At 46.6% G+C, this 110,440-nt stretch carries 127 protein-coding genes, 2 tRNA genes and 4 pseudogenes (1 of these 133 running past the window's edge); 69 read left to right on the top strand and 64 right to left on the bottom strand.

Translation table 11 applies throughout. The features are described 5' to 3' along the window. From Q0380_RS04015 to Q0380_RS03995, 5 genes are all read left to right on the top strand, one after another. On the top strand, positions 1-473 hold the 3' portion of the coding sequence (locus tag Q0380_RS04015; protein ID WP_298960441.1) for a hypothetical protein. Its footprint begins 355 nt before the window's first position; the window shows 473 of its 828 coding nt (coding positions 356-828); its start codon lies beyond the left edge, outside the window; it ends in the stop codon at positions 471-473. Beyond that, entirely contained in the window at positions 470-1,657 is a 1,188-nt protein-coding gene (locus Q0380_RS04010; protein ID WP_298960438.1) for a hypothetical protein, read from the top strand. The genes Q0380_RS04015 and Q0380_RS04010 overlap by 4 nt, the downstream gene beginning before the upstream one ends. Positions 1,658-1,666: 9 nt before the next feature. Then, complete coding sequence (locus Q0380_RS04005) at positions 1,667-2,296, top strand: NAD(P)H-dependent oxidoreductase (RefSeq protein WP_298960435.1); 630 nt, start codon at positions 1,667-1,669, stop codon at positions 2,294-2,296. 330 nt (positions 2,297-2,626) lie between these two features. Further along, the gene (locus Q0380_RS04000; protein ID WP_298960432.1) at positions 2,627-3,715 is read left to right on the top strand and encodes a methyltransferase; all 1,089 of its coding nucleotides are present in this window, start codon (positions 2,627-2,629) and stop codon (positions 3,713-3,715) included. Further along, positions 3,715-4,194: a hypothetical protein gene (locus Q0380_RS03995; RefSeq protein ID WP_298960429.1), complete on the top strand. Its 480-nt coding sequence runs from the start codon at positions 3,715-3,717 to the stop codon at positions 4,192-4,194. The genes Q0380_RS04000 and Q0380_RS03995 overlap by 1 nt, the downstream gene beginning before the upstream one ends. 67 nt (positions 4,195-4,261) lie before the next feature. Here the strand turns inward: Q0380_RS03995 and Q0380_RS03990 are convergent, their stop codons facing one another. From Q0380_RS03990 to Q0380_RS03980, 3 genes are all read right to left on the bottom strand, one after another. After that, positions 4,262-4,654, bottom strand: coding sequence for a hypothetical protein (locus tag Q0380_RS03990; RefSeq protein ID WP_298960426.1), 393 nt, complete (start codon positions 4,652-4,654; stop codon positions 4,262-4,264). A 634-nt stretch (positions 4,655-5,288) separates the two neighbouring features. Next, complete coding sequence (locus tag Q0380_RS03985; RefSeq protein ID WP_298960424.1) at positions 5,289-5,906, bottom strand: hypothetical protein; 618 nt, start codon at positions 5,904-5,906, stop codon at positions 5,289-5,291. Between the two features lie 77 nt (positions 5,907-5,983). Beyond that, positions 5,984-6,835 (bottom strand): hypothetical protein, encoded by an 852-nt coding sequence (locus tag Q0380_RS03980; protein WP_298960421.1) that lies wholly within the window; start codon positions 6,833-6,835, stop codon positions 5,984-5,986. Positions 6,836-6,943: 108 nt separating this feature from the next. On the opposite strand from Q0380_RS03980, the gene Q0380_RS03975 reads away from it, so the two are divergent. Next, positions 6,944-7,117, top strand: coding sequence for a hypothetical protein (locus Q0380_RS03975; RefSeq protein WP_298960418.1), 174 nt, complete (start codon positions 6,944-6,946; stop codon positions 7,115-7,117). Between the two features lie 112 nt (positions 7,118-7,229). On the opposite strand, the gene Q0380_RS03970 is transcribed toward Q0380_RS03975, so the two are convergent. The 6 genes and pseudogenes from Q0380_RS03970 to Q0380_RS03945 all read right to left on the bottom strand — a co-directional run bounded on the left by Q0380_RS03970 (position 7,230) and on the right by Q0380_RS03945 (position 13,159). Further along, positions 7,230-7,919, bottom strand: coding sequence for a hypothetical protein (locus Q0380_RS03970; RefSeq protein ID WP_298960415.1), 690 nt, complete (start codon positions 7,917-7,919; stop codon positions 7,230-7,232). Continuing rightward, entirely contained in the window at positions 7,919-9,181 is a 1,263-nt protein-coding gene (locus Q0380_RS03965; RefSeq protein WP_298960412.1) for a GNAT family N-acetyltransferase, read from the bottom strand. The genes Q0380_RS03970 and Q0380_RS03965 overlap by 1 nt, the downstream gene beginning before the upstream one ends. A 130-nt stretch (positions 9,182-9,311) precedes the next feature. Next, positions 9,312-10,427 (bottom strand): chorismate synthase, encoded by a 1,116-nt coding sequence (gene aroC, locus Q0380_RS03960; protein WP_298960409.1) that lies wholly within the window; start codon positions 10,425-10,427, stop codon positions 9,312-9,314. A 245-nt stretch (positions 10,428-10,672) separates the two neighbouring features. Next, positions 10,673-11,335, bottom strand: a pseudogene (rnc, locus tag Q0380_RS03955) (ribonuclease III); the annotation flags it as partial. A gap of 398 nt (positions 11,336-11,733) precedes the next feature. Then, the gene (gene rnhA / locus Q0380_RS03950; protein WP_298960406.1) at positions 11,734-12,156 is read right to left on the bottom strand and encodes a ribonuclease HI; all 423 of its coding nucleotides are present in this window, start codon (positions 12,154-12,156) and stop codon (positions 11,734-11,736) included. Next, the gene (locus tag Q0380_RS03945) at positions 12,134-13,159 is read right to left on the bottom strand and encodes a tetratricopeptide repeat protein (protein WP_298960404.1); all 1,026 of its coding nucleotides are present in this window, start codon (positions 13,157-13,159) and stop codon (positions 12,134-12,136) included. Before Q0380_RS03945 ends, rnhA begins: the two co-directional genes overlap by 23 nt. A 60-nt stretch (positions 13,160-13,219) precedes the next feature. Here Q0380_RS03945 and dnaG point away from each other — a divergent pair, with 60 nt between their 5' ends. The 17 genes and pseudogenes from dnaG to Q0380_RS03860 all read left to right on the top strand — a co-directional run bounded on the left by dnaG (position 13,220) and on the right by Q0380_RS03860 (position 28,590). After that, complete coding sequence (dnaG, locus tag Q0380_RS03940; protein ID WP_298960401.1) at positions 13,220-15,325, top strand: DNA primase; 2,106 nt, start codon at positions 13,220-13,222, stop codon at positions 15,323-15,325. Between the two features lie 9 nt (positions 15,326-15,334). Next, positions 15,335-16,318 (top strand): argininosuccinate synthase domain-containing protein, encoded by a 984-nt coding sequence (locus Q0380_RS03935; RefSeq protein ID WP_298960398.1) that lies wholly within the window; start codon positions 15,335-15,337, stop codon positions 16,316-16,318. Between the two features lie 37 nt (positions 16,319-16,355). Continuing rightward, on the top strand, positions 16,356-16,520 hold the full coding sequence (locus tag Q0380_RS03930; protein ID WP_298960394.1) for a hypothetical protein: 165 nt from the start codon (positions 16,356-16,358) through the stop codon (positions 16,518-16,520). A gap of 204 nt (positions 16,521-16,724) precedes the next feature. Then, positions 16,725-16,931 (top strand): hypothetical protein, encoded by a 207-nt coding sequence (locus tag Q0380_RS03925; RefSeq protein ID WP_298960392.1) that lies wholly within the window; start codon positions 16,725-16,727, stop codon positions 16,929-16,931. Between the two features lie 101 nt (positions 16,932-17,032). Continuing rightward, positions 17,033-18,040, top strand: a complete 1,008-nt coding sequence (locus Q0380_RS03920) for an AI-2E family transporter (protein ID WP_298960389.1) — start codon at positions 17,033-17,035, stop codon at positions 18,038-18,040. Between the two features lie 101 nt (positions 18,041-18,141). Then, positions 18,142-18,501 (top strand): nitrous oxide-stimulated promoter family protein, encoded by a 360-nt coding sequence (locus Q0380_RS03915; protein WP_298960386.1) that lies wholly within the window; start codon positions 18,142-18,144, stop codon positions 18,499-18,501. A 253-nt stretch (positions 18,502-18,754) separates the two neighbouring features. Beyond that, positions 18,755-19,531, top strand: a complete 777-nt coding sequence (locus tag Q0380_RS03910) for a hypothetical protein (RefSeq protein WP_298960383.1) — start codon at positions 18,755-18,757, stop codon at positions 19,529-19,531. 61 nt (positions 19,532-19,592) lie between these two features. Next, positions 19,593-20,159 (top strand): molybdenum cofactor guanylyltransferase, encoded by a 567-nt coding sequence (locus Q0380_RS03905; protein WP_298960380.1) that lies wholly within the window; start codon positions 19,593-19,595, stop codon positions 20,157-20,159. Then, complete coding sequence (locus tag Q0380_RS03900; RefSeq protein ID WP_298960377.1) at positions 20,149-21,288, top strand: phospholipase A; 1,140 nt, start codon at positions 20,149-20,151, stop codon at positions 21,286-21,288. The genes Q0380_RS03905 and Q0380_RS03900 overlap by 11 nt, the downstream gene beginning before the upstream one ends. Positions 21,289-21,769: 481 nt before the next feature. Then, the gene (locus Q0380_RS03895; RefSeq protein ID WP_298960374.1) at positions 21,770-22,696 is read left to right on the top strand and encodes a branched-chain amino acid transaminase; all 927 of its coding nucleotides are present in this window, start codon (positions 21,770-21,772) and stop codon (positions 22,694-22,696) included. 8 nt (positions 22,697-22,704) lie between these two features. Next, entirely contained in the window at positions 22,705-23,784 is a 1,080-nt protein-coding gene (locus Q0380_RS03890) for an SPFH domain-containing protein (protein WP_298960371.1), read from the top strand. Positions 23,785-24,089: 305 nt separating this feature from the next. Continuing rightward, positions 24,090-24,404, top strand: a pseudogene (hisI, locus tag Q0380_RS03885) (phosphoribosyl-AMP cyclohydrolase); the annotation flags it as partial. 195 nt (positions 24,405-24,599) lie between these two features. Beyond that, entirely contained in the window at positions 24,600-25,103 is a 504-nt protein-coding gene (locus tag Q0380_RS03880; protein WP_298960808.1) for a phosphoribosyl-ATP diphosphatase, read from the top strand. A 107-nt stretch (positions 25,104-25,210) separates the two neighbouring features. Further along, positions 25,211-26,191 (top strand): hypothetical protein, encoded by a 981-nt coding sequence (locus tag Q0380_RS03875; RefSeq protein WP_298960368.1) that lies wholly within the window; start codon positions 25,211-25,213, stop codon positions 26,189-26,191. A 122-nt stretch (positions 26,192-26,313) separates the two neighbouring features. Further along, positions 26,314-27,204: an NTF2 fold immunity protein gene (locus tag Q0380_RS03870; RefSeq protein WP_298960365.1), complete on the top strand. Its 891-nt coding sequence runs from the start codon at positions 26,314-26,316 to the stop codon at positions 27,202-27,204. Positions 27,205-27,383: 179 nt separating this feature from the next. Then, positions 27,384-27,929 carry a hypothetical protein gene (locus Q0380_RS03865; protein WP_298960362.1) on the top strand — a complete coding sequence of 182 codons (546 nt, stop codon included), beginning with the start codon at positions 27,384-27,386 and terminating at the stop codon, positions 27,927-27,929. 133 nt (positions 27,930-28,062) lie between these two features. Then, a complete protein-coding gene (locus tag Q0380_RS03860; RefSeq protein ID WP_298960358.1) occupies positions 28,063-28,590 on the top strand; it encodes a hypothetical protein in 528 nt (175 codons plus the stop codon). Between the two features lie 284 nt (positions 28,591-28,874). On the opposite strand, the pseudogene Q0380_RS10480 reads toward Q0380_RS03860, so the two are convergent. Continuing rightward, positions 28,875-29,304, bottom strand: a pseudogene (locus Q0380_RS10480) (VOC family protein). A 262-nt stretch (positions 29,305-29,566) separates the two neighbouring features. Then, positions 29,567-30,439, bottom strand: coding sequence for a neutral zinc metallopeptidase (locus tag Q0380_RS03845; RefSeq protein ID WP_298960352.1), 873 nt, complete (start codon positions 30,437-30,439; stop codon positions 29,567-29,569). Between the two features lie 190 nt (positions 30,440-30,629). Between Q0380_RS03845 and infA the strand changes: the two genes are divergently transcribed. The 14 genes from infA to Q0380_RS03775 all read left to right on the top strand — a co-directional run bounded on the left by infA (position 30,630) and on the right by Q0380_RS03775 (position 38,452). Further along, positions 30,630-30,848 (top strand): translation initiation factor IF-1, encoded by a 219-nt coding sequence (infA, locus tag Q0380_RS03840; RefSeq protein ID WP_005869854.1) that lies wholly within the window; start codon positions 30,630-30,632, stop codon positions 30,846-30,848. A 172-nt stretch (positions 30,849-31,020) separates the two neighbouring features. Further along, the gene (gene rpmJ, locus Q0380_RS03835; RefSeq protein WP_005869855.1) at positions 31,021-31,134 is read left to right on the top strand and encodes a 50S ribosomal protein L36; all 114 of its coding nucleotides are present in this window, start codon (positions 31,021-31,023) and stop codon (positions 31,132-31,134) included. A gap of 3 nt (positions 31,135-31,137) precedes the next feature. Then, positions 31,138-31,506, top strand: a complete 369-nt coding sequence (gene rpsM / locus Q0380_RS03830; protein ID WP_005869856.1) for a 30S ribosomal protein S13 — start codon at positions 31,138-31,140, stop codon at positions 31,504-31,506. A 10-nt stretch (positions 31,507-31,516) separates the two neighbouring features. Further along, positions 31,517-31,909, top strand: a complete 393-nt coding sequence (rpsK, locus tag Q0380_RS03825) for a 30S ribosomal protein S11 (RefSeq protein ID WP_298022270.1) — start codon at positions 31,517-31,519, stop codon at positions 31,907-31,909. An 18-nt stretch (positions 31,910-31,927) separates the two neighbouring features. Next, positions 31,928-32,554: a 30S ribosomal protein S4 gene (gene rpsD, locus Q0380_RS03820; protein ID WP_298960348.1), complete on the top strand. Its 627-nt coding sequence runs from the start codon at positions 31,928-31,930 to the stop codon at positions 32,552-32,554. An 11-nt stretch (positions 32,555-32,565) separates the two neighbouring features. Beyond that, positions 32,566-33,591, top strand: a complete 1,026-nt coding sequence (locus tag Q0380_RS03815; RefSeq protein WP_298960345.1) for a DNA-directed RNA polymerase subunit alpha — start codon at positions 32,566-32,568, stop codon at positions 33,589-33,591. Then, the gene (gene rplQ, locus Q0380_RS03810; protein ID WP_298960342.1) at positions 33,592-33,948 is read left to right on the top strand and encodes a 50S ribosomal protein L17; all 357 of its coding nucleotides are present in this window, start codon (positions 33,592-33,594) and stop codon (positions 33,946-33,948) included. A gap of 30 nt (positions 33,949-33,978) precedes the next feature. Further along, entirely contained in the window at positions 33,979-34,539 is a 561-nt protein-coding gene (locus tag Q0380_RS03805) for a L,D-transpeptidase family protein (RefSeq protein WP_298960339.1), read from the top strand. A 731-nt stretch (positions 34,540-35,270) separates the two neighbouring features. Next, complete coding sequence (locus tag Q0380_RS03800) at positions 35,271-35,537, top strand: NifU family protein (RefSeq protein ID WP_297880266.1); 267 nt, start codon at positions 35,271-35,273, stop codon at positions 35,535-35,537. After that, positions 35,527-36,075, top strand: a complete 549-nt coding sequence (locus tag Q0380_RS03795; protein WP_298026507.1) for a histidine kinase — start codon at positions 35,527-35,529, stop codon at positions 36,073-36,075. Before Q0380_RS03800 ends, Q0380_RS03795 begins: the two co-directional genes overlap by 11 nt. Then, positions 36,053-37,363, top strand: a complete 1,311-nt coding sequence (locus Q0380_RS03790; RefSeq protein ID WP_298960336.1) for a UDP-N-acetylmuramoyl-L-alanyl-D-glutamate--2,6-diaminopimelate ligase — start codon at positions 36,053-36,055, stop codon at positions 37,361-37,363. Before Q0380_RS03795 ends, Q0380_RS03790 begins: the two co-directional genes overlap by 23 nt. Positions 37,364-37,379: 16 nt before the next feature. After that, positions 37,380-37,727 carry an aspartate 1-decarboxylase gene (panD, locus tag Q0380_RS03785; protein ID WP_298960333.1) on the top strand — a complete coding sequence of 116 codons (348 nt, stop codon included), beginning with the start codon at positions 37,380-37,382 and terminating at the stop codon, positions 37,725-37,727. Next, a complete protein-coding gene (locus Q0380_RS03780) occupies positions 37,727-38,206 on the top strand; it encodes a hypothetical protein (protein ID WP_298960331.1) in 480 nt (159 codons plus the stop codon). Before panD ends, Q0380_RS03780 begins: the two co-directional genes overlap by 1 nt. 87 nt (positions 38,207-38,293) lie before the next feature. Then, positions 38,294-38,452, top strand: coding sequence for a hypothetical protein (locus Q0380_RS03775; RefSeq protein ID WP_298960328.1), 159 nt, complete (start codon positions 38,294-38,296; stop codon positions 38,450-38,452). A 296-nt stretch (positions 38,453-38,748) separates the two neighbouring features. Here the strand turns inward: Q0380_RS03775 and Q0380_RS03770 are convergent, their stop codons facing one another. Next, positions 38,749-39,435, bottom strand: a complete 687-nt coding sequence (locus tag Q0380_RS03770; RefSeq protein WP_298960326.1) for a tetratricopeptide repeat protein — start codon at positions 39,433-39,435, stop codon at positions 38,749-38,751. Positions 39,436-39,989: 554 nt separating this feature from the next. Here Q0380_RS03770 and Q0380_RS03765 point away from each other — a divergent pair. Further along, positions 39,990-40,790 (top strand): hypothetical protein, encoded by an 801-nt coding sequence (locus Q0380_RS03765; protein WP_298960323.1) that lies wholly within the window; start codon positions 39,990-39,992, stop codon positions 40,788-40,790. A 407-nt stretch (positions 40,791-41,197) separates the two neighbouring features. Here the strand turns inward: Q0380_RS03765 and Q0380_RS03760 are convergent, their stop codons facing one another. Next, positions 41,198-41,563 carry a DUF4259 domain-containing protein gene (locus tag Q0380_RS03760; protein ID WP_298960319.1) on the bottom strand — a complete coding sequence of 122 codons (366 nt, stop codon included), beginning with the start codon at positions 41,561-41,563 and terminating at the stop codon, positions 41,198-41,200. Positions 41,564-41,768: 205 nt separating this feature from the next. Between Q0380_RS03760 and Q0380_RS03755 the strand changes: the two genes are divergently transcribed. From Q0380_RS03755 to Q0380_RS03730, 6 genes are all read left to right on the top strand, one after another. Further along, positions 41,769-42,098, top strand: a complete 330-nt coding sequence (locus Q0380_RS03755) for a YbaB/EbfC family nucleoid-associated protein (protein ID WP_005869878.1) — start codon at positions 41,769-41,771, stop codon at positions 42,096-42,098. 313 nt (positions 42,099-42,411) lie between these two features. Then, entirely contained in the window at positions 42,412-43,263 is an 852-nt protein-coding gene (locus tag Q0380_RS03750; RefSeq protein WP_298960315.1) for a polyprenyl synthetase family protein, read from the top strand. Between the two features lie 3 nt (positions 43,264-43,266). Next, entirely contained in the window at positions 43,267-45,195 is a 1,929-nt protein-coding gene (gene tkt / locus Q0380_RS03745) for a transketolase (RefSeq protein WP_298960312.1), read from the top strand. Positions 45,196-45,222: 27 nt separating this feature from the next. Further along, a complete protein-coding gene (locus Q0380_RS03740) occupies positions 45,223-45,633 on the top strand; it encodes a GyrI-like domain-containing protein (protein WP_298960802.1) in 411 nt (136 codons plus the stop codon). A gap of 349 nt (positions 45,634-45,982) precedes the next feature. Further along, positions 45,983-46,070: transfer RNA gene (locus Q0380_RS03735), tRNA-Ser, on the top strand. 35 nt (positions 46,071-46,105) lie between these two features. Then, positions 46,106-46,654 carry a GrpB family protein gene (locus Q0380_RS03730; protein ID WP_298960309.1) on the top strand — a complete coding sequence of 183 codons (549 nt, stop codon included), beginning with the start codon at positions 46,106-46,108 and terminating at the stop codon, positions 46,652-46,654. Between the two features lie 407 nt (positions 46,655-47,061). Here the strand turns inward: Q0380_RS03730 and Q0380_RS03725 are convergent, their stop codons facing one another. Next, positions 47,062-48,147, bottom strand: coding sequence for a threonine synthase (locus tag Q0380_RS03725; protein WP_298960307.1), 1,086 nt, complete (start codon positions 48,145-48,147; stop codon positions 47,062-47,064). Positions 48,148-48,155: 8 nt separating this feature from the next. After that, positions 48,156-48,542 (bottom strand): RidA family protein, encoded by a 387-nt coding sequence (locus Q0380_RS03720; protein WP_298960305.1) that lies wholly within the window; start codon positions 48,540-48,542, stop codon positions 48,156-48,158. Positions 48,543-48,684: 142 nt separating this feature from the next. Here Q0380_RS03720 and Q0380_RS03715 point away from each other — a divergent pair, with 142 nt between their 5' ends. Beyond that, positions 48,685-49,401, top strand: a complete 717-nt coding sequence (locus Q0380_RS03715) for a PAS domain-containing protein (RefSeq protein ID WP_298960300.1) — start codon at positions 48,685-48,687, stop codon at positions 49,399-49,401. 171 nt (positions 49,402-49,572) lie between these two features. On the opposite strand, the gene Q0380_RS03710 is transcribed toward Q0380_RS03715, so the two are convergent. The 23 genes and pseudogenes from Q0380_RS03710 to rpsJ form a co-directional block, all read right to left on the bottom strand. Next, entirely contained in the window at positions 49,573-51,612 is a 2,040-nt protein-coding gene (locus tag Q0380_RS03710) for a sulfatase-like hydrolase/transferase (protein WP_298960297.1), read from the bottom strand. 467 nt (positions 51,613-52,079) lie between these two features. Further along, entirely contained in the window at positions 52,080-52,838 is a 759-nt protein-coding gene (gene map / locus Q0380_RS03705; RefSeq protein WP_297962895.1) for a type I methionyl aminopeptidase, read from the bottom strand. Continuing rightward, positions 52,839-54,104 (bottom strand): preprotein translocase subunit SecY, encoded by a 1,266-nt coding sequence (secY, locus tag Q0380_RS03700; protein WP_295150643.1) that lies wholly within the window; start codon positions 54,102-54,104, stop codon positions 52,839-52,841. It abuts the gene before it with no gap. Beyond that, entirely contained in the window at positions 54,104-54,505 is a 402-nt protein-coding gene (gene rplO, locus Q0380_RS03695; protein ID WP_298960294.1) for a 50S ribosomal protein L15, read from the bottom strand. Before rplO ends, secY begins: the two co-directional genes overlap by 1 nt. Positions 54,506-54,517: 12 nt before the next feature. Then, positions 54,518-54,961 (bottom strand): 30S ribosomal protein S5, encoded by a 444-nt coding sequence (gene rpsE, locus Q0380_RS03690; RefSeq protein WP_005868986.1) that lies wholly within the window; start codon positions 54,959-54,961, stop codon positions 54,518-54,520. Between the two features lie 15 nt (positions 54,962-54,976). Continuing rightward, positions 54,977-55,333, bottom strand: a complete 357-nt coding sequence (gene rplR / locus Q0380_RS03685; RefSeq protein ID WP_298083066.1) for a 50S ribosomal protein L18 — start codon at positions 55,331-55,333, stop codon at positions 54,977-54,979. A gap of 10 nt (positions 55,334-55,343) precedes the next feature. Continuing rightward, the gene (gene rplF / locus Q0380_RS03680; RefSeq protein WP_298960291.1) at positions 55,344-55,880 is read right to left on the bottom strand and encodes a 50S ribosomal protein L6; all 537 of its coding nucleotides are present in this window, start codon (positions 55,878-55,880) and stop codon (positions 55,344-55,346) included. Between the two features lie 77 nt (positions 55,881-55,957). Then, a complete protein-coding gene (rpsH, locus tag Q0380_RS03675; protein WP_005868989.1) occupies positions 55,958-56,353 on the bottom strand; it encodes a 30S ribosomal protein S8 in 396 nt (131 codons plus the stop codon). A gap of 9 nt (positions 56,354-56,362) precedes the next feature. Next, positions 56,363-56,548 carry a type Z 30S ribosomal protein S14 gene (locus tag Q0380_RS03670; protein ID WP_005868990.1) on the bottom strand — a complete coding sequence of 62 codons (186 nt, stop codon included), beginning with the start codon at positions 56,546-56,548 and terminating at the stop codon, positions 56,363-56,365. Position 56,549: 1 nt separating this feature from the next. Next, a complete protein-coding gene (gene rplE, locus Q0380_RS03665; protein WP_291938590.1) occupies positions 56,550-57,095 on the bottom strand; it encodes a 50S ribosomal protein L5 in 546 nt (181 codons plus the stop codon). Positions 57,096-57,097: 2 nt separating this feature from the next. After that, a complete protein-coding gene (gene rplX, locus Q0380_RS03660; RefSeq protein WP_005868992.1) occupies positions 57,098-57,331 on the bottom strand; it encodes a 50S ribosomal protein L24 in 234 nt (77 codons plus the stop codon). Next, on the bottom strand, positions 57,331-57,699 hold the full coding sequence (gene rplN / locus Q0380_RS03655; protein ID WP_005868993.1) for a 50S ribosomal protein L14: 369 nt from the start codon (positions 57,697-57,699) through the stop codon (positions 57,331-57,333). Before rplN ends, rplX begins: the two co-directional genes overlap by 1 nt. Next, a complete protein-coding gene (gene rpsQ / locus Q0380_RS03650) occupies positions 57,699-57,950 on the bottom strand; it encodes a 30S ribosomal protein S17 (protein ID WP_005868994.1) in 252 nt (83 codons plus the stop codon). Before rpsQ ends, rplN begins: the two co-directional genes overlap by 1 nt. A 9-nt stretch (positions 57,951-57,959) precedes the next feature. Then, positions 57,960-58,142: a 50S ribosomal protein L29 gene (gene rpmC, locus Q0380_RS03645; protein WP_005868995.1), complete on the bottom strand. Its 183-nt coding sequence runs from the start codon at positions 58,140-58,142 to the stop codon at positions 57,960-57,962. Then, on the bottom strand, positions 58,129-58,554 hold the full coding sequence (gene rplP / locus Q0380_RS03640) for a 50S ribosomal protein L16 (RefSeq protein ID WP_005868996.1): 426 nt from the start codon (positions 58,552-58,554) through the stop codon (positions 58,129-58,131). Before rplP ends, rpmC begins: the two co-directional genes overlap by 14 nt. Positions 58,555-58,556: 2 nt before the next feature. Continuing rightward, positions 58,557-59,252 carry a 30S ribosomal protein S3 gene (rpsC, locus tag Q0380_RS03635; RefSeq protein ID WP_005868997.1) on the bottom strand — a complete coding sequence of 232 codons (696 nt, stop codon included), beginning with the start codon at positions 59,250-59,252 and terminating at the stop codon, positions 58,557-58,559. 21 nt (positions 59,253-59,273) lie between these two features. Then, positions 59,274-59,585, bottom strand: a pseudogene (gene rplV / locus Q0380_RS03630) (50S ribosomal protein L22); the annotation flags it as partial. A 9-nt stretch (positions 59,586-59,594) separates the two neighbouring features. Beyond that, positions 59,595-59,876 (bottom strand): 30S ribosomal protein S19, encoded by a 282-nt coding sequence (gene rpsS / locus Q0380_RS03625; RefSeq protein WP_005869002.1) that lies wholly within the window; start codon positions 59,874-59,876, stop codon positions 59,595-59,597. A 2-nt stretch (positions 59,877-59,878) separates the two neighbouring features. Then, positions 59,879-60,709, bottom strand: a complete 831-nt coding sequence (rplB, locus tag Q0380_RS03620; protein WP_298960287.1) for a 50S ribosomal protein L2 — start codon at positions 60,707-60,709, stop codon at positions 59,879-59,881. A gap of 1 nt (position 60,710) precedes the next feature. Then, positions 60,711-60,992 (bottom strand): 50S ribosomal protein L23, encoded by a 282-nt coding sequence (locus tag Q0380_RS03615; protein WP_177387640.1) that lies wholly within the window; start codon positions 60,990-60,992, stop codon positions 60,711-60,713. Position 60,993: 1 nt separating this feature from the next. Beyond that, positions 60,994-61,608: a 50S ribosomal protein L4 gene (gene rplD / locus Q0380_RS03610; protein ID WP_298960283.1), complete on the bottom strand. Its 615-nt coding sequence runs from the start codon at positions 61,606-61,608 to the stop codon at positions 60,994-60,996. Further along, positions 61,605-62,183, bottom strand: coding sequence for a 50S ribosomal protein L3 (gene rplC, locus Q0380_RS03605; RefSeq protein ID WP_298960279.1), 579 nt, complete (start codon positions 62,181-62,183; stop codon positions 61,605-61,607). Before rplC ends, rplD begins: the two co-directional genes overlap by 4 nt. Positions 62,184-62,194: 11 nt before the next feature. Further along, positions 62,195-62,506, bottom strand: coding sequence for a 30S ribosomal protein S10 (rpsJ, locus tag Q0380_RS03600; RefSeq protein ID WP_005869011.1), 312 nt, complete (start codon positions 62,504-62,506; stop codon positions 62,195-62,197). 261 nt (positions 62,507-62,767) lie between these two features. Here rpsJ and Q0380_RS03595 point away from each other — a divergent pair, with 261 nt between their 5' ends. The 3 genes from Q0380_RS03595 (at position 62,768) to Q0380_RS03585 (ending at position 64,796) form a co-directional block, all read left to right on the top strand. Further along, the gene (locus tag Q0380_RS03595) at positions 62,768-64,108 is read left to right on the top strand and encodes a hypothetical protein (RefSeq protein WP_298960276.1); all 1,341 of its coding nucleotides are present in this window, start codon (positions 62,768-62,770) and stop codon (positions 64,106-64,108) included. Positions 64,109-64,190: 82 nt separating this feature from the next. Next, positions 64,191-64,526, top strand: a complete 336-nt coding sequence (locus tag Q0380_RS03590; protein WP_298960273.1) for a hypothetical protein — start codon at positions 64,191-64,193, stop codon at positions 64,524-64,526. A 105-nt stretch (positions 64,527-64,631) separates the two neighbouring features. Next, complete coding sequence (locus Q0380_RS03585; protein ID WP_298960270.1) at positions 64,632-64,796, top strand: hypothetical protein; 165 nt, start codon at positions 64,632-64,634, stop codon at positions 64,794-64,796. Between the two features lie 858 nt (positions 64,797-65,654). Here the strand turns inward: Q0380_RS03585 and dapF are convergent. From dapF to coaE, 3 genes are all read right to left on the bottom strand, one after another. Further along, complete coding sequence (dapF, locus tag Q0380_RS03580) at positions 65,655-66,533, bottom strand: diaminopimelate epimerase (protein WP_298960265.1); 879 nt, start codon at positions 66,531-66,533, stop codon at positions 65,655-65,657. A 176-nt stretch (positions 66,534-66,709) separates the two neighbouring features. After that, the gene (locus Q0380_RS03575) at positions 66,710-67,630 is read right to left on the bottom strand and encodes a tetratricopeptide repeat protein (RefSeq protein ID WP_298960262.1); all 921 of its coding nucleotides are present in this window, start codon (positions 67,628-67,630) and stop codon (positions 66,710-66,712) included. A gap of 64 nt (positions 67,631-67,694) precedes the next feature. After that, the gene (gene coaE / locus Q0380_RS03570; RefSeq protein WP_298960259.1) at positions 67,695-68,369 is read right to left on the bottom strand and encodes a dephospho-CoA kinase; all 675 of its coding nucleotides are present in this window, start codon (positions 68,367-68,369) and stop codon (positions 67,695-67,697) included. Positions 68,370-68,442: 73 nt separating this feature from the next. Between coaE and purM the strand changes: the two genes are divergently transcribed. Next, positions 68,443-69,426, top strand: coding sequence for a phosphoribosylformylglycinamidine cyclo-ligase (purM, locus tag Q0380_RS03565; RefSeq protein ID WP_298960256.1), 984 nt, complete (start codon positions 68,443-68,445; stop codon positions 69,424-69,426). A 110-nt stretch (positions 69,427-69,536) separates the two neighbouring features. Then, positions 69,537-69,830, top strand: a complete 294-nt coding sequence (locus Q0380_RS03560; RefSeq protein ID WP_366806614.1) for a hypothetical protein — start codon at positions 69,537-69,539, stop codon at positions 69,828-69,830. Between the two features lie 461 nt (positions 69,831-70,291). Here the strand turns inward: Q0380_RS03560 and Q0380_RS03555 are convergent, their stop codons facing one another. Then, positions 70,292-71,437: an iron-containing alcohol dehydrogenase gene (locus Q0380_RS03555; protein WP_298960250.1), complete on the bottom strand. Its 1,146-nt coding sequence runs from the start codon at positions 71,435-71,437 to the stop codon at positions 70,292-70,294. A 128-nt stretch (positions 71,438-71,565) separates the two neighbouring features. On the opposite strand from Q0380_RS03555, the gene Q0380_RS03550 reads away from it, so the two are divergent. From Q0380_RS03550 to Q0380_RS03525, 7 genes are all read left to right on the top strand, one after another. Continuing rightward, the gene (locus tag Q0380_RS03550) at positions 71,566-71,844 is read left to right on the top strand and encodes a hypothetical protein (protein WP_298960248.1); all 279 of its coding nucleotides are present in this window, start codon (positions 71,566-71,568) and stop codon (positions 71,842-71,844) included. Positions 71,845-72,577: 733 nt separating this feature from the next. Then, positions 72,578-72,745, top strand: coding sequence for a hypothetical protein (locus Q0380_RS03545; RefSeq protein WP_291938627.1), 168 nt, complete (start codon positions 72,578-72,580; stop codon positions 72,743-72,745). A 9-nt stretch (positions 72,746-72,754) separates the two neighbouring features. Continuing rightward, positions 72,755-73,510, top strand: coding sequence for a disulfide bond formation protein B (locus Q0380_RS03540; RefSeq protein WP_298960245.1), 756 nt, complete (start codon positions 72,755-72,757; stop codon positions 73,508-73,510). A gap of 8 nt (positions 73,511-73,518) precedes the next feature. Further along, positions 73,519-74,406, top strand: a complete 888-nt coding sequence (locus tag Q0380_RS03535) for a hypothetical protein (protein ID WP_298960243.1) — start codon at positions 73,519-73,521, stop codon at positions 74,404-74,406. Positions 74,407-74,560: 154 nt separating this feature from the next. Then, entirely contained in the window at positions 74,561-75,556 is a 996-nt protein-coding gene (locus Q0380_RS03530; RefSeq protein WP_298960240.1) for an SMEK domain-containing protein, read from the top strand. Then, the gene (locus tag Q0380_RS10475) at positions 75,540-75,773 is read left to right on the top strand and encodes an ABC-three component system middle component 6 (protein WP_366806612.1); all 234 of its coding nucleotides are present in this window, start codon (positions 75,540-75,542) and stop codon (positions 75,771-75,773) included. Before Q0380_RS03530 ends, Q0380_RS10475 begins: the two co-directional genes overlap by 17 nt. After that, entirely contained in the window at positions 75,745-77,427 is a 1,683-nt protein-coding gene (locus Q0380_RS03525; protein WP_298960237.1) for a DUF2326 domain-containing protein, read from the top strand. The genes Q0380_RS10475 and Q0380_RS03525 overlap by 29 nt, the downstream gene beginning before the upstream one ends. Before the next feature lie 63 nt (positions 77,428-77,490). Here the strand turns inward: Q0380_RS03525 and nrfD are convergent, their stop codons facing one another. The 7 genes from nrfD to Q0380_RS03490 are packed head-to-tail and all read right to left on the bottom strand — an operon-like array spanning position 77,491 to position 83,704. Next, positions 77,491-78,378, bottom strand: a complete 888-nt coding sequence (gene nrfD / locus Q0380_RS03520; protein ID WP_298960234.1) for an NrfD/PsrC family molybdoenzyme membrane anchor subunit — start codon at positions 78,376-78,378, stop codon at positions 77,491-77,493. A gap of 2 nt (positions 78,379-78,380) precedes the next feature. Beyond that, on the bottom strand, positions 78,381-79,028 hold the full coding sequence (locus Q0380_RS03515; protein WP_298960232.1) for a molecular chaperone: 648 nt from the start codon (positions 79,026-79,028) through the stop codon (positions 78,381-78,383). A 10-nt stretch (positions 79,029-79,038) separates the two neighbouring features. Further along, positions 79,039-79,590, bottom strand: a complete 552-nt coding sequence (locus Q0380_RS03510) for a 4Fe-4S dicluster domain-containing protein (RefSeq protein WP_297882056.1) — start codon at positions 79,588-79,590, stop codon at positions 79,039-79,041. 1 nt (position 79,591) lies between these two features. Then, positions 79,592-81,883: a molybdopterin-dependent oxidoreductase gene (locus Q0380_RS03505; protein ID WP_298960228.1), complete on the bottom strand. Its 2,292-nt coding sequence runs from the start codon at positions 81,881-81,883 to the stop codon at positions 79,592-79,594. A 22-nt stretch (positions 81,884-81,905) separates the two neighbouring features. Then, complete coding sequence (locus tag Q0380_RS03500; protein ID WP_298960225.1) at positions 81,906-82,802, bottom strand: hypothetical protein; 897 nt, start codon at positions 82,800-82,802, stop codon at positions 81,906-81,908. An 11-nt stretch (positions 82,803-82,813) separates the two neighbouring features. Beyond that, positions 82,814-83,527 carry a disulfide bond formation protein B gene (locus Q0380_RS03495; protein WP_298960222.1) on the bottom strand — a complete coding sequence of 238 codons (714 nt, stop codon included), beginning with the start codon at positions 83,525-83,527 and terminating at the stop codon, positions 82,814-82,816. Positions 83,528-83,536: 9 nt separating this feature from the next. After that, positions 83,537-83,704 carry a hypothetical protein gene (locus Q0380_RS03490; RefSeq protein WP_169765898.1) on the bottom strand — a complete coding sequence of 56 codons (168 nt, stop codon included), beginning with the start codon at positions 83,702-83,704 and terminating at the stop codon, positions 83,537-83,539. 313 nt (positions 83,705-84,017) lie between these two features. Here Q0380_RS03490 and Q0380_RS03485 point away from each other — a divergent pair, with 313 nt between their 5' ends. After that, positions 84,018-85,169, top strand: coding sequence for a hypothetical protein (locus Q0380_RS03485; protein ID WP_298960219.1), 1,152 nt, complete (start codon positions 84,018-84,020; stop codon positions 85,167-85,169). Positions 85,170-85,258: 89 nt separating this feature from the next. On the opposite strand, the gene Q0380_RS03480 is transcribed toward Q0380_RS03485, so the two are convergent. The 4 genes from Q0380_RS03480 to Q0380_RS03465 all read right to left on the bottom strand — a co-directional run bounded on the left by Q0380_RS03480 (position 85,259) and on the right by Q0380_RS03465 (position 87,420). Continuing rightward, complete coding sequence (locus Q0380_RS03480) at positions 85,259-85,852, bottom strand: effector protein (RefSeq protein ID WP_298960216.1); 594 nt, start codon at positions 85,850-85,852, stop codon at positions 85,259-85,261. 171 nt (positions 85,853-86,023) lie between these two features. Further along, a complete protein-coding gene (locus Q0380_RS03475; protein ID WP_297882360.1) occupies positions 86,024-86,146 on the bottom strand; it encodes a hypothetical protein in 123 nt (40 codons plus the stop codon). A gap of 130 nt (positions 86,147-86,276) precedes the next feature. Next, entirely contained in the window at positions 86,277-86,990 is a 714-nt protein-coding gene (locus Q0380_RS03470; protein ID WP_298960213.1) for a rhodanese-like domain-containing protein, read from the bottom strand. A gap of 353 nt (positions 86,991-87,343) precedes the next feature. Next, positions 87,344-87,420 (bottom strand) — tRNA-Met (locus tag Q0380_RS03465). A 70-nt stretch (positions 87,421-87,490) separates the two neighbouring features. Between Q0380_RS03465 and Q0380_RS03460 the strand changes: the two genes are divergently transcribed. After that, positions 87,491-88,054, top strand: a complete 564-nt coding sequence (locus Q0380_RS03460) for a LemA family protein (protein WP_298960210.1) — start codon at positions 87,491-87,493, stop codon at positions 88,052-88,054. Positions 88,055-88,366: 312 nt separating this feature from the next. Here Q0380_RS03460 and Q0380_RS03455 read toward each other — a convergent pair whose 3' ends face one another. From Q0380_RS03455 to rsmA, 6 genes are all read right to left on the bottom strand, one after another. Further along, complete coding sequence (locus Q0380_RS03455) at positions 88,367-89,068, bottom strand: IS1595 family transposase (RefSeq protein ID WP_298960207.1); 702 nt, start codon at positions 89,066-89,068, stop codon at positions 88,367-88,369. A 104-nt stretch (positions 89,069-89,172) separates the two neighbouring features. Beyond that, complete coding sequence (gene ybaK / locus Q0380_RS03450) at positions 89,173-89,646, bottom strand: Cys-tRNA(Pro) deacylase (protein WP_298960204.1); 474 nt, start codon at positions 89,644-89,646, stop codon at positions 89,173-89,175. 19 nt (positions 89,647-89,665) lie between these two features. After that, positions 89,666-90,427 carry a pseudouridine synthase gene (locus Q0380_RS03445; RefSeq protein ID WP_298960799.1) on the bottom strand — a complete coding sequence of 254 codons (762 nt, stop codon included), beginning with the start codon at positions 90,425-90,427 and terminating at the stop codon, positions 89,666-89,668. Positions 90,428-90,435: 8 nt separating this feature from the next. Further along, a complete protein-coding gene (locus Q0380_RS03440; RefSeq protein WP_298960201.1) occupies positions 90,436-91,398 on the bottom strand; it encodes a KpsF/GutQ family sugar-phosphate isomerase in 963 nt (320 codons plus the stop codon). Positions 91,399-91,736: 338 nt separating this feature from the next. Continuing rightward, positions 91,737-93,962 carry a ribonuclease J gene (locus Q0380_RS03435; RefSeq protein WP_298960196.1) on the bottom strand — a complete coding sequence of 742 codons (2,226 nt, stop codon included), beginning with the start codon at positions 93,960-93,962 and terminating at the stop codon, positions 91,737-91,739. Next, the gene (rsmA, locus tag Q0380_RS03430) at positions 93,943-94,803 is read right to left on the bottom strand and encodes a 16S rRNA (adenine(1518)-N(6)/adenine(1519)-N(6))-dimethyltransferase RsmA (protein WP_298960193.1); all 861 of its coding nucleotides are present in this window, start codon (positions 94,801-94,803) and stop codon (positions 93,943-93,945) included. Before rsmA ends, Q0380_RS03435 begins: the two co-directional genes overlap by 20 nt. Before the next feature lie 91 nt (positions 94,804-94,894). Here rsmA and hisF point away from each other — a divergent pair, with 91 nt between their 5' ends. Next, positions 94,895-95,782 (top strand): imidazole glycerol phosphate synthase subunit HisF, encoded by an 888-nt coding sequence (hisF, locus tag Q0380_RS03425; protein WP_298960190.1) that lies wholly within the window; start codon positions 94,895-94,897, stop codon positions 95,780-95,782. A gap of 65 nt (positions 95,783-95,847) precedes the next feature. Here the strand turns inward: hisF and Q0380_RS03420 are convergent, their stop codons facing one another. Both Q0380_RS03420 and Q0380_RS03415 read right to left on the bottom strand, forming a co-directional pair. Next, a complete protein-coding gene (locus Q0380_RS03420) occupies positions 95,848-96,480 on the bottom strand; it encodes a tetratricopeptide repeat protein (protein WP_297879772.1) in 633 nt (210 codons plus the stop codon). A gap of 75 nt (positions 96,481-96,555) precedes the next feature. After that, positions 96,556-96,756, bottom strand: coding sequence for a hypothetical protein (locus Q0380_RS03415; protein ID WP_298960185.1), 201 nt, complete (start codon positions 96,754-96,756; stop codon positions 96,556-96,558). Between the two features lie 173 nt (positions 96,757-96,929). On the opposite strand from Q0380_RS03415, the gene Q0380_RS03410 reads away from it, so the two are divergent. The 3 genes from Q0380_RS03410 (at position 96,930) to Q0380_RS03400 (ending at position 99,369) form a co-directional block, all read left to right on the top strand. Further along, positions 96,930-97,646 carry a purine-nucleoside phosphorylase gene (locus Q0380_RS03410; protein WP_298960183.1) on the top strand — a complete coding sequence of 239 codons (717 nt, stop codon included), beginning with the start codon at positions 96,930-96,932 and terminating at the stop codon, positions 97,644-97,646. After that, a complete protein-coding gene (rlmN, locus tag Q0380_RS03405) occupies positions 97,643-98,752 on the top strand; it encodes a 23S rRNA (adenine(2503)-C(2))-methyltransferase RlmN (RefSeq protein ID WP_298960180.1) in 1,110 nt (369 codons plus the stop codon). Before Q0380_RS03410 ends, rlmN begins: the two co-directional genes overlap by 4 nt. A 233-nt stretch (positions 98,753-98,985) precedes the next feature. Continuing rightward, entirely contained in the window at positions 98,986-99,369 is a 384-nt protein-coding gene (locus tag Q0380_RS03400; protein WP_298960178.1) for a hypothetical protein, read from the top strand. A gap of 744 nt (positions 99,370-100,113) precedes the next feature. On the opposite strand, the gene Q0380_RS03395 is transcribed toward Q0380_RS03400, so the two are convergent. Together Q0380_RS03395 and Q0380_RS03390 are read right to left on the bottom strand one after the other, a co-directional pair. After that, entirely contained in the window at positions 100,114-100,746 is a 633-nt protein-coding gene (locus tag Q0380_RS03395) for a hypothetical protein (protein ID WP_298960176.1), read from the bottom strand. 206 nt (positions 100,747-100,952) lie between these two features. Beyond that, positions 100,953-102,341 carry an RluA family pseudouridine synthase gene (locus Q0380_RS03390; protein WP_298960173.1) on the bottom strand — a complete coding sequence of 463 codons (1,389 nt, stop codon included), beginning with the start codon at positions 102,339-102,341 and terminating at the stop codon, positions 100,953-100,955. A 75-nt stretch (positions 102,342-102,416) separates the two neighbouring features. On the opposite strand from Q0380_RS03390, the gene purB reads away from it, so the two are divergent. Continuing rightward, on the top strand, positions 102,417-103,748 hold the full coding sequence (gene purB / locus Q0380_RS03385; protein ID WP_298960170.1) for an adenylosuccinate lyase: 1,332 nt from the start codon (positions 102,417-102,419) through the stop codon (positions 103,746-103,748). Between the two features lie 918 nt (positions 103,749-104,666). Here purB and Q0380_RS03380 read toward each other — a convergent pair. Further along, positions 104,667-105,299: a hypothetical protein gene (locus Q0380_RS03380; RefSeq protein WP_298960167.1), complete on the bottom strand. Its 633-nt coding sequence runs from the start codon at positions 105,297-105,299 to the stop codon at positions 104,667-104,669. A gap of 634 nt (positions 105,300-105,933) precedes the next feature. Between Q0380_RS03380 and Q0380_RS03375 the strand changes: the two genes are divergently transcribed. From Q0380_RS03375 to Q0380_RS03355, 5 genes are all read left to right on the top strand, one after another. Then, positions 105,934-107,280 (top strand): DASS family sodium-coupled anion symporter, encoded by a 1,347-nt coding sequence (locus tag Q0380_RS03375; protein WP_298960796.1) that lies wholly within the window; start codon positions 105,934-105,936, stop codon positions 107,278-107,280. A gap of 166 nt (positions 107,281-107,446) precedes the next feature. After that, positions 107,447-108,100, top strand: a complete 654-nt coding sequence (locus Q0380_RS03370) for an amino acid ABC transporter permease (protein WP_298960164.1) — start codon at positions 107,447-107,449, stop codon at positions 108,098-108,100. 2 nt (positions 108,101-108,102) lie between these two features. After that, on the top strand, positions 108,103-108,759 hold the full coding sequence (locus Q0380_RS03365) for an amino acid ABC transporter permease (RefSeq protein WP_298960161.1): 657 nt from the start codon (positions 108,103-108,105) through the stop codon (positions 108,757-108,759). Further along, complete coding sequence (locus Q0380_RS03360) at positions 108,759-109,496, top strand: amino acid ABC transporter ATP-binding protein (protein ID WP_298960158.1); 738 nt, start codon at positions 108,759-108,761, stop codon at positions 109,494-109,496. Before Q0380_RS03365 ends, Q0380_RS03360 begins: the two co-directional genes overlap by 1 nt. A gap of 20 nt (positions 109,497-109,516) precedes the next feature. Further along, positions 109,517-110,377 (top strand): cysteine ABC transporter substrate-binding protein, encoded by an 861-nt coding sequence (locus Q0380_RS03355; protein ID WP_298960155.1) that lies wholly within the window; start codon positions 109,517-109,519, stop codon positions 110,375-110,377. Positions 110,378-110,440 lie beyond the last annotated feature (63 nt).

The following is a 110,440-nucleotide window of genomic DNA, read 5'->3' as shown; positions in this document are numbered from 1 at the left end:
TTGGGGGCGGCGATTTAAAGAGTGCAGAATTATACGCGAAAGAAAACTGCTTCCCAAACGACGCGGGTTTTGCGGCTCAAAGTGCAGACTACGGCTTTAATGGCACGGGCTTTGCGGCACAAGACATAAATCCTGCCGCGCAAGGATTTTCTTTTATGCCGCAAAACGCAGATCCTGCCGCTAAAAAAGCTTTAAAAAAGCGTAAAAATTTAAAAGAACGGCTGAATTTTATCAATCCGTTTTCACCTCTTAAGCAGATTTTTGCAGCTCTTGCGCTGATCGTCTGCGTTGTTTTTGCGGGCATCTTCGTGGGTGACGTGCTGTTTGGCAAACGATCGTTTGAAGTGCTGCGCCAGCTGCAAAAGGAGAAGGCGTTTTTATTCACCGACGTCGAGCGGCTAAAAGAAGAAAACGCCGAACTGCAAAAGCTTTATTTAGAGCGTCGCTCGCTCGATCCGGACCTTAAAAAATGAGAAAAATTTTTTTGCTAATTTTAGGTCTTTGCGCTTTTTTAAACGCAGAGAATTTAAATAGCGCAAATTCCAACGCTACGAAACCAAACATCACCGCGGCAAAAGAGCAAAATTCTACCGATTTGGCGATTAAAGAGCCAAAAAAAGGTGCACAAAGCCCAAACGCTAAGCAAGCTGTAATGAAACCTGAAACATCTAAAAGCCCTACCGCAGCAATGCAAAAAAGCGCCGCAGAAGCAAATTTTAGCGTCAAAGCAAGCGTCACCAAAAAAGCCGTGAGCGTACAGCTCTCGCAGACCGAAAAAAAAGCTCCTGCGCCCCAAGCTGGCATTGGCGCTCCTTCGCAGGTTATAAAAACGGAGCTGAACTCTTCTGCGCAGCCTTCGGCTGCGATGCTTCCGCCTCCTGATGAGTTACCGATCGTGCCGGAAGTAAGCGAGCCAAATTCTACGATAATGCAAAATTTCAAGGCGGCACAGAATTCTACAGCTCAAAATTCTACGGTGCAAAACTCCACTATGCAACAAAACGCGCAATCTGCTCCGCAAAATTCCAATCCGGCGCAAAGCTCCGCCGCCACGCCACAAAATACGCCCGCGCCTAAAAATTTTACGCAGCAAACCTTTGCGCTTCCCTCCGACGCTCTTACGATCGAAAGCCTGATCGTGCGATATAGGGACGACGACGGGGTCCTGCACGAAAAGATCGTTGATATCAATCGCTCAATTGATTGGCACGATGATTTCGTGCTAAGCGCGAGCGCCAAACCCGCGCTACATAGGGCACTGGACGTTTCGGTTACTTCGACTGATCCAAATTTACAAAAGCAGGTCTCGCAAAGTGGCATCACACCTAGCTTCGCGCCGCGCCTAGAGCTGCCGTTAGAAACGCTTAAATTTGACGACGGATTAAAATTTGTCATCCGCAAAGACAGCGTGCAGCTCATCACCGCAGACGATTTCAAAAGCTCCGACGCAAATGCTTCGGGCACGCTTGAGGCGGAGTTTTGGCGCCAAGAGATCCCGCTTAGCGGCGCGAGCTTTGCTGTAAATATCGGCGGCTTTAGCGACATTAATGTCACTAAAGAGGACGGCTACTACCGCATCGGCGTGCGCTCGCATGAGGGCAATCTCAGCATCAGACGCAAAGATGGCGGGTATTTGATCTACAAAAATTCTAATTAAGGAGAGACTATGACACATTTAGAGATTATGAAATTTCGCCATGCATGCAAAATTTTTGACGAGAACAAAAAGATCGGTAAAGCCGATTTTGACGCCATTTTACAGGCAGGCATCTTAGCACCTAGTTCTACGGGGCTAGAGCAATGGGACTTTTTGGTTGTGCAAAACAAGGCGCTACGCGAGCAGATTCGCGAAAAATCGTGGAATCAGCCGCAGATCACCTCTTGCTCACATCTGGTCGTGATTTTAGCAAAGATCAAGGACATAAAGCTAGGAAGTGATTATATCGAGCGAATGATTACACGTAAAAAAGATGAAGCGCCTAAATATATCGGCGACAGGCATAAATTTTATCAAGATTTTTTAAGCGGTTATTTTCACAACGACGATGAGGAGCTATTTAATTGGTCGCACGCGCAGTGCATGTTCGCAGCACTTGCGATGATGAACGAGGCTGCAAGCCGCGGCATCGACAGCTGCCCGATAGAGGGCTTCGATCGCGCTGCGCTCGGAGAGATTTTGGATCTAAAATGGAATGAGCGCCGCGTGGCGCTGCTCGTGCCTTTCGGCTACCGCGTAAATCCGCAGCCGCAAAAGATCCGCCGCAGCATGGATGACGTAGTAAAGTGGATCGAATAAGCTAGCAAGCGCTTTTGAACCGCTAAGTTTAAGGTGCAATAAATTCCAAAGTTTAGTGCGAAAGCGTGGCGCGCGCATTTTTTAGGAATTTATAGCACTTTTGCCTTTCTTCTCGCTCATAAATTTTGTGCGGCGAGATTTAAAATTTTTTAGGATCTCAAAATAAAATCTATCTCAATAAACATACAGCTGCAAAACGACTTAAATTTTAAGACGGAATTTTAAAATTTCATCGCAAAATTCTGAGATATGCGCAAATTCTTAGCGGGCGCAAGAAAAGTTAGAATTTTTTGCTAAAATTTTGCGAAATTTACATAAGCAGGATCAAAAATGAAACTTCCCAAACAGCTTTTAGATCGTTACGGCGCCGAGCGTCAAAGCGCGGGCGAGGCTCAGCGGACGGCGAATGAGATCGCCTTTGCGCCGGTGGTCTTTCAAGTCTCGCGGCTGATGAAAAAATTTGGAATTTTAAGCGCGCTTAATGAGGCGCAGGGCGGGCTAAGCATAAGTGAGATCGTGCAGAAGACTTCGCTTAGCGAATACGCCGTAAAGCTGCTTTTGGAAAGCTCGCTTAGCATCGGCACGGTGCTGCTGTGCGGCGAGAAATTTCGGCTCAGCAAGGCGGGGTATTTTCTGCTCACCGACGAGATGGTGGGAGTGGATATGGACTTCATCCACGATGTGTGTTACGAGGGGCTCTTTAGGCTCGAAGAGACGCTAAAATCGGGCAAACCCGAGGGGCTAAAGGTCTTTGGGCAGTGGGCTACGATCTACGAGGCGCTTTCGCATCTGCCGCCGCACGTGCGCAAGAGCTGGCTCGCGTTTGATCATTTTTATTCGGATTTGGCGTTTGAGCCCGCGCTAGAGATCATTTTCTCGCGCAAGACAAATAAAATTTTAGACGTAGGCGGCAACACGGGGCGCTTTGCTAAGCGGTGCGTGGGCTACGACAAAAATGTGCGCGTCACGATAATGGATCTTGCGGGGCAGATCGCGCTGATGAAAGACGCCGTCGCAGGCGCGCAGGGCGCTGAGCGCATAGAGGGGCTTGCGGCCGATCTGCTAGATGCTGCTACGCGCTTTCCGCGCGGTTTTGACGCGATTTGGCTCAGTCAGTTTCTGGACTGCTTCGCAGAGGAGCAGATCGTAAGCATCCTCTCGCGTGCGGCGGAGTCGATGAGCGCGGAGGCGCGGCTTTATATTTTGGAGCCGTTTTGGGACAGGCAGCGCTACGAAACCGCTGCGTATAGCATGACGCAGATCAGCGTGTATTTCGCCGCTATGGCAAACGGCAATAGCAAAATTTATCACTCGGACGATATGATTAAATTTGCGCAGCGCGCGGGGCTTAAAATTTCACGTATTCACGACGGACTCGGCGTCGGACACACGTTGCTGTGCTGCGAAAGGGCGCGATGATGGACGCACGAAGCTTAAGCGCGCGGTTAAATAAGCCGATTAAAATTTTACTAGTACTACTTGGAGTCGGAATTTTGGCAAACGTGGCGGTGGAATTTTATGCAGAGAAACAACGCGGCGAGCTAGAGCGAAACTTCTGCGAAAGCAAGCGGGTGCGAGATACGCTAGCGCGGATAAACGAGGGCGCGCCGCGCAGGATCGACGATGCTACGACCCTAAAAGGCGCCGCATGCGAAGAGGGTAGCTTCATATACGATTACGCGCTAAATAGCTCGTCAAATTTAGATCTTAGCGCGCTGGATGCGGGTGATGCGGAAATTTTAAAAGAGATGCTGTTTGCTAAAGCGAAAGCCGGCTTTTGCAGCGCGGAATTTTCGCGGCGCCTGCGGGAGCTTGGTAAAACGATGGTGCTAAATTACGAGATAGAGGGCTTGCCGCCGATAAAAATCGCGCTAGATAAAAACGCTTGCGAAAGATAATCCGCAAAGAGCTGCAGAGGAAAATGCCCGCAAAGCTTACGGGCATTTTGAAATTTTAGAATTTGAATTAGTTGCAATCGCTAGGTTTAAATTCTACCCGCATAAATTCCGAGCCGTTTTTTAGCTTGTAGACCCACACTGCGCTGTTTATCAAGGAGTGCATAACCTTCATATTCTCGCAAAAAATCTGTTTATTTTGGCTGCCTACGACGTTTTGCATTACGTTTTTTTGCGTATCGTTGATACTGTCAAATTTTAGCCCCATGCCGTCGTTTAGCTCGTAGTTGTAGATAAAAGTACCGTCTTTGCACTCGGCACCCGTTAAAGTGGTAATCTCATCGACTCTCAGCGGCGCACTCTTATTGATACCTTCCACGGCGGCTTTGAGTTGGACATTATCGCAGCTTGGTGCCGCAAAAAGCGCTCCGCAAACAAGCGGAAGTAGTAGAAATTTTTTCATTTCATCTCCTTGCAAAATTTTCAGAATGATACAAAAATTAATATTAATGAATGCTTTAAATTTACAAAGATAAATTCCGCTTTGCCGCACCCTAAATTTTAAAATTTCGCGTTATTTTTGCCGCCTTGCCGCGCATGCCCACAAAACATCAGCGCTGATGCAAAGGACCGCCGGCAAGGCGTCCGCTGCCTTGCTTAGAGCTTAGATGCGGCAAATTTATGCATGCTAGCGAAACGAGCGAGCTTTTAGCCTTTGAACGAGCTTTAGAGTTTTAAATTTAGGCTTGCTTTCACGCTTTTAAATTTAGATTTGTCCCACACGGGCGCGCCGTTGTCGCGGATATACTTTGCGTTTCGGCTTTTAAATTTGGATTTGCATGCTCCGTATTTTGGAGTATCACAGCCTTTAAAATTTCGCAAAATTTCGGTGCGTCGCTCAGCTTTAAAATTTTGCGAAATTACAGCGCATGGCTCACAGGCGGGCTTTAAATTTAGGTTCGCTCCGCCCGCCCGTGAGCTTTAAATTTAAATTCGCGTCGCCGTCTTGCGATACGCCGCCAAGAACCCCACGTAAAAAGCGCCGCACCGACCGCTAGCGACGAAGTGGGGGAGCGAGCCGATGCGAATTTAAAATTTTACTTCGCGGCGTCGATTGCGCTCAAAATCTCTCTGGCGTGCACGGCGTAGTCGTTCGCCATCGCCTTTTGGAAGATCCCGCCGATCTGTGCGTACGAGCCCTGACCGCCGCCGAAAAACTCCTCCTCGCCGAAGTTGCGCTCGTTTACGGCGATATTTTGGTTGTAGATCGGCTTTCCGTTTTTAAACATTTTTAGGCGTAGATTGTAGCGCACATAGGGCTTTGCCGAAACGTCGATGCCGTCGGAGCTGTAAAAGCCAAAGCCGAATGAGCTAAGCTCAGGCGCGATGACGAGCCCTTTGCCTTGCAGCGCTTTTTCGTCGTCGGTGACGCTCACGCGCCTTAGGTAGGTGCCGAAGAAGCGCTTTGCCTCGCCTGCGACGAACTCACCGACATCGATTTTAAGCTCATCGTCTCTGCCTAGCTTCGAGCTTGCGACGTAGCTTTTTGTCCCCATTAGCTCGCCAGGGATGTAAATGAGCGCACTTTGCATGGCGTTGGTCGCGCTTATAGTGTCGTCAAACGGCGCTACGTCCGCGTTTTGATTAAACTGCGCCTCATATGCGCAACCGCTAAATAGCGCGCAAAATATTGCGGCTAGAAAGAAATTTTTCATTGTTTGCTCCGTGTAAAAATTTTTGTAATTCTACCCCGCGGGTCTAAATTTTACGCTGAAACGGACGGAATCGCTCTTTAATCCAAGCTAAAAAATCGCCTAAGCTTTCGCTTAAACGTGTCTTTTGGAATTTGCGTATCGCTAAAATCATCGCTCCAAATTTCATTTTTATCGGTAAATAAGCCTTTATTCTGTGCCTGCGGCATAAAGACTACTTTGTCTGCAACTTGGACGCCTTTTTGCTTAAAATACTCTAGTATCTCATCCAGATCTCGCCTAGAATATATATTTATAAGGAAGTAATTTCTATTTTTGAACCTTAGCACGATATTTTTGCGGATTAAGCCCAAAGGCTCATCCGCTCTTATCAGCATATAAATTTTAAACGGCAAGATGAACAATATGAAATTTATCGTATGATATAAAAACAATACAACCTTTCCTATGTGTACCCCTATGGACGACTTTTTATACAGCTCGTATGACGAAAAATAGTGAAATCTTCCGTAGCTATCATATAGCTCTGATATAATGCAAAAACTTACCTTATCTATATCGCAGGCATCGCAAATTTTTATTACTTCCTCTTTCTTGACAAAATAAAAATCATTTAGCGCCTGATTTAGCGATCCGGGCTTATCGTCGAAAGCATTTATATAGCTGATTTTATTATTTTCCAATAAAAAATACGCGGGACTGCCCTTTCTTTTAATAGGCCAAAGTAATGTAGCCGGCAACAATAAAAAGACCACTACGATAAACATAACTAAATCGGCACTAAAATGCGTGTAAAATTTCAAGTTTAACGGAGTAACTTCTAGATTGAATATTTTATATAGGCAACCGAGTGAAAGAAAAAGAACGATATTGTTTTGAAAGTAAACCGCCCTATCTATGATTTTGATCGGCTCTTTGTCGTAGTCCCTCATAAAATTCCTTTTCGGTATGATTTTTGACGAAGCGCATTTTATCACCGCCTCGCTTTCGACGCGTTTAAGAGCGCAGGATATTTGCATAGGCGCTTGCGGCGAGGCGAGTTGCGACAAGCCGTGGTTATCTCAGTCAAGCAGACACTAGCAACTCATCTGAAGCTACTTAGAGGATTGCTTCGGGTGCCGAGCGATCTCATCTGCGACTGCTTCGAGGACTGCTTCGAGTACCGAGAGATCCCATCTACGATTGCTGTGAGTAGAATTTTGCTCGAAATCTAGCCTCAATCTCGCCGCGAAATACTCGCGCAGCATCCGCCTTTGTGCTTCGTTTACGTTTAGCTTTATCCAGACATCCAGCGGGTCTAAATTTTACGCTGAAAACCGAAAAATTTCACGCCTTAATGTCGTAGCTGAAATTTTTCAAAAAATATATGCGTAAAGCTTCGCGCTCGGCGCGGCTAGGACGGATGCAAAAAAATACCGCCGCGCCCGTATCGTCCCTCCCGCGCAGTAGCAGGCAATCGCGCAGTCGTAGCCCCGCTCGTCCGTCTAGCCTTCGCGCGACGACGAGCTTTGAAGCGATCAAAATCGCAAAAATGCCCGCTGCTGCATAGATCGCAGCCTCGGCAAAGCCGAATTTGATCGTCAAAAACACGCCCGCGGCGTATGCGAAAAGAAGCAAGAATTTTAAAATTTCTTGCAGTTTCAAAAACCGTTCGTAGCTTAGAAACGGCACGCGAAACGTCCGCACGAAGCCGAGCGACGGCTCTATCAGATCGACGCATCCAAGCATAAGATCGTATTTGTCTAACCCTCTGCGAAAGGATATTTTAAGCTCGTCAAATTCCACGCGCGCCGCCTCTTTGCTGCCGCTTCGCAAATAAAGTAACGCCAAAAACAAAAAAACGATCGTCAGGCTGGGCTTGGCTCGCTGTGAGCGTAGCGGGCTGTCCGTGTAAAACAGCTCCCCCGATCCGCCGATGTCCAAAGAGATAAAAATGCAAAAAAACGCAAGGATAGAGGCGGAGAAAATTTTATAAAACGTATCGTCGCAGATGAGGCTGAATTCGGGCTTTTGCATTAGTTTTTGTATAGCGGCGCGTCGGTGATTTTAAATCTAAATTTATTGCCCGCGCCGATAAATTTCACGAAGCTCGCTACGTCAAAGCCCTGCTGCGGCGCGCTTAGCGGCGGCTTGGCAAGGATCTCGAAGCTTAGCCCCGCGTAGTTAAAAAACTTGCCGCAGCGCCGAAAGCCGTGCCTGCCGTAGAATTCTATGCGGCGCAGGCGCTGCGCGAGATTGGGTGCGTCCTCGTGCGGCGGCTCGACGTCAAGGACGATTTGCGCGCGCGGATTTTGCTCGGAGATGAGCGCGAGCAGCCTTGAGCCGATCCCCAGCCCGCGAAATTTCGCATCAATGCCGAGGTAGGCCACGTAAAAAATCTCGCTCTCTCCGCCGCTTGAAATTTCGCCCTCATTGTAGCGCGAAATTTCGCTTTCCGCGGTACCTGACGAAATTTTACCCTCTGCAGCGCTTGATGAAATTTCATCCCTTCTGACGCTTGATGAAATTTCGCTGCTCGCACCGCAAATCAAACGGTCCGCGTCGATCGGAATTTTGCTATCTGCGCTCGCATTTAAAATTTCATCGCCGCTAAAAGGCTGCGCTTTTTGGCTCGGGTTTTTGCCGCTAGCAACGCTAAAAAATTTTGCCTCTGAAAATTTTACTTTGCCACTTGGGATTTCATCCTCTGCGCCTTCAAATTCTGCGCCGCTATGGGCTTTGGATCTTAAAATTTTATCCGCATTTAATCGAGGCGGAGGCTGTTTGTGGTGCGAAACCGCGCGCTTGTATGTTTGCTCGGTCCTATAGACGCAAAACCCCACCAGCTCCTCGCCGCTTAAATTTTGCGCCGCCGCATTGAAATTTTCGCTTGCCTCCGCGCTGGGATTTTTACTTTCCAAGCTGGATTTTTCACACGTCGCACTGGATTTTTTACCTATCACGCTGCGATTTTTGGAATTCAAAGAGGCTAATTCTGCCGTGTTGCGGTTAGCCGCATCGGAATTTTTACCCGCAGCATCGCGATCTTGGCTAGCTTCGCCGCGATCCTGCAGCGCGCATAAATTTTCGCTCGCCGCCGCGTAATGCTTATCACTCGCGCCGCCAGCGACCAGGGCAGTAAAATCCTCGAAAATCGCCGCGATTTCAAGCTGTCCTTTGCGCGACATTTTTAAGAAATTTTTTATGCTGATACGCTCGATTTCGGGGAACGCCGCGACGTTGATCGCCTCTATGCGCGCGATCAGCGCCGAGTCCTCGCCGATACGCTCAAGTCTCATTTTGCTCTCCTTGTCGCGATAGGCTTACCGCGTAAATTTAAAATTTGCCCGCCTCGCTCGCGGGAATTTCATCGCTCGACCCTTAAATTTAATGAAATTCCGCGAAATTTAAGGGACCGCCCGTCTAAATTTAATCCTCGCCGTAAATTCGCTTTAAATTCCCCAGCGTCGCGCTCGCGTTTAGTAGCAGCGCATCGGCGATCACCAGCCGCGCCATTGCGGTAGCTACGACGCTGCCGCGCACGGCGATACACGGATCGTGCCGCCCGCGCAGCTCGCAGACCGCGTCCGCGCCGCGCACGTCGACGCTGCGTTGCGCCATGAAAATGCTCGGAGTGGGCTTAAAATGCGTCGCAATCTCGATCGGCGCGCCGCTACTTATGCCGCCTAGGATCCCGCCTGCGTTGTTGCTTACGAAATTTGCGCCGATCTTGCCGCCGTTGGTGCGGATCGCATCCTTACTAGCGCGCATAAAATCGTTATTTTCGCTACCTTTTAGCGTGCTTGCCTTCACTCCCGCGCCGATCTGCACGGCCTTTACGCCGTTTATGCCCATTAGCGCGCCCGCAAGCGCCGCATCCAGCTTGCCGTACAGCGGCTCGCCGAGCCCAGCAGGCACGCCCGTAACGCGCGTTATCACGCAGCCGCCGATACTATCGCCAGCATTTTTGACGCTTAGAATTAGCTCCTTTTGCGCGCCCTCCACAGCGGGATCGAGCGCGAAAATTTCGCTGTTTTGCGCAAAGTCGAAGTCTAAATTTCCCGCGTAAATTTCGCCCACGCCGTAAATTCCGCTTTTTACGGAAATTTTAAAGTGATCTAGCAGGATTTGTGCAAACGCTCCCGCGGCCACGCGCACGGCGGTTTCGCGCGCGCTTGCCCGCCCGCCGCCTCGGTAATCGCGCAGTCCGTATTTGGCAAAATACGTAAAATCGGCGTGTGCGGGGCGGAAAACATCCCTTAGCTCTTCGTAGTCCTTCGAGTGCTGGTTTGCGTTGCGGATGATAAATCCGATCGGCGTGCCGGTGCTGCGTCCGTCAAAAATCCCGCTTAAAATTTCGATCTCGTCGGCTTCTTTGCGCGGCGTAGCGTATTTGCCGCCTGGCTTGCGGCGATCAAGCTCGCTTTGGATATTTGAAAGCTCGATCTCCACGCCAGCCGGCAATCCGTCCAAAACGCCGCCGATCGCCGCGCCGTGACTCTCACCGAAGGTGCTAAGGCGCAATCTCTCGCCGAAGGTATTCATAACGCGTCTCCTTGATCGCTATCGCGTCCATTTTGTTCGGCGTTTTTGTTTCGCTCATTGCTTCTTTTAGTGTTCGGCGTGCCGCTAGGTACGCCGGTGCGGTCGCTCTTTTTGCTATCCTGCACCCGTCCGTCGCCATTTCGCGAGCCTTTTTTGTCGTCCTGAGCGCGATTTGCACCGCTTTGTGCGTCGCCGCATGCTGTTTGCTCACTATTTTGCGCGCCAGTACCGTGCGAGGCGCCGTTTTGTAAAAGCTCGATCGCGATTTGAGCGCATTTTTGCTCGGCCTCCTTTTTGCTCGCTCCCACGGCGGATGAGAGCCGCTTGCCGCTAACAAGCGCCGCCATTTCGAAGCTTTTTTTATGATCGGGGCCGCTCGAGCCTAAAAGGATATATTCGGGCGTGACGCCGAATTTTGCCTGCGTGAGCTCTTGCAGCGCGGTTTTGTAGTCTCGCACGAGCTCGTTAAAGCTGATGCGCGGATAGAGGATTTCTAAAATCGCAGTCGCGATGCGGGCGGTATTTTGCAGCCCGCTCTCAAGATAGACGGCGCCCATTATCGCCTCAAACGCGTCCGAAAGCAGCGATGGTTTCTCGCGCCCGCCGTTGCGCTCCTCGGACAGCGACATATTCAGGTTCTCGCCGATGCCCAAAAATTTTGCAAATTTAGAAAAGCTGCTTTCGTTTACGAGTGCGGCGCGCAGCTTGCTCAGATCGCCCTCATCGCTACTAAATTTTTTGAAAAGATACTCGCCCACGATCAGATCCATCACCGCATCGCCTAAAAATTCCAGTCTCTCGTTGTTATGTCCGTTTTTGGCGCTTTTGTGCGTAAGAGCGATTTTGAGGTGGGTTAAATTTTTAAATTTATAGCCCAGTTTTTCTTGTAATTTTTCTAAATTTTGCATCTTTACCCTTTATTATAAAATTTTGCGAAATCAGCAGCGGCTCACACGCAAACGGCATCCGGTGCGAACAAAACCCGCACAAGCGAAACGAACGCGAGCAGGACCTGCGCCAAATTTGCGCTAACGCGGCGAATGAAGCGTACTAGCGACGATCTGCGACGAATAAAATTTAAACGTACCCGCTAATTCTAACGCAAACCGCGCCGAAGCTCGCTCGCCGCAAATTTAATCCTCGCCAAAAACGCGCCTGCCCTCAAATACGAGAGCTCGATTGCGTGAACAAATGCGCTAAAACAGGCTTCGGGCGATAAAATTTACGCCGAAGCGGCTCTACGCGTAAAGCAAACGTGGGCAAATCCATGCTTAATCCGCGTAACCGCAAGCTTCGCCGCAGAATTTTAGCCCCTTATCGCTTCCGCCGCCGCGCGAGCCATAGCATCGCACTCCTCGTTTTGCGGATGACCCGCATGCCCCTTGACCCAGGAGGCCTTGATCTCGTGAGGCGCCGCCGCCGCAAGGTATCTGCGCCACAGATCCGCGTTTTTCTTGCCCTTAAAATCGGTAACGACCCACTTTGCGAGCCAGGAGCTTATCGCTTTAACGACATACTCGCTATCGGTAAAAAGCTCGACGCGGCAGGGCTGCTTAAGCGCGCTCAGCCCCATTATAGCGGCGGTTAGCTCCATTTGATTATTTGTCGTCATCGCTTCCGCGCCGCTTGCCTTTTTTATCGCGTTGCCGTATTGCAAGATATAAGCCCAGCCGCCTGCTCCGGGGTTTCCGAGGCAGCTGCCGTCGCTAAAAAGTTTGACCGATTTCACCGGTTTTCTCCGAAATTTGCGCTCTGATCTCCATGCTACCTAGCTCGTAGCAGACCGGGCAGCGGTGCGAAAAAAGCCCCACCGAGCTTTTGCACTTCGCACAGGTGTAGCTAAAGCTAAGCCCGGCGTCCTCAAAGCCCGCGTCTTTCATAGCCATAAGCGCGTTGATCTCAAAAATTTTACTCGCGCTCTGCGGCTTTTGATCGCTTTTTCCAAGCGCGTAAAAAAGCGCGTTGTACTCCGCATCCTGCGTATTTACCGCCGCAGGGAAATCATAGATCAGATCAATTGCCTGCTCGATCGGCGGGAAGCGGTCAAAGCCCTCCATAGGCTCTTTGTTTTTGATAAAAAGCTCCATGCAGAACCGCCCCGCGCCTTTGAAGTTTAGCTTTGAAATTTTAGCGATCTTCTTGTTAAACGGCGTATTTGCGTCGTTTGCGATGATCTGGGCGCGCTCGAACTGGCTTTGAGCATATACTTCGGCATCCTGTTCGCGCAGCGCGTCAAGCACCTCAAGTGCCTCATTAAAGCGCTTCAGCCGCTCATAAATCACCGTAAGATGCGTAAGGGCCTCTTTGTTTCTGGGGCGCAGCTTCAGCGCCTGTAAAAATACCTCTTCGGCGCGCCCTAAAAAGCCCGCTTTGAAATATACGATACCGAGATTGGTAAGGATAAACTCCCTCTGTACGCCGCCGCTAGCCTTACTTAGCGCGATTAGATAAATTTCTATCGCGCGCTCGAAGTCGCCGCTTTTGACGAAAGAGCTAGCTAAAATTCCAAGCGTCGGGATGTCTATTTGCGGGCTTGCTAAAAGTTGCCTGTGCTCCGAGCTAAGCGCGTCTAGGGTGTCAAATTTTTTGATGAAATTCTCTAAGCTCTGCCTCTCGTTTTTTTTAGAAAAAACTCCCCAAATGTAGCTTAGAATCGACACTAGCAAGATTATGCTTATTAGCATGATAAGCCCGAAAATCGGATCGCGATCGTCTAAGAAAAAATTATCCAAATCAAACCTCGTCGCAAAAATAAAGGGCAATTATAGCAAAGTGCGGGTATAATTTCGCTTATGATTAAAAACGAAAGCATAGAAAATCTGCTGGCCACCGTAGATATCGTAGACGTCGTAGAAAAATATGTCCCGCTTAAGCGCAGCGGCGCAAATTTCGTGGGCGTCTGCCCCTTCCACGACGATTCGCACCCGAGCATGAGCGTGAGCTCCAAGCTTGGAATTTTTCACTGTTTTTCGTGCAAAGCGGGCGGTAACGCGATTAAATTTATCCAAGATTACGAAAAGATAAGCTTCCCAGAAGCGGTCGAAAAGCTTGCGGGGATGTATAATTTCGCGCTGCAATACACCGGCGCCAAAGTCCAGGAGCGCAGCGAAGAGAAGAAGGTGCTCAGGATTTTAAACGCCTACTACCAAAGCTGCCTTTATCAAAATCCTGCCGCCGTGAAATACCTGCACGATCGCGGCCTAAGCGATCAAAGCATTCGCAAATTCGGCCTTGGATACGCAGGAGCTAGCGCGCAGACGATCAGAGTTTTGCAAAACGAAGAAATTCCGCCGCAAGACGCGTTAAATGCGGGCGCGGTGAAGCAAAACGAGCGCGGGCTCTACGCAAGCTTCATCGAGCGCATTACCTTTCCGATCTACAACCACGCAAGCAAGCTCGTGGGTTTCGGCGGTCGTACGATAAGCGATAACCCCGCCAAATACGTCAATTCGCCGCAGTGCGCACTGTTTGATAAATCTAAAATTTTCTACGCATTCGACCTTGCGAAAAAAAGTGCAATCGCCAAAAAAACCCTCATCATCACCGAGGGCTACATGGACGTTATCATGCTTCATCAAGCGGGCATCGATAACGCCGTAGCGGTGCTCGGCACGGCGCTGACGCCCGCTCATCTGCCGCTTATAAAGCGCGCGGAGCTTAACGTCGTGCTTAGCTTCGACGGCGACGCCGCGGGCATCAATGCGGCGATAAAATCGGCGCGGCTTTTGTGCCTGAATAAGATCGACTCAAGCGTCGCTATAATCGGCGGTGGCGCCGATCCCGCGGATATGATTGCGGCGGGCAAGGTGCGCGAGCTAGAGCAAATTTATGCTAGCGGCATGGAGAGCGGGGAGTTTCTGATCCGAAGAATCGCTAAAAAATACGACCTCGCCCGCCCCGTGCAAAAAGAAGCGGCGCTAAATGAGATCAAAGAATTTACCGCAGCGCTCGGCCCCGTGCTCGCCGAGTCCTATCAGAGCTTAGTGGCGCAAATTTTAAATGTCTCGCCCGCTTCGTTCAATCTTGCTGACGGCGGTAAAAATTTCGGCGCGGGCTTTGAGGGGCGAAATTTTAGCGAGGGCGGGAGCTTCGGCTCTCGCGATTTCAGCTCTTACGAGGGGCGCGGCGCAGACGGCAGGGGCGGTGCGAGCAGGGGTTTAAACGGCGGAAATTTTGATCGCGAGCAAAACACGGCGCGCTACGAAAGCTCTGCGCCGCCTGCGGCTTCGGCGAGGAGCGGGCGGACGCTACTGCGCCGCAAGGAGATCGCGGAGCTTCAGATCATAAAATCGATGCTGCTCGATGGCGAGATGGCGGAGCTCGGGCTCGGCTGCTTGGAGCGGCGTGATTTTCGCATGCACGGCGATATTTTCGAGGCGTTTTTGGCTTTCTCTCGTAGCGGCGGGAATTTTAAAAATTTCATCGCGGGCGAGGACGGCAATGTAGACAGCGCTCCCGAAAATTTTACCGCAGGCGGCGCAGGAGAAAATTTTATCCGTAGCGAGAGCGTAAATTTAAAAAGCGGCGAGAATTCTAGCGAGCAAAATTTTATCAGGCAAGCCTCCGCAGGCGCCGTAAATTTAAAAGGCTCCTCCGCGCAGCAGGGCGCAAACGGCGGCGAGAAGCAAGAAGTAAACAACGTCGCGAAGCAAGGCGAGAGGGAAGCCGCCGCTCAAAATGTTCAAAACGCCGAAACCGAAGCCCGCGAAAATCTGTGCGCGCTCGCACTGGACGATGAAATTTTGCCGATCGGCGGTACGGCGCTTTTTAATGACGCGTGCAAAATTTTACGCCGCAACGCCCTGCAAGATCTGATGCAAAAGCTCAAAAACTCCGACGCGCCCGACAAGATCGAGCGAATCTTGGAGTATCAAAAAAAGATCAATCAACTCAAGTAAAGGAACGAAATGAAGGCATTGGCGCTCTTTAGCGGCGGGCTTGATTCAATGCTCGCGGTCAAACTCATCGTCTCGCAAGGCATTGAGGTGCTCGCGCTGAATATGGATATCGGATTTGGCGGCAAGGACGATAAGAGCGAGATCATGCGCCGCAGAGCCGCAGCCGCGGGGGCGGATTTTAAAAGCGTCGATATCAGAAGCGAATATCTACGTCAGGTACTTTTCGAGCCCAAATACGGCTACGGCAAGCACTTCAACCCCTGCATCGACTGCCACGGATATATGTTTAAGACCGCGCTTGCGATGCTGCAAAGCGAAGGGGCGAGCTTCATCATCACGGGCGAGGTGCTCGGACAGCGCCCGATGAGCCAGCGCGCGCAGGCTCTAGCTCAGGTCGGCGGGCTTAGCGGCGATGAGGAGGGGCTGATCCTACGTCCGCTGTGCGCGAAGCTGCTGCCGCCCACGACGCCCGAGATCAAGGGCTGGGTAGATAGGGGCGCGCTGCTTGACATCAGCGGGCGCGGGCGGGCTAGACAGATGCAGCTGGCGGCAGAATTCGGCTTTGAGGACTATGAAACGCCCGCGGGAGGCTGTCTGCTGACCGTGCAGAGCTTTAGCGAGCGGATCAAGGATGCGGTAAAATTTGAAAAGATCGAAACGCCCGCGGACGCTGAAATTTTAAAATTCGGGCGTCATCTGCGCCTGCCTGAGGGTGCTAAGCTCATAATCGGACGAGATGAGAGCGACAACAAAAAGCTTGCCGCAGTGCAAAATCCAAAATTTAGCGAGATAAAATTTAAAGATGACGTCGTGGGCGCGCTAAGCCTGCTAAGCAGGGGCGCGAGCGAGGCAGATAGAGAGCTTGCAGCGAGGCTGGCGCTAACATACGCCAAAACGGGCGCCGCGCGCCGCTACCTCGTGCTCATAGACGGCAGCGAGCTGAGCGCAAGCCCCTTTGAGAGCAAGGATGCCGCCCGCGAGTATTTTGTATGATAAGCCATGTCAATAAATATAGGGATTGGAGTGCAATATGAAGCTTGAACGTTTTCCTGGCATAAACATTATAGTTGAAGAAAAACGTGTTATTTTCGAATTAAAAATTAAAAACCAAAAATCTGTATATATGTGCCACCCATTTACAAATAACACTGGAGATATTGCGTTTGTTGATAGCATAAAATTCTTAGAATTATGACGTAATAGTAAAATTGATGTAGATAAAGAAATAAGCAATAAAAGGGAAGATGGTTGGCGAAACAATTACAAATATAGTTGGGCAGAAGAGGGCTTTAAACAGGGTCTTGGTAATACTGTGCCATTGGCTAGAGTTTGTTGTTATTCTGATGAGTATTATGTACCAATAAAAGTAAGATGTATTCCGTTTTTTAAAAAGAATTATGTGAAAGAAACAAAATACGCTTGTTCATTTTCTGACGGAATAACACGTACTATTTGGCTGCTTTCTAATGGAGCAAAATCATTTCCAGTACATTTAAGCTCCTCCGATGAGACAAAAATATTGGTAAAATTTGCAGGTATTACAGAAAATTCTTATTATATAAAGATAGAAATTCAAAGTGAACTGAATTTATGGGATAAGAAATGATATATAAAATTTTAGTCATAAATTTATGGAATTTTAGTTAAAATCCTTCTATCAAAATTTCGCGTAAAAGCTCTGCGAAAATGTCAAATTTAGGAGAATCCTTGAAGCTTCAAATGTCCTTGATGTCGGTTGCTTGCGTCATAATCATCCTGGCTGGTCTTAAAGCCGCGCAGGCTATCGTCGTGCCATTTTTGCTAGCTATTTTCATCACGGTGCTCGTCTCGCCGCTGGTGCTTTATGTCCAAAAGATCCGCGTCGGGCGCGTCTTTAGTTTCCTCATCATTACCTTTGCCTTCGTGGCGATTATAGTGTTTTTCGGCGCAGTCATCTTCGATGCGATCAAGGAATTTTCAGCGCGCCTACCCGAGCTGCAAGCAAAATTTGAAGAGGTGCTAGGAGGCGTGAGTGCGAAGCTCTCTCTATTCGGCATAGAGCTTAACGCCGCAAGCCTAGGCATTGATCCGAGCGAAGCCGCCGCGCAGCTATCTGCACTACTGCGCAAAACAGGCTCGATAGTCTCGACGGGATTTTTCATTTTTATAATGGTTTCATTTATGGTCTTTGAAAGCTCTGTGATCGACGAAAAAATCCGCTATTTTTCGCAAAGTAGCCGTGCTACGCACACTTTCGTGAAGAAATTTGCCTCCAGCCTCAAAAAATATCTGCTAATTAAAACTATCGCTTCAGCTTGCACCGGTGCGCTCATCGGGCTCGGACTATGGGCGCTCGGAGTTCCGTATGCCGCGCTGTGGGGGATTTTAGCCTTCGTACTAAATTTCATCCCAACCATCGGCTCGATCGTAGCGGTCTTTCCGACGCTTTTCGTGACATTAGCTACGATGGATATAAGCTCTAGCATCTGGACTATCGCAATCTATTTGGTCGTAAACGTAGCGATCGGAAATATCATCGAGCCACGATTTTTAGGGCAAGGGCTCGGACTTTCAACGATCAGCGTGCTTGCGGGGCTACTGCTGTGGGGCTTCGTGCTTGGTATCGGCGGGCTATTTTTGGCTGTGCCGCTTACGATGAGCTTGCAAATCGCGCTTGCCTCAAACGACAAAACACGCTTCATTGCGACTCTATTAAGCAACAAGGTCGAAAGATAAAGCGAAATTCCGCGGAATTTTAAAATTCTATAAATTCTAGCTTGAGCGCGCTCAAGAGTATTTTTGTCTCTTTTAGATAAAATCCGCCCAAAGGATCAAATATGACTAGCGAAAAATTTATTTACGAAGTAAACACGGTGACGAAATTTATCCAAATTTACTGCGATGGCAAGCATGCGGATGCGCCTAAAAAAGACGGTGCCGTGCTTCATGACTACAAAGACGATAAGGGGCTCGTGCAAACGCACTTTCATCTGTGCGCGGACTGCGAGCGGATGCTACGTTACGCCTACGCGCGCCTGCGCGCCTGCCCGCATATCGAAAAACCGCGTTGTCACCACTGCCCGCATCCGTGCTACGAGCGCGAAATGTGGGTGAATATGGCTAAGATGATGAAATATAGCGGCATGAAGCTTGGGCTTACGAAGATCAAAAAGCTTTTTTCGTTTAAAAAAAGCTAACTTTCGCTGGCAATTTAGCTTGAGTTTGCGGGTAAAATTTATCTCTGCAAACCCGCTTCATCTCTACACAAAAAAGTATAAAAAAGCAGCGTGAGAACAAGCACAAAAAAGATATAAAAATCAATCAAAATGCTAAATCTTAGCGCGTAAATTCTACCTTGCAAACGCAAATCCTACGCAATCCTTGATAATAAATAATTAAATTTGAGTTTATAGTTTTAAGTTAGAATTGTACCCAATCAAAGGAGAAAATATGAAGGTCATTACCATCGCGGTCGTTAACGGCAGGGTCGTAAACGAAAAGGAATTAATCGCGTCCATCGCCGATTATGACGATTTTACCGCGGTTGCCGAACAAATCCGCAAAGGGCTGAAATCGAGGTATTTTACATCTAGAGAGCATGCGAGGATCTACAAAAAAATCAGCGTCGAGACGGGCTTTAGGCGCGTGCGATTCGACTACAAACCTTATAAAGATAAAATTTCAAACCTTATCGCCGAGGGCTACACCGTCAAGGCGATCCTAAAAAAGATCGGCGAGGAGGACGAAGCGTTCAAAAACGCCGTTACTGCGCCCGGGCTTACGCACTTCATCTCCGTGACGTTCAAAGATGAAAAAGCAAGACTTCGCGCAACCGCCAAAAAAAGCGAAGACTTTTTATACGCATATCGCTTCGAGATCAAAAAAATGCACTTCCAAGGCGTTAGCAATAAAGAAATTTTAAAATATATGAAAGCTCATTACGAAAAGGATTTTGCTAAAGTAAGCGAGCGCGATCTGGCGGCTTTTATCGAGGCAAACGCGGTGCTGGATACCGACCGCAAACTCTCGCTGTATAAAAAGCCGAGCCTTTACGATCCGCATTTTAGCGAGATTATGAAGCTTTACGCAAGCGGTATGCGAGTCTACGACATCTGGAAGACGCTTAAAGCCAAATACCCCGAGCTAGCCAAGCTTCAGGCGCCGAGCCTTTATCAGTTCATCGCAAATAACGCCCTTGGCAAAGCTAAATATATGCAAAAAGACTGATATGTCCGCACTTCTTTCAAATTTTACTTTCAAATTTAAAATTTCGCCGCGATAAAGATCGATGAAAGCCGGTGAAATTTCGATGAAAACCTGCGTCATTCTCTGTGGCGGCAAAAGCTCGCGTTTCGGCAGCGACAAAACGCTGTTTCCATTTCGCGGGCATCCCAGCATGACGCACTTTCTTTTCTCGCGCTTAAGCCGCGAGTTTGAGCGGGTTTTCGCCTGCGCCAAAAGCCCTAAATTTAACCCGCCGCTTCCTATGATTTACGATGAATTTGAGGATTTTTCGCCGATGGGCGCGCTGTATTCGGCGCTGAAACCATTTAGCGGCGAGCGCATTTTTATCATCCCCGCCGATATGCCATTTGTGGAAATTTCCACCATTCGCGCGCTTAGAGAGCAGGAGGGGCAAATTTGCGTAGCGGGCGATGACCTGCACAGACATAGCCTGTGCGGATTTTTTGACGCGGATCTCGCTCCGCGCGCGCTTGAGCTCTACCGCGCGAAAGAGCATAAGATCGGCGCGCTCATCGGATCTGCAAATTCCAAAGTGCTAAATTTCAAAAACAAAGAGCAGTTTTTAAATATAAATTATCAAAACGATTTAAAGGGCGTAGATGAAATTTAAAGCTTTAGCATTCGCGTTTTGCACCATGAGCCTAGCCGCGCAAGATCTATCCGAGCTATACGCAAAGGCTAGCGAATACGAGGCCAAGGGCGATTACAAAAACGCGATGATCTATTACAAAAAGATCGCCGCGGCAAGTCTAGCGGAAAGCGGCGAAAAGTCGCGCCGAAATTCAGCAAAAAATTCTACCTCGTCTGCAGAAAACCGCGCTGCGCACGACGATACCGCCATTTTAAGCTCTGCGCTGCCGCAAAATTCTTTCGCACAAAATTCCGCTGCGCCAAAACCTGTCGAGCCAAATTCCACTTCGTCAAATTTCGCAGACGCAGGCTCGGCTGCGTCAGGCTCCGCGTCAAATTTAGCATCATCGAATTCCGCCTCGCTCTCGCAGAATTCCACTGCATCAAATTCCGCGCCGCAAAGCGAGCAAAATGGCCGAAATTTCGGATTTTTAGGGCTTAAATACTACGAGCCGATCTATATGCTCTTTACTCACGATTTTAGCAAAAAACCTGATCGCAAGGCGGATGAGCTGCATTTTGAGTTTAGCTTTGAGCGGCCGATTACTTACGACGCGCTGGGCCTTGGAGAGAAATTTTCATTCGCTTACGCGCAAAATTCCTGGTGGCAGATCACGCAGGATAGCGCCCCCTTTCGCGAGAGTAACTACCGCCCCGAGCTCTACGTTAGCGCACCGGTACCGTTTGCGGATGAGCTAAAGATAGGCGCTCTGCACGAATCAAACGGCAAAGGCGGCGCAGAATCGCGCTCGTGGAACAAAGCCTACGTCCAAAGCACGTGGAGCGCGGGCGGATTTTCGATCACGCCTAGGGCGTGGTATGCCTTTTGGCTGGACCGCACGAACGAGGACATCGCGGATTATATGGGCTACGGCGATCTGCGCGCGTCATACACCTTCGGCAAGCAGCGACTTAGCGCTCTGTGGCGAAACAACCTCCATTTTGACGGCAGTAACCGCGGCGCGATCGAGCTGAACTACAGCTTCCCGATCTTTAATAGCGGATTTTACGGCTATCTGCGCTACTTCAACGGCTACGGCGAGAGCCTCGCGGACTACAAACGCAGCGTCAATAAGATCGGCATCGGACTTTCTTTCGTAGAATTTTAAGAGGCGAGCTTGGATCAAAAAGCTTGAAATTCTGCGGCAAAATTTTATTCGCGGTAGGGTAAATTTGCTGATCCTACGAAGATCTCGATAAAATTTGCTTTTGAAATTTTATCTGTGAAATTTTATTCTACGGCACGAGCGTAAAATTTATTCGCGACTATTACTCGGGTAAAATTTTATCCGCTGCATAGATACGGAGGATGGGATTCTATCCTCGCCGTGCCTTTTCCTCCGTGCCCGCATAAAATTTCACGCGCTAGCCAAACGGCGCGGAATTTTATCCGCACGAAATCTGAAATTCGCAGCTCTTTACTCCGCGCCGCTAAATTTTAAAAAGCAAAATTTAGCGGTGCAAATCGCCTTAAATTTTGCGGACGGAATTTCGCCTGCCGCACCGGATGCCCAACCGATAGAATTTCTTAGAAATTAATATTGTTTTAGCTAAAATCGCAGATTAAATTTTAAACAAAAGGATCAAAAAATGGCACAAATTCAAGAGGCCGAGCTCATCTGGAAAGACGGCAAGCTAATCCCTTGGGCAGAGGCCACTACTCACGTTTTGACGCACTCTTTGCACTATGGAAACGCCGTATTTGAAGGCGTGCGCGCCTATAAAACCGACAAAGGCTACGCGATTTTCCGCTTGGATGAGCACACTGCCCGTCTTGAAATTTCGGCAAAACTCTGCCTAATCAAGCTTCCGTTTAGCTTCGAGCAACTTCGTCAGGCCCAGATCGACGTCGTCGCGAAAAACCGCTTCGATCAGACCGTCTATATTCGCCCGCTAGCGTACTTCGGCTACGGCTCGATGGGTGTTTCATCTACGAACTGCCCGGTAAACGTCATCGTCGCAGCGTGGCAATGGGGCGCGTATATGGGCGAAGAGGCTCTACGCAAGGGTATCAAAGCCAAAATTTCATCGTGGATAAAGCCCGCGCAATTTTCGATGATGGCAAAAGCCAAAGCGAGCGCGAATTATTTCAACTCGCAGATGGCAAATTTCGAAGCGGTCGATGCGGGATACGATGAGGCGATACTGCTCGATCCGCAGGGCTTCGTCGCGGAGGGGCCGGGCGAGTGCCTATTTATCGTAAAAGAGGGCGTCATCATCACTCCGCCTAACGACACCAGCCTAGAGAGCATCACTCAAAACTCAGTCATAGAAATCGCGCACAGCTTGGGCTACGAAGTCCGCAGAGAGCGTATCGCTCGCGATCAGCTCTATGCGGCGGACGAGGCGTTTTTCACCGGCACCGCCGCGGAGGTCACGCCGATTAGCAACATAGACGGTAGGATCATCGGCAAGGGCGAGATGGGCGAGATCACGAGCCGCTTGCAAAAGGCGTATTTCGCGGTGGTCACGGGCAAAGACCCTAAATTTGAGCACTGGCTCACATACGTTAAATAAGGACGCGCATGCCAGCGGATTTGAATGATTATTTTAATAAGAAAAATGGCGATAAAAAAGGCGGGAATTTAAATTTTAAAATTCCTAATTTTGGAGGAATGGGCAAGTTTAGCGGCGTGATTTACGCAATTATCGCGATAATCGCGCTACTAGTGATCTCAAAACCCTTCGTCACGATCCAATCCGGCGAGGTGGGGATCAAGTCAAATTTAGGCAAATACGATCCGACGCCTCTTGGCGCGGGACTTCATTTTTTTGTGCCGTTCATACAGGATGTATTCGTCGTAGATACTCGCACACGTATCATCAACTACACCAGCAGCGAAGATATGAGCGCGGGTATCGCTACTAAAAGCGGCACCGCGGGCGGTATCATCAGCAAAAACTCGCTCTCGGTGCTAGACTCGCGAAATTTGCCCGTCAGCATCGACATCACCGTGCAATACAGGCTCAATGAAGCCACGGCGCCCAACACGATCGCCGAGTGGGGCTTTTTGTGGGAGGATAAGATCATCGATCCGCGCGTAAAGGACGTCGTGCGTAGCGTTATTGGAAACTATGCCGCCGAAGAGCTGCCTACCAAACGCGACGAGATCGCTAAAGCGATCGACGACGGCATCCGCAAAAATATCGAAGCACTGCCGAATTTACCCGTAGATCTGCTAGCCGTGCAGCTTCGCGAGATCATTTTGCCGGCGAAGGTAAAAGAGCAGATCGAGCGCGTGCAGATCGCCAAGCAAGAGGCTGAGCGCACTAAATACGAGGTCGAGCGCGCAAATCAAGAGGCGCTTAAAAGGGCTGCTCTTGCCAAAGGTAACGCAGACGCCGTCAAAATCGAGGCTCAAGGTCGTGCCGATGCCGCTAAGATCGAAGCCGACGCGCAAGCCTACGCTAACAAAGAGATCGCGAAGAGCTTGGACGCAAATCTTTTAAGCCTCAAGCAGATCGAGACGCAGGCTAAATTTAACGAGGCGTTGCGCGAAAACAGCGACGCGAAAATTTTCCTAACTCCTGGCGGCGCGGTGCCTAATATCTGGGTCGATACGAAAGATAAAGCAAAGCAAAGCGCCATCGAGCGGGAAAATTAAAATTTCAGGCGGACTATACGCCCCGATTTCGCGAACTAAATTTAATAGCGAGATTTAAAGCAAGCCCGCTCCGGGCGCATAAACTTAACTCGCGATTTCGCAAGTTAATATTAGCGACGAGCGCGATTGCTCGCGATTAGCAAAACTCACACTCGTCGCAGCTTAAGCCTAGCGGTCGCTTAAAATTTAGCCGCCAGGTTTACTCTTTAAATTTACGAGGCTCGCCGCTTCGTAAATTCATAACTCAAATTCCGCGTGCGGCGGCTAAATTTAAGGCGCGCGACTTCGTAAACTAAGGATCAAAGATGAAGGTAGATTGGCAAAAATTAGGCGGGCTGCTCCCCACGATCGTGCAGGACGCGGGTGACGGCGCGGTTTTGATGCTCGCGTATATGAATGAAGAAGCATTAAATTTAACACTGAGCACCGGCTACGCGCACTACTTTTCGCGCAGCAAGGGGCGTATCTGGAAAAAGGGCGAGAGCAGCGGGCACGTTCAGCTCGTGCGAGAGGCGTTTTTAGACTGCGATAACGACGCGCTGCTACTTAAAGTCGAGCAGTGCGGCGGATCCGCCTGCCACACGGGCTCGCGAAGCTGTTTTTTCAAAGAGATTTCGCTACAAAAAGGCGGCGAAAATTTCGATAGTTCGAACGCTTGCGGCACGGGAAATTTCTCAGAGTACGGATCTGCAACCACTCTCGCGCAGAAAAATTCCGCAAATTCCCGCGCAGAGCAGAATTCCGCTTCCTGCAACGGCTTGCAGAATTTAACGCCCAAAAATTCTACCGATTCCTGCGGTAAGCAAAATTCTGTAATGCAAAGCCCCGCTGCGACGAATTCTGTGTTCACAAATTCCGCCGCAGAGCGCAGCGAGCAAAATTTAGACGCCGCCGCGCAAAATTCCGCGCTCGAAAGCTCCGCAGAAAAAAACCCATACGGCATTTTGGACGAAATTTATCACGTCTGCTTGGATCGCAAGCTAAACGGTGAGCCTGCGCTCTCCTACGTCGCCTCGCTCTACGCGAAGGGCGAAAACGCCTATCTCAAAAAGATCGCCGAGGAGGCGTGCGAGTTCGCACTGGCGTGCAAGGACCTCTCGCGTAGCGAGCTTTACGTAGACGTCGCGCACGAGGGCTTCGGCGAACACAGAGCGGGCGAGCCGCGATACGACGTGATTTACGAGGGAGCGGATCTTTTATTTCACCTTCTGCTCGCACTTGCGGCGCACAATATCCACCCGGACGCCCTGCTTGACGAGCTAGCGCGCAGGCAAGGACAAAGCGGCATTGAAGAAAAGCGTCGCCGTGAAAAAAGCTAATTCTGCCTTGCGGCGACCGCGAGTTTATTTAGAGCAAAGCACGCCTGAAGCGAGCCGTAAAACTCAAAGGCGATTTTACGCTGTAAACGCAAATTTAAAGGTCGATAATGAACGAAATTTTAGAGCGAATTTACGAAATAGAAAACCTCGCCGAACTAGAAATTTTTCTGCGCGCTTGGGATCGAATTTTAATTCGCGAGCGGCTGCTAGGCGAATTTGACCGCTACGCCTTTTATAAAAACGCTAGCGAGTGGAACAGGGCCGTTAAAATTTGCGAATGCCTAGCGATCGTAGGCTGGGGCGAGCGCGAGAGCTTAGAGGCGCTGCGCGGGAAATTTTACAACAGCTATGCGATGACCTATTTTTTAAATACACACGGCGAGGCGCGCTTTGTAGAAGCTACGTGGTCGAAACGCAAAACGGGGCTTACGATGCAAGACGGCGATACGTTCTTTCACGAAAGCCCGGATGCGGCGGGCAAAACGCTCGCACGTCCCGTAAAAGAGGACATTTGTGACCTCAAGCTAAACAGCCAGCGCAACTGGATAGCCAAAAATCCCATCCGCATCACGCGCGCTATTAGCAACTGCTACGAGAGCTCGCGCGCTGTGACAGAAAGCCTCTTTGCGGATCTACAACCGGCGCTTAACGCTAAAATGCGCCCTAAAATTTACGGCTGCGCGATCAACTATATCAAGCTATCGTGCGCATTTAGCTTCTCGGATGACGGCTGCAAAACAAACTACATCATCGCGCCCGATAAGCCGCGCCTAAGCTCGCAGCGCGCATGGGAGCTGATACACGAAATGATGAGCGAGGAGCAGAGGCGCGCGGGCGGCTACTTTTTGCGAAATAGATTTGAGTATTCGCCGTTTAGAAAAGACACGGGCAAAACGGGCGCACTGATACATTTCGAGCGCGAGTTTAGCGAGCTAGCGCCCATGGAGCAAAAGCGAAAGATGGGCGAATATTTTTTGACGGCGCTAAAGCAGATCGCGCAAAAGCAAAGCAAGCTTGAGTATGATTTCGCCGCGACGATAGAGGATTTTGGTAAAATTTTAGGCGAGTGGACGGCGGCTGAAATTTAGCGCTCGTCGGCGCGGCGCTTTAAAACACATCGGCAGTGTGCAAATCCGCGCGTAAATTTAAGCGCTTGCGTAAATCGTAAAATTTCACTAAAATTTTAAAATGAAATTTTAAAGGATAGCTGATGAGGCAGATCACGATGCAGGAAGCTTTGGACGCGGTTAGCGAGCGCTACTGCAAAGGCCATCACTACGAAAATGTAGCACTCACCGATGAGATGGTGCGCCGCATCTGCGAGGTAAAAAGCCTCGTAAATATGGGCTTTATAGCCACGACGATTACGGATGCGGCACTAGAGCATCTGGCAACGCTACCGAAGCTTGCGTATCTATTTTTGCAAGATAGCGATAAGATAAGCGGCGAGGGCTTTAGATACTTTGCAGAACACGCCAAGCTCGAACACATCGGTATCGAAAACGTCAGCATCACGGACGAGGGGCTAAAAGCGATCGTGCAAATCCCAAAGCTAAAATCGCTGCGCCTAGTCAATTCATGCGTGAGCTTTGCGGGGCTGCTAGCCGCAGCGGATACGAAAATCCAGTTTTATCTAGACGGCGGGCAGTTTAGCAAGGGGCAAATCGCGGAATTTGAGCAGGCGCAAAGAGACGCCGCAAAGAGCAAAAAGAAGCTTGATCCGCAGGACGCTGCGGCGGCGCGGAGTGCGCTTTTAGAATTTTTCGCGGCGATGAGTGAATGGGAGAAATTTGCCGCTTCGCGAATCGATGACGCGGATGACGGCGAGGTGCAGCGCAGATGCGACGAGCTCTTTGCGCGCTACTGCACGCCCGTTAGGCGCAGCGGCTTCCGCCCCGAGGGTATTTCCTTTTCGATGGCGGAGGGCGGCACCTACGGCGAGTACGAGCTAACGGATGCCGAATGCGAGAGCAAAAATAAAATTTACATCTACGCCAAGGACAAACACGGCTTTGCGCGCCGCTTCCTGCTCGTGCGCAAGGACGGGCGCTGGCTCGTAGATAAGTGCCAAGGCATGGACGGCAAAAACCGCGGGCTGTAAAATTTGAGCGCGAAATGGGGGTTTAAATTTTATTTGCGGCGCGATCGCAGGGATGAAATTTTATCCTTGATGCAAGCACGGTGATAAAATTCCGTCCGCGTTGCAAAACAAATACAAAGAGGACAAATGAGCGTAAAATTTCTGCGCACGACGTGCGCGGCGATCAAAGAAAGGCGCGAATGAAAAGGCAAATTTTCTCTGAGCTGGGCGGTTTCGTGGTGTACGAGCCCGCGCTGCTAGCACGCTATCTGGATGAGCACGGGCTTGCGAACGGGGATGTTCTTGCCTATTTTACGCAGACCGAGCACGGGGGCGCGGTTACAGAAGAGGGTATCGCAGTGCCGATATCGGGCGTCCGCAGCGATTATTACGATTTTGCGGTTACCGTGGGCGAGGCGAGCGAGGAGATATTCGCACAAAACGAAGCGAAAATCATCTCTCGCGGCTGGATTTTTCACTCCTCGGGCACGCTAAGGATCGTCGGCATCGGCTATTTTAAAGATATGAGCCGCATTAGCGAGCAAAACAGCTTAAGCTTTAAGCTAAAGCGCGGTCGGTACCGCTTGGAAATTCTTGGCGGATACCGAGGCGCAAATTTTAGCGGCGCGCCCGCTCCCCTCGGCGATACGTCCATCTTAAGCGATACGCCCGTTTTTCATCTGCGGCTTACGCCTTCTGCCGAGCCCAAATTTAGTGGCGATTTGGAAACGTTATTTTATTTTTAGCAGAATTTATAAAATTTCGCATAAAATTTCTCTTTTTATGCGCGGCGGGCAGGCAAAATTTTATAAATTTAGCCGCATTTAACCGCTGCGCCGAGCAAAATGCTATAATCGGCGCCAAATTACGGGAGGCGAGATGGTTTTTGACGAACTTATAGACGCGCTGGCGCAAAACGGCTGGCAGATACGGCGCAGAAATGAAATTTGCCCGCCGCAAAGCGAATTTTTAGGCGGCAGATTTAAAAATTTAAGCGAAGATTTTTACCACTTTGTTTGCTCTTTTGAAATTTTGAGCAACGCTGCGGACGCCGTTTGGTTCGTATCCGCTAGAGATTATGCGTCGCCAAACGCGGACGAAGCGGAATTTTGCTACGAAGATTTTGAAAAAGATAGCCTGGAGTGCGCGGCTAACGATGCGGAAAGAGCCGCCGTGAGCGCGTTTTGGAGTGGGTGCTTGCCGTTTTTGTTTTCAGTCAGAGGCGAACGCTGCTTCGCAGGCATTCTCACGCAGGGCGCAGACGCGGGCAAGATCGTATTCGGCGCAGAACCGATCTATGAGGATGCCCTGGTCATCGCGCAAAGCTTCGAGGAGTTTATCGCCCTATTCCTTGCCGCGCTCACGGATAAAAGCGCCGCTAAATATCCGCTTTCTTGCTTTGTGTAGTGGCGCACGATACGAGTAAAGCGGTACTGCGAGCGCGAGTAAAACAGCGCGACAGGGGTGCGAGTAAATTTTAGCCTCACACAAAATCTACGCCGCGGATAATATCGGAGAGTAAAATTTCGCTCGATGTTTAGAGAAAAGCGCGAAAAAAACGGCGCCGCAAATTATACGAGCCGCAAAAGCCCCACTCGATGATTTACAATAAAATTTTGATTTTAAATTTTACGCGCTTCGGCCAAAGACTTCGTCCCTGCTGAACAAGCCTTAGCCGCAGAAATTTTGATCTAAAATTTGAGCAGCCCATCCTCGTCAAATTTAAAACCGAGCCCCCAAACCACCTCCCAGTAGTATCCGTCCGGATCGGCAAAATACGCGTGATATCCGCCCCAAAACGCATCTTGGGGCTCCTTGACGATGGTTCCGCCCGCCTCTTTTACTAGCTCTATTACGCTAGCTACGTCCTCTTTGTTTTTTACGTTGTATGCTAGCGTGATGCCAGCAAATCCGCTTCCTCTCGGCGGATCGTTTTCGCTGGTATCTCGAGCCAGCGCGTCTAGCGGGTAGAGCTCAAATTTAGTCCCAGGCGTATTAAAAAAAGTATACCAGCGGGTTGTCGTCTTTACAATCCGTCTCGTAACCTAGTCCGTCGCGATAAAATTTCAGCGCCCTTTGCATGCTTCGCACGCCTAGGCAGATGCAGGTTATTTTATTCATTTTTGCCTCCATAAATTTTAACGTATCTATTTTGGTTTCTTAATGCCGTAGTCAATCCTGCGCTCAAACAAGCCGTCGTCGTGCTAGCCGAGCGCGCCGTTCGAACTTTTTAATCGCCGATCATTAAAATTTTAAAATTTCGCCTCCAAGCTCGGCGTTAAATTTTAAAATTTAAGCCGCCTTTGATCTAGCCTGCGCCTCACGGCTCAAACGCGAGACGGCGATTTTAGATGGCAGAATTTATGGACTTGGAGTATGCATTTTACGGCTCGAACGAGCAAGCTTTTAGGTTTCCGCCCGCTAGGCCTTTTTTAAACCACTCTTTGCGCTGTGCCGAGGTGCCGTGCGTGAAAGAATCGGGCACGACGCGACCGCTAAATTTGCGCTGCAGCGTATCGTCGCCGATCGCGCTGGCGGCATTTAGCGCCTCGTCGATATCGCCCGCCTCCAGCACGCGCCCAGCTTTTGCGAGATAGTGCGCCCAGACCCCCGCGTAGCAGTCTGCCTGCAGCTCGACTTTGACCTGAAGCGCGTTTTGCTCGGCTTCGCTGCGAGCGCGCCTTTTTAGAGCATTGATCTGCTCTAGCGTGCCGACTAAATTTTGAACGTGATGCCCTACTTCGTGCGCGATGACGTAGGCCTGCGCGAAGTCGCCGCCTGCTTTGTATTTGTTCGCAAGCTCGTCGAAAAAGCCAAGATCGAGATAAATTTTATGGTCTCTCGGACAATAAAAAGGTCCAGTCTGCGCGCTTGCAAAGCCGCAGCCGCTTGCGATCTGATCGCGGAAAAGCCGCAAGCCGGGCTCCTCGTAGCGCGCGCCCGCACTTTTAAATATCTCGCCCCAAACGTCCTCGGTTTGAGCTAGCACTGCCGAGACAAAGGCGAGCTTTTCTTTCTCCTGCGGGCTATCGGTCGGCTCTCTCTGCGTGCTAGCGCCTCCGTCTAAAAGCGCCAAAGGGTTGTAGCCCATAAAATACGCCACCACGCCGATTACGAGCACTATGCGCCCGATCTTTGAGCCGAGCAAAAACCTGATGATCGGAATCAGCATCCCAAGCGAGCCGGAGCTCGTGCGCATCCTGCTTGCGCGGTCATCCTCCACGTTTGAGCTTCGTCTGCCGTCTTGCCATTTCATGTTTTTCCTTTAAAATTTTTTGAGCCATTATACTAAAATTTTAAAAAGAGCGCCGCCTCGCTTTAACAAAAACGGTGCGCGCGTAGCGAAATAAATCTGAAATTTTGCTTATTTTAAATTTCTTTTAAGCTGTTTAAAATTTTAAATTTTATATAATCGCCCTTTTTAAATTTAAAAGAAAGGAGAATTTGTGGCAAAAGACGACGTCATAGAGATCGACGGCAACGTCATAGAAGCGCTACCGAACGCGACTTTTAAGGTTGAGCTAGACAACAAACACGTGATTTTATGTCATATCGCGGGCAAGATGCGAATGCACTACATCAAGATAATGCCCGGCGATCGCGTAAAAGTTGAGTTGACCCCTTACAGCCTCGATAAAGGCAGGATCACCTACCGCTATAAGTAAGGATAAAGTTAAATTTAGATATACTCGCAATTTTGCGACTAAACTGTAGGAAGAAGTGTTTTCAAAATCCCCACTATTTTGAAAACAGTTGGTTTGATACTTTCGCTTTTGAAATTTCATTAAACCTAGGTGCAGTTTGCATTTAAAGTGGAGAAAATTTTAGGAGAGTGGAATGAAAGTTCGTCCATCCGTTAAGAAAATGTGCGACAAATGTAAAATTGTCAAGCGCAAAGGTGTTGTTCACGTTATTTGTGAAAATCCAAAACATAAACAAAGACAAGGATAAGTTATGGCTCGTATCGCAGGTGTAGATCTACCAAAGAAAAAAAGGATTGAATACGGACTAACTTATATCTACGGTATAGGTTTATTTACGTCGAGAAAAATTCTCGATGCGGCAGGAATTTCTTACGATAAAAGAGTCGCCGATCTGAGCGAAGATGAAGCCGCCGCTATCAGAAAAGAGATCCAAGAACACTATATGGTCGAAGGCGATCTTCGCAAACAAGTGGCTATGGATATAAAAGCGCTTATGGACTTGGGCGGCTATCGCGGCTTAAGACACAGAAAGGGCCTTCCTGTTCGCGGTCAAAAAACAAAAACGAACGCTAGAACCAGAAAAGGCAAACGCAAAACCGTCGGCGCGGCAGCTAAATAAGGATTGAGATATGGCACAAAAAAAAGTAGTTAAGAAAAAAACCGTCAGAAAAAATATCGCCAAAGGCATAGTTTACATCTCCGCTACGTTTAACAACACTATGATTACCGTAACGGACGAGATGGGCAACGCGATCGCGTGGAGCAGTGCGGGCGCTTTAAATTTTAAAGGCAGCAAAAAATCCACCCCTTATGCGGCGCAGCAAGCCGTCGAGGACGCGTTAAACAAAGCCAAAGAGCACGGCATTAAAGAGGTAGGCGTCAAGGTTCAGGGTCCGGGAAGCGGACGCGAGACCGCCGTTAAAAGCGTAGGTAGCGTAGAAGGGATTAAAGTTACATATTTAAAAGATATCACTCCTCTTGCGCACAACGGTTGCAGACCGCCTAAACGACGTCGCGTGTAATTATAAAAGGAGAAATTTATGGCTAGATATACAGGACCGGTTGAAAAATTAGAAAGAAGGCTCGGCGTCGATCTATTTATGAAAGGCGAGAGAAGACTTGCGGGCAAGAGCGCACTTTTAAAACGCCCTTACGCTCCGGGTCAGCATGGACAAAGACGCGCTAAACTAAGCGAATACGGCTCACAGCTTCGCGAGAAACAAAAGGCTAAATTTATGTACGGCGTAAGCGAGAAGCAGTTCCGTAGGCTATTTGCCGAAGCGGCTCGCAGAGAGGGTAATACCGGAGCGATCTTGGTTCAGCTTTTAGAGCAGAGGCTAGATAACGTCGTTTACCGCATGGGCTTTGCTACGACTAGACGCTTCGCGCGCCAGCTCGTTACGCACGGACATATCTTGGTAGACGGCAAGCGCGTCGATATCCCTTCATACAGCGTTCGCGCAGGACAAAAGATCGAAGTGATTGAAAAGAGCAAAAATAACCCGCAAATTGCAAGAGCGCTGGATCTTACTGCACAAACCGGCATCGTAGCGTGGGTCGACGTAGAAAAAGAGAAAAGATACGGAATTTTTTCTAGAGTTCCGGAGAGAGAAGAAGTTGTTATTCCTGTAGAGGAAAGATTTATCGTAGAGCTTTACTCGAAATAGTAGGTGCTAATATGAGAAAAATCACAACATCAGCTCATATGCCAACTGAAATAAAGGTTGAGAATGTCAGCGAAAATGTTGCTAAAATCATAGCATATCCCTTTGAAACGGGATATGCCGTCACTCTAGCTCATCCTTTACGAAGGTTACTTTATACGAGCACGGTCGGTTTCGCGCCGACCGCGGTTAAAATCGAAGGCGTAAGCCACGAATTCGACAGCATGCGCGGTATGCTCGAGGATATGGCGGCTTTTATCATAAATTTAAAGGGCTTAAGATTTAAAATCAAGGGCGATTCCCTACGCGAGGTCGTAGAATACAGCTTTAAAGGGCCTAAAGAAATTTACGGCAGCGATCTAAATAACGACGCCGTAGAGATCGTAAATCCAAGCGCTTATCTGGCTACGATAAACGAGGATGCCGATCTTAAATTTACGCTTATCATCGAAAGGGGTATCGGCTACGTCCCAAGCGAAGAGATCAGAGAAAATTTAGACGCTGATTTCATCGCGTTGGATGCGTTTTTTACCCCGGTAACTAAGGCTGTTTACGACATCGAAAACGTATTTGTAGAGGACAATCCCGACTACGAAAAGGTAGTCTTTACGATCACTACCGACGGTCAGATCAGCGCGATAGATGCGTTTAAAAACGCGCTTGAGGCGATGTATCAGCAGCTAGCGGTTTTCAAAGGTATCGTAAATATCAGTGCTGCGGATACTTTCGGTAGAGCGATTCCCGCAAATTCCGAATTTGCAAAGCTTTTTGAGAGCGTTAGCAATCTAAGCTTAAGTGCACGAAGCTTTAACTGCCTGGATCGCGCGGATATTAGATTTATCGGCGAACTTGCGATCATGGAGGAGAGCGAGCTTAAAGACCTTAAAAATTTAGGCAAAAAATCGCTTGAGGAGATCAAAGCCGTAATGGAGGAGATCGGTTATCCTATCGGCAACCAAGAGCTCGGCGATAAAAAAGAGCAGCTAAAACGCAAGCTTGACGAGCTGAAGGCTCAAAGACAAAAGAATGAAGGACAATAAATGAGACATAATCACGGATATAGGAAGCTAGGGCGCACTTCATCTCACCGTGCCGCCCTGCTTAAAAATTTAACCATCGCTTTAGTTACTAGCGGCAAGATCGAAACTACGCTTCCTAAAGCAAAAGAGCTAAGAAGCTATACCGAGAAGCTAATCACTCGCGCGCGAAAAGGCGACAGCGAGGCGCATAGATTTGTTTTTGCGGCGCTTCAGGATAAGGCTGCGACAAATAAGCTGGTCACCGAGATTGCCCCAAAATACGCAGGCGTAAACGGCGGCTACACTCGCATCATCAAAACCCGCCTTCGCAAGGGCGACGCCGCAGAGATGGCTTATATCGAGCTAATCAGCAAATAAAATTTCGGGATCACTCCCGAAATTTCTTCTATGAAATTTAAAATTTTACTTCCGCTTATTATCGTAGCTGCGGGCTTGGCATGGGCATTGGACAATTATCTTAGCTATAAAAATATCGAAACGATCAACTCCGAAATTTCGCTAAAGCAGGCATTGGGCGGCGAACAAATCTCTAAAATCCGCGTCTATAAATCCAAACGAATTCTTGAAATTTTAACCTCAAAAGGCGTCGCGAAAAGCTACAAAATTGCCCTAGGACGCGAGCCTGAAGGACACAAAGAGGTTCAAGGCGACGGCAAAACCCCGGAGGGCAACTACACCATAAACGGCAAAAATCCAAACTCGGCGTATCATCTAAATTTAGGCATCTCCTATCCGAACAAAGCCGACGTAGCACACGCAAAATCCCTCGGCAAGAGCGCAGGCGGCGATATCAAAATCCACGGGCTACCGAATAAATTTAGCTATCTAGGGCAGAGTATCGCGGCGTTCGGCGACTGGACGGAGGGCTGCATAGCGCTCGTCAATGACGATATGGACGAGCTTTTCGAGCACGTAAAAATCGGCACGCCGATAGAAATTTTGCCGTGATTGCACGCGCGATAGCCGCGGCGCTTGGAATTTATGCGCAATTCCTCTTTTCATCGGCATTTAACCCATGTAGAATATCGCTGTTTCAAACATACGCCGCTCGGATCTTTTCTTTACCTAGCTGTAATGAAAACCGCTATACTGGAATCCGAGCTTTTTTATGACACTTTCAGTGCGAGTGCCGAGCGACATACGAAACCGCCGCGCCAAATTTCAGGTCCGCACCACTAAATTCTTATTTCGGCTTAGCATCGACGTAAAGATCGCAACCGAGCATTAAGCCCACATTCTCCAATATCGCTAAAATTTATCCTGCATCATAGTTTAACCCAAAGGCGTCTTAGTCCGTTTTGTTAGAATTTAAAACGCAAAAAGTGCGTGTAAATTTTATTTATAGTCCGCATAAAAAGCTTTGCAAAACCTAAAAATTTTATGAAATTTCATCTGTTCTCAATACGTGGCATCCACCTTAATAATTTAAATCGCTAAATCCTAGACCACAATCGCAGCGATGTATTCGACTCCCATCTTGCTTGCAAAGTGCTCTTCATCGTGCCTGTGACTGCCCCGCTCTAGCCGTCTAAATTTAATTCCGACAGACCGAAGCCGTATTTTAAAATTCCGTCGTGCCCGATAGGCCTGATATAATTTTCATCTAAATTTCGCTCCGCGATAAGCCTTTTTTTATCGCTTTTGGATATAATGCGCCAAAATCAAAATAAGGAATTTTAATGATACCATTTACAGACGAAGAGCTTCTAGCTCCGGTACAAGGCAGCTTGGAGCTAATCCGACCGATGCTGCAAAACGACGGCGGCGATATGAAACTTTTAGGCATAAAAGACGGCATCGTCTATGTCCGCCTTACCGGGCATTGCCACGGCTGCGCTGCAAGTGCGCAGACCCTAAAATACGGCGTCGAGCGCCAGCTTCGCATGGATATCCATCCGGAGCTTAGCGTCGTAAACATCCCCGAAGGCGAAGAGTTTGAACTATAAAAAACTGGGGTTAAAGGCCTTTTCGCGCGGAGAATTCGAGCTTGCGAAGCTGTATTTTTCACTCGCCTACGAAAAAAGCGGCGAGGAGGAAATTCTATTTTTGCTCGAGCTTTGCCAGACCGCGCTGGCAGACCGCGAAGAGGCGCTTATGCTCTTTGATTTTTACAACCTCAGCCCCAAAACTCAAACCGCGGAGCTTTTTAAAATTTTAAACTCCATCAACGAAAAGATCGCGAACGAAGCAGCCTCCGAACCTGGCGCCGAGGACGAGATCGCTGTTATAGCTTATGCCGATTTTATGCGCGCGGTAGGCCAAAGAGGCTTTAAAGACGCCTTCGAATCGATCATTTTTTCATCCAAAATCGCCATTTCGGACAAAACCGAGATGATAGAATTTTTAGAAAATTTGATAGAAAACGGCTACTACGAGATGGGGCTTAATTACGTCGAGAGCTCGGCTGCTGCGTATGCAGGCGATGAGCGCTTCGAAGCGCTGATGCAAAAAATCAAAAATCATGAAAATACGACTCGAAAATAGCTTTATCACTGACAACTCCGCCGAGTGTGAGGCGGGCTGCTCTTTTATGCGCACGGACGCGAACGCTAAATTTGAACCCGAAGCGGCGCAAAAAGGCGCGCAGATCATCTCTATCGCGCGGGCAAAGAAGCTTTTAAATATCGATCCGCGCATCAAAATCATTGGCATCACCGGCACGAACGGCAAGACCACGACCGCGGCGGCGATCTACTCGACGCTGCTGGATCTGGGCTTTAGCTGCGGCTTAAGCGGCACGCGCGGCGCCTTCATAAACGAGCGCAGAATCGACGAGAAGGGGCTTACGACGAGCTCGGTTTTTAAGACGATGAGCTATCTTTATGAAGCCGACAAGCAGGGCTGCGAGTATTTCGTTATGGAGGTCAGCTCGCACGCAATCGCACAGAACCGCATCCAGGGGCTAAATTTTGCGCTTAAAATTTTTACTAATCTTAGCCAAGATCATCTCGATTATCACGGCAGCATGCAAGAATACGCGGCAGTCAAGAGCTCATTTTTCGCCGACGACGCGCCAAAGCTCATAAACGCCGACGACGGGCATATTAAATTTAACCCCGCAAACGCCCTTACCTACGGCATCAAAAATGCCGCAAGCTTCAGCGTGAGCGGATACGGTCTAAAGGGCGGTATCGACGCGCTCCTGCGTACTCCAAACGGCGATAATGCGCAGCTGCAAAGCGATCTCATCGGCGAGTTTAATCTCTACAACCTTACCGCGGCGTTTGCGGCGGTTAAAATTCTAACCAAGCTGCCAAACGAGGAGATCGCAAAAGCTCTGGCAAACTTCGGTGGCGTCGAGGGTCGCGTACAGATCGTAAATAAAAATCCGCTTGTAATCGTCGATTTCGCTCATACCCCGGACGGCATCGAAAAGGTGCTAAACGCGCTGCGCGCAAGCGGTGAGATCATCGCGGTTTTCGGCGCAGGAGGCGATCGCGACCACGGCAAGCGTCCGAAAATGGGCGCCATCGCCGAGCACTTTGCTAAAATCTGTATCGTTACGAGCGATAATCCGCGCAGCGAAGAGCCGAGCGAAATCATCGAGCAAATTTGCGCCGGTATGCGCCGAAAAGATAAAATTTTAAAGATCGCGGATCGCAAAGAGGCTATCGCGCGTGCGCTAGATCTTGCTAAAAACGGCGAGATGATCGCTATTTTGGGCAAAGGCGACGAGACCTACCAGGAGATCAAGGGCGTGAAGCACCCCTTCAGCGATAAGCAGGTCGTGAGCGAGCTCGTCGCGGCGCGAGGCGAGTCAAATTTAGACTAAATTTAAAGGACGGTCGATGAAAATCGAAATTTTATCAAGCAAAATCCACCGCGCGCGCGTGACGGACGCCAACCTCAACTACGTAGGCTCCATTACGATAGGGCCCGAGCTCATCGAGGCTGCAGGGCTTTGCGAATACCAAAAAGTCGAGATCCTAAACGTCAATAATGGCGAGCGCTTCGCTACATACGTAATCTGCGGCGAGAAAAAGGGCGAGATCTGCCTAAACGGCGCAGCCGCGCGCAAAGTCTGCGTCGGCGACGTCATCATCATCGTGGCTTACGCACAGATGAGCGCTAAAAAAGCGAGAGATTTCGAGCCAAAAATCGTGCAGATAAACGGGCAAAACGAGATCGTAAAATAATGCAGCCCCGTTTTGAGGAGCTTTTCGCCTCGCCGCAGCACTATGAAAAATATAAAGCGCGGCTGGGTAAAAAGCTAGCCGAGTTTCGCTTCGGCTTTATGAGCGACGCAAAATGGCGCAAGCTCTTTTCGGCGATCTGCGCCGAAGGCTCGCCCGCAAGACATTGCGAAATTTATGATTTCTTCGGCTCCTGCGTGAACGAGATCAGATTCGCCCTGCCCGCCGCAGATTACGCGCAAGGCATCTGCGAAAACTACATCTCGCAGCGCCTCACGACGAGCGAAAAGCCCACCCCCTACGCCGAGATAGAATACATAGAATTTGCGAAATTCTACGACTTCGCAAGCCGCAGCGCGCTGCTACCGCCAGGGCACAAAAGCCAAGACCTTGATGCCATAGCGCGCTATTTAGAGCGCCTGGGCAAATTTGAGATGGAGTCTGGCAAGCAAAGCTTAAAAATTTACGGCTACAAACGCTGATTTACATGCCATACTTTTTTGCGGTGAGCGCTGGTACGGCTTGCAGATTAAATTTGCAGCCGAATTTAACGCGGCAAACGGGGTATTTTGCAACTTTTGCGGTTATTATATATGTTTTGCGTGCCTGCTGCGCAGGGTAAATTTAAAATTTGGAAAATTTTAAACGCTAGGACAAATGCACCGTCTTATGAGGGCTACGACACCGATTTAACTCTTCACGGCGGAGTACGAACGGCGACTGAATAGATCGCAGCGAGCAAGACGGCGGCTAAATTCAAACTCAGGCGCACTAGCCGATCCGCACCTTCGTTTTGTATCGCCGTCCAAGACCACTACGGTCGTTTGGCGAATTCTCGCTCAAAACCGCCGTTATGCACAAGCTTTCGCTCTTTTATGCGCGGCAAGAAGATTTGTATTAGCGTAAGTCGCCTAGGTAAATTTTAGTTTGAAAAAGTATATTTCAAAAGCAAAAATGTGCCGACGCAAATTAAGTAGCGTTCATTTGCGAGATCACGAGAAATTTAAGCCCAAGCGGGCTTAAATTATTTTAAAATATCGTATCTCTCGCAAGCGGAGTTAAATAATTCCAGGTTTCCCGGCGGTATGAGTGCGATGAGGTCCTTCTTCATAGCTTCGATTTGCGCTTTGCTAGCCCCTCCTTCGTATGTCTTAAAATTCTCCGGATCGGCGAGGGATATCAACGGATCTTTCTTTCCTAAATCGCACGCTTTTTTGTAAAATTCTTTAGCCCTTTCAGTGTCTTTTGCGATATCCAAATGCATTGCAAATTTAGCGCATCCGTGCCAGTCGTCTTTATCGCACGCTTTTCGTAAATATGCGGCACCTTTTATCACATCTTTTTTCACTCCTATCCCGCCTAAATAAAATATCCCTAAATTCGTGCAGGCTAAGCCGTGTCCGTTCCTGCAAGATTTATCGACCGCTTCCACAGCCTTTTGAGCGTCTTGTTTCGTTCCTTTCCCCTCAAGATACATCTGCCCCAGATAAGAGCAAGCCTCTTTGTCGTCCCCGTCGCAGCCCTTTTTGAAGTAGTTAAAAGCTTTGTCATTGTCTATTTCCCTCGTCACCCCGGTGAAGTAAAGGAGTCCTGCTACTTTGCACGAAGCCGCGTCGCCCTGATCGCATTTGCTTATAGCCTCGCGGCCCACATCCGCAACTCCGAAAGTAAAAGAGCCGAGCAAAGCTAAACTTAAAACAATCTTTTTCATAGTTTTTCTCCTACAAATCTAATAATATCGGTAAAAATCCAACCACCTAGGCAGGACGCCGCTATACTGATACCCGCTAATTTTAATCGATCCGTTAACGTATCCCTGCGAAATATCCACGATATTAAAAAAATGAGAATCGCAAAAAAAAACGATGAAACCCAAAGCCGCTAAACGCAATCGTATTTTTTGATAGTCACCAAACATTACGTCCGAAGCGACGCCCATCATACTGCAAAGCAAGCATATTAAAAAATTGACGATCTCTACGGGAGTCCTTTTATCGCTGCTTTTTACATTTTGCTGATTTTTCATAACATTCCTCCTCCTAAAGAAAATTTAGTGCACATTTTCCCCCCCCCCCCCCACTTAAATTTCATTAAATTTATATTAAATAATGTAAAGCGAGCGATCAAAATTCTTTCATCGTTTTGTGCCGCTTTTTGGCTCGGTACAATCTAGCCACACTAAAACGCGCAACTATCACCATACGCGCCGCTTAGCAAAAGCGTTCAAATTTCGCTAAAATAGCAAAAAATAAATAGGAATAAAATTTGAACTACGAAGAATTTTACGACGCCGTCTGCAAAACGGTGGAAAAATTTGAAGCGGGCAGGGCCGCAAACAAGGAGCTGGACGCATATCTACTCGCGCTTTTGAGGCTGCTTGAGGCGCGCGGCAGCGAGCCCTTTAGCGCAGAGCTGATGCTTGAAATTTTAAGCGCGGCGTTTGAGAGCGAGAGAGCGGAGCCCAGCGAGACGTGGCTTGAGGTAGAGCGAGCGCCCGAACTTGCGCACTTCTGCAAAGATAGACCTGCGGGCGGCGATACGTTTCGTTCGGCGGATGGACCAAAAACCGTAGCGGATATAATGCGCTGCCTGCCTGAGGGCTTTGAGATAAAATTTGACGAAAGCAGATCCGCAAATTTTAAAACCGCGCTAAGCGAGACAAAATTTACAAACGACGAGAGCAAGACGCAAGAGCAAAATTCTATCGCCGCAAGCGGCAGCCTCTCCGCAAAAACAGCGCGAGGCGAGCCCTTGGAAGCTAAGACGAACGAGCCCTTAAAATTCGAGGCCGCAGATAAGCGCGGCGGGCTTGCGTATTCCGCGGAAGTCATAAAATTTCAGCTAGCGGAGTTTAACAGGATGCGCGCTAGCGGACAGCTTGCGGACGAGAGCAAGTTTTTCGGCATCGTCTCGTCAGGCGGGCATGGCTGGTATAATTTCGATCCGTTCTCGCTGCTAGAGTGCGGAGCGCGCGGCCTGATGGATCACGCGGGCGAGGACGCGCCCGTGCACAGCGGCTGGGAAATGCTCGGCGAACTGCTCGAAATGGGACGTACGTACGAGTAGGCGACGAATTTTGCGGCTAAATTCCAAAATCCGCAGCGCAAATTTAATGAGATCGCTTTGCCTCTCATAGATTGTGAGCGAAATTAAATCGCTCGCTTATCGTGCATGCGCCGCTTCGGCAGGGCTCGGTCAATTTCTGCGGTTTGAAATTTTAAATTTTACGTCTCGCGTCCGCCGTAAAATTTGAGAGTACGCTTAAAATTTCAGATCGCTCCGAGCATGAAATTTGACGATTTTAAAATCATAATTTCGATCCTATTTCGCTTAAAAAATTGATATAAAATTTCGAATTCTAGCCATTTTCGTGCAAAATTTCTCGCGCGTTTGCACGCTCTTTTTAAAAACGGATTTAAATTTAGCGCCTCTGCTAAAATTTCTACGGCAAGCCAAATTTACCGCTCCGTCCGCTACTTTAAACGCTCTTTCAACTCCGCGATTTGTCGCTTAACTTCGTCTATTATCTGCGGCGAGTTTTCCCAAATTTCAAGAAAAATCCATTCGTCGCTTGGCGGGTCGATCATATTTTCCAAAATCGCAACGACTTTCCGGATAGTCGGTTGCAATTTATCTAAAAAATCCGACGGACACGCATACGGCGAGCCAAAGCAGGCTAAAACGTGCGCGGCAGCCCTGATTTCATCGTAGTTTTCATTTTTCGGATCGAAATTCGCTGCCGTGCTTTGCAGCAGATCAAAATTTTTGCTCTCCCAAAACCTCGCGAACCAGTCCGCCGCCTCATCGTTTTCGTACGCTTTGTAGCCCCAGTCGCCCATTTTTAGCTCCTTTTAAAATAAATTTCATCGCTGAGCTTTAACGGCCTCTCTTACTTAAATTTTACCCGCCCAAGCTAAATTTTAAGCGTTTTTTGGCTACCCACGTCCGCCGCAAAATCAAAGCCGAGAACAAACTCGTAACGCCAAGTCAAACGCTAAATTTAGCTTAAATTTGCTAAAATAGCCAAAATTTAAAGGATTTTTGATGTTCGAAGGAATGGATTTTTCAAAAATGGGGCAGATGCTCGATCAGATGCAGGCCAAGGCCAAGCAGATCGAGGAGGAGAATGCGCGCAAGGAATTTACCGTAAAATCGGGCGCGGGCATGGTCGCCATCAGGCTAAACGGCGCGGGCGAAGTGCTCGATCTAAGCATCGACGATAGCCTTTTTAGCGACAAAGAGAGCTTGCAGATCCTGCTAATTTCGGCGATAGGCGACGCGATAAAACTCGTCGAAAATGAAAAGAAAGGCGCCGCAGCATCCATGCTAGGAGGGCTCGGCGGTCTAGGCGATCTGCTCGGCAATAAGGGCTGAGGCGGTAAATTTGAACAGACCAGTCGGATGAAATTTTAAAATTTTATAGTCTTAGAATTTGCCAAACAGCCGATCGGAGGATTAAAATTTACAAGCGACGGTTGCGATGTGCTTCGGTTGTTTTGCCTCTGTGCAAACACAAAATAGATAAAATTTAAACGACGCGCAAGGCGTAGCCAAATACCTTAAAGCAGGCAGCACAAAGTGCGAGCACGACAAGTAAAATGAGTAAAAGAGATACACGAGAGAGTAAAAGCAGCCGAACGAGCGCGCAAAAAGCAGCTCTAAAGCCCAACCATGCGATAGGAATTTGATGGATATTTTAGAAAAATTTAAAGACTACTTGAAGCGCAACGAGCTGAAGGCGTCTAGCTTTCATCCGTACTTTGAGGAGGCGCTCAATTACATGCTGCAAGCGGGCGGCAAGCACTTTCGCGCGCAGCTGCTACTAGGCGTCGTCTCGGCGGTGGATGAGCGGCGCTTTGAGGGCGCGCTGGCGATCGCGATGGCGCTTGAGATGATCCACACCTACTCGCTCATACACGACGATCTGCCCGCGATGGACGATGCGGATCTGCGCCGCGGACGGCCGAGCCTGCACAAAAAATACGACGAGGTCACGGCGATTTTGGTGGGCGACGCGCTAAATACCGACGCGTTTTTGATCGCCGCGAGCGCAAATTTAAGCGACGAGATCAAGATCAAATGCATTAAAACTCTAGCGCGAAACGCGGGCAGCAGCGGCATGGTGCTGGGTCAGGCGATTGATTGCCTTTTTGAAAACAGCCCGCTAAAGCAAAACGAGCTTGAGTTTTTGCATCTGCATAAAACTGGCGCGCTCATCGCTGCGGCGTTTGAGCTAGGCGCCATAATCGGCGGACTAAATGACGAGCTCGCGCATGAGCTTTATAAGATCGGGCTGAAGCTAGGTCTCATATTTCAGATCGAGGATGATATCATCGACGCCACTGGCGACGAGGCAAGCGCAGGCAAACCCGTAGGGGCGGACGGCGCGAAAAATTCCTTCGTAAATTTACTAGGTCTTGCGGGTGCTAGAAGCTACAAGCAGCGCCTAATAGATGAGGTAAGCGACGCGATGAGCGGCTATGACGCAAGCCTGCGCGATTTGGTTTTAAATTTGATAGAAAAATACCTGAAAGGATGAAAAATGTCGAGCGAGCAGCTAAGTAAAATTTCAAACACGATCAAATTTCTAAGCGCGGATATGATCCAAAGCGCCAACTCGGGCCATCCCGGCACGCCGATGGGGCTAAGCGACGTAATGAGCGTCTTTATGAGCAAAGTCCGCCACAACCCCAAAAATCCCGCGTGGCTGAACCGCGACCGCGTCGTATTCTCGGGCGGACACGCAAGCGCGCTCGTGTATAGTTACCTCTACCTTAGCGGATACGATTTGAGCATGGACGATCTGAAAAGCTTCAGGCGCCTACACTCCAAAACCCCGGGCCACCCGGAGATCACTACCCCGGGCGTCGAGATCGCTACCGGGCCGCTCGGTCAGGGCGTCGCAAACGCGGTAGGATTTGCGATGGCCGCGAAATACGCCGCGCATCTGCTAAACGAGGAAGGAAACGAGATTATCGATCACCGCGTCTATTGCTTCTGCGGTGACGGCGATCTACAGGAGGGCATCAGCTACGAAGCGTGCGCGCTTGCGGGTAGACACAACCTCGATAATCTCACGATAATCTATGATTCTAATGGCATCACGATCGACGGCAGCACCGATATCGCGTGGTTTGAGGATGTGAAGGTGCGATTTGAGGCGCAAGGCTTTGAGGTCGCACGCATCGACGGGCATAATTTCGATCAGATAGAATTCGTCCTTGACGAGGTCAAAAACAAAACCAAGCCCTACCTCATCATCGCAAACACCACGATCGGCAAGGGCGCGCTCGAGCTTGAGGGCACAGCCAAGACGCACGGCGCGCCGCTTGGAGAGGAGCTGCTTGCGCGCGCCAAGCAAAGCCTGGGCTTTGATCCCGCCCAAAGCTTCGTCGTAAGCGAGGACGTGCTTTTTGCAACGCGGGCTGCGGTCGAGAAGGGCGATTTAGAGGAGCGGCTTTGGAAGGAGAAACTCGCAAAGCTAAGCGATGAAAAAAGAGTACTTCTAAACGAGCTTTTAAATCCCGATTTTAGTAAGATAGAATTTCCCGATTTTAGCGGGCTTAAGGTCGCCACGCGCGATAGTAACGGTAAAATTTTAAACGCCATCGCAAACGCGGTGCCCGGCTTTTTAGGCGGAAGCGCCGATTTGGCGGCGTCGAATAAGACCGAGCTAAAAGGCGGCGGCGACTTTCCGTGCGGCAAAAATTTACACTTCGGCATCCGCGAGCACGCGATGGCGGCGATCGGCAACGCCTTTGCGAGATACGGGCTTTTCATCCCATTTAGCGCGACGTTTTTTATCTTTAGCGACTATCTCAAGACGGGCGCTAGACTTGCGGCGCTGATGGGCTTGCGCCACTATTTCGTCTTCACGCACGACAGCATCGGCGTGGGCGAGGATGGACCTACGCACGAGCCTATCGAGCAGCTTAGCACCTTCCGCGCAATGCCAGACTTCTACACCTTCCGCCCCGCGGACGGCAACGAAAACGTAAAATGCTGGCGCACGGCGCTTGCTCTGAATGCCCCCGCGGCGTTCGTCTGCTCGCGTCAAGGGCTTGAGCCGCTACCTAAGGCAGTTTTGGGCGACGTGCAAAACGGCGCGTATCTGCTAAGGCAAAGCAAAGAGGCGCAAATCACGCTCATCGCAAGCGGCAGCGAAGTCTCGCTCTGCCTAAAAGCGGCGGCGATCCTGCAAGAGCAAGGCATCGGCGCAAACGTCGTAAGCGCGCCGTGCTTCGAGCTTTTGTGCGAGCAGGACGCAGATTATTTGGCGCAAATCCTAGAGCCGCAAACTAAAATTTTAGCCGTCGAAGCCGCAAGCGCGCTTGAATGGTATAAATTTGCAGACGCGGTACACGGCATGCAAAGCTTCGGCGAAAGCGGCAACGCAAACGAGCTATTTAAGCTTTTCGGCTTCACCGACGTAGCGATTGCTAAAGAGGCGAGAGAGCTTTTAGAGCAGTAGCGGAAAGGGTAAAATTTGAGCGAAAAAATCAAAATTTCATATTTAGACGGGTTTAAAATTTACGGGTTAAAAGCCCGTACGAAAAATGCGGACGAGCTAGGCGGGAGTGGTAAAATTCCCGCGCTGTGGGCGAAATTTATGAAAGAGTGCTATGACGGGCAGAACGAGATTTACGGTGTCTATTACGATTACGAAGACGGCGTCAGCGGGCTTTACGATATCTTTATCGGCACCAAAGCGCCCCGCAGCGACGAAGCCTTGGAGATCAAAAGCGGCAAATATGCCGTTTTTAGCTTCCCAAATGAGCCGCAAAACGTGGCAAAGTTTTGGAGCAAAATTTGGAGCTTTTTTGAGGCCGGCGAACTAAAAAGAGTGTTTGGAACAGATTTTGAGTTTTACGGCGGAGACGAGATCAAAATTTTCATCTCGGTTTTGTAGGGCGGCGCATAAAAATTTATAAACGGCGAGTGATTTTTCGCCGCCGCGATAAAATTTGCCCGCGAAATGCTAAAATTCCTTGCTCGCAAAAGCCGTGCAGAGAGTAAAACGCTGCTGTTTTATAAAATTTCATCCATAAAGCGGTAAAATTCCGTGCCCAAAACTACGCGCGCGAAAGCAAATTTTATGCCGAAAGCCAGGTCGTACCTTAAGCCATAGATTTAAAACAAAATCTAAATTTACGCCGTAAATTTCAACCCCCGCCCGCAAAATCAGGCAAAATTTCGCGCGGAATTTCATTTTTAAATCTGTTATTAAGCCATTTTTGGCTTAAATTACATTTTCATTCGGGTAGATGTCCGAGCGGTCGAAGGAGCGCGCCTCGAAAGCGCGTAAGGCGTCAGCCTTCTAGGGTTCGAATCCCTATCTACCCGCCATTCATTCAAATTTCACCCAATACTTTGGAGTTAAGATGAGCAATAAACTCCTTTCGATGAGCCTGCAAGAGCTGTGGCAGCTCTTTCCGATACGTCTCGTACCGCACGATCCGCGCTGGAGCGAATACTTTAGGCAGGAGCGCGAAATTCTGCGCGGCCTGCTGCGAGACCCCGGCGAGATCAAGATCCACCATATCGGCAGCACCGCGGTAAGCGGGATCTGGGCGAAGCCGATCGTGGATATTTTGATCGAATGCTCGGATATTGCCGCCGCCAAGCAGCGCCTGGTAGAGGCGGGCTATCTGCTAATGAGCGAAAGCAAGAGCCGCTGCAGCCTAAATAAGGGCTACACCGAAGCGGGGTTTGCCGAGCGCGTTTTTCACGTGCATCTGCGAAATTTCGGCGATGCGGATGAGATATTTTTTAGAGATTTTTTGCGGGCGAATGCGGATATCGCTGGGCGGTACGAGGCGCTTAAATTAGAACTTTGCAAGCGATTCGAGTTCGACCGCGACGCCTACACTGCGGCAAAAAGCGAATTCGTGCTTAAATTTACTCGCATCGCTAAAGAAAACTCGAAATAGCCGAGCGAATTTGATCTCTGCGTAGAGGCTCGCTCGCTAAAAGCGATAAAAACGACTAATTCCCTAAATAGAACGGAGGGTTTGCGCCGTGCACCGTGAGCTTATTTTTATAAAATTTTGACCATAATTTCAAATTTAAATGGCGCTCACTCAGCTATCTGTAGATAAAATTTTACAAATTCCGCCAGCGGCAAAGTCATCCACAAAACGCGCCGTATCATCGCATCACACCAAGGGTTAAGGCTCATTTCCGCGCTTTGGTACAAATTTAAATTTAAAAGCCTACGCATCGTTAAATTTTTAGAATTTCACCAAAAACAAACTCACAAACTCGCTAAATTTAAAACGGCGAAAATTTTAAATTCCTCACCGCTAGCTAGCCACACAAATCCGTCTGGCGCTTAAATTTAATGATCGCTCTTCAGCCCCGCGCCGCAAAGCGGGATGATGCTGTCTCCTTGCAGGTCGCGGCTCTCTTTGTAGCGCAGATACGCCGCGTAGGTAGCCGCGGTCGTGTGCTCGACGTAAAATCCGCCGCGCGCAAGCGCCGCTCTGGCAGGCAGTATGTCGTTCTCGCTCGCTAAGATCACCTCTCGCTCGCCCGCGTAGCTAGAGCCAAGAATTTCACTCGCGCGCATCGGTCTTGCGATCGCGATACCCTCCGCTAGCGTCGGCTGCGGCTCTATCGCTCGCGCCGCACCTTTGGCGTCAAAAAGCGGAGCGCAATGCTCGCCCTGAACGATGAAAATTTTCGGCAGCGCCTCGATAAGACCGCCCTCATATAGCTCGCCCAGCGCCGCTTGAGCGCCCAGCAGTAGCGTGCCGTTGCCTACTGGGATAAAGATATTGCACGGCACCCTGCCCAGCTGCTCGTAGATCTCATAAATGTAGCTCTTCGTGCCCTCGTAAAAGATCGGATTATAGACGTGGTTGGCGTAATAAATTTGCTCGCTCACGGCCTTTTTGCGGCACGCATCCGCCGTCTCGTCGCGGCTGCCGTCAAACACCGTGACGTGCGCGCCGTGGCTTTTGATCATATCGATCTTTTTAGGAGACGTGCCCTTCGGGACGTAAATTTCGCACTCGATGCCCGCGCGAGCGCAGTACGCCGCCACGGCGTTGCCCGCGTTGCCGCTGGAGTCTTGTAGCACCTTTTTCACGCCGATATTTTTGGCGTGCAGCACCAAAACCGCCGCGCCGCGGTCTTTAAACGAAAGCGTAGGCATCGCGTAATCGAGCTTAAGATAGAGGTCTTCGCCAAATTTTACGCTCGCCGTGAGCCCCTCGCCCATCGAAATTTCTCTAAATTTAGCCGTATCGATGCCCATAAACCTGCGGTATCTAAAGATGCTAAACTCGCTTTGATCTACGAGCGCGGGGTTAAATTTAGGCGCATCGGAGTTTAGCTTATACAGCCCGCCGCAGTCGCATTTATAGCTCAAAGTATCGATGGGCGCGTGCTTGCCGCAGCCCGTGCAGATGAAATCGCTCATTTTCGCTCCTATTTTTTCTCTTTTATTTTTGCGACAGCCTCGATCTCTACGAGGCAGCCGAAGTGCAGAGCCGTAGTCGGCACTACGACGCGGGCGGGCTTATGCGCGCCGAAAAACAGCGCGTATTGCTCGTCGATCACGTCCCAGTTCTCGACGCCCGGCGTATAGATGCGGCACATCCGCACGTCGCCTTTATCTGCGCCCGCGGCGGCCAGCACTGCCGCGACGTTGCTTAGAGCCTGGGCGGTCTGCGCAGCAAGACCCTCTGGGATGGCCCCCGTGCGCGGATCCACGCTTAGCTGCCCCGAGACGTAGAGCGTGCCGTCGTCGTCTAAGATGCCCGGCGCATAATGCGCCTTTTTCGGCGCGAAGTCGGTTGGATAAATTTCTTTCATTTAAGCTCCTTTGTATATAAAATTTTATATAATTTTACTCTAAATTTATTAAAGATATATAAATATTTCTATAAATTTGCAGAAATTTTAAAATTTAATCTAAATTTATAGATTTTTTTATATGAAATTTCAGGAGCCCGAATTGAACCAACTTTTGCAGACCTTTATACCGACTGCACACCTTATTAAAAATACGATCGGCGATTGCGAGGTGGTCATCCACGATATGAGCACGCCGCAAAACTCCGTCGTTTTCGTCCTCGGCGACGTAACGGGCAGGAGGATCGGCCAAAGCTTCGATCATCTGGTAAAGGACGTGTTGTTAAGCAAAAATTTTGAAAACGACTGCACCGCAAACTACTACTTCACCGCGCAAAACGGCAAGCTCATACGCTCCTCGACTTCGCTGATCCGTAGCGCAGACGGCAAAGTAATAGGCGCGCTATGCGTAAATATCGATACTTCGAGCGCTATGGCCGCATACAAAGCAATAAAAGATCTACTGCCGAATGCAAAGCTCGATAGCAATGAGCTGCAGGGCGCAAATTTTACTGACGGAAGCTGCAATAGCGCGGCATTAGATGAAGTGAGCTTTAATGACGGCGTAAATTTAGAAACGCAAAGCTCTAACGATTCGCAGCAAAATATCCTTGACATCGTCCAAGACCTGATCGCATCGGCTACGCACGATCTGGATGTGGAGGGGATGAAGAAAGAGGATCGAAAGCGCATCGTAAAATTTCTCGCGCAAAAAGGGATTTTTGAGGTAAAGGGCGCAGTGGAGCTCGTCGCAAAGGCGCTTAGGACGCAGAAAGTCACGATTTACTCATATATGGATGAGGTAAAAAAGGAGAGCTAGCCGCAGCGCATAAATTTGATCTCAAATTTAACAAACGTTGCGCGTCTTTTTATCAGCGTAGCCATATGGGGTGGCGCAAATTTTAATCTGAATTTGATGAACCGATCAAAAGTGTGATGCGCCAATTCCTAATTCATGCAGCTGTAGCGCAATAAAAGCAAAACTCATCTGTTACTCGAACTCGTAGCCCTTCGTATTCTTTAATTTCTCGTCATAATCAACTCCGTTAGCAATTCGCTTGCGCGAAGCATTGAAATCCGCTCGTATCGGGCTTTTGCGCTCGTCAAACTCAAGTGGCGCGACACCGATGATATCTGCTAGCAGATGTGCCAAATCATCGCTCATAAAAGGCTTATCTTTCGCCGCAGCTAGCCTCTGCCATAGTTTAGCGTGATCGCTCAAAAACTCGCGAGAGCCTATGAAAATTAGCGGAATTTCGTAAGTAAAGCGACTCTCCATGCCGTGCCCAAGGCGTCCATTTTCGTATAAATTCTCTCCGTGATCGCTAAGATAGACGATGAGACTGTCATCACCCAAAAAAATTTTAAAAATTTCATTTATGACAAAATCGTTGTAAAGCACGCTGTTATCATAATATGCGACGACATCTTTCTGCTTGGAAGTAAGTTTTGCCTTTACATCCGCCGCGCTAAACTTGCCAAATCCCTCAGGATAGCGCAGGCTGTAATCCATATGGCTACCGATGAGATGGATCACGTAGAAATTTCGCTCGCCCTGCCCCGTTTTCGCCTGATTTATGAGTGGAAGCAGCACTCCGTCAGGCTTGATGCGGACGGTTTCATAAAGATTACTCTTTGAGAGGAAGGATTCCGCGTCCGCGCGATCGGCAGCGCTTTTAGCGCTTAACGCATGTGCGCCGAAAGCCTCTTGATTGCTGATCCAAAAGGTGCGGTAGCCGCTTAGCTTAAACATATCGATAATGCTAAGGTTGCGAAACCACGCCCTTTTGCGCTCGCTTTCGTAATCGCTGAAATTTAAAAGCCGCATCAGCACCTGATTAGTCGTGCCGTAAGGCGAGATTGTATCGCTAAATTTTATCAGATTGCCGCTTGCTTCGAGACCCTCCAAAAGCGGCGTATTTTTAACGCCGTAGCCGTAGAGCGACATATGCCCGCGCTGCAAGCTCTCGCCGATTATTAAGATGATATTTTTGACACGAGACTTTTGCAAGGCGGGGTTTATAGCAGCGTCAGTGGTTTTGGAATTTGAAATCGCGCCGGGGCTTTGTGGTACGGAATTTAAAATCTCGCCGGAGCTCTGCGCCATAGCGCCCAAGGCAGACGTAGAATTTAAGTTTGCGCCGGAATTTTGCGCCTGGGCACTTGATGCGGGCGCGGAATTTTCAGACGTGGAGCCCGAGGCGGCGCCTTGCGGATCTGAATTTGCGCCGCTCTTTAAAACGCTTTCGTTCGCGCGCTTGGCCTCGTCATATCCGAGCTGCACTTCGCGCATATCGGTGATGAAATTTTTATCGCTCAGATAGTCTTTTATCGTAAAGGCAAACTCCAGCGGGACGTATTGCGATAGCTTGGTTATATAGCCCTGCTTGCCCTGGGAAGCTTTGATGGCGATATCTGCGCAAAAGATCGCCCCGTAGATAAGATAAAGCGCTGCTAGCAGCAATCTTAGGCGGCTATGCGTTTGCTCCCTCTTTCTCTGCCCTGCTCTTAACGCCACGAAAATGCAGCCAAGCAACGCCGCTAGATATAAAATCGTCGCAGGGTTAAGAAACTGCAAAACAAACTCGCGCGTCTCGGCTGCGTCGGTATGCACAAGCGCATCGATCGCCACGACGTTGAAGCTTGAGTCGAAATTTACGATCAAAAATAAAGCCACGCTCGCAATTAGCGCAATTAGCGCCAATAGCACGAATGAAACGAGCTTAAAAAATCGGCCGCTAAGCAGATAGCAGAGGTGAAAGATGAGCAAATTTATGATGAATACCGCCGGGAAACTCTCGGCGATGTAGGCAAAGATGGGGCCGTTAATCTGATAATGTATCTTAGCCCAGCAAGCGAGCAAGCATAGCGCCGTGCTAAGCCAAAACGCTCTCCATACGGGACGTTCGCGCAGCGCAGCAAAAAAGCCGCGGTCGATTTTCATAAGCAAGCGCACTACGAGCTTGCCCGCTTTCGTCCGCGCTATAAGCCCGCCTATATTTGCTAGCGCTACATAAAATTTTTCTCTCATTTTATATTCCCTGCCTTGTACGAAGAGACGCGACGACGCGCACTCTGCGTAGTGTGACACATTTTCGCTTTAAAATCAAGGCGCAATCTTAGCCGCTTAAAGCTTTGAGCTTGCTTACTTGCGCGCCTTTACGCTTCAAATTTTGCGGCTAAATTTTAAAGATACGGGCGGGGGTTAGAATTGGACGGCGGAATTTTGAGGCTAAATTTTAATTGAAAGCGGATCTAAGAGCGAAGCTACAAAACGAGGCTTTAAAAACAGAAAGCATGAGCTAAAATCTCGGCTTTTAAAATTTCTAGTGCGATAGGTTTCAAAAGGCTTTTGGATAAAAATTTATGCATGAAGCGGCTGAGGTAAAATTCCAAGACGCGAGCAATGTAAAATTGTCGAAAGCTAAGCGCAGGCGGAATTTCTCACCGACAAAGTGAAAAATTTTAACTAGCTCAAGTCGCCTTTTGTGCGAAAATCTATGCGATGCTTAGGACTTCTACCTTGTCGTCGAAAACAGCCATGCAGTGCTCATAGTGGCTAGTGCGAAGTCCGTCCTTGCTTCTCGTGCTCCACTTATCCTCGGCGATGACTGGCGTACCGTCCTTTTGGCAGATCATCGGCTCGATGCAAAAGACCATGCCGTTTTTGATTTTGGGGCCCGATTTTGGATTGTTGCCCTCCAGATAGTTTGGGATCTCAGGCTCTTCGTGCGGGTGCTTGCCGATGCCGTGACCGCAGAAGCCGTATAGCGGCACGAAGCCGCGCGCGCGGATAAATTTCTCGATCTCGAAGCTTAGCTCTTTGAAGTGCATCCCTACCCTGATCGTTTTGATGGCAAACTCCAGTGTATCCTTACTGCATGCGATGAGATCTTCGTCGGCTTTTGAAATTTTACCGACGGGCAGAGTGCGTGCGCTGTCGCCGAAATATCCGTTTAGTTTCGAGCCTAGATCGACGCCTAAGATATCGCCCTCTTGCAGGATCGTTTCGTCTGGGATTCCATGGATGATGACTTCGTTTAACGAGAGGCAGGCGGCGTTTGGAAAGCCGTATAGCCCTTTAAAAGCCGGGTACGCACCCTTAGAGGTGATGAAATCGTCGATCTTCTTATCGACTTCGAGCAGGCTAAGACCCGGCTTTATGAATGAAGCTGCATAATCAAGGGCCTGCGCGACGATCCTATTCGCTGCACGCAGCCCCTCTAAATCTTTTTTTGTTTTAAGTAAAATCGCCATTTATAGCCCGACCGCGCTTAGGGTCTGATATTTGTTCATATAGATCTGCGCTTCGATGCGTCTCATCGTATCAAGAGCGACGGAGACGACGATCAGCACGCTGGTACCGCCGAAATAAAACGGCACGCCCATAAATTTAACGAGCAGCCACGGGATCACGGTTACTAGCCCGAGATAGATCGAGCCCCAGAATGTAAGGCGGCTAGCAACTTCGTTTAAGAAGCTCGCCGTTCCCTCGCCCGGACGAATGCCCGGGATAAATCCGCCCTGCTTCTTTAAATTTTCGCTAATATCCTTGGAATTAAAAGCAATTGACGCATAAAAATAAGCGAAAAATATAACTAACACAAAGGTCAAAAAGTTAAAGAAGTAATTGCTAGGGCTTAGGAAATCGTGGATCTTTTGGATGATTGGATTGGTGCTTGCCTGTAAAATTGTAGTCGGAAACATCAAAATCGCGCTTGCAAAAATAGGCGGAATGACGCCACTTAAATTTAGCTTGATCGGCACGTAATTCATAATGCGCTTGTTTTGATTCGCCATCAATACCTTGCGCGAAAACGATACCGGAATTCTGCGTTCGCCTAGCTCCACATATAAAATTGCACCGATAGTAGCCAGGATAATTAGCACGATCGCGATTAGCTTTAAAACGTTCATCTCGCCGGTATTTACTAAATTTACGGTACTTCCGATCGCTCTAGGGATGGCGCTAACGATACCCGCAAAGATGATAAGGCTGGTGCCGTTACCGACACCGCGCTGCGTAATCTGCTCGCCGATCCACATCAAAAGCATGGTGCCTGCAAGCATCGAAATGCACGAGATGAAAACAAACTCGTTGGTATTCTCCGCCATTATCGCAGGCGCTCCGGTTTGTCCGTGGATGCCCTGTAAACCGATGCTAACGCCGATGGATTGAACCATAGCGATTGCGATGGTGGCGTATCGGATGATCTGCATATATTTCTGCATACCGTCGCGCTCTTTTTTGAGCTTGCCTAAATTTGGGAAGGTCGCGGCGAGCAGCTCCATAATGATCGAAGCGGTAATATAAGGCATAATGCCTAGCGAGATAACGCTGAATCGCTCCGCCGCGTTACCGCTAAACATATTAAACATTCCAAAAGCGTTGTTGCTATTGTTTTGAAAAAATTGCTTTATAACCTCAACGTCCACTCCCGGAACCGGCACGTAAGCTAGCAACCTATAGGCAAAAAGAAAGCCCAAAGTAATGAGAATTTTGTTGCGTAGCGATTTATTCATTATTTTTGTCCGCTAAATTTTACGTTCTCGTCTTTAATCTTGCTAGCGAGTGCTTTTGCGTCTACGCCGATCAGCTTGATCTTTTTAACGGAATTTGAAATTTTATGAACCGACTTGATGCTTTCGACCGTGATCTCGCTAAGATCTTTTATGGCTTCGATTTTATCGACATTAATCACGTAAGGTTTTTCAAATTTAGAAGTAAAACCTACCTTTGGAAGCCTTCGCTGAATCGGCTGCTGACCGCCCTCGAAACCTCTTTTTTCATGAGAGCCGGTGCGTGCGGTCTGACCTTTGCCACCGCGACCAGCAGTTTTACCCAGGCCGCTTCCTTGACCACGACCCAAGCGCTTAGTAGCGTGAGTCGAGCCTGGGGCTTTTTTAAGATTTTCTAATCCCATCTTTTATCCTTGTTAGTGTTTTAACATACTAAGAGCTTTCATCGTAGCTCTTACGACATTTGAGGAGTTATTCGAACCTAGCGATTTAGTGAGGATATCTTTAACACCCGCAAGCTCTAAAACCGGGCGGACTGAACCGCCTGCGATAACGCCGGTACCTTCGCTCGCCGGCTTAAGTAAAATTTTGCTCGCATTGTATTTAACTTCGATATCGTGAGTGATAGTAGAGCCATTTAAATTTACCTTGATGATATTTTTAAACGCATCGTCTACCGCTTTTTTAATCGCGTCGGGAACCTCTTTGGACTTACCAAAACCGAAGCCTACCAAGCCGTTTCTATTGCCTACTACGATAAGAGCCGTAAACCTAAACCTTCTACCGCCTTTAACGACCTTCGTAACCCTACCGATATTGACGATTACCTCTTCAAATTCTTCTCTATTATACTTTTCCACAATCATTCCTTTGGGTTATAGTTTGATGCCGTTTTGGCGTAGCGACTCGGCAAAGCTTGCGATTACGCCATGATACAAATAGCCGTTGCGATCGAAAAGCGCCTCGGAGATACCTTTATCCTTTAGCTTGGAAGCCAAATCTTTAGCTAGGCTAGCCGCACCCTCTTTGTTCGCCTTTAAATTTAAAACCTTACCGCTGCTGGCGCACAAAGTCACGCTCGCTACATCGTCGATAGCCTGGGCGTAGACGGTTCTATTGGATTTGAAAATAGAAATTCTAGGGCAAGATGCGACGCCTGAAATTTTAGCGCGAATTCTTCTTTTTCTCTTGATTCGTAAAGAGATCTTTCTTTTTAATACGTTCTGTGTCATTTCTCAACCCTTATTTCTTAGCTGTTTTTCCGGCTTTGCGGATAATGCGCTCTTCAAGATACTTAATACCCTTGCCTTTATATGGCTCAGGCGGTCTGAATCCTCTGATCTCGGCTGCCACTTGGCCTACTTGCTGCTTGTCGTCGCCTTTGATGGTTACGACGTTTTTATCTACGGAAATTTCAATCCCCTTTGGAGATTCAAAATTTATAGGATGCGAAAAGCCTAAATTTAGCTCAAGCACCTTGCCCTTCATCGCGGCTCTGTAGCCGACACCGTTGATTTCAAGCTGCTTTGAAAAGCCCTCGGTAAGACCAAGGACGATATTGTTAGCTAAAGCGCGGTATGTTCCCCAATACGCTCTACTCTGTCTATCCTCGCCCTTAGGTGAGAATTCTATCTTTCCGTCTTCGATTTTTACATCGACATGACCTTTTAAATCAAGCTCTTTTTCGTTATTTGATTTTTTAAATTTTAACGACGAGCCGTCGATTTTGACCTCTAAGCCGTTTGGAATAGAGATCGGTTTTTTACCAATTCTTGACATAATTTTCCTTTTTATTTGTCTAGGGTATGTCTACTTTTACGAATGGATACCACAATGCCATAAAAAGTAGAAACTTCTTACCAGATCGTGCAAAGCACTTCGCCGCCGACGCCAGCTTTGTGTGCGTCGATACCGCTCATAACGCCTTTGCTTGTGCTAACGACGACGGTTCCGTAGCCGTTTTTGAAGCGCTTGATCTCGTCTTTGCCTTGATATACGCGGCGACCCGGAGTCGAAATTCTTTTAACTTCGTTTATCACGCTCCTGCCCTTTTCGTCGTATTTAAGCACTACGTTGATGATCTTTTTATTGTTTTCCTCTACTACGTTGTAGCTCTCGATATAGCCCTTCTCGGCTAAAATTTTAAGCATAGCCTCGACTACGTTTGAGTGAAAAAGCTTAGTCGTATCTAGTCTTCGCATCGCAGCATTTCTGATGCGAGTTAATCCATCTGAAATAAGATCGTTAATCATCTCTTCTCCTTACCAGCTTGCTTTTTTAAGACCCGGGATCAAGCCCTCGTTTGCCATCTTGCGAAGGCAAACGCGACAAATTCCAAAATCTTTATAAACGGAGTGCGGACGACCGCAAATTTGACATCTGGTATATGCGCGAGTGCTAAATTTAGCGGGGCGTTTCGCCTTGGCTACCATTGATTTTTTTGCCATATCATTTTCCTTTTGCAAAAGGCATGCCGAATAACTCTAGCAATTTAAATGCCTCTTTATCGTTATTTGTAGTCGTTACGACGGTTATATTCATACCGTGAGTTCTTAAAATTTGATCGTATTCGACCTCAGGGAACATCAGCTGCTCTTGCAAACCGAAGTTATAATTGCCGCGTCCGTCAAAGCCCGTTCTAGGTAGTCCTCGGAAATCCTTAACTCTAGGAAGCGCGATAGAGATCAGTTTGTCTAGGAAGGCAAACATCTGCTCTTTTCGTAACGTAACCATTATGCCTACCGGGAAACCTTCGCGCACTTTAAAGCCGGCAACCGATTTTTTTGCATTGACGATAAGCGCTTTTTGGCCTGCGATCAGCGAGATAGTATCGGCCATATTTTGAAGCACCTTTTGATCTTTGCTCGATTCGCCCGTTCCTACGCTGATAACGATCTTTTCAAGCGCCGGGATAAGCATAGGATTTTTTATATCAAATTCTTTCTGCAAAGCAGCTCTGATGGAATTAGCGTATTTATCTTTTAGTCTGCTCATAATCAACCCTCTACCAACGCAACGTTTGAAATATCCATAGGCATCTCTTTGCTCGTAAAGCCGCCTTGCGGATTTTGCTCGGTTGGTTTGATAGCCTTTTTAGCCATTTTACAACCCTCGACGATAACTTGAGCTTTTTTAGGAAACACTGCCTTGACGGTGCCTGTTTTGCCCTTATCGTCACCTGCGATGATCTTTACCTGATCGCCTTTTTTAATCTTAAATTTTACTGCCATTATAAAACCTCCGGAGCCAGCGAAACGATCTTCATAAAACCGCCGTATCTGACCTCTCTACCGATAGGACCGAAAATACGAGTGCCGATCGGCTCTTTTTTTGAATCCAAAATAACAGCTGCGTTCTCATCGAATCTAATTAGCGAGCCGTTGCCTCTGTGCAACTCTTTAGTCGTACGAACGACTACGGCTTTTACTACTTGACCGCGCTTAATCTTGCCGTTAGGGAGCGCTTTTTTTACAGAGCAAACGATAATATCGCCGATTGTGGCGTATCTTCTTTTGCTGCCGCCCAAAACTTTAATACACATAAGTTCTTTTGCGCCGCTATTATCAGCTACCGCAAGTCTGGTAAAACTCTGTATCATTATTCAACTCCTGTTTTCAAAACCGCTTTTAAGCGAAACGATTTTCTAGCGCTTAGCGGTCTGCACTCGATCGCAGATATGGTATCGCCGATCTTTACGACGTTGTTCTCATCGTGGATCAGATATTTTTTAAATCTTTTTACGATCTTTCTATATCTAGGGTGCATAACCCTTCTTTCTACCAAAACGGTAGCTGTTTTATCGCCCGCCTTCTTTACGACTACGCCTTGAATTTCTCTTTTAAATGCCATAACCTATCCTTATTTCGCTTTAATAGCGGTGTTGATTCTAGCGATATCTTTTTTGATAGCGCGAATCTCGTTAGGATTGCTTAGCTGCATAGTTTTTAGCTTTTGTCTAGCCGTAAATAAAAGCAACTTACTTTGTTTCAACATAGAATTTAGCTCAGCTAAATCTTTATCTTTCAAATCAGTATATTTCATTTTCGCTTTCCCTACTTACGATTTTCGTTTTAAAAGGTAGTTTATGAATCGAAAGCATAAGCGCCTCTTTAGCAACCTCTTCGCTAACACCGGTCATCTCGAAAATGATCCTGCCCGGTTTTATATTCATTACCCACTCTTCTACGCCGCTCTTACCCTTGCCCATACGAGTTTGTAGAGGCTTTTTGGTAAGCGGTTTGTCTGGGAATACCTTAATCCAAATTTTAGCTTGACGATTCACGAAGCGCGTCATCGCGACACGAGCCGCTTCGATCTGGCGAGAATTTACCCTGCCCGCCTCTACCGCTTTGATACCGAAATCGCCGAACGTCAAGGAATTTCCTCTCGTCGCGTAGCCGCGATTGCGACCTTTCATCATCTTGCGGTATTTTGTTCTTTTTGGCATCAACATAACTATTTACCTCTTCTTGGTCTGCGTGTTTTTTTAGGCGCATCATCGGTCTTTTCAGCCTGGATGCCTTTTTGTAAAATTTCACCCTTAAAGATCCAAACCTTAATGCCGATATTACCGTAAGTCGTATGCGCTTCGGCAAAGCCGTAATCGATCCTAGCCCTTAGAGTATGAAGCGGAACGCGTCCCTCCAAATACCATTCGGTTCTAGCCATCTCGGCGCCGCCTAAGCGACCTGCGACGCAAATTTTAATTCCCTTTGCACCTGCTTTTTGAGCGCCTTGGATGACTTTCTTCATAGCGCGGCGGAATGCAACGCGGCGCTCTAACTGCATAGCTACGTTTTCCGCAGCCAAAAGTGCGTTCGAGCCTACTTTGCGCTCCTCTTTGATATTGATCGCTATGTCTTTATTGACTAGCTTAACGACTTCGCTTCTTAAATTTTCAACCTCGCCGCCTTTTTTGCCGATGATAATACCCGGTCTTGCGGCTACGATCGTTACGCGAATTTTCTTAGCCGTTCTTTCGATAAGAATTTGGCTAATTCCCGCATAATAAAGCTTGGCTTTTAAAAATTTGCGAATCTTGTAATCCTCGCCGATACTCTCGGAAAGCGTCGCTTTAGAAGGGAACCATCTAGACTCCCAATTTCGATTAATTCCTAATCTTAAACCGATCGGATTTACTTTCTGTCCCATTTACGCTTCCTTCTTACTTGGTTTTGCTACTTCGACGATGATGTGCGAAGTAGGTTTGCGGATACGACTAGCCGTACCTCTGGCGCGCGGACGAAATCTCTTAAGCACAGGACCAGCATCCACTCGGCAGCTTGTAACTACGACCTCTTCAGGCTCAAAGCCGCCGTTTGCGACCGCGCTTGAAATCGCCGTCGCGATATATTTCGCACCGCGATTAGGCGTAAATTCCAAAGTGGCAAGGGCAAATTCCGCATTCATGCCTTGAATTTGCTTCGCGATAAGTCTTGCTTTTGTCGGCGAAAGGCGGACAAATTTAATAGTTGATTTACTCATATTCTATCCTTACTTGCCGATCTTTTTCTGGACGGAGCCTTTGTGGCCCTTGAAAGTGCGCGTAGGAGCGAACTCGCCTAATTTATAACCGATATGATGCTCGGTGACGTAAACCGGGATAAAATTCTTTCCGTTATGAACGTTAAACGTAAGTCCGATCATCTCAGGCACGATCGTGCTTCGTCTCGACCAAGTCTTGATCGGTTTATTATCGCCGGCTTTCTTTGCCGCAACGACTTTTTTCATTACGTGATCATCTACGAAAGGACCTTTTTTTAGCGATCTAGCCATTTTTATTTTCCTTTCCTTCTTGAAATTATAAGCTTATCGCTCGCTTTTTTATGGCGAGTTTTATAGCCCTTCGTCGGTTTGCCCCACGGAGTTACCGGATGGCGGCCGGAGTTTTTCTTACCCTCGCCACCGCCGTGTGGGTGATCGACCGGATTCATTGCAGAACCTCTGGTTTGAGGACGGATACCTCTGTGGCGGTTACGTCCGGCTTTACCGATGACGACGTTTGCCCACTCTTCGTTACCCACTACGCCGATACTAGCCATACACTCTGCAAGTACTCTTCTCATCTCGCCGCTAGGCAGACGCAAAATGACATATTTTTCCTCTTTACCCATAAGCTGAGCATAGCCTCCTGCGCTACGTGCCATTTGAGCACCTTTGCCAGGTTTTAACTCGATATTGTGCAGGATAGTTCCCACAGGGATATTTTTCATCTTCATCGCGTTGCCCGGTTTAATATCCAATCCGCCCTCGGCAGCGGCTACCACGTCGCCCACTTTAAGATCGTTAGGCTTGATAATATAGCGCTTCTCGCCGTCTGCGTATGAGATCAATGCGATACGGCAGTTGCGATTCGGATCGTATTCGATCGCCTCGACCTTGCCAGCAACGCCGAATTTATTTCGCTTAAAATCGATGATTCTATAAAGTTTAGCAGCTCCTGCTTGTTTATGGCGGCTGGTAATGCGGCCGTTATTATTCCTTCCGGCTGCGGCAGGAATTTTAATAAGCAAGCCTCTAACGCTAGCTTTTGCAGTGATATCCTCGCTGCTAAGCCCGGTCATAAATCTTCTACTTGGAGTATACGGTTTATAAGTTTTGATCGCCATTTTACGCCTCCACGCTTTCTAGGCTTGCGCCCTCAGGTAGCTTGACGTAGAATTTTTTCACATCGTTTCTAGCGCCCATTTTACCTCTAAATCTTTTTACCTTGCCGTCCTGTCTTAAAGAATTTATCTTTAGCGGAGTGATCCCGAAATAGTTCTTTAAAACGCTCTTTAGTCCGTTTTTCGTAACCGACGGGCTAGTTTGGATAACGACCACGCCGTTTTCTTGAAGACCGAGAGACTTTTCCGTATAAAGGATCGTTTTGATATCTGTTATATCTGCCATTTTAGTCCTCTTTCACTATTGATTCAAATGCCGCTTTTTCGAATACGATCGAGCCGTAAACTGCGATTAGGTAGGCATTGACCTCGCTTGCATCGACGACATAGCAATTCTTAAGATTTCTATAAGCCAAAAGAGTTTGTGCGTCTAGCTCGTTTTTAACGATCAGCGCATCTCTAACGCCCAGTTTCTTAATAAAATTTGCCGCGTCTTTAGTCTTGCCGCTTTTTAGCTCTAAATCGTCGAAGATAAAAATTTTACCCTCGTTTGCTTTCTCATTGATAGCAAATTCCAGCGCAAGGCGTTTTTGCTTCTTATTGACCTTCTGCTCGTAATTTCGTTCGTTAGTCGGACCGAATGCGACCGCGCCGCCTACCCAGACGTTAGTTCTAGTTGAGCCCGCGCGTGCGCCGCCACGACCCTTTTGTCGCCAAGGTTTTTTGCCGCCGCCGCTAACCTCGGCGCGAGTTTTAGCGTTAGCCGTATTTGCACGAAGCGAAGCAAGGTAAGATTTGACGTACAAATATAGATTGTGCGAATTGACTTCCGAAAATTTCGCAGGGATTTCAATTTCGCTTGCTTTTTCCAGTTTTTCGTTAAGCACGCTTACTTTACTCATTTTACTATCCTTATTCTGCCCATTGCGCCGTTAAATCCAGGAACCGAGCCCTTAAGCACTAAAATTTTATTCTCGGCATCAAAGCTTACGACTTCGTTTTTAGCAGTGATCGTTTCGTTTCCAGTGTGTCCCGCCATCCTCATACCAGGCTGAACGCGACCGGGCCACTCGCAGTTGCCAATAGAACCAGGCCTTCGGTGGAAGCGGCTACCGTGCGCTGCAGGACCGCCCGCAAAGCCATGGCGCTTAATAACGCCCTGATAACCTTTGCCCTTGGATTTAAAGCTTACTTTGACGATCTTGGCTTCGCTCAAAACATCTAAATTTTGATCGCCAAGCTCGGCATTTTCTAAGCTTAGAGTCGCAAATTTATTAAATTCCTTGCTTAGACTATATTTCTTTTGAATGCCGGCTATAGCTTTATTATACGCTTTGCCCTCTGCGTAAGATACGATAGCTTTTTTCTCATCGCAAACTTCGCAAATTTTGGTATTGATAAGTCGCAAAAGCGTCACGGGCGTGCTGCTCGTGTCGATCGTCCTACTCATACCTATTTTTTCTACAATATATTCCATTGTTTTACCCCTTATTTGCCCATCGCGTGAACTTCGACGTTGACTTCCGGAGCCAAATCAAGCTTAGTTAGCGAATCAACCGTATCTGGCGTAGCCGCTACGATGTCTAGCATACGAGCGTGAATTTTCATCTCAAACTGCTCTCTGGAGTCTTTATTTACGTGCGGAGATCTTAAAACGGTGTAGCGTTTAATCTTCGTAGGCATCGGCACGGGACCTCTGACGTCCGCACCTGTTCTTTTTACGGCTTCAACGATAGCCGAAACTGTGCGATCTAAAACTCGATGGTCATAAGCCTTGAGTTTTAACCTAATTTTTTGCATCACTTTTCCTTAATAAAGAACTTGTCGCAACGCGCGACCCTTTGTTTCAAACAAAAGATGCACATTATATAAAAGCGCTCCGGCTTTGTCAAGAAAATAGCCAAATTTTATTGAAATATTTCCTTTTCATAAGGAAAAATATGTAAAATTTTGGAAATTTCCAATATAAAAATTTTGGACAAATTTAAAATGGATATAAAAATCTCATAATATTTTTCAGATTTATTTCCTTTTAATAAGGAGAATTTTAAAATACCTAATATGAATGATCTAAAATTTTTTTACGAAAATCCGCCGGAATTTACGGCTTTTATCCCGCGCAAAAAAGATGTAAACTCTCCCAAAACTATAATCTACGGAGTGCTAAATTCCGGCAAAAGCGCCGTGCTAAAAAATGAAATTTCAGAACTTAAAAAAGATGAAATTTTGTACCTAAATTTAGCCGATCTACGCCTTGAAGAGGCGGTAGCGAATGATGCAATTTTTGCGGCTAGAAATAGTGCAGGCGATACAAAGGTTAGCGAAGTAAACGAGCATGAAATAAGCAGAGAAGCTACGTTAGACGCGGAAATTTCGGATACGGGCGAATTTTATCGCGCCGCCATAAAAAATACAGATCCAAAAAACACAAAAAATGCGAGCACAGGCGGCTCAAACAACATAAAAAATGCGGAGTTCTACGGTGCAAAAAGCAGGAGCGAGAATTTCTTCCGAGAGATCAAAGAATTTTTAGCCGCCAACGAGCAAATTTCATCGCTTTTTTTAGATAATTTTAGTAGCGCCGATTTTGAAATTTCATCGCTTCAAAGCTTCGCTGGGAGGCTAAATTTAAAGCGCTTTATAATTTCTACTCGCGATAAAGAGTTAGTTTTGCCAGGCTTTGAGCGGCTTGAGCTTTTGCCGCTTTCATTTGAAGAATTTATCGCCTTCGATAAGCGCCACAACGAGATAAACTCGATGATTTCGGCGTTTTTAGCCCAAGGCGGCGGCGCAAAAAGCCCCTTCATAACCCCCGCTGAAATTTTAGAATTCGAGCAGAGGCTGCTTACGGCAAACTTTAGCCGCACGGAAATTTTAATCCTAAAAGAGTGCCTGGGCTTCGTCCACGCCGCGTTTAGCGTAAATAAAATTTACACCGCGCTAAAGCCGCGCATCAAGATCTCCAAAGACGCCGTATACGGCACTATCGCCAAGCTTGAGCGGGAAAATTTCATCAGATTTTTAAGCAAAGCTGGCGAGCCCGCGCGCGCAAAAAAACTATATTTTTCGCATTTTAATATGCGCGAAATTTTAACGAGTAAAAAGGACTTCTCGAAAAAATTTGCCAACGTCCTTTTTTGCGAGCTTTTGGGGCTAAATACACCAATTTTTTACACAAAAGAGTTGGATTTTTACCTGCCTGCTCTAAAGATGGGGGTTCTCGTCATCCCATTCAGCGACGCGGACATTATCTTTTTAAAATTTCGTAAAATTTTAAGCGTGCTCAAGAGGCTCGGCATCACGAGCTTAAAAGTCGTTTCTATGGCAAACTCCGGTAGGCTCGAGATTGAGGGTATTCGCTGCGATGTCGTACCGTTTCATGAGTTCGTGCTTAGCTTCTAATTATTGACATTTCATATCATAAAAATACAAATTTTATGATATAATTTTGGTAAACCCATATCAATTACGCAAGGGAAAGCCGATGATCAAATTAAAAGACAAACTCATTTATGAAACGCTAAAACTGGTCGAATCGCAAGGCAAAGAGGGGCTTTTGTGTCGCAATAAGCAAAGCGATGCGGAGTTTATGAGACCCGTGAACGAATTCGCAGCTGCGAGTGGACGCAACTACACCTCGGTCAAATCGACTCTTGATATAATTCATAAAAACTGGGGCTATCTGCAGCGCGAAAGTATAAAGGACACGGGGCTTGATGCGGGCAAGGCGTCGAAGATTTTCATCTACCGCCTATGCGAGTCAGGGCGAAGCTTTATCGAAAAATACGAAAAGGAGCTCGTCCAAAACGCCGATAAATAGCCCAAAATTAAAAATTTTAAGCGCCGATTAGATAGAATTCTTTAATTTCACGTGGAGTGACAGAATTTCGTTTTTGTGCTGCTCGCCTTAAAAAAGGAGATGAAAATGCTAGATTTTATAGTAAAAATATTCGCATGGAAAGCTGAGTGGGAGGTAAAAAAGGAATATGACAAAGAATTTGGCGATCTATCCTCCATGCGCTCAATCCTGCGCTTTATAATACTTCTTATCATACTTAGCATTTTGATTAAATTTCAATTAAGCGTATGAAAGATACATTTTTAGACATTGCGCTCGTTTTATTCGGCATCGCTATGCTCGTTGCGATGCGACAAAAATCTTTATTAAAATTTATAATTTTCGTCATGATTTTAGCGCTCGCCAGAGAGTTAATCATTAGATTTTATGCCTAGTTTCGGCGAAACCGACGCGGATGGAATTTAAAATTTAAACGACAAAATGACAGCGCGGCGGAATTCGGCGGGCGCAAATTTAAATTTCGCCGTAACGGCACTATGCTTTTATCGTCGTTATTAAATTCTACCGCGCTTCAAGAATTGCCGTATCGATAAATCTAGCTTTTATCGTCAATGATAGATTTTACCCGCGGCGAGGATTTGCGCTTGATACCGCGCTTTCTGCTATTGGTAGCGAAATTTCACTAGTGCAAATGCGACAGAATTTCACTAGTGCGGACACGGCGGATTTTTTGCGGTGGCAGTAAAAATTATAAACCGAACGAGCGGGCTATAGCGTAAATTTTATAACACTATAACGCTTAAATTCTATAAAAGCCCAAATTAATTCGATACAAATGTAAAATTCAAGCAAAATTTTAAATTTAGTAGCAAAATTCCGCATGCTGAAATCTTGAAATTTTATTTCATAAAATTCCGAAATTTGGAATTAAATTTTGCAGTGAAGCGGCAAATTTTACTTCGCAATTAAAATTATTACGCAAACCATACCCTGTAAATTTTAAAATTTCATCATCATAAAATTTTAAAATTCCAATGCCGTATTGCAAATATATTATTTTATAAAACGGAGTGAAAAGCGAAATTTTGTATAAATCGCACTCGAAAATTTTACGGATTCTCGCGCAAACCGGCTTCAAATTCCGTCTGCCTACTCCACGTATCCGATAAATTCGCCATCGAAAGTATGCCTAACGTCGCCGCGAAAGTAAATTTTACCTCCATCTCCTAAGCGCAAATTTAGCATTTCGCCGCTTGCAGGCATCACGCGGATGTCGGGAGCTAGCCCCATATTTTCGACGCCTGCTATGAAGCATGCTGCCATCCCCGTACCGCATGCGAGAGTTTCTGCTTCTACACCGCGCTCAAAGGTGCGTACCTTTAAAATTTTGCTTGCGAGGCGGCTTTGAACTAACGCATAATTAACGTTAGCGTTATACTTTTCACGCAGATCGCGAGCCAGCTCGGCGTCGAACTCATTTAAATCGCTAACAAAAGTTACCAAGTGCGGTACTCCTGTGTTATAAAAATACCACGTTAGCCCTGCCTCCTCAAAGCTCTCGCCAAGGCGTTTAGGACGAGTTAACATTACCTCGACGTTAGCTACTAACGCGTGAGCGTTAGGACGCAGATTGAAAATCTCGCCGAAGCTTACATTGCGTAGCTCGCCGCGCATACTCTCGCTCAAATTTCCGCCGAAAATACCGAAAATCTCGCCGCTAATTACGCCTGCGCCGCTTAGGAATTTCATACTCTGCGCGGCCAAAAAATTCTCATACGCATACATGCATACCGCTCGCGAGCCGTTGCCGCACATATCGGCGCTACTGCCGTCGCTATTGTAAAATTCCCACTCAAAGTTTATCCCCTCGATACCGTTAAATTTCGGTAGCACGACGATGAGCCCGTCAGCGCCCACCCCATCACGCCTATCACATAGCTCGCGCGCTAGCTTGGATCTATCCGCCTTAACTGAATCCGTAAATATTACGAAATCATTTCCGCTCGCATTGTATTTTGAAATTTTCATCATCTACCTCGCAAATTTTTAAAATTACTAACGCTCACTAACGCTTTATTAAAATTTTACTTCTATCTAAATTTAAGCGCATCGCTTATTCCTAGGCTTTACTAAGACTAAAGTTACTAACTATCTTCTTTCGTGAGCCCATTTTGTTATGCGTTTTTCGCGCTTGATGTTAGAGCCTACCTCATAGCCTTTAAATGCTCGCAAGCATCAAATCTACCGAGCTTGCAAGCCTTTTCATAAAGCTCGCGTGCCTTCTTTTTATCTTTCGCTACGCCCCAGCCCTTTTCGTATTGATACGCTAAATTTGAGCAGGCTAACGGCTCGTCGCTTTTTTCGCACGCTTCGCTAAAATACTTCGCAGCAAGCGCATGATCCTTTTGCCCGCCATCGCCCTTAAAATACGTAACGCCCAAATTTACGCACGAATCCGTGTGTCCTCGCTCACAAGCCCTCGTAAAAAATGTCCTAGCCCTGTCCGCGTCTTTTTTCACGCCGTCGCCGAGGACGTAGCTAAGCCCTAGGTTATGGCACGCCTCTACTTGCCCCATCTTGCAAGCCTTGATCAAAAGCTCGATCGCCTTTTTCGTGTCTGGATAGACGCCGAGCCCCTTTTTATAGTTGTATGCAAGGCTCGCGCACCCCTCGCTGCTGTTTTTCTTACAAGCATCGCTAAAAAGCTCATTTGCCCTCTTGCGATCCTGCGCTACCCCCTGCCCGTCGTTGTAGAGCAACCCCAAATAGACGCAGCCCTTCTGCTCGCCGAGCTTGCACGCCCTGTCGTAATAGCGCGCGGCCTGCCTGAAGCTTCTATTCGAGTCGTATGCGTAGCCTAAATTTGCGCAGTCTAGCGCATTTTCCTCGCCGCCAGCGTCGCAGTTGCGCTGTAGCTCGTTTATCACGCGGCTTAGTTTTTTACAATCCATCTCGCTCCCAGCGGCGCAGCCCTTCCTTAGATCGTCGATCTCCGCCGCAGCGCCCGTCGCAAATAGCACGGAGAGCAAAACCCTTCGCGCCGTAAATTTCAACCACTCTTTAAGCGGCGCACTTTTAAAATTTTGAAATTTAGCGCCCTTTTGGGCACAGCTACCGATCCTCATCATCTCTCCTTTATTTTTAGTCTCATCTCAATTTGCGTAGAAATTTTATGCAACCGCGCAAGGGCTAAATTTCATATTCTAGCTCTTTTAAAAATCTCTCCACCGCGGCCTTAAGCGCGAAAAGATCACCGCTATTATCTATAACAAAATCCGCCATAGCGCGCTTTTGCTCGATATCCATCTGCAGCTCCACGCGGTGCTTTGCGGCGGCATGATCGAGCCCGTTTCGCTTCATCACGCGCAAAATCAGCGTATTTTTAGGCGCATAAACGACCGCCGCTTTATCGAGAAACTCATACCTCTTGCCCTCGAAAAACAGCGGAATATCGACGAAATAGAGCCTTCCTTTCGCCTCTAAAGCCCGCGCCTGCGATAAAATTTCAGCCTTTATCTTCGGATGCAGCAGCGCTTCGAGCTTTGCGAGCTCCGTAGGGTTTTTAAACACCAGCTCGCCTAGTTTTTTTCGGTCCACCGAAATACAGAGCGCGGACGAAATTTCCTGATCGCCGCTAGCGTTAAATTCCGCTTGAGGGTTCAAATTTGCAGCCTGTACGTCTTTTTGCGCGACGTATTTCGCGCCGAAAATTTCAGCCACCTGCGTAGCGCAGCGATCAAGAACGCAATGCGAAATCTTATCGGCATCGATGATCTCAAATCCGCGATCACGAAGCAGCTCGCAAACCGCGCTCTTGCCGCTTCCGATGCTGCCCGTGATGACGATGGAGTGTTTAAATTTCAAGGTGAGCCTTTATAGCGTTTTTATTCGATTTTAGCTAAAATCTGCGAAATTATACCATCTTGGAGGATAAAATTTGATAAGCTACAAAGACGCGGGCGTCGATATAGACGCGGGAAATGACTTCGTAAACGCGATAAAACTATTCGTCAAAAGGACGCAAACTCCGCACGTTTTAGGCGGTATCGGCTCGTTTAGCGGCGCGGTGAGGCTACCTGCAGGCTACAAAAAACCAGCTATCCTAGGCGCTACCGACGGCGTGGGCACAAAGCTGCGACTAGCGATCGACGCGCGTAAATTTGAGGGCGTCGGTCAAGACCTCGTCGCGATGTGCGTGAATGATCTCATCTGTAACTTCGCCGAGCCGCTATTTTTCCTCGACTACTACGCGACGGCGAAGCTTGAGATCGCTGATGCCAAAGAGGTCGTAAAAAGCATCGCCGAGGGCTGCAAACTCGCGCGCTGCGCGCTAATCGGCGGCGAGACGGCCGAGATGCCCTCGATGTATGAAAAGGGCGACTTCGACCTCGCAGGCTTTGCCGTGGGTATCGCAGAGGAAGACGAGATCGACCGCAGCAAGTTCGTGCGTGAGGGCGACGTACTCATCGCGCTTCCTAGCAGCGGTCTGCACTCAAACGGCTTCTCGCTCGCGCGCAAAGTGATCGCCGAGCTTGGGCTAAAATTTGACGACAAAGTGGACGGTCGCGCGCTCATCGATGTGCTTTTGGAACCGACCAGGATTTACGTCGGAGACTTTTTAAATTTAAAAGACAAGATCCACGCGCTCGCGCATATCACGGGCGGGGGCATAGTGGAAAATCTGCCGCGCGTATTCCCTGAGGGGCTGGGTGCGAAGATCAAGCATGCCGCGATCCGCACGCCCGAGATATTTAAAATCATCGCGCAAAAAGTGGAGCCGGCAGAGATGATAAGGACGTTTAATATGGGCGTTGGTATGATCGTCGTAGCGTCGAAAGAAAACGCGGATTTCGTACTAGCAAACACCGATGGCTACGTCATCGGAGAGGTTGTAAAAGGCGGGGGCGCGCAGCTCGTGTAAATTTGAAGCGATAAAATTTGCCGCTTTTTGCCAAAGCAGAGTTTATATTTAGACTAAATTTTCAAGCCGGTATTGCGACAGCTTCCAAAAACAGCGCCGAGAATTATTATATGATAGGCCTAGCGGACGACGAATACGACTATAAGAACTATCTGCTTTTTCAAAGACCGATCAAGCTCGGGCGGTACGAGGACGCAGACGCGCCGCATAACGGCTTATACGCCGAGTGCAACGGCGACGTGTGCTATAATGGCTGCAAGGCTGTGAAAATCACTAGCGAGCTTATTGTTTTTGAAGTCCAAGATAGCGTTATCGCCGTGGATATCAGCGGCGTTAAAATTCCCAAACGCTTCATTCAGTATTGCAAAGAAATTTTCGGTGATCTGCTTAGCATCGAGGGGTAAATTTATGCGCAGCGGCACGCAAAAGCAAATTTTGCAATCACAAATATAAAGCCGAGATTAAAATTTAACGAGCGAATTTTTAGATAGCGCAAGATAAGAGCATTTAAGCAAGCCATTAAACGCGATAAAACTTCGCGCTAGAGTAAAATTTATTGCGAGATTTGCACATCGAATTCAATGCGAATATTATGCGACAAAAATTTACCCTGCCAGACCATAGCCAAATTCCACGCTCGATCTGTGGCCGCTTCCACTTTAAATCAGGCACACTGCCTATCGCTGCCGCCCTCTTGCGGCAAGCGCCGTAGACTTAAGGGATACGGACGATCATCTAGCGATCCACGCTGTCGTTTGCTTTTTTGGAAAGGGCTATCACTAGTGCGTCCACACTGCCGCCTGCCTTTTCGGAAAAGGGCGATCACTCGCCCCTTCGGTTTAAATTTTATCTATGCGCTCGCGCCTTATTTTGCAAAATCTAAAATTTTAGCGATATTTTCGCGGCTGTAGAGCTCCGCCATATTCCACGCTTTGGCGTTTGTCGCGGCTACGTCTATGACCTCGTCTAGCACCTTGCCTTCGATGCCAAGCTGCGTGAGGCTAGTAGGCGTGCCGATCTTATCAAACCACGTCTTAAGCGCCAGGATGCCCTCATCCGCGCTTTTAAGGCCGAAAATTTCAAGCGCGAAACGCTCAAACGCGCTTAAATTCCTATCCTTATACCACCTCATCCACGCAGGCATTACCACGCTAAGACCGGCTCCGTGCGCGCAGTCCACGACCGCACTCATCGCATGCTCGATCATATGATTCGGATAGCCGAAGCCGCCCACACCCACGTAAGTTAGCCCGTTTAGCGCCATCGTCGCAGCCCACGCAAACTCGGCACGCGCGTCGTAATCACTCGGATCTGCAAGCAGAGCTTCGGTCGTGCGGATGACGGTTTTGATGTTAGCTTCGATATAGGCTCGCACGATATCTGGATGGTCGCTAGCGGTAAAATACCCCTCGATGCTGTGTGCGATGATGTCGCTCGCGCTATATACGAGATACTCGCGGCTGACGGTTGCTTGCAGCTGCGGGTTTATGACCGAGACCTTCGGGTATAGACACGGCGCGCTGATCGCGTATTTTTGTTTGGTCTGCTCCTTAGTCACCACGCCGCCGCAGTTCATCTCCGAGCCCGTCGCGGCAAGGGTGATGATGTCAAAAATTTTAAGCGCGGCGCTAGGATTTTTGCCGGTGAAAAAATCCCACACGTCTCCCTCGTAGCAGGCGCCCGCGGCTACGGCTTTTGCGGAGTCCAGCACGCTTCCGCCGCCTACAGCAAGCACGCTATCTGCGCCAAATTCTTTGGCGAGCTTGATTGCTTCGTTTACCTTGCTTAGCACGGGATTTGATTTTATGCCGCCAAGCTGCGTAAATTCTATACCGCTTGCCTTTAAGCTGCTCTCCACGACGCCCATCAGACCACTCTTTCGTACGCGTTCGCTGCCGTATAGTACGAGAGCTTTTTTCGCGCCCACTTCCTTCATATACTGCCCGATATGCTCCTCTTTACCCTTGCCAAATTCTATCCTCACGGGGTTGCAAAAACTAAAATCTCTCATCTTATCTCCTTGAAATAAAGTTGCTAAATTATAGCCTTTTTTAAAATTTTGTGGTAGCGCGATGGTCCAAATTCCTTGCCTAATCGTGCAAATTTAAATATAACCCGCGTAAATTTAAAGGAGCTTAGATGAATGAAGCAGATAAAATTTTAAAAGACGCCGCAAAGATTACCGGCGAGCTGTATCTCTCCTACGGACACGTTCAGACGCCCATACAAGCGCTTAGCTTCTACCGCCAAAGCGAGCCCTCGGACTTCACGCGACGATCTATGAGCCTAGCGTATGTTTGTGCCTGCGCGGCGGCAAAATGGTGGAATTTAACGGCAAACAGCATCACTACGATACGCAAAAATTCCTGCAATACTACGCCAAGCCCGCTTGATTTTCAAAAGCGTATTAGGTTGTAGGAAACTAGATATATCTTACAAAACGGCGGCACGAAAGCGTCGCAGGCGGCTTTTGACGTCGGATACGAAAGCTCGTCATAGTTCAGCAGGGAGTACGCGAGGATGTCTGCATGCCGCCTAAAGCCCACGCGCAAACATTTCGCGACTAAGAACGAGCAAAAATTTAAAGTGATCGGCTTGGGTAAGCTTTGTAAAATTTCAAAATTTCATTGCGCAATGCAAGCCGAAATAACTGCACAATAAAACAGCATCCGCAACCGACATAAACCGATCGCAAAGTATTGCTTGCTATCAACGAGGCGGCGTCCGCTACCGAAACGAGCACTCAGTAGGGGAAAACGCGGTGCGAGAATACAGCCTAAACGTAAGAAGATAGACATAATGCAAGAGACCGCCCCGCCGCAAGAAAAACGGTGCGCCCCAGCGATGATTGCCCTCCACTTGCCTGCCGCCGCGCTAAAAGTCATTGTTCATCTTCTTGCTAATTTTATAATTTCAATCGCGTGACGTTTTATCACGCGACTCGCACAAGCAAAATCAGGCTAATCGAAATGCTTTAGATAAATTTAAATCAAGCTGAAATAGAAAAAATTTTCTTAAAAATGGCTATTTTAGTATCATAAAATTCCATAAAAAATTTATTTACACTGATAAAACACAATTTTTAATATATGTCTAATAAGCAAAATAGTAATATTTTACGATATTAAATTTCAATAAGAAAGGAGAAAATATGGAATTTTTAATGGTTCTGATGTTTTTCGTCGCGGGCCTTTTGTTGTGGTTTAGACCTGAGAAAAAGCGCGCAGTTATGGGCTTTGGTATCGCGGGTATCGCTATACTCGTCATCATGATGGCGTGGGTGAATAAATTTGCCGTCGTGCCTATGGGAAATTTTTAGGAGCGAGCAATGAAAAGTTTGCAAGATAAAATGCCTCAAAGCTTCATTCGCGGCGCCGAAATTTCTGCAGGCTGGGGCGAAGATGAAAAGCGATTTTTCAATCTTTTCGCCCTCGCGGCACTCGCTCTCATCGCTTTGCCCGTAGGTATCGCATGCCTTGTTTTGGGCTTTGGTATGGGCGATAGTCCCTGCATCATGTGCTGGCACGAGAGATTTTGCATGGTAGCGATCTCATTCGTGGCTTTGCTGATCGTTAGATACGGATTTACTGTCAAATACCTAGCCGTAATCCTCTTTTTAGCATGCCTTGGGCTATACGACGGCTTTTTGCATTACAGCCTAGACGGCACGGGCGGCGGCTACCTCGACATCAAGCAGGGCTTCGGGCTTGAAATTTTAGGCGCACACACGCAGTTTTGGGTCATAGTGGTGCATTTTTGCGTCATTATATTTTTGGGAGTGATTTTGCTGTTAGGCAAAAACGTAGGTAAAATAATGCAAAAAAGTGAAGAGGGCGCATACGGCGCGGTTCTGCCGAGCTTCGCGCTAGGCAAGATAGCCGTGGCAGCCTTTGCGATCATCATGGCTTTTAATTGCGTGCAGGCCTTTATCACCGCAGGCCCGCCGCCCTATCTAGCCTCCGCGACGCCTTCGCGCATGAGCATCGATCCGTCAAAGTGGTTTTGGGAGCTTGATCACTGGGAAGAAACCGAAATTGATTTTCGCGAAAGCTGGAATCCAAAACTACCGAATTTACCGAAGTGAGGCTGAAGATGAAAAGATTTCTAAATTTAACCCTATTGTGCGCCACACTGGCGTTTGGCGGCGAGTTTAATCTAAATCCTGCAGACGGCGCAGTGACAAATTTAACGCCGCTACGCAAAAGCGGCGAGATAACGTTAAATTTAAACAATAATAACCCAGTCACGGGGCTTGACTACGACGCGGCGAGCGGAAGCTTCTTGCTCGGTACGCTAAAATTCGAGCTCTACGAAATGGACGGCGAGCTAAAAACCGTAAAAAGCTATCTACGAAGCACGCCCGATTGGATAATGCAGATGGAAGAAACCGTCGCAGCGAGCTTTTTTAAAGGCTCGGTAGGGCTCATGAGCTATAATAAAACCTATGAGTTTTTCAAGTCCGCACCGAACCAAAGCAAAGAGGAAGCAAACAAGGCGTGGCGTTATCTGCACGATGGATACGAAAATTTCACGCTTGATTTCAAAGATCGCTACTCCACCGTACGCGCCAAACAACAGTATATCCTAAGCTGGGATCACTCGGACTTTTACGGAGAGTTTTTCATCGCGAGCGTGCCTGATGATATCAAGCAAAGCTGGAGTGTGGCGAGCTTTAGCGACGCCGATAATCTACTCTCGAGCGAATTCGTGCCGAGTTTCGATGAAGTCCTCGGCGTAAAAGATGGCAGAGACATAAGCGACTACTACGTCACGGGCATGGACGCGCAAGGCGAGTTTATTTATCTGCTTTCAAAGCAATACTCAAGCATCCTAAAACTCGATCCGCGTAGCAGAAAGATCGCGGAGGTTTATAGCTTTGAAGGCGCAAACGATGCCCATGCACTCGCTATCAAAGAGGGTAAATTCTACGTCGCGTCCAGAGAAAACGGCGTGAATAAAATTTTTATTTTCGAGAGATAAAATTTAAGCCGTCTTTGGCGGCTTTATACATTAAAATAAAGAATTTTATACAACAATACCACTTTATAACAATGAAGGTTATATTTTGTATATTTCTTATTCTTTACAATATTTTTAGTCAAAATTCTATATAATGAAAATGCAAAGGAGCAATATGAATCGAGAAAATTTGATAAAAAGTATAAATCAAGGTATTGCTTTAACTAGATATCAAATAGAACAAAGACAGGTTTTAAATGATTACTCTCTGAATATATATTCCGAAAATCTCTACAGAGATATGCTAAACGTTATATATGGATATGATCTTGAAAATGCCAATGCCGACAATAAAAATGCAGAGTATATTGACCTAGTAGATGATAAAAATAAAATTTTTATCCAAGTTACTTCGACAAAAATAAAAGCAAAAATAGATAATACTCTTAAAATTTTAGAAACAAAACCGGATTTTAAAATCAAAATCTTATATTTATTAGACAAACCTAGTCTGCGTGATAGTAGTTTTGATGAATGGAGAAACAAATATAGTATAGATGTTGAAAAATGTCTAATAGATACAAAAGACTTATTAAAAGATATCAACAATCTAGAGCAAACAAAACTGGAAAAAACTTATAATTTTTTTGATACCCAAATTTTAAAAAACTATACAACAGAGATGGTTTTAAATTTAGTAATCAAGCATATCTTAAGGCAATACCGAAAAAGAGATATCAATTTTTTAGATGATTTTAACAATGCGAAAGAAGTCGGTAAAAAACTAGAGATAAATCATCTCAACGAAAGAATAAGTGTTGAAATTAGGCGCGGATTAGATTATAGAGATAGCATAGAAAAGCTCAATGACGATATAACAATGTCTGATTTGCAGGACTTTATAGTACATGAAATATATAGGGTGATATTGTTAAAACATATCAAAGGGGTAAATACTAATGTTGGCAACATAGAAATAAAAGGTGTCGATGAACTACACTATGATTTTTATAATTCTTTAGACTTTAATAAAATATTTATCGAGCTATATAATGAGATTACAAGCTACTTTGATGTAAAAGATTTTAATGAAACAAACATAACTTGGATAATTATTAGTTATTTCTTTGAAATTTGTGATATAGGTGCAAAAAATGATAATGCCGACTAAAATAGTTAAACCAGTTGATTCAATAATTAGCATATCTGCATATATACTTAAAATTTTAAAAAATGGCAGTATTAATACAGACGATCTACTTAGAGAGCTAAATGGAGTTTACTTTAAAGAAATTACTATTGAAAAAATGCTTTTGTGTATAGATTTTTTATTTATAATCGGCAAAATAAGGAGCGATAATGATATTATTGAGCTTAATTTGCGATAATCCAAGATTTAAAGCTTTAAAATTTAATAAAGATCTAAACATAGTAGTAGGAAAACAGCTAAACCACGATCAAAAAGATACAGTAAATGGCATAGGCAAAAGCTTGTCATTAGAAATGCTTCACTATATGCTAAATGCAACAGTTTCGCAAAAAATGAAAGATTTTTTAAAAGACTATGGAAAATTTAGTTTAAGTTTTATACATGGTAATAAAAACTATACGGTAGAGAAAAAATTTGGAGAGAATAAGTGGAATATAAATGATAAGAAATACAATCAAAAAACTTATGCAACCGAACTAAATAACATTTTTAGTCAAACAATAAAATCTAATAAAATTTCTTTTAGACAGGTATTTAATTGTTTTGCCAGAAGAAGCGGATATTATGATACGTTAAGACAGCAAGGCATGGATATAAATGATTACAATCAAAGACTTGTTAATCTTTTTTTGTTGGGTATGGATATAAAGTTGCAAGAGGAAAATTACAAGCTAAAAGATGCACTAAAGAGTTTAAATAACGCCAAGACAGAACTAGAAAAATATGAAAAACAAGTACCGAAGAAAAATATCAAAGATATAGAGGATGAGATACTAAGTACGCAGGAGAATTTAAATCGATTTATTGTAGCTAAAAACTATAATGAATTAAAAGAGCGTGCAAATTCTTTGACTGGAAATTTAAATAATATTAGAAATGAAATTTATAAACTCCAAACAAATATGGCGATAAAAGAGACGAATTTACTCACGTCCGAAAATATAAGTATAGACCTAGAAGAGATAAAAAACATTTATGACGAGGCTAAAGTATTTTTTGAGGACAAAGTGTTAAAAAGACTTAATGAGGCTCAGGACTTTCACAATCAATTAGCAAAAAGTAGAAAAGAGAGAATTTTTGCAGAAATAGATGAAATACGCCAAAAACTCAAAGAACTAGAAGATGAAAGAGATTTGATAGGAAGCCAAAGAGATGGGCTTTTAAAAGACCTAAAAAATAGTGGTGCATTAGAGGAACGAGATGCATTAAAAGATAGGATATTGACGCTAGAAAAAGAAAAAAAAGACTTAGAAATTTATAGCATAACTTTGGAAAATTTTCAAAAAGATAAGACTAATATCGACTATAAAATAGCAGAGATCAAAAAGGATACAATTAAATATATAGAGGATAATAAGCTTAAGATTGATGCTATAGAAAACAAATTTAGAGATATCGTTAAAAAATTTTATAACAACAACGGAGGCTCTCTTAAAATCACAATGATTCAAAATGCAAAAAATTTGTTTAATATAGATGTGGAAATCCCCAAAGACGGTTCTTTGTCTATCGGAAATGTGAAAACCTTTTGCTATGACATGTTGCTTTATACATTAAATCCTAATATATTAGGTTTTTTAGCACATGATGGCGAGCTATTTTCAGAAATGGATAAAAGGCAAAAAGCCACCATCTTTAAAATCATATTAGATGAGGTTAGAGGTGGCAATTTGCAGTATTTCGTAAATATAGGGGATACTTCATTTAATGAGATATTAAATGACGATACGGGTATATTAAATGATAAAGATAAAAAATTCATAGAGTCAAAAGTAATACTTCAGATTAGCGAAGATCAGAATACTTGGCTATTTGGTCAAAAGTTTGATTAATATATTGACTGTATAAAATAAATAAAAATTTAAGATGAAGCAGTAAAGCTTCATCTTAATAATCTAAAATATATAGACTGCGCCAAGCACGATGAAGGCTCTTAGGCAAAAACCGCCTATGAGTACGCCGTATTCGTTATAGACGCAGCTTTTTATCTCTTCATTGCCGCGAGCGCAGACGCTACCGTCTGCATTTACGCTGCAGCCGCGAAGCATAAATTTGCTTCCGCCTAGCAGCGGCAGAGCAAGCCCAAGCACGACAAAGCCTATCCAAAACATCGGCGCAAGCGAGCCGCTGACTATCTTAGTCACGCTAGCCATGCCCGCAGCCTCGCTTCTCACGCTAGCAAATAGCGCTAGCACCGCAACGATCTCAAGCGCAACTAACGCGACGTGAAATTTATGCGCGCAGTGGCTTAGCCCGTGCCCTGCATTTAGCGTAGCGGCGGCGTTTGCGCTAAGCCCCGTGGAGATCGCAGAGATCGTAAATAAAATCGGTAGCCACACGCTAGCCCAAAGCGGGATCGCCTTTACGACGTAAAGCAGTAGCCCCGTATATCCCATCACTCCAAGCGCCAAAATAGCTCCGAGCGTGAGCATCATATCGCAAATTTTACCGCTCTTTTTGATCTGCAAAAGCACCAAAACGCTAATTACGATGAAAAACGTAAGTAGATACGTACCTATGCTCATCATCGAAACCGGACGCGTGTAGAGCTGTAAAATTTTAAGAGGATTTATCGCAGCGCTCGGCGCCAGGTCAAATAGCAAAAGCGCGGTTCCTATTATTACCGCAACGGGTGCTAGCAGAAAGCCGAACTTATAAAACCTCTCGTTTAATGAGCCCAAAAAGCCCTTGTAAGCCAAAGCCGAGCACAAAAACGCCCCGGCGCCTAAACCGCCTAGAAACAAATAGATGACTATGAGCCATCCCCAAGTCGTCTGTACCATTGTCATTCCTTTAAATTTTTAAAAATTCCAGGATCTTTTAGTGCACTTTTAAGCGCATCCATCTCGCTATTTAAGTAGAGATTTAAAAAGCTTCCGAAACTCTTCCAAAGGTCTAAATTCGCGTGCTCGTCGCAGCGAGCGGCAAATTTGCAAAACCACTGCGACGGATGAGCGGCGATAAATTCCGCCTTTTTACGCAGAATTTCATTAAATTTAGCCTCATCCTCCACCTTTAGCGCGCTAAAACTTAGAAAATAAAGATATTGCAGCTCGTACCCGATGAAATCGTCGGGAAATTTATCAAGCTGCGCATCCTCGAGTTTTAGCCCCGAGCTCTCGTAAAAGCTTCGCACCTGCATCGTCTTTGCCCCAAACATCGTTTGATAGTCGAAATACACCGACTCGTAAGGCTCGGCTTTGGGGCGCTTAGGACCTACGAAGAGCCTATTGAATTCGTAGCGAATTTCATCGATTAAGCTTGGCTCGCTTTTGCATTTGGCAAATTCGAGGATAAGCTTATGCTCTTTAAGCTTAGGCGCGAAATCCTGCGTCAAATTTAAAAGCTCGTCCAAATTTTCACCGGTAAGAGGCACCAAAAATACCTGCCTCAAAAAGTCCTCGACGCAAAAGCTCTGCTTTAAATTACGCATCTTTTTATCCTTAGTGGATAAACTCATTGCGCTTCATGCGAGGATAGAAGCGGATATTCGGCTTTGTAAAAAAGCGTTTAAAGCCCGGCATCTCCTTCTCCATCCCCGCGCTATCGCTCACGTCGCTATCGACTAGCTTTAGCACATCGCAAGGACAGCCCGCTACGCACGCAGGCTCCTCGCCGCGCTCGAGCTTCTCGGCACAGAGGTTGCACTTTTGCGCTTTGCCGTCTTTGCCCTTGGTTATCGATCCGTAAGGACAGGCTACGATGCAGTATCCGCAGCCGATGCATTTATCGTGCAGCGGCTGAACGACGCCGTTTTCGAGCTTAATGTAAGCTCCTACGGGGCAGACGTCCATACATGCAGGCTCTTCGCAATGGTGGCACGAATGCGAGATGAAAATTTCTTTTTCAATCTCATCTTCATGGATGAGCATCATATCGACATGGCGCCAGTTGATGTCAGGGTCTTGATTATGATAGACCTGACATGAAATTTCGCACGCCTTACAACCTATGCAAAAGTTGTAATCAAATAAAAATCCTTGTTTTCTTTTCATTTTATGCCTCCTGTTTTGCAGCTTTTTTTACTTCGCAAAAGCTTGCGGTATAGGTCGATCCGTTGCCCAAATCGCTCACTCCGTCCGAGCAAAGGATGTTTGCTCCAGTGCGAGATTTGGTTACTTTAACCCAGATATTATTCCATGCGTAGACGATACCCGGCTGCATCTGATTGGTCTCGACCGCCGTAAATATCGCAGTGCCCTTTTCGTTCGTAGCCTCGACCGTATCACCCTCTTTGATACCGCGCGCCAGCATATCCTCGCGCGTCATAAATAGCTCGGCATTGCCCTTTACGATGACGCGTTTTAGGATGTAAGGCATATTGCCCCAGTTTGAGTTATCCTGAAGCTGCGTGCCCGGCGTCATGAAATAAAGCGGATATTTTTTCAAATAATCTTTGCCGAAATTTTTATGTTTTTCGTAGTAATCCCAATCGTCGTCAAGATCGATCACCGGGTGGTAGCCTGCGTCCTTGAAAGCTTCGGAGTAAAGCTCGCACTTGCCGCTTTTAGTGCCGAATACCAGCTTGTCCTTCGGCGCATAAGGGTAGTAAGGGAACTGATCCTTCATCGTCTCAGGCGTCCTAAACGGCTTGATCCAGCCCACGCTTTTTAGTTTTTCGTAAGTGATATTTTGCTTTTTGGCAAATTCCGTATCCAAAAACCGCCTGCAAACCGTCTCGCTATCCCAGTCGAAGCACTCCTCGGTATATCCCATCGCCTTGGCTAGAGCGTTAAAAAATTCCAAATTCGTCTTGGCTTCGCCCAGTGGCTTGACGCTTTGGGCGTTGTAGCAGACGTAGCCCGAAATTTGATCGTTTTGAATATCCTCGCTCTCCATAAAGGTAACGCCCGGCAATACGTAGTCAGCGTAATCGCAGGTGTCGGTATCGTAAGGATCGATGACTACCAAGAAAAAATCGTCGTCCATCGCGCGTTTTTTGATTAAATTCGTATTCGGCGCCGTTACCATTAAATTTGAGTTGTAGTTGATACAGGCACGAATGACCGTATTTATCGGCTTACCCAAATAGGTCGGATTTTCCTTCTGGATACCTTTGCCAAATTCTACATAGCTTACCTGCTGGCGCTCTATCTTTTTGCCTTCCGCGTCTTTTGGCGAAAGATCTGGCATGCAGTTATCGAAGTTAAAGCAGCCCTTTACATGCACGTAAGCCCAAAATAATCCGCCGCCAAGTTTTGTAAGGCAGCCCGTAAGTACCGGCAAGAAGGTAACCGCGCGTACCAGCCTTGCTCCGTTAAAGTGCCTTTGCCCACCGTCGCCGTGCATGATAGCCGGTGCTTTTGCGTGAGCGTATTCTCGTGCAAAGACTTTGATCTGATCGACGCTTGCGCCGCACATATCGCTTAGCTCGCCGTAGGTGTAGAGCGAGCACTCATGTACTAGATCTTCAAAGCCGGTTGTATATTTTTCTACGAATTCATGATCATATAGATCTTCTTCTATCAAAAATTTGCAGACCGCTAGACAAAATGCCGGATCGCTCGAAGGCTTTAGCTGGATAAACATATCGGCCTGGTTTGCGAGCGGAATTCTGATCGTATTTATGACGATAATCTTGCCGCCTCGCTTTTTGACGCGGTGGGCAAATCTAATCCAGTGCACCGCCGTATAGGCTTCGTTTGAGCCCCAGCTGATATACATATCGCTCTCATCGACTTCCAGCGCGTCTTTTGAAAAGTCCGTGCCGATGACGCTCGGTGTGCCTGCATAACGCGGCCAGTCGCACGGGTTGCGCACAAGCCTCGTAGCGCCGTATTTTTCAAAGAAATTTCCAGGCGCGATCGTCTTTGAGATATGCCCTTCGTTGCCCGAATAGACAAATTCCGTCAGCGCCTCGCCGCCGTATTTTGCTTTGATCTCGGTAAGCTTCGCGGCTATCTCTTTTAGCGCTTGATCCCAGCTTATGCGTTCCCACTTGCCCTCACACTTTTTACCGACGCGCTTCATCGGATACATTATACGATCGGCGTTGTATAGGTGCATTGCGTAGGTATGGCCTTTGACGCAGACCGTGCCTTGCGTTAGAGGGTGCTTCGGATCGCCCTTGATGCTAACCATCTTGCCGTCTTTGATCTCTGCGATCATCGAACAGGCGTCGCGGCAGTTTCTAGGACAGGTGAGGTAGTGATACTCTACGCCCTGCTCGTTTTTATAGGATTTCGGTTTAAAATCCACCTCGAACTGCTCCATACCAAATAGGCTTGGAGATGCTCCAGCCGTAGCTAGAGCCGCTCCCGCGCCTTTTAAGAAAGAACGTCTTTGCATCTCTTCTCCTTAAATGTGGGCTTTATTTCATATCGTATATGAAAACTTTATTTTCTTTGCCTTCGCGCGAAAAAACATAAAATTTGCCGTCCTTCACCGCAAGCGCCCTTGCGTTTGCCGCTCCGCTAAAACTATACGCATCCTCAATCTTATGAGTTTGCAAATTTAACTTTAAAATGGTTGAGAAATTTTTACTCAAAAGATAAACGGAATCAGGCTGAGCGTCGATGCCCGTGACATAGTATTCGCCTAGGCTCCTGCCCTCTTTTAGCTTTAAATTTGAGCCGATTTGCGGAATAAATTCCTCCAAAATCATCTTATCGTCGCCGTCAAACACCGCCACGCTCCAATAATCCCTCACGTCGTTAGGCACGGACGCAACGATAAATTTATTCGCAGCCGCGTCATAATCCCAGCCGAGGATATATTGCTGCTTTGCTCGAAGCGTAGAGAAGCGCCCTTTGTTGCCGAGATCGTTTAGCTTCCATTTATCCCAGCCCTCGCTCAAGTGCCTCCACTGGCTGTTTTGCTCCTCTGCACTCAATCCGTCCGTAGGCTCATAAAAGACGAAGGTTTTATTAAAACTTATCATGCCGAGCTCGTTTTTATACCACGCAGCACCCACGGTCGCCTCCATCTCCATTATAAAATGGCGATCATGCTTGCCGTATCTAAGCGGCTTTAAATTTTCGTCCGCAACGTAAAATTCGTTATTTTTAGAAACCAGTGCAAACTGCTTTTTATCTGCGTCGTAGTCCGCTCCCGTAATCGGTGCGTCGTTTTGTAAGCTTAAACTCACTTCCGCACTCGGCGCACCAAGCTCCTTCACGCCTTCAAGAGCGCCTGCTTTGCTATCGAGATTAAACTCAAACCCAAACGCCAGAGCCGCTAGCGCCGTAAAAATCATCAGCTTTTTCATCTTTTTGCTCCTTAGTTTGGCAGATCCGGAAGCTCCGGATTCCAATCGAATCTAAAATCAAGCGCGCTTTGCCAGTGATCTTTCTCCCAAAACCATTTTGCAGGATCAAGGCTCATCCTAGCCGGCGTGCTAGAGCCCAGATACGGCGGCGGGCCTGAGACGATGAAAGCCTGCGCGCAGTTTGCGGAGATGATGACGATGAAGATTAAATTTGCAATCTTGCCCAGAGGCAGATAGCGCAAAAACTCGCCGTATTCGCCGCTCGTGCTCTTTTTCATTATCTCGCCTAAATTTTTGCTGCATAAAAATATAACCGCCAAAAACGCGATCACGCAAAAATCTACGACGATGACCCAAAGCTGCGTGTGTGCGCCTAAAATTTCAAGTCCGAAGCCCTGCTTTATGTCGAGGTAGCCGCCGAACGTCCCATCAAGGCTATAATGGATAAAGCCGTTGAACATCCCCCAGCAAGCCATCAGTAAAAGCGCCGCGACGTAGCCGGGTTTTAGACCGTATCTAAGGATAAAAAGCGCGATAAGACTGATGGCTATCATCGTGATCCTCTCCGCCCAGCACATCACGCACGGGCTATCTCCCATACCAAAGCCCAGTATCAAACAGGCTATACCGACCGGGAGCGCCACGAGGGCGATGATGGCTAGCGACATTAGGTTAAAAAATCCTCGCTCGGCGGCGGGAATTTGATTTTGTTCTAAATTTTGCATATCGCCCTCCTAAAAGTTGCCTACCGGCACGACGACCCATAAATTTACGTAAAACTCGAGCGCGATCAGTATCGCGCAGCCTGCCGCGGCGCAGCCCGTAGCTAAATTTTTCCTCTGCGGCTTAAAATATAATATAAGCCCGCTGATCAAAAATAGCGTCAAAATAAGAAATTCCATTTCAAACCGTCCTTTCCTAATAAAATTTAATCCTAAGCACGCTTATTCTTAAAGAAATAATATAACTTTATTTATAAAATTTTGTTTAAAAAATAGATTTTTCTATTCATATTAAATTTTTTTCTATAAAATTTTCCTACTAAAAATATATTTTTATAAATTATTTTATTATATTTAAGCTAATATTAAAAATATGATTGAAATTTTATAAATTATTTTACTCGCTAATATTTTTTATCCTTAAGATAAAATTTAAAACAACTTAAACAAATATTGTGTAATATTTCAACAGAATTTTAACCTAAGGCGAAATATGGAAAATATATTTTTAGAATCTTACGACGTATTTAGGGTATCGAAAAACGCGAGCAAGCTAAAAATTTACAACGACTTTTTAAGAGACAACAAAAGATACTCCGTAACGCGCTGTTATTATGTCATAGTCGTGGATAATACATTTTTGACCTACTCGCATTTGATGATTTATGAGGAGCTGCTTTATCTTCTGTATTCGCAGAACAAGCTAAAAAACGGCGATTTTTCGCTTACGCTCAAAAAATCGGAGCTCGCGAAAAAATTTAAGACCGACATCACCAAAAGCGCGACCGAGACTATAAAGCGCTTTTATGAGATGCAGCAAGTAAAAATCACTATTTTCGTAAAAGACAAAGTCGAAAAACAGATGAATATCATAGAGCGCATCGACGCACCCGTGACCGAAAAATACGGTGACATCCCCGACGAGATCAATATCTCGCTAAATTCCGAGTTCGTGCGGCTCTACCGCTGTGCATATCTGGATAAGATCGAGTATTTAAATAGCTTTGATATCGAGCAGGGCAGCTTCATCCGCTACTTCATACAGCACGAGCTAGACGGAGGCGTCAAAAGCTCTGCAATCATCGATAAAATGGGCGTTACGACGTATCTGCCCTTCACCTATAAAAAGCGCTTCGAGCAAGAGATCGCAAGAGCGAGCTTTTACTATAAAAACGAGAAATTTTGCATAAAAGACGGCTTTGTCGTCATCGAAAACCACGAGAACAAGGCGATAGATAATCAAAATGCGTCGATTGAGCTTTTCGGCGCGATATACGAGCAGATAACGCAAAACTGCACCAAATCCGTTACGCTAAACGAGCAAAATTTAGCGAAGTATTACGCGCGCTTCGGCAGGTTTGAGACGAGCCAGACGGTATTTAAAATTCTAAGCAATATGGAGCTCATGCTAAATCAATCGATGCAGAAAGAAAACGCGAAGATCGCCTGCTTTTCGCACTTTTTCGAAAGTATCGTCTGCAAAAACGGCGAGGAATTTGAAATTTTGATCGAGCTAAATCAAAAGGGCTTTGAGTATATCGTCTCGCGTAGCGCGAATTTGGACTTTTGGAATGTCGAATCCGCAGACTATGGACTCACGCCGTACCCCGTAAATAGCTGTGCGACAAACGGCAAGCTGGGGTAAATTTAAGTCGGTAAATTTTAAAATCTATCCGTAAAATGCGGGAGTACGCCCGCTGCATCAAGGACAAAGCGCGGGCAAATTTTAAAAATTTACTCCTGCGTCCTTAGCTCGGCAATGAGCCCGTCAAGCTCCCCGCTATTTTGCGCGCTCAAAAGCCGCTCGTTTATAAGCCGCATTTGCGCCGAAAACTCGCTATCAAGCATATCTGCAACGAAATTTTCGCTCTCGCTCTCGTCCGTCACCGGATACATATCGCGCCAGATATCGGTTATCCACCAGCCGCACTTCGAGACGCAGATAAAGTCCTTCAAAACGCCCGTCTTTAACTTCATCATCACTTCGTCGGTTTGTTTGATCTCGCTTGCGACGAAGTCTTTGTGGATGCCGTCTAGGCATGTAAAAATGCGATGCCCTAGGCTCTGGACGCTGTTTTCGGAGCAGATCCTAAACTGAAAGACGCTATCTTTAAAATTTAAATCAGACAAGCAAATTGGATGCTTTTGAGTAAAATTTGGAAATGAATCGAGGCTCCTGTCGTCGATGCTAAGCACCCAGCTCGAGTTTGGATTTTTGCGGACAAACTCGTCAAAACTAAGCCTGATAAATTCTTTATAGCTTAGCTCCTCGGCGGTGAAAAAGTCGTAGTTAGCGCAATTTGCATCTTTAAAATCTTTAAATTTCATGATCCCTCCCGTAAAATACCGTTTCAAATTTACTCAAAGTAGTATTTTATCATTTTGCGGGATTTATTTTTATTAATCCGAATAAATTTAATCAAGAATTCGCAGCTCAAATTCCAACTAAAGCTTATTGCCATATTTTGGGTAGTGTTTGTGCATGCCAAATAGTAAAATTTAATGACATTTGAAATATCTTGAAGAAATTCCGCCGCTTGGAATTTCGCACCGCAAAATTCCAAGATCGGCATTCCAAAGTAAAATTCTGCGCATAGGATTTTGGTGCAGAATTTTGCTCAAGATAAAGCCTCGCCAAATACAGCACAGAAGCTCCATTGAAACCGAAATCTTGCGGATTTGCGGCACCTAAATTTACGCGCTACGCACGAAGTTAAATTTTAATTCGCGCTGCGAAATAAATCATAAAATTCTATTTCACCAGCTCGTAATTATACTCTTTCGTGCCGTCGAGTAGATTTGTGACGTTGTAGCCTCGTTCGTTTAGGGCTTTGGCGAGCTTGGCGCTACGGTTGCCGCTGTAGCAGTGTGTGATCATCTTTTTGTCTTTATTAGCCTCAAGCACGTCCTTGTAGTTTTCTAAAGGCTCGCCGTATGGGATATTTATCGCGCCTTTCATATGCCCCGCGTCGTAGTCCTGCTTCTGCCTAGCGTCGATGATCAGCACGTTTGGATCATTTGCTATTTTCAAAAACCCATCCGCGTTTATGCTGCCGACCTTATACAGCTCGTAGTCGTACTGCTTTACGCCGGGCGCGTTCATAAGCACATTGAAACCCTTTTGTTTAAGCAGATCAAGCGCCTTGCCGCTGCGGTTACCCGTATTGCAATAAAGCACGACGTTTTTATTCTTGTAGGCGTTTATCTCATCCAGCCTGCTTTCAAGCTCTCCAAGCGGGATGTTGATCGCGTGTTTTATGTGGCCTGCAGCGTACTCATCTGCAGTTCTAACGTCAATGACTAGATAATTTTCTTTTGCTCTATTGTCCTCCTCTAGTGCCGATAGCGCTGCGCCGCTTATAGCGTAGCCGCTAGGCTGCTGCGTTTCGGCGCAGCAAGTCGCGAAAGATCCCAATGCCGCCAGCAAAACCGCGCTTTTTAAAATTTTGTGAGAAATAAATTTCATATGTTTCCTTTAAATTTTTAGCTTTTAAAGCGGGAGATTATATCAAAAATTTAGCTAAATAGTGTGAATTTGTGCGGAATGCGTTAGATTATACTGACGCGAGATTTGCCGATGTGAAAACGCGAAAGAGACTCAAATAAAAAACTTTTGCCAAAATAGCTTAAAGGCTCGTAGATAAAGATGCTTTGCGTAAATTTGTCTTTTAGAGGCGAAGCAACAAATCCAAAAAAACTCACATTTGCCCGAAGGTAAATTTCATTCTTTTGCTAATTTTCATTATTTTTCAAGTATAAGTAAGATATAATCTCGAACTTTTTTGAGGCGCAGTTGCACCCTTAAAGGTAATTTGAAGATGGTGTCAAGAGAGAGACTTGAACTCTCGACCTCCGGCTTATGAGACCAGCGCTCTAACCAGCTGAGCTACCTTGACACGAGAAAAGAAATGGCAAGTATAGCTAAATATTCTTATTTTTAATTGAAACACTTTAAAAGGAGAGAAAATGAATGCGGCTTTGATTTTATTAGTCGTCATAGTTTTGTTAGTTTTAGCGTTAGTGAGCGTTTATAACTCATTCATCGCTAAACGCAACCAGGTGCGAAATATCGCTTCTACCGTCGATACGCAGCTTAAAAAGCGCTACGACCTAATTCCCAATCTAGTTAGCGCTACGCGCGAATATATGAGCCACGAAAGCGCAGTACTAACGCGCGTTAGCGAGCTTCGCTCACAAGCGATCAGCGCAAGCTCTAACGCCGATAAATTTAGACTAAATAGCGAAATTTCGGCTCTTTTGGGACAGATACGCGTTGCAGTAGAGGCGTATCCAAACCTCAAGGCTAACGAATCGTTTGCCAAGCTGCAAAACGCGTTAGGCGAGTGCGAGGAGCAGATCAGCGCAGCACGCCGCGCTTATAACGGCGCCGTTACGGTTTATAATAACGCCTGCGAGATGTTTCCTACTAACATCATCGCTAACGTTTTTAGCTTCGCCAAGGCGGAATTCTTTGCCGCCAGCGAGCAAGAAAAGCAAGCCCCGAACGTATCTGAGCTTTTCAAAAAATAAGCGCGAGACGTAGAAAATTTACGATGAAATTTTAAAATTTTATCGCAAATAACGCCGAGCGTCGCAAGGCTAAATTTTATAGCTAGCAAAACGGATTGCGCGCAAAGAGCGTGTTCTTAAAAGAGTTTGCTTCGTCCCCGCGTGCTCGTCATCTCGTTTGGGATATTTTGCGATGCGCGGTACTTAGAATTTTAACAATAAAATTTTACGAAATTAATTTGATTTGTATTTTCTTGCTGCGCAGGAGCTCGTTTTAACAAACGGTGCAACGCCAAATTTTAAAAGCCAAAATTTCGCGGTATAAATTTTGGCTCAAGATAAGCTAAGCGGATTCTCTCTTATCATCTTTAATAAAATATGATAGAATTCCTTCGTATCTTTGCTGTTATTATATCTAAATTCACATTCTTTAAGATGAAGCAAAAAATTCTCTTTCTTAATGCCTTTAAATTTAGATAATCTATGTTTGGCGTATCCCCAGAAGTTTTCTATACCGTTTATATGGTTTTTACCATTAGCAAATTCATTCTTTGAATGTTTTACTCTATAGTGAGCTTTAGCTCTGTAATCTACTAATCCATCATAAGCCTTCCAGCAATCTGAATAGATAGTAGAGCTATCAAGCGCGCTATATTGAGATAATATAGGTATCAGTTCATTTGCAGAGCAGTTTTTAACTATCTGGGTATAAACTTTGCCGTCTCTTTTAAGCATACCGAATACCGGTTGCTTTCCGCTTGCACCTCTACCTCTCTTACCTCTTACTCTTTTAGCTCCGAAGTAACTTTCGTCAATCTCTATTTCACCGCTAAATTTGCTTATATTTTCACATTCTTGAGACATAAGAATTCTGATATTTTTTAGAATTTTGTTGATGGAAATTCTAGAAATCCCGGTTAAATTTGCTATTTTAGTAGCCTCTATATCCTCTGCAAAATACTTTAAAATTTCTCTAAATTTCTTCTGCGAAATTCGGGAACGAATTATATACTTGTTTTTCATCGGCAGGATCATAGTTAAAAACTCCTTTGGAAGTTTTTAACTTATCTTGAGCCCGAAATTTTAGCCAGCTTGCCGCCGCCGCTACTTACGCAAGCGGCAGCAAAAGTAATGCTGCGTTAGTCGTAAGTAATTTTGCAAATTTGCGCTTCGGTTGCGACTGCAAGGTCCTTCGGCGCAAGAGCAATCTGTTTTCCGCGCACACCTGCGCTAACGTAAATTTTCTCCTGCGTTAGCGCTCGCTCATCGATGAAGGTGCGGAAGTACTTTTTCATCCCAAGCGGCGAGCAACCGCCCCTGACGTAGCCCGTGACCTTTTGTAAATCCTTCAAATCCATCAGCTCGCAACGCTTCGCACCGCAGATGTGCGCGAGCGCCTTGAGATCCAGATTTAGATCGCCTTGCAGGCAGGCTACGACGTATTCGTGATCCGCCGTGCAAACTATCGTTTTATAGACCCGCTCGATCGGCTCTCTCACGCTGTTTGCCACGTGCACCGCGTCTAAATTTAAAGGATCAACCACATATTCTTTGATCTCGTAGGGGATTTTCAGACCGTCCAGTACGCGCGCGGCGTTCGTCTTTGAACTCATTTCGCCTCTTTTCTTAAATTTAATAGCGGATTTTGTTTTCTTTCAGAAAATCGCGCAGATCTTCGTATTCGCTCTGATCGAAATAGCGCCATTTGCCAGGCTTTAGCGTTCCAAGCGTCATTCTGCCGAATGCCGTGCGCTTAAGCTCCACAACGTCCAGATCAAAATAACCGAAAAATCTACGCAACTCGCGGTTTTGACCCTCGTTGATGATCGCCTTGATCTTCGTATAGCCGCCGCTGCTAGGCATTATGCGATAGCCCAAGAAGGGCTTAAATTCCATCGATTTGATCTTGCTTTTGGCGTGCGCGCCCTTGCTTGCGTCTGCGGCGAAAAAGCCTTCGCGGATCGCCGTTACGACCTCCTCCTTCACCTCGCCCTTTACCTTTAGATAGTACTCTCGCTCGATGTCGCTGTTCATCAGCGCCGTAGCGATCGCCGGCGCATCGGTCAGCAGCAAAAGCCCCTCGCTTGCAAAATCCAAACGCCCTACGCTAACAAATCTACTAAATCCCTCCGGCAAGCTATCGTAAATCGTCCGCCTGCCGCGATCGTCCTTTTTAGTAACTAACTCGCCTTTGCGTTTGTTATAAACGATCATCGTAAATTCCGTCTTAGGCTTGATGAGGCGCGAGCCGATGCGGATCTTCTCTTCGCCGCTAACCTCGATGAAATCACTAACGACACGACCGTTAATGCTAACCTTGCCCTGCTTGATCAGCTCATCCGCCTCACGGCGCGAGTAGGCGGTGTTATGAGAGATAAATTTATTCAGACGCATCTTTTGCATTATTTTAGCCCCAGACTCGTTAGATCATGGATATGCAAGATCCCCACGGGCACGCCATTTTCGACGACAGGCAGGACTTGAATTTTGAATTGCTCGATCAAATTTAGCGCATCTATTGCGAGCATATTTTTATCGTCTAGCATTTTAGGATTTTTGGTGGCATATTTCAGCGCATCGCCGTTGATATCGAAGTCCTCTCGCATCAGCGCGCGGCGCAGATCGCCGTCGCTTAAGATCGCCTCAAGCGCGCCCTTTTCGTTCACTAACAAAACGGTGCCGAGCTTTCCGTGAGTCATAACGTCGATAGCTTGTTTTAGGCTGGCGTTACGGCTTGCGACCGGTAAATTTTTACTTTGCATCACATCTTTTACTTTGACGAAAAGCCGCTTGCCCAGGCTGCCGCCCGGGTGGAAATTTGCGAAATCCTCCTTGCCGAATCTGCGCCGCCTCATCAAACATATCGCTAACGCGTCGCCTAACGCAAGTGTTAGCGTTGTAGAAACCGTCGGCGCAGCACCTAGCGGGCAGGCCTCTTTGACGATGCTAAGGCTTATGAACTCGTCGCTAACCTTGCCGAGCGAGCTGTTTTTATCGCGCGCCATCGCGATAATCTTCACGCCGAAGCGTTTGAGGTGAGGCAGAATTCTAACCAGTTCCTCGCTCTCGCCGCTAAAACTGATCGCAAGCACCATATCGTCCTTGCCGATCATACCCAGATCGCCGTGCAGCGCCTCGGTAGGGTGGACGAAAAACGACGGCGTGCCGGTGCTGGCAAGCGTCGCAGCGATCTTAACGCCTATATGGCCGCTCTTGCCTACGCCGGTGACGATTACCTTCCCTTTGCAAGCCAGGATCAGACTTACGGCTCGCTCAATTTCGCCGCCGATAAGATCCGCATGCCGCAAAAGCTCCGCTCCTTCGAGCCTCAGCACCTCTCGTGCCGTATCTAAAATTTCACTCATTAAACCTTCTTTTTAAAATTTGCTTTCATTTTGCGCCTCTTTGCGCCGCGCCTAAATTTGCGCTAGCCGAAATTTCGCGCCTTTAAAATTTACGCCATAAATTCTAATCTACAAAATCACGCGCCGCCCTGCCTGCTCGCCGAGAGCTTGCTAGATGCTCTTTAAATTTCGCTTTACGCTAAATTTTACGCTTGAAATTTTATTCGCCGCTTTGAAATTCCAACGCTGCAAAGCCTGCTTACGTCGCAAAATTTCACGCCCGAAAGCTCGCCCGCGCCATAAAATTTCATTCGCCCGCCGCAAATCAAAGCCGCCCTGCTCGCTGAATTTAGCCGTGCTTACATCAAATAAATCACCGGCACGATGGTCGGATATTTTTTGATCTTTCTAAAGATATGCTTGCGCACGGCCTGGCGGATCTTGCCTTCTAGCGCCCAGTGATCGAGCAAAAACTCATCTTTTAAATTTGCCAAAAACTGCTCGATGATGCCCTGCATCTCTTTGGTAAAGTGCGCCGTTTGGTTCTCGGCGACGAGCCCGTAGGTGATGACGCGCGTCTGAATGAGCCTCTTTTCGTTTTTGTCGATCTGCGCGATGATGACCGCGACGCCCGCATCGGCTAAATTTTGGCGGTGCTTGACGATCTCGTCGGAGATCTGCTTGTTGATCTGGTTGTCGATGAAGACCTTGCCCGTCTTGACGGTCTTAACGCGCTTTAGGTATTTTTCGCAAACCTCCATCTGATCGCCGTCGTTCATCAGATAGATATTTTTCTCCTCTATGCCGCACTCCATCGCAGTCTCTTTGTGCTTTACGATGTGGTTGTATTCGCCGTGCACGGGTAGGAAAAATTTCGGCTTTATCAAGCGCAGCATGAGTTTTTGCTCCTCGATCGAGGCGTGCCCGCTTACGTGTATCTCGCTGAAGTCCTGATACGCGACCTTTGCACCGCTTTTTAGCAGGTAATTAAGCACGGTCGAGACGCTGCTTTCGTTGCCCGGGATCGCTTTGGCGCTGATGATTACCTGATCGGTGGATTTGATCTTGATATATTTGTGCTCGTCCGTCGCCATACGGTACAGCGCGCTCATTGTCTCTCCCTGCGAGCCGGTAGTAACGATTAAAACCTCATTATCGGGGTATTTGGAGACCTGATCGGCATCGACAAAGATTTTTTTGTCTAAATTTACATAGCCGAGCTCCATCGCGGTAAATAAATTTCGCTCCATGCTTCGTCCGATGACGCAGACCTTGCGGCCGTATTTTACGCCGCGCTCTATAGCCTGATAGACGCGGTGGATGTTTGAGCTGAAGGTACTCATTATCACTCGCCCCTTACAGCTTGAGAATATCGTATCAAAGGTCTTGCCTACCGAGCTTTCGGACTTTGTGATCCCCTCTTTGTGCGAGTTTGTGCTATCGCTCATCAAAAGCATAACTCCGCGATCGCCGTAATAAGCTAGGCGGTTCAGATCAGTCGGATAGCCGTCGATCGGCGTGTGATCGATCTTAAAATCGCCCGTATGGATGATCGTGCCCGCCTTCGTCGTGATCGCAAGCGCGCTCGCATCGATAATCGAGTGCGTTATGTGGATAAACTCGACTTCAAAATCGCCGATCTGGTAGAGCTGGCGCTTCTGCACGGGGCGGAAGTAGCTACGCTCGGCTTTGAGGCCGTGCTCTTCAAATTTATTGCTTATCATCCCCAAAGGAAGCGGCGTAGCGTAGATCGGGAATTGGAATTCTTTGAAAAAATATGGCATCGCGCCGATATGATCCTCATGCGCGTGGGTGATAATGATGCCCTTGATCTTGTTTTTTATCTTACGAACATAATCGAAGTCAGGGATTAAAATGTCCACGCCAAGCATACTCTCCTCCGGAAAGCTCATGCCCACATCGACGATGATCGCACTCGTATTGGTCTCAAAAACGGTCATATTCGCACCGATCTCGCCCAGTCCGCCAAGCGGCGTGATACGCACCGTCTCATCACTGCGATTAGCGTCTTTAAGCGGGTGCAGGCGCTCCTCGTGGATCAGCTTATTTTCCGCGATCGCCTCTTCCATCGCCTTTTGCCACGGCTCGTTGCCGGTGAGGCTCTTTGGCATATTTGAGCGCTTTTTGTGCTTTTTCTTTTTCTGGGCGTCTGCGGAGCTTGCATCGTCTGCGGCGCTAGAATTTGCGCCTTTTGCGTTATTGCCGCTTGGCTTTGCACGACCGTCGCGGTTTAAATTTGAACCGCCCGCGCCGTTTTCGTTGCTTTTTGGGTATGCGCCGCCGAAATGCGCACCATTCGCGCCGTTTGAATTGCCGCTTGACGAACCGCTCGCAGAATTTGATCCGTTGCGAGGGCCATTTTTTGAACCCTTTGAACGAGCGGAATTTTGCCCGTTTTTCGCGCCTTTGTTTTTGTGAGAGCTGTTTTCGTGCTCGCCGCCGAATTCCACATCGCCCGCAGAGCCTTCGCTTGCGATAGATTTTTTTAGATTTTCCTTGCGTTTTTTATAGCGATTGCTTTTTTTGAGTCGTTCGACGCCGTTTTCATTTCTGTTTTCTTCCATCTTTTGCCTTTAAATTTTTAAAAATTTCTAAAAAAAAGGTGGAATTTAACTCGTGCGCCCGAACCGTGGGCGGAATTTTCAAATTTAAAAAGATCTCTTCGGCTAAGCCTCTATCAAATTTTGCGCTTAAATTTTTAATAAGCGTCTTTCGCGGCGCGCTGAAAGATACGCGCAAAAAGCTTTTAAATTTCTCGTATTCATCGAGATTTTGGAGCTGAACGCAACTTTTTACGCCGAGGCTATCTGCGTTTATCTCGAGGCCGGGCTTAAAATTTTTGCCTTTTACGAGCCTGATCACCGATGAGGTCACCTTCGGCGCGGGCTCGAAGCAGCCGGGCTCAACGTCAAACAAAAGCTCGCAGCCGCCCGCAAAATCGGCCAGGATCGAAAGGGTGCTAAAATCGCTCTGCCCTGCTCTAGCGCAGAATTTTAAAGCGACTTCCTTTTGGATCATAACCAAAAATCCACCGCATAGCTCATCGTCGATCGCCTGCAAAATCATCTTCGTAGCGACGTAGTAGGGCAAATTTGCGACCAAAAAATATTCGCCGCGCTCAAGACCCCGCTCCTGCCAAATCCGCAAAGCATCGCCCAAAACGAGCTCAAGCTCGCCGCTAGCGATCTGCTGCGCAAATTTAGCGCTTAAAATTTGATATAAATCTTCATCTATCTCGAAACTTTTTAATCTGTAAAATTCCAAAAGCTTACGAGTTAAATCACCTAAGCCAGCCCCGATCTCAACGACATTCTGTACATTCTCGGGAATCGCTTGGATGATCTTGTTTAAAACGGCTTCGTCTTTTAAAAAGTTTTGCCCGAACTCTTTTTTCGCCCTAATCATCGCGAGAGTCTAGCCAAATTTTACTTATAAAGTCATTATGTTAAGTAAAATTTGGCTAAAATCATAAAAAATTTTATTCCGAAGGACCGCTTTGAATAGATTCGCAAAACGCATAATCCCATGCCTAGACGTCAAAGACGGACGGGTGGTAAAGGGCGTAAATTTCGTAGGTCTCGTGGATGCGGGCGATCCGGTGCAGGTCGCCAAACGCTACAATGAAGAGGGCGCGGACGAGCTGTGTTTCCTCGATATCACGGCGTCGCACCTTGGGCGCGATACGATCGTAGACGTCGTAGAGCGGGTCGCGCGCGAGCTTTTTATCCCGCTGACCGTGGGCGGCGGCATACGCACGATCAATGATATCTCGCGCCTACTAAACGTCGGCTGCGACAAAATAAGCCTTAACTCCGCCGCGATAAAAAATCCGAATTTGATAGACGAAGCCGCGAATAAATTCGGCTCGCAATGCGTCGTAGTCGCGATCGACGCGAAACTAAATTCGAACGAAATTTCAAGCGGTAATTTATGCGGCGCGACACGGAATTTGAACGCAAATTTACGCAACGAAGCACGGAATTTTGGAGAGACTTCACTCGGCTCGCAGGATGAAATTTTAACTGGGAACGGCGAGCCTTGCGGCTATAGCGTGTTTATAAACGGCGGCAGGCTGGATACCGGCAGGGATGCGCTTGCCTGGGCAAAAGAGGCGCAGGAGCGCGGTGCGGGCGAAATTTTACTCACGTCGATGGACTGCGACGGCGTTAAAAACGGCTTTGAGTTAAATTTGATGCGGATTTTTAGCGAGCTTGACATCCCCGTCATCGCAAGCGGCGGTGCGGGCAAAATGGAGCACTTTAAGGACGCATTTTTAGCGGGCGCAGACGCATGCTTAGCGGCGTCGATTTTTCACTTCAGAGAGATCGAAATTAAGGCGCTAAAAGAATATTTAAGGCGGCAAGGCATCGAGGTGAGGTTGTAGAATTCCAGCCAAATTTAAATTATATAGCCGAAATTTAGCTGCCGAAGCGGCTAAATAGTTAAATTTTATTTTAAAATTTCATACATATTGCAAGCCCTTTGCCAAAACTCCTTAGCTTCAGAATGATTTTGCACGCCGTAATCATATCTGCCTATATCGCATGTTTTTTTATAATATATCATGGCTTTTTGCTTATCGCCGTAGTTTTCATTATACAAGGCGAAGTTATAGCAAGCAGAAAAAACGTTATCGGCATCACAAATTTTTCTATATACTGCAGCGGCTTTTACTTTATCTTGTTTTACGCCAATCCCATATTCATACGCATAAGCAAGCCCAAAGCAATCGCCGTCATTTTTATATTCATTGCATGCTTTTGTATATAGTTCCATCGCTTTTTTGTAGTTTTGTTTCGTTCCGCGTCCATTTTCATACATGAGTCCCAACTGAAAGCAACTACTAAATTTCTCCTTACTATCTTCTTTTGCTTCGCATGCTTTTTTAAAGAATTTTAGGGCCTTATCATAATTCAATTTTACTCCCTCTGCACCGTAGTGATATATTAATCCAGCACCATAGCATTCATTTGTTGTGCCGATACTTGTGCATTTTTTTTCGAGTTCTGTAGCAAAATTATAATCGGTATCTGCAAACACTAAAGACACAAAAGCGACTAAACTTAAAATAATTTTTTTCATTTTTTCTCCTTTAAAAATTTAAATTTCATAGTAATAAAATATAGTATGTTTGTGCTTTTGCTCATTTTTAATTTCTTACTCTTGTTTTTCTCTTTCTTCTCTTTTATTGGTTACAAAAAATATACAAGAAATGCCAAAAATAGAGATAGCGCTTAAAACGATCAATACCAAAGAACTCAAAGTATTGGCACCAATCCCATTTATAAATAACGTAGTCAAAGCACTCGATAATATTCCCGTAAAGAACGACAACACAAATTTTTCATATTTATCCATACGCTCTCCTTATTTAAATTTTAGTCTCAATAATACCCCTCCCCCCCTGAGAATTTGCTTAAATTTATTTTTAATTTATTCGCTATTTTACCGCGCCGAATTTTAAAATTTAGCCTTAAATTTATTGATATTTGGCTATGATTAGATAAAAATAACAAAGGTGCGATACGCAAATGATAATCTCGGCGGGACGAAACGAAGTATTTCCATTCGCGCTACCTATGGGCGTGGGGCTAATCGATATGAGCATAAATCTGACGGCATTTTTGCAAAAGCGCGCTATGGCAGGCTTTTACGCTAAATATGAGCGCGATTTTGCGGATGAGCGGGCGGCGGATTTAGCGGCTCTGGCGCCTTTTGCGACGCACTCGCAAGCGGACAATGAGCTAAATTTAGCAAATCCGTCCGCCTCGAGAAAGGCGAATTTATCTCAAAATCCCGATAAAATTTTAAATGCATTGCCGAGCGAGATCATTTTCGTGGGTTCTGCAGGGCTATATAAAGAGGGTGAAATTCTAAAAATTTATGAAAGTAGATCGGCTGTAAACTACGAGATATTAGCGCTTTATGGGCTTTCATACTCTCCGATTAACTATGAAATTATAGCTAGGGATTCTGCCGATGTTTCATATGAAACAATAACTAATAGCTCAAATTTTATCACGACTGATAAAAAATCTGCGCTAAAATTTTTTGAGCGAGGTTATTTTTTAGAGAATATGGAATTTTTTGCGGTTCTTAAGGTAGCACAAAAATTTCAAATTCCCGCTTACGGAATTTTTTGTGCGACGAATTTCTGCGATTCAAATGCTCACGCAGATTTTTTAAAAAATCACGCCGCTGCAAAAGAAAATTTAACTAAATATCTAAAAACTAAGGCATTAATTTGAAAAATATCTTTGATTTTACGATGAAAGAGCTTGAAAATTTCGTCGAACCAAAATTTAGAGCCAAGCAAATTTACGAATGGATTTACAAAAAGAATGTGGATGACTTCACACAAATGCTAAATCTACCAAAAGAGATCCGTCAAAGTTTAGCTCAAAATTTTTATTTAGACCCGCTTGAATGCGTCAGATCCGAAACAAGTAGCGATGGCAGTATCAAATACCTTTTCGCTCTCAAAGACGGCAAGACGATCGAAAGTGTCCTGCTGCCGATGAAGGATGAGCTGCGAGACGAAAACGAAAAAATCATAAGACACGCGCGCTATTCAATCTGCGTAAGTTCGCAAGTAGGCTGCAAAATTGGCTGCAGCTTCTGCTTGACAGCAAAAGGTGGCTTCGTACGAAATTTAACTCCAGGCGAGATCGTGGCTCAAATTTGGCTCATCAAGAAAATGAACGCGATCCCGTACGAGCGTCGCGTCAATGTCGTATATATGGGGATGGGCGAACCACTTAATAACCTAGACAACGTTGCCAAAGCCGTGCAAATTTTAAAAGAAAACGACGGACTCGCCATAGCGCCGCGTCGCCAAACTATAAGTACGAGCGGACTTTCTACGCAGATAAAAAAGCTTGGCGAAATGGATCTTGGCGTGCTACTCGCGATCTCGCTGCACGCAGTGGATGATAAACTGCGTGAAAAACTAATGCCGATAAATCGCGCCTACAATATCGCATCGATCATGCAGGCGGTGCGCGAGTTCCCGATCGATCTGCGAAAGCGCGTGATGTTCGAATACCTCATGATCGATGGTGTAAACGACCGCCCAAGCGATGCCAAAACGCTAGTGAAGCTTCTGCACGGCATCCGCGCAAAAGTAAATCTGATCTATTTTAATCCGCACGAAGGCTCGAGCTTTGGCAGACCAAGCCCCGAAAATATGGTGAAATTCCAAGACTATCTCTGCGCGCACGGCATTACTTGCACGATTCGCCAGAGCAAGGGGCTAGATATCAGTGCGGCGTGCGGACAGCTCAAGCAAAGAAACGAACAAGGTAAAATTTCGGCTCAAAGTGGTATCAGTGCCGATAAAATTTCGAACAAGTAGAGGAAAAATTCGGCGATTATTTTCAGATCATAAGGCAGATCAGTAAAAAATTTATAACGGAGTGGCAATGGACGCGCAAAAATAATGGATGAGATCAGCATCTTCTTAGACAGATCGCTGCTTAAAAATCCAAGATCACAAAGGCGGAAATTGTCCGCTTTATCGAGGCAAAATGGGCGGAGGCAGACGATGAGAAATACCGCATCTACGCCTCATACATCTACACGGCGCGCATGGTAAATGAGTACAAATGGGCGGGCGACGCCCCAAATATGCTGCGCTGGCTAGGCGAGATGGATAAGCACGCCAGAAGCAATGAAAATCCGCCCTATGTGAGCGATTATTACAAAGGCGAGTGCTGCTTGGAATGCGGCGTGGAGCAGGAGGCGCTTAAATTTTTGCGCAAAAGCTACGAAGCGATTGAGGAGTATCTTTTCATCCGCAGCCCAAAGGTCGCGGAGTTTTTTAATGCACATCTTGCGGAGCCTAAAATTTTGTCTAAATTTGAAGATGAGGAATACGAGGACTTTAGTTCCTCGCTGCGACTGGAGTATTTCGGCAAAGCTTTAGAGCAAGAGGGCGAGTTTCGCTGCACCTTTTTAGATGAAGATAGCTAAGAGACGGGCGAGCCTAGCCAGGCACAATCGGACGCGTAGAATTTCTAAAGCAAAATCAGGAAGAATTTTTAACAGACATCTTAGCTGAAATTTTAAAAAACTACCCAAAATGGCAGGAGATCTACGACTATCCGAGTGAGACGAAAAGCGATTTCATGCCAGGCATCAGCACGCCACAGGAGCTTAGCGAACTATTGGAGCTGTAAAATATCTATATCCTAGACGACGCAAAATCGGCTTTGAGTTTAGCTACTCGTGGAATATGGAGCACGATTTGGACATTATGACGCGCAAAGGCAAGGTCATAAATATCGGCAAAGTGTAAGTAGCGTTGATGGCTATTTGGAAAAATAAACCAAATTTTAAAGCATAAAACAAATTTTTATAGTTACTTTTAGGTTAAATTTTACGCATTTTTCTTTATTGTTTTACAATATACAAACGCAAGAAGTCGAAATAATAAAAATTAGATGTCATAGCTCAATCTCACGCAAATTTTATCGATCGAATTTCATACTAATCTATAATTATAATTGCACAAATAAATAGATATAGAATTTTATCGATACAACGAGGAATATAGCATTTCTCTTTGCCGTTTAGAAAGTTTCGCGCTTACAATATATATGTCGCCATTCAACTTCTATATTACATACCAAACCAAAACAAATAACTAAAACAATCCACAGTTCTTACCTCTCCCTCTGTCTTTCAAGTTTTTATACTATAGATACTAAAGAATAATTATAGCCCAAAGCCCATACCTCTGCTTGGTGGTGTTATCTCTATTGTACGCTCTTGTTTTTTACTATACTCCAGATGAAGCACCCTCTTGCAATATTCCCCAAAAGAAGCAACTACCGTTTTGCTCCCTATGCTTGCTACCAATGCCGAGCTTTCTAAATTAACAGAGCTTCCCGCCCCGCCCTTTTGCTTAAATAGAAAATTAGCGTATTCGTCAAATTCTCTTTTAAATATTCCATATTCTTGATTGCATTTTTTAAAAGAATCAACATCGGATTTAAAATCTTTTATGCTACCGCCCAACTTATCTTGAAGCATCCAATATTTATGCGCTCTGAGCTCAAATTTACCGTAATTTTCGCTACCGAAAATAAATATATGAAACCCACCGTCTAGCCAAGTTGAATTATATGCTTTTATGGCCTTAGCGCTTTTTTCCCAATCTGCATATTTTCTCTTTTCTGAGGATAAATTCTCGAATGCCCTTTTAAACTCTATAAGTAAAAACTTCCCATTGTTATGTATTAAGGCATCACCTATTTTTTCTACATCACCATCAAGTGGAGCTATATCGATGTCCAACAAACACTGCTTTACAAAATAATACTCCACTGTTTTTTCCCACCACAACATTTTCATCCTTTATTCAAAATTACTAATATTCTAATTGTGAATTATAGCCATCGCAAAATAAAATCGTCTTAAAATTTTCAAATAACCGTAGATGAGAAATTAATAAATTAAACGCCGTTGTAATCACAAAATTTTATAAAAACCAGCAAAAGCAAAATCCTAGTCATAAAAATAATCGCCGCCACCTCAAAATTTTATTGAGTTATTTAAATTTTACCGATTTTCACGAAATTATAAAACTCTCTCGCGGCATCGAATTTGCTTTTTATCTCGTATCGTTCACCGCTCAGTTTAAAGCAAATCGCATTCGCGTGTAGCAACAATCTCGGCGCTCCCGTCGTTCTGATCCGCTCTGTCTCATCCATCTTTTTATCCAATATCCACTCCGCTTGCTCGCGCGAAAGCCCGTACAGCGGCTCTCCCAATATCGGCGCACCCACGGCAAATAGATGCAGCCTAATCTGATGCTGCCTACCCGTCAGCGGATAGCACTCGATCAGGCTAGCGTCTATGTCCGAGAAATATCGCAGCGGGCGTATCAGCGTGATCGCCTCCTTGCCATCGCGCGATATTTTCATACGAATTTTAAGATCGGCGAACTCGCCGCTAGGAGCGATCGGAGCATCAATCACAAACCCCTCAAAATCCTTTAAAAATTTCAGTTTTTCGCTAAATGTTGCGTATTTTGCAGGCTCAAATTTTTTCAAATTTGCACAGCCCTTAGAAGTAGCTGACAAAGATTTAGCCACAGATAAGGCGCAAGGTTTATGTCCGTTATCCGCGCTACTCATCGCGATAGCGGGTTTAAGCTTATCGCTCACGCCGCAGGATAAAGCATCAAATTCAAATCCGCTGTCAACATCGCCAGCAGGAGCGCCGGATTCAAATTTAACTTGCATGCCGTCATATAGAGCATCGCACCATAATCTCCTACTCGCACTATTAGACAAGATATTAAATCCAAATTTATTGCCTACTCCTTTTAGAGCTAGTGTATCGCGCAGATCCGACACGTTATCTGGTAAACTCACAGCATCGTCCGCAAATTTTAATCCGCAAATTTCATCCAAGCCTAGAGCATAGCAACTCTCTATCTCGCCATTGCAAGCAGCACTTTGCAAATCCCCTCGTACGAGCGCTAGATAGCTTTTCATCACCCTACGCTGTTCGAAGCACTCTTTAAGCTCGCGCGCCGCGTCTTTATCCTTAGCGACGATAAGAATTCCGCTGGTTTCTAAATCAAGCCTATGCGCCACGCACGCGTCCTGCCCGTATAGCGACCAGATCTCGTCATACATATTATAAGGCGAGTTGCGCCCGCTTGGATGGCTTAAAATTCCACTCGGCTTGTCAAATGCCGCAAACGCATCGCACTCAAAGATCGGCTTCAGTCCGCGCGGCTCGCATTTGTAATCGATCAAAAAAATTTCTCCGTACGCGACGGAGTTTTTATGCAAATTTTGATCCTCCGCATCGGTTACGCGGTGCTTGTCACAGATGCGCTGCGCGGATTTCATATCGTATCCGAGGCTAAGCAGAATTTCGTAAATTTTGCGTCCCTCAAAGCTTCCCAAGCTTCTTTTCTCATAACCCATATTAAACTTTCAGCCCTATTTTTATATAATTTTTGCCATCATTATACAAGAAATTCTAACCGAAAGGCTACTAAAATGGTCGAAAGATACGCAAGAAAAGAGATGTCTGAAAAATGGAGCTTGCAAGCCAAATACGACGCGTGGCTAAAAGTCGAGCTCGCGGCGGTTAAAGCGTGGAATAAGCTAGGTCTAATAAGTGACTGCGATAAAGATAAAATTCTACAAAACGCAAGCTTTAAGATCGAGCGGATAGATGAGATCGAAAAGACGACCAAGCACGACGTCATCGCGTTTCTAACGAGCGTGAGTGAGAGCCTTGGGCAGGAGAGCCGCTTCGTGCATTACGGCATGACTAGCAGCGATTGCATCGACACTGCCGTCGCGCTGCAAATCAAAGAAAGCATGGAGCTCATCATTGAGGATGTGCAAAATTTAAAAGCTGCGATAAAATCTCAAGCCATGAAGCATAAAATGACGCTGATGGTCGGGCGCAGCCACGGTATCCACGGCGAGCCGATCACTTTCGGACTCGTGCTTGCGGTCTGGTATGATGAGATAAATCGCGCGCTAGAGCTTTTACAACATGCAAAAAGCGTCATCAGCTACGGCAAAATAAGCGGTGCGATGGGGAATTTCGCCCACGCTCCACTAGAGCTGGAAGAGCTAGTGTGCGAATATCTGGGGCTAAAGCCCGCTCCCGCGTCCAATCAAGTCATCCAACGCGATCGCTACGCGCAGGTAATGAGCGCACTTGCGATCCTGGCTTCCAGCTGCGAAAAGATCGCTATCGCAATCCGCCACTATCAACGCACCGAGGTTTATGAGGCAGAGGAATTTTTTAGCCCAGGTCAAAAGGGCAGCTCTGCGATGCCGCACAAACGAAATCCCGTGCTTAGCGAAAACGTAACGGGACTATGCCGTATGATCCGTAGCTTCGCAATACCCGCGATGGAGGACGTAGCGCTATGGCACGAACGCGATATCAGCCATAGCTCGGTCGAGCGATTTATCCTCCCCGACGGCTTTATAACTGCTGATTTTATGCTAAATCGCTTGACAAGCTTGATAGAAAAACTGCTCGTATATCCCGAAAATATGATGAGAAATCTAAATTTAACCGGTGGGCTCGTGTTTTCGCAGCGCGTGCTACTAGAGCTGCCTAAACGAGGAGTTAGCAGAGAGGATGCCTATAAGATCGTACAGCGTAATGCAATGAAGGTCTGGGCGGATCTACAAGAGGGCAAAAAAGCTATAGATGAGCAAGGGCATAGCCTGTTTTTGCAAAATCTGCTAGCAGATACAAAGCTACGAGAAAAGCTAAGCGAAAGCGAGATCAAAGAGTGCTTCGACTACGGATATTACACCAAAAATGTGGATGGAATTTTCGCTAGGGTTTTTGGCAAATAGCAAGTACGGTAGCCTTGATATTTTAAAGCTCCGAGCCAGCCCATAAAATATAGCGAAGCGGCTAGAAATTTATGTTTGCGCTAAAATACTTTAATAACCGCGATTGAAATTTTAAAATTTTGATAAAGATAAAATTTTAGTAAAAGCGTAGCGCTTGTGGATAAATCTGGCATCTAAATCCACACGACAGGCGTCACTGCTTTTACTATGAATTTATAAAGGTAAAATTCTACGCTTGCGGCTAACATTAAAATAGTAAAAATTTAATGCTTTAAAACGGCAAAATTCTAAAATTCTTAGACGCAGTAGTTTTAGAATTCTACCGCAAAATTTAAGTGCTAATCCCGAAGATATAAATGCGAGATTTCCATAAAGCAAACAGGCGAATCCATCTCTAGATCGGCCAACATTAAGACGCAATCCTTTTACGTGCTCGCTTAGAATTTTGCCTATGGCAACCAACCAAATTTTAATGATTTTATGGCATCTCTGCGTCGGACTCAAGCTAGGAGTCGTGAGATATACGAAGCAATTATGAAACAAATTTAAAATGGCAAATGGAGACATTGATAAAATTCCGCTTTTTCAACTTGAAATTATAACGATTCTTAGAAAAAAGCGGATTGAGTAAAATTTCATAAATTCCATCAATTTAAGTGCTTAGCAGATAGCACTAAAAATAGGAAATTAAGCTTGTGTAATGATATTTTTAAAAATTTTAAAATTTTATACGCGCAAGCGGGTAAAATTTGATGTCTAGTACCGGCAGCATCCTTGATTATCATATAATTATGTCTGAATTGCTAGCAAATTTCGGATTAAACAATCCTGCGATTTGACGTCTAATAATTATTTGGAATTTAAAATGGATGGAGCGGGAGTTCGTTAGCTCCATCCTGCGCTAGTACGTTAGAATTTTTAAAATTTAAAGTTATACCCTAGATAGAGCCCGTGGTTAGTCTCATATACCTTGTCTACATCCTCTCCGAGCTTACTGGCCTTGTACCTCGTGTAGTCCGCTTTATAGCCAAACTCGATCTCGTTATGCTCATCAAAGCTATATAAACCACCCAGTCTTGCACCGATGACCCAGCCAGGCAGAGTCTTTGAAAGCGAATCGCTGCTTCCGTCAGATTCGTCATACGAATAAATTTTATATTTCAAAAATGAAACTCCTGTATATGCGCCCGCTACGAGTTTAAAGCCATTCGTAATCTCAGGCGTAAAATCCCCGCCTACGAGCAAGCTGTGCTTATTCCACTCGTGTTTAAATATGATGTCCTCGTCAGTGCCAGTTTTCGAAGCTTTGAAATCATACATATACTCGCCGTATGCTCTAGCTATACCAAAATCATAGCCAGCCTTAAAACCTATCGCAGCTTGCCCCTTATGATCTTTAACGGTGCCAGAGTCTCCATCCTCCGACCATTTGGCTGTAAGACTAGATTTAAACGAGTAATCCCCCTCGATGCCTAAAAGTAAACCCTCGCTAGAGCCTACGCTAACGCAAGCCGCAGCGGTAAACGCCGCGATTAAAATTTTGTTTTTCACATTTTCTCCTTATAATTTATAATTTCGGGCTTTCCGCCGCCGCTTTGCCATTTTACCGCTTGCTATCTTTGAGCGTCTTCCGCCAAGCTCGCTCATAAGCACGTTTAAAATTTGCTGATTATAATATCCTTTTTTTGAAATTTCGATGAATTTCGCGACAAGACTTGGAATTTTATCTCACTCGCCTTGGATAAAATTTTATCTCGTTTGCTAAGGACAGAATTCTATCTTGATTGCCAGCACGGAATTCGACGAAATTCTACGCCACCTCCCCGTGAGCAGTTAGCAAATTTAAACACCGGACACCATTAAAAAATAATCTGTGATGAAATTTAAATCGCCTACTTAGTTGTTCGTTTTTATGTATAATTTAAAATTTACACACGAGATAAGTGCCGTGTTACCGATAGTAACTGCGCTTTTAAAAATTTAAGACGATTTGATTTGGAATTTATAAAATTCCCGCCTCATTTTTGTATCATAAGCCAAATCCAAAAAAGGAGTATCTATGGAAGAAAACAAAGTGGAGTTACGCAACTCCCGCTTACAAGGGCCGCTGGACTCAGACGTAGACGAGCTGGGTTTAGACAGGCTCACCGACACCGTGCCGTTTCCTAAGCGCGGCGTCATCATTATGGCGATTGCCGCTGCAGTGGGCTTTGCGCTATATGCCGCGTTACCGTTTGAGCCCAATGTCAAAAAAGGCCTTGCACTACTTGCTTTTATCGCGATTATGTGGCTTACAGAGGCCGTGCATATCACGGTAACCGCGCTTATGGTGCCGGTGCTTGCGGTAGCCATCGGGCTTGGCAAATTCGCCAAAGATGGCACTTTCACAGCTGCCACCATCAAAAGCACGCTTGCAAATTTTGCAAACCCTACGATCTTTACCTTTTTCGGCGGTTTTGCTCTGGCAACGGCTCTGCATATGCAAAAGCTCGATAAAAAGATCGCGATGTGGCTAATCGCCCGCGCAGGCGGTCGCTTGGGCGTGGCTGCGATTTTGATCTGCCTAGCGACGGCGATCCTTTCAATGTGGGTTTCAAACACCGCAACTGCTGCTATGATGCTTCCGATCGCGCTTGGGATCTGCGCCAACATGGACGATAGCAAGGATCGCGGTACGCTCGTATTTTTGCTTTTAGGTATCGCGTATTCTGCAAGCATCGGGGGTCTGGGCACGCTCGTGGGATCTCCGCCAAATTTAATCGTAGCTCAAGCCTTGCACTACAGCTTCGCGGATTGGATGAAGGTAGGTTTGCCGCTAATGTGCGTGATGCTACCGATAATGCTTGTGGTGCTTTATATAATTTTCAAGCCGAATTTAAGCCATAAAATAGAGATGGATCTGGAGCATATCCCTTGGACGCGCGAGCGCATTATTACGATCGTCGTATTTGCTCTAACGGCACTTGGCTGGATATTTTCGAAACAAATTTCAGCCCTTGTGGGCTTTAAAGTGGACGATGCCTATGTAGCGATCTGCTCGGCAGTCGTAATCGTCATACTAGGGCTTGCTAAATGGCATGACATCGCCGAAAACACCGAGTGGGGCGTGCTGCTGCTTTTTGGCGGCGGACTTACGCTAAGTGCGGTTTTAGGCGATTCCGGAGCCTCTAAGGTGCTTGGCGATCTAGTTGCGCACACCTTCGGTGGAGCGCCTACTTACATTGTACTTTTGGTAACAGCAGTTTTCATCATCTGCCTTACGGAATTTACGAGCAATACCGCCTCTGCTGCACTTTTAGTGCCTGTATTTGCGGGAGTAGCGGCTCAGATGGGGCTACCAAAAGAAACTCTTACTATAGTAATCGGTGTGGGCGCAAGCTGCGCTTTCATAATGCCGGTAGCGACGCCGCCGAATGCTTTGGTTTTCGGCACGGGACGCATTCGCCAGGCGGAAATGGTGCGGAGTGGCGGAATTTTAGCGATATTCTCCGCGTTTTTGGTTTCGGGATACGCGTATATTTTTTACTCGTAAAATTCCGTCAAAATTCTATAGTCCGGGTATCTGCTCGGACTAAATATATTTATAAGATATATTTTTAAACTCCTAAATTTTCGGAATTTTTATAAAAAAATTCTAATTTAATACTATTTTAATCAGTTATCTGTATAATATGCATATTTTACGGAAAGAAGATTTTATGGATTTTGATTTTATAGCCAAATTTAGCCCGATGTTCGTAAAGGCGGGAATTTTAACGCTGAAGCTCGCATTTTACGGGATTTTACTATCCATCATCATCGGTTTTATCTGCACGCTGATAAAATATAAAAGATTGCCTCTATTAAGTCCGCTCGTGAGCGCATATATCGAGCTGTCGCGCAATACTCCGCTTTTAATTCAGCTATTTTTTCTATACTACGGCTTGCCGAAGCTGGGCGTTCAAATTTCGGGCTTTACCTGCGCGATCGTAGGTCTTGCGTTTTTGGGCGGAAGCTATATGAGCGAGAGCTTTAGGCTCGGTTTTGAGGCGATAAAAAAATCTCAGATCGAAAGCGCGATGAGCCTAGGGCTAAGCGAAGTACAGATAGTGTTTTACGTCGTGCTGCCGCGCGCCTTTGCGATCGCCCTGCCCTCCATCAGCGCAAACATAATCTTTCTGCTTAAAGAAACCTCGATCGTTAGCATCGTCGCACTCGCCGATCTCGTTTATGCCGCAAAGGACGTGATCGGGCTGTATTACAAGACGAACGAAGCGCTGTTTATGTTAAGCGTTTCGTATCTGATCATAATCCTGCCGCTTTCGCTCGCGCTTACGCTGCTTGAAAAGCGCCTTGCGTATATGAGGGGTTAGCGATGGAACTATTCGGCGGCGAAAATTTAATCAGGCTTCTTGGCGGGCTTGGGGTCACGCTGCAAATCGCGCTCATCTCGATCGCGGTTTCGCTCGCTCTAGGCTTGGTGCTTGGAATTTTAATGGCCTCTGGGCGCAGAGCCTTATACATCCCGCTTAAAATTTGCCTAGAGATCGTGCGCATCATGCCACCCATCGTTTGGCTATTCATCGTATATTTCGGCGCAAGCAAGGCATTTGGCATACATATCTCAAATATCGCAGCTTCGATCATCGTCTTTAGCGTCTGGGGCGTTTTTGAGATGATGGATCTGGTGCGCGGCGCCGTGCTTAGCATCCCTAAGCATCAGTTCGAAAGCGCCGAAGCGCTCGCATTTAGCAGATTTCAAATTTATCTCTACGTCATCCTGCCGCTTGCGATGAGGCGCCTAGTGCCTGCAACGATAAATTTATTCAGCAGGATGATAAAAACAACCTCGATCGCCGTATTAATCGGCGTCATCGAGCTCGTCAAGGTCGGGCAGCAGATCATCGAAGTGAACGTCTTCCGCGACAATTACGCGCCACTAATCATCTACGGAGCGATATTTTTCGTATATTTTTTGATCTGCTATCCAATCTCGGCGCTTTCGAAAAAACTAGAAAACAGGTGGAGCTGATGGGAATTTTAGAACTTCATAAAATCAATAAATTTTACGGCGAGCTGCACGCGCTAAAAGACGTCAGTCTTAGCGTCGCGCAGGGCGAGGTTGTTGTGATCCTAGGCCCTAGCGGCTGCGGCAAAAGCACCCTACTTCGCACGATCAACGGGTTAGAGCCGGTACAAAGCGGAAATTTTATAATCGAGGGCGAGCGGATCGATCAAAATTTCAAAGAGTGGCGCAGGATCAGACAAAAGATCGGCATGGTATTTCAAAGCTACGAGCTTTTCGATCATCTTAGCGTGCTACATAACATAATCCTGGGCCCGATGAAGGTGCAAAACGTCCCGAAAGAGGAAGCGATAGCTCTAGCGCGCGAATGGCTAAAGATCGTAGGTCTTGCGGACAAGGAGAACTCCTACCCCAAAGAGCTTAGCGGCGGGCAGAAGCAACGCATCGCAATCGTACGAAGCCTTGTGATGAAGCCCAAGATCATGCTTTTTGACGAGGTTACCGCGGCACTTGATCCCGAGATCGTGCGCGAGGTGCTAGACGTAATGCTAAATCTCGCCAAAGAGGGGCAGACGATGCTAATCGTGACGCACGAGATGGGCTTTGCGCGCGCCGTAGCCGATCGTATAGTTTTTATGGATGAGGGAAGCGTCGTCGAGATTAACGAACCGGAGGCGTTCTTTACCGCTCCAAAGAGCGAGCGTGCGAAGAAATTTTTAAATATGTTTGAATTTAAAAAATAAATTTTAATAAAGGAGAGGCTATGAAAAAGGTATTAGCTCTATTTCTTGCGCTGAGTGCGCTGTTTTTTGCGGGTTGCAACGACGAGGGCAAAGGCTCCTCAAATTCCGCGCAAGGTTCCGCCGCGCCGCAAAGTTATATCGACGGGATTAAAAAGCGCGGCGTAGTAAGGATCGCGGTTTTCGGCGATAAGCCGCCGTTTGGCTACATCGACGAGACGGGCAAAAACGCGGGATATGACCTGTATTTTGCAAAACGTATCGCAAAGGAGCTTTTGGGCGATGAGAGCAAGGTACAGTTCGTGCTCGTAGAGGCCGCCAATCGCGCGGAATTTTTAGCATCCGACAAGGTCGATATCACGCTTGCAAATTTCACCGTCACGCCCGAGCGCAAAGAGGTCGTGGATTTCGCGCTGCCGTATATGAAGGTAGCCCTCGGCGTCGCGAGCAAGGGCGGCGATATCACCGACGTTTCGCAGCTTAAGGGCAAAACGCTTTTAATCAACAAAGGCACGACCGCGGATCTGTATTTTACGAAAAATCACCCCGAGATCAAGCTTTTAAAATTTGACCAAAATACCGAGACTTTCGGTGCGATGCTGGACGGCAGGGGCGATGCGATCGCGCACGATAATACGCTTTTGTTTGCGTGGACGAAGTCAAACCCTGGCTTTAAGGTAGGTATCCGCTCGCTAGGCGATCAGGACGTCATCGCGCCTGCGGTCAAAAAGGGCAACGACGAGCTTCGCAAATGGCTTGACGATCTAATCGTAAAACTCGCGGACGAAAACTTTTTCCATGCCGACTACGATGCGACGCTAGCGCCGGTATACGGTGACGACATCAAGGCTGACGACGTCGTAATCGAGGGCGGGAAGCTATAAATTTAGATTCGCCGTATAGTTTAGCGGGGCGATCTTACTAAGCCCCGCAAGCTCGCAGCGGCG

Source organism: uncultured Campylobacter sp., from assembly GCF_937959485.1.
In the GTDB taxonomy this organism is placed as follows: Bacteria; Campylobacterota; Campylobacteria; order Campylobacterales; family Campylobacteraceae; genus Campylobacter_B.
This window is presented reverse-complemented; position numbering and strand designations above follow the sequence as displayed.

Excerpts from the sequence above, each read along its gene's own strand:
- Q0380_RS03550 (WP_298960248.1), top strand. The coding sequence starts at position 71,566 with ATGAATGAAGCAGATAAAATTTTAAAAGACGCCGCAAAGATTACCGGC.
- rpmJ (WP_005869855.1), top strand. The coding sequence starts at position 31,021 with ATGAAAGTTCGTCCATCCGTTAAGAAAATGTGCGACAAATGTAAAATT.
- Q0380_RS03505 (WP_298960228.1), bottom strand. The coding sequence starts at position 81,883 with ATGCAAAGACGTTCTTTCTTAAAAGGCGCGGGAGCGGCTCTAGCTACG.
- Q0380_RS03875 (WP_298960368.1), top strand. The coding sequence starts at position 25,211 with ATGAACGAAATTTTAGAGCGAATTTACGAAATAGAAAACCTCGCCGAA.
- Q0380_RS03370 (WP_298960164.1), top strand. The coding sequence starts at position 107,447 with ATGGATTTTGATTTTATAGCCAAATTTAGCCCGATGTTCGTAAAGGCG.
- Q0380_RS03990 (WP_298960426.1), bottom strand. The coding sequence starts at position 4,654 with ATGAAAAAATTTCTACTACTTCCGCTTGTTTGCGGAGCGCTTTTTGCG.
- Q0380_RS03895 (WP_298960374.1), top strand. The coding sequence starts at position 21,770 with ATGGCACAAATTCAAGAGGCCGAGCTCATCTGGAAAGACGGCAAGCTA.
- Q0380_RS03485 (WP_298960219.1), top strand. The coding sequence starts at position 84,018 with ATGGAAAATATATTTTTAGAATCTTACGACGTATTTAGGGTATCGAAA.
- Q0380_RS03770 (WP_298960326.1), bottom strand. The coding sequence starts at position 39,435 with ATGAAAAAGATTGTTTTAAGTTTAGCTTTGCTCGGCTCTTTTACTTTC.
- Q0380_RS03995 (WP_298960429.1), top strand. The coding sequence starts at position 3,715 with ATGGACGCACGAAGCTTAAGCGCGCGGTTAAATAAGCCGATTAAAATT.
- Q0380_RS04005 (WP_298960435.1), top strand. The coding sequence starts at position 1,667 with ATGACACATTTAGAGATTATGAAATTTCGCCATGCATGCAAAATTTTT.
- Q0380_RS03860 (WP_298960358.1), top strand. The coding sequence starts at position 28,063 with ATGGTTTTTGACGAACTTATAGACGCGCTGGCGCAAAACGGCTGGCAG.
- Q0380_RS03590 (WP_298960273.1), top strand. The coding sequence starts at position 64,191 with ATGATCAAATTAAAAGACAAACTCATTTATGAAACGCTAAAACTGGTC.
- rpsJ (WP_005869011.1), bottom strand. The coding sequence starts at position 62,506 with ATGCAAAAAATTAGGTTAAAACTCAAGGCTTATGACCATCGAGTTTTA.
- rplO (WP_298960294.1), bottom strand. The coding sequence starts at position 54,505 with ATGGGATTAGAAAATCTTAAAAAAGCCCCAGGCTCGACTCACGCTACT.
- Q0380_RS03365 (WP_298960161.1), top strand. The coding sequence starts at position 108,103 with ATGGAACTATTCGGCGGCGAAAATTTAATCAGGCTTCTTGGCGGGCTT.
- rpmC (WP_005868995.1), bottom strand. The coding sequence starts at position 58,142 with ATGAAATATACTGATTTGAAAGATAAAGATTTAGCTGAGCTAAATTCT.
- Q0380_RS03980 (WP_298960421.1), bottom strand. The coding sequence starts at position 6,835 with ATGAGGGACTACGACAAAGAGCCGATCAAAATCATAGATAGGGCGGTT.
- Q0380_RS03500 (WP_298960225.1), bottom strand. The coding sequence starts at position 82,802 with ATGAAAAAGCTGATGATTTTTACGGCGCTAGCGGCTCTGGCGTTTGGG.
- dapF (WP_298960265.1), bottom strand. The coding sequence starts at position 66,533 with ATGAAAATTTCAAAATACAATGCGAGCGGAAATGATTTCGTAATATTT.
- Q0380_RS03375 (WP_298960796.1), top strand. The coding sequence starts at position 105,934 with ATGGCGATTGCCGCTGCAGTGGGCTTTGCGCTATATGCCGCGTTACCG.
- Q0380_RS03970 (WP_298960415.1), bottom strand. The coding sequence starts at position 7,919 with ATGCAAAAGCCCGAATTCAGCCTCATCTGCGACGATACGTTTTATAAA.
- Q0380_RS03435 (WP_298960196.1), bottom strand. The coding sequence starts at position 93,962 with ATGGAAGAAAACAGAAATGAAAACGGCGTCGAACGACTCAAAAAAAGC.
- dnaG (WP_298960401.1), top strand. The coding sequence starts at position 13,220 with ATGATTAAAAACGAAAGCATAGAAAATCTGCTGGCCACCGTAGATATC.
- Q0380_RS03910 (WP_298960383.1), top strand. The coding sequence starts at position 18,755 with ATGAAGGTCATTACCATCGCGGTCGTTAACGGCAGGGTCGTAAACGAA.
- Q0380_RS03415 (WP_298960185.1), bottom strand. The coding sequence starts at position 96,756 with ATGGATAAATATGAAAAATTTGTGTTGTCGTTCTTTACGGGAATATTA.
- Q0380_RS03595 (WP_298960276.1), top strand. The coding sequence starts at position 62,768 with ATGAATGATCTAAAATTTTTTTACGAAAATCCGCCGGAATTTACGGCT.
- Q0380_RS03800 (WP_297880266.1), top strand. The coding sequence starts at position 35,271 with ATGATACCATTTACAGACGAAGAGCTTCTAGCTCCGGTACAAGGCAGC.
- Q0380_RS03905 (WP_298960380.1), top strand. The coding sequence starts at position 19,593 with ATGAAAGCCGGTGAAATTTCGATGAAAACCTGCGTCATTCTCTGTGGC.
- Q0380_RS04010 (WP_298960438.1), top strand. The coding sequence starts at position 470 with ATGAGAAAAATTTTTTTGCTAATTTTAGGTCTTTGCGCTTTTTTAAAC.
- Q0380_RS03555 (WP_298960250.1), bottom strand. The coding sequence starts at position 71,437 with ATGAGAGATTTTAGTTTTTGCAACCCCGTGAGGATAGAATTTGGCAAG.
- Q0380_RS03490 (WP_169765898.1), bottom strand. The coding sequence starts at position 83,704 with ATGGAATTTCTTATTTTGACGCTATTTTTGATCAGCGGGCTTATATTA.
- Q0380_RS03515 (WP_298960232.1), bottom strand. The coding sequence starts at position 79,028 with ATGCGTAATTTAAAGCAGAGCTTTTGCGTCGAGGACTTTTTGAGGCAG.
- Q0380_RS03710 (WP_298960297.1), bottom strand. The coding sequence starts at position 51,612 with ATGAGAGAAAAATTTTATGTAGCGCTAGCAAATATAGGCGGGCTTATA.
- Q0380_RS03525 (WP_298960237.1), top strand. The coding sequence starts at position 75,745 with ATGATATTATTGAGCTTAATTTGCGATAATCCAAGATTTAAAGCTTTA.
- rpsC (WP_005868997.1), bottom strand. The coding sequence starts at position 59,252 with ATGGGACAGAAAGTAAATCCGATCGGTTTAAGATTAGGAATTAATCGA.
- Q0380_RS03670 (WP_005868990.1), bottom strand. The coding sequence starts at position 56,548 with ATGGCAAAAAAATCAATGGTAGCCAAGGCGAAACGCCCCGCTAAATTT.
- rplQ (WP_298960342.1), top strand. The coding sequence starts at position 33,592 with ATGAGACATAATCACGGATATAGGAAGCTAGGGCGCACTTCATCTCAC.
- Q0380_RS03530 (WP_298960240.1), top strand. The coding sequence starts at position 74,561 with ATGAATCGAGAAAATTTGATAAAAAGTATAAATCAAGGTATTGCTTTA.
- Q0380_RS03585 (WP_298960270.1), top strand. The coding sequence starts at position 64,632 with ATGCTAGATTTTATAGTAAAAATATTCGCATGGAAAGCTGAGTGGGAG.
- rplR (WP_298083066.1), bottom strand. The coding sequence starts at position 55,333 with ATGACACAGAACGTATTAAAAAGAAAGATCTCTTTACGAATCAAGAGA.
- Q0380_RS03615 (WP_177387640.1), bottom strand. The coding sequence starts at position 60,992 with ATGGCAGATATAACAGATATCAAAACGATCCTTTATACGGAAAAGTCT.
- Q0380_RS03510 (WP_297882056.1), bottom strand. The coding sequence starts at position 79,590 with ATGAAAAGAAAACAAGGATTTTTATTTGATTACAACTTTTGCATAGGT.
- Q0380_RS03750 (WP_298960315.1), top strand. The coding sequence starts at position 42,412 with ATGGATATTTTAGAAAAATTTAAAGACTACTTGAAGCGCAACGAGCTG.
- rpsS (WP_005869002.1), bottom strand. The coding sequence starts at position 59,876 with ATGGCTAGATCGCTAAAAAAAGGTCCTTTCGTAGATGATCACGTAATG.
- Q0380_RS03360 (WP_298960158.1), top strand. The coding sequence starts at position 108,759 with ATGGGAATTTTAGAACTTCATAAAATCAATAAATTTTACGGCGAGCTG.
- Q0380_RS03935 (WP_298960398.1), top strand. The coding sequence starts at position 15,335 with ATGAAGGCATTGGCGCTCTTTAGCGGCGGGCTTGATTCAATGCTCGCG.
- Q0380_RS03815 (WP_298960345.1), top strand. The coding sequence starts at position 32,566 with ATGAGAAAAATCACAACATCAGCTCATATGCCAACTGAAATAAAGGTT.
- Q0380_RS03445 (WP_298960799.1), bottom strand. The coding sequence starts at position 90,427 with ATGCGTCTGAATAAATTTATCTCTCATAACACCGCCTACTCGCGCCGT.
- rpsK (WP_298022270.1), top strand. The coding sequence starts at position 31,517 with ATGGCACAAAAAAAAGTAGTTAAGAAAAAAACCGTCAGAAAAAATATC.
- Q0380_RS03780 (WP_298960331.1), top strand. The coding sequence starts at position 37,727 with ATGCAGCCCCGTTTTGAGGAGCTTTTCGCCTCGCCGCAGCACTATGAA.
- Q0380_RS03900 (WP_298960377.1), top strand. The coding sequence starts at position 20,149 with ATGAAATTTAAAGCTTTAGCATTCGCGTTTTGCACCATGAGCCTAGCC.
- rpsD (WP_298960348.1), top strand. The coding sequence starts at position 31,928 with ATGGCTAGATATACAGGACCGGTTGAAAAATTAGAAAGAAGGCTCGGC.
- Q0380_RS03915 (WP_298960386.1), top strand. The coding sequence starts at position 18,142 with ATGACTAGCGAAAAATTTATTTACGAAGTAAACACGGTGACGAAATTT.
- Q0380_RS03495 (WP_298960222.1), bottom strand. The coding sequence starts at position 83,527 with ATGCAAAATTTAGAACAAAATCAAATTCCCGCCGCCGAGCGAGGATTT.
- map (WP_297962895.1), bottom strand. The coding sequence starts at position 52,838 with ATGGCGATTTTACTTAAAACAAAAAAAGATTTAGAGGGGCTGCGTGCA.
- rpsH (WP_005868989.1), bottom strand. The coding sequence starts at position 56,353 with ATGATTAACGATCTTATTTCAGATGGATTAACTCGCATCAGAAATGCT.
- Q0380_RS03575 (WP_298960262.1), bottom strand. The coding sequence starts at position 67,630 with ATGAGGATCGGTAGCTGTGCCCAAAAGGGCGCTAAATTTCAAAATTTT.
- Q0380_RS04000 (WP_298960432.1), top strand. The coding sequence starts at position 2,627 with ATGAAACTTCCCAAACAGCTTTTAGATCGTTACGGCGCCGAGCGTCAA.
- rplC (WP_298960279.1), bottom strand. The coding sequence starts at position 62,183 with ATGGAATATATTGTAGAAAAAATAGGTATGAGTAGGACGATCGACACG.
- Q0380_RS03730 (WP_298960309.1), top strand. The coding sequence starts at position 46,106 with ATGAGCAATAAACTCCTTTCGATGAGCCTGCAAGAGCTGTGGCAGCTC.
- Q0380_RS03460 (WP_298960210.1), top strand. The coding sequence starts at position 87,491 with ATGAATGCGGCTTTGATTTTATTAGTCGTCATAGTTTTGTTAGTTTTA.
- Q0380_RS03545 (WP_291938627.1), top strand. The coding sequence starts at position 72,578 with ATGGAATTTTTAATGGTTCTGATGTTTTTCGTCGCGGGCCTTTTGTTG.
- Q0380_RS03890 (WP_298960371.1), top strand. The coding sequence starts at position 22,705 with ATGCCAGCGGATTTGAATGATTATTTTAATAAGAAAAATGGCGATAAA.
- secY (WP_295150643.1), bottom strand. The coding sequence starts at position 54,104 with ATGAATAAATCGCTACGCAACAAAATTCTCATTACTTTGGGCTTTCTT.
- Q0380_RS03455 (WP_298960207.1), bottom strand. The coding sequence starts at position 89,068 with ATGATCCTGCCGATGAAAAACAAGTATATAATTCGTTCCCGAATTTCG.
- rplF (WP_298960291.1), bottom strand. The coding sequence starts at position 55,880 with ATGTCAAGAATTGGTAAAAAACCGATCTCTATTCCAAACGGCTTAGAG.
- Q0380_RS03395 (WP_298960176.1), bottom strand. The coding sequence starts at position 100,746 with ATGTTGTGGTGGGAAAAAACAGTGGAGTATTATTTTGTAAAGCAGTGT.
- Q0380_RS03535 (WP_298960243.1), top strand. The coding sequence starts at position 73,519 with ATGAAAAGATTTCTAAATTTAACCCTATTGTGCGCCACACTGGCGTTT.
- Q0380_RS03930 (WP_298960394.1), top strand. The coding sequence starts at position 16,356 with ATGAAGCTTGAACGTTTTCCTGGCATAAACATTATAGTTGAAGAAAAA.
- tkt (WP_298960312.1), top strand. The coding sequence starts at position 43,267 with ATGTCGAGCGAGCAGCTAAGTAAAATTTCAAACACGATCAAATTTCTA.
- panD (WP_298960333.1), top strand. The coding sequence starts at position 37,380 with ATGAAAATCGAAATTTTATCAAGCAAAATCCACCGCGCGCGCGTGACG.
- Q0380_RS03725 (WP_298960307.1), bottom strand. The coding sequence starts at position 48,147 with ATGAGCGATTTCATCTGCACGGGCTGCGGCAAGCACGCGCCCATCGAT.
- Q0380_RS03720 (WP_298960305.1), bottom strand. The coding sequence starts at position 48,542 with ATGAAAGAAATTTATCCAACCGACTTCGCGCCGAAAAAGGCGCATTAT.
- Q0380_RS03880 (WP_298960808.1), top strand. The coding sequence starts at position 24,600 with ATGCAAAGCCCCGCTGCGACGAATTCTGTGTTCACAAATTCCGCCGCA.
- Q0380_RS03805 (WP_298960339.1), top strand. The coding sequence starts at position 33,979 with ATGAAATTTAAAATTTTACTTCCGCTTATTATCGTAGCTGCGGGCTTG.
- Q0380_RS03560 (WP_366806614.1), top strand. The coding sequence starts at position 69,537 with ATGATAGGCCTAGCGGACGACGAATACGACTATAAGAACTATCTGCTT.
- rplE (WP_291938590.1), bottom strand. The coding sequence starts at position 57,095 with ATGAGCAGACTAAAAGATAAATACGCTAATTCCATCAGAGCTGCTTTG.
- Q0380_RS03755 (WP_005869878.1), top strand. The coding sequence starts at position 41,769 with ATGTTCGAAGGAATGGATTTTTCAAAAATGGGGCAGATGCTCGATCAG.
- Q0380_RS03760 (WP_298960319.1), bottom strand. The coding sequence starts at position 41,563 with ATGGGCGACTGGGGCTACAAAGCGTACGAAAACGATGAGGCGGCGGAC.
- Q0380_RS03440 (WP_298960201.1), bottom strand. The coding sequence starts at position 91,398 with ATGAGTGAAATTTTAGATACGGCACGAGAGGTGCTGAGGCTCGAAGGA.
- Q0380_RS03870 (WP_298960365.1), top strand. The coding sequence starts at position 26,314 with ATGAGGCAGATCACGATGCAGGAAGCTTTGGACGCGGTTAGCGAGCGC.
- rplN (WP_005868993.1), bottom strand. The coding sequence starts at position 57,699 with ATGATACAGAGTTTTACCAGACTTGCGGTAGCTGATAATAGCGGCGCA.
- purB (WP_298960170.1), top strand. The coding sequence starts at position 102,417 with ATGGTCGAAAGATACGCAAGAAAAGAGATGTCTGAAAAATGGAGCTTG.
- rplP (WP_005868996.1), bottom strand. The coding sequence starts at position 58,554 with ATGTTGATGCCAAAAAGAACAAAATACCGCAAGATGATGAAAGGTCGC.
- Q0380_RS03410 (WP_298960183.1), top strand. The coding sequence starts at position 96,930 with ATGATAATCTCGGCGGGACGAAACGAAGTATTTCCATTCGCGCTACCT.
- rsmA (WP_298960193.1), bottom strand. The coding sequence starts at position 94,803 with ATGATTAGGGCGAAAAAAGAGTTCGGGCAAAACTTTTTAAAAGACGAA.
- aroC (WP_298960409.1), bottom strand. The coding sequence starts at position 10,427 with ATGAATACCTTCGGCGAGAGATTGCGCCTTAGCACCTTCGGTGAGAGT.
- Q0380_RS03470 (WP_298960213.1), bottom strand. The coding sequence starts at position 86,990 with ATGAAATTTATTTCTCACAAAATTTTAAAAAGCGCGGTTTTGCTGGCG.
- Q0380_RS03540 (WP_298960245.1), top strand. The coding sequence starts at position 72,755 with ATGAAAAGTTTGCAAGATAAAATGCCTCAAAGCTTCATTCGCGGCGCC.
- Q0380_RS03985 (WP_298960424.1), bottom strand. The coding sequence starts at position 5,906 with ATGAAAAATTTCTTTCTAGCCGCAATATTTTGCGCGCTATTTAGCGGT.
- Q0380_RS03420 (WP_297879772.1), bottom strand. The coding sequence starts at position 96,480 with ATGAAAAAAATTATTTTAAGTTTAGTCGCTTTTGTGTCTTTAGTGTTT.
- rplB (WP_298960287.1), bottom strand. The coding sequence starts at position 60,709 with ATGGCGATCAAAACTTATAAACCGTATACTCCAAGTAGAAGATTTATG.
- rplD (WP_298960283.1), bottom strand. The coding sequence starts at position 61,608 with ATGAGTAAAGTAAGCGTGCTTAACGAAAAACTGGAAAAAGCAAGCGAA.
- Q0380_RS03480 (WP_298960216.1), bottom strand. The coding sequence starts at position 85,852 with ATGAAATTTAAAGATTTTAAAGATGCAAATTGCGCTAACTACGACTTT.
- rpsQ (WP_005868994.1), bottom strand. The coding sequence starts at position 57,950 with ATGGCATTTAAAAGAGAAATTCAAGGCGTAGTCGTAAAGAAGGCGGGC.
- Q0380_RS03390 (WP_298960173.1), bottom strand. The coding sequence starts at position 102,341 with ATGGGTTATGAGAAAAGAAGCTTGGGAAGCTTTGAGGGACGCAAAATT.
- Q0380_RS03400 (WP_298960178.1), top strand. The coding sequence starts at position 98,986 with ATGGTAAATGAGTACAAATGGGCGGGCGACGCCCCAAATATGCTGCGC.
- rpsM (WP_005869856.1), top strand. The coding sequence starts at position 31,138 with ATGGCTCGTATCGCAGGTGTAGATCTACCAAAGAAAAAAAGGATTGAA.
- Q0380_RS10475 (WP_366806612.1), top strand. The coding sequence starts at position 75,540 with ATGATAATGCCGACTAAAATAGTTAAACCAGTTGATTCAATAATTAGC.
- Q0380_RS03965 (WP_298960412.1), bottom strand. The coding sequence starts at position 9,181 with ATGAGACTTGAGCGTATCGGCGAGGACTCGGCGCTGATCGCGCGCATA.
- rplX (WP_005868992.1), bottom strand. The coding sequence starts at position 57,331 with ATGGCAGTAAAATTTAAGATTAAAAAAGGCGATCAGGTAAAGATCATC.
- ybaK (WP_298960204.1), bottom strand. The coding sequence starts at position 89,646 with ATGAGTTCAAAGACGAACGCCGCGCGCGTACTGGACGGTCTGAAAATC.
- Q0380_RS03865 (WP_298960362.1), top strand. The coding sequence starts at position 27,384 with ATGAAAAGGCAAATTTTCTCTGAGCTGGGCGGTTTCGTGGTGTACGAG.
- Q0380_RS03845 (WP_298960352.1), bottom strand. The coding sequence starts at position 30,439 with ATGAAATGGCAAGACGGCAGACGAAGCTCAAACGTGGAGGATGACCGC.
- Q0380_RS03790 (WP_298960336.1), top strand. The coding sequence starts at position 36,053 with ATGAAAATACGACTCGAAAATAGCTTTATCACTGACAACTCCGCCGAG.
- Q0380_RS03355 (WP_298960155.1), top strand. The coding sequence starts at position 109,517 with ATGAAAAAGGTATTAGCTCTATTTCTTGCGCTGAGTGCGCTGTTTTTT.
- nrfD (WP_298960234.1), bottom strand. The coding sequence starts at position 78,378 with ATGGTACAGACGACTTGGGGATGGCTCATAGTCATCTATTTGTTTCTA.